The following is a 115,343-nucleotide window of genomic DNA, read 5'->3' on the forward strand; positions in this document are numbered from 1 at the left end:
GGCTTGACGGGCGGTGTGTACAAGGCCCGGGAACGTATTCACCGGATCATGGCTGATATCCGATTACTAGCGATTCCAGCTTCACGGAGTCGGGTTGCAGACTCCGATCCGAACTGTGACCGGCTTTATAGATTCGCTCCCCCTCGCGGGGTGGCTGCTCTCTGTACCGGCCATTGTAGCACGTGTGTAGCCCAGGACGTAAGGGCCGTGATGATTTGACGTCATCCCCACCTTCCTCACGGTTTGCACCGGCAGTCTTGTTAGAGTTCCCGACATTACTCGCTGGCAACTAACAACAGGGGTTGCGCTCGTTATAGGACTTAACCTGACACCTCACGGCACGAGCTGACGACAACCATGCAGCACCTTGTAATGAGTCCGAAGAAGGGCCTGTTTCCAAGCCTGTCCCACTACATTTAAGCCCTGGTAAGGTTCCTCGCGTATCATCGAATTAAACCACATGCTCCACCGCTTGTGCGGGCCCCCGTCAATTCCTTTGAGTTTCAGGCTTGCGCCCGTACTCCCCAGGTGGGATACTTATCACTTTCGCTTAGCCACTCAGTCTTACAACCAAACAGCTAGTATCCATCGTTTACGGCGTGGACTACCAGGGTATCTAATCCTGTTCGCTCCCCACGCTTTCGTCCATCAGCGTCAATATAATGTTAGTAACCTGCCTTCGCAATTGGTATTCCATGTAATATCTAAGCATTTCACCGCTACACTACATATTCTAGTTACTTCACAGTAATTCAAGTTCTACAGTATCAATGGCAGTTCGACAGTTGAGCTGCCGGATTTCACCACTGACTTATAAAACCGCCTACGGACCCTTTAAACCCAATGATTCCGGATAACGCTTGGATCCTCCGTATTACCGCGGCTGCTGGCACGGAGTTAGCCGATCCTTATTCTTACGGTACCGTCAAGCCTCTTCACGAAGAGGTGTTTCTTCCCGTACAAAAGCAGTTTACACACCATAGATGCTTCATCCTGCACGCGGCATGGCTGGTTCAGGCTTGCGCCCATTGACCAATATTCCTCACTGCTGCCTCCCGTAGGAGTCTGGTCCGTGTCTCAGTACCAGTGTGGGGGATCTCCCTCTCAGGACCCCTACCCATCATTGCCTTGGTATGCCGTTACCATACCAACTAGCTAATGGGACGCATGCTCATCTTACACCAATAAATCTTTAATAATAATGTGATGCCACATCAATATACTATAAGGTATTAATCCAAATTTCTCTGGGCTATCCCTTAGTGTAAGGCAGATTGCATACGCGTTACGCACCCGTGCGCCGGTCTCAAAGCCCGAAAGCTTCTACCCCTCGACTTGCATGTGTTAGGCCTGCCGCTAGCGTTCATCCTGAGCCAGGATCAAACTCTTCATCGTATGTTTTTATATTTTTACGATCTTAATTCAGGTCTTTTTCAATAATTCGCTAAGAGCTTCTTACTCTCTCTTATGCTGTCAATCCAATATGTCTATGAACGTATCATTCTTCTTATTTCTCGCTAACCTCGTTCGCCGTAGCGGCTCTCTGTGTTAGCGGGTGCAAAAGTACAACTTCTTTTTAAACCCGCAAGCGTTTTTGAAAACTTTTTTTAATTTATTTTCTAAAGCTTATTTTTCAGTATTTTTTTGAAGTGAACTTGCTTCCTTTTCCTTTCGGTTAGGGAGGGCAAAGATAATTTCTTTTCCCTTTACAATCCAAATCTTTTTTTACTTTTTTTTAAGCTTCCCTTTTTTGACCGCCACCCTACTTAGTATAGTAAAGCGCCCGTCTTTAAAGGGCCGTTTGCGTTTCAGTCTGTCTAAGAACATTGCCTTGAATGCGGGTGCAAAAGTAGGCACTTATTCCGCTTTTCCAAACTTTTCAACGCCTTTTTTTTATCTTTTTTCTTCGCTTTTCCTTAACTCTTTGTTAACGTGGTTTTTGACAACGAAAGTTTTTTTGGATTTTTTTGTACCACAGAGTTTCACAGAGGAAGCACAGAGTAGCACGGAGGTTTTTATTTATAATATCGGAATAGAGGACACAAAGGTTTTTGCGTCTACAGCACAAGTTGAAAGACCTAACCCCCGGCCCCCGATGAATCGGGACGAGCTATCTCCGCAAGAGGGGAGCGAGACGTGCCTACCCAACCGACATACTATATAATAGTATAGTGTTGTGATACACATAAGAAACATCACAAATATACGGATAGATGGCCGATAGCCCTGATAGCAGCGGCATCCCCCGCCTTTTTCGGCGGGGAATAAAGCGGATAGCAGGAAAAGGGATGGCTGATAAAGACCAAGCCTTTCGCTTCAAAAAAAATTAATCGAAACGGAGGGCTTTTACAGGGGAAATTTTGGTAATGATGTACGACGGGATGAGCAGCAGTGTAAGGCATACTATTATGGTACCGGCGTTTATGAGGAGGATCGCGGGGATATCTATGGTGACGGGCGCTACGCTGACATAGTAATTTTCGGGCGGGAGCTTGATAATGCCGAAGTATTTCTGGATAAGCAGCAGCCCGATACTGATGCCATTGCCCCACAGGAGCCCTTTTATTATAAGGTAGGCGGCGTTGTACAAAAATATTTTGCGCACACTCCAGTTGGTTGCACCCAAAGCTTTAAGCATGCCGACCATTTGGGTGCGTTCCAGTATAAGGACCAGCAGCGCTACGATCATATTTATTGTCGCAACGATCACCATGATTATGATGATCACCATTATATTGACATCAAACAGCGTAAGCCATTCGAAAATATTAAAATATTTTTCTTTGATGGTCCTGCTTTCAAGGGTCGACGGAATAGCATCATAAATCTCTTTCCCTTTTTCGTCGATTTTATTGAAGTCGTCGATGAATACTTCGAAAGAACCCACCTGCCCGTCTTTCCATTTGTTGATGCGCTGCACGTGGCGGATGTCGCCTATCAGGTAAGCCGCATCGAATTCCTGGAATCCGGAATTATAAATGCCAACAAGTTTAAACCTCCTGAGATTGGGCATGCCGTTGCCGCCTTCTTTCATAAAATAGGTATTGAATTCATCGCCCACTTTCAGCTCGAGCCTGTTGGCAAGGTATTCCGATAGCATTACCTCGTTGTTGAGCGCACCGTTAAGGTTGGGTTTCCTGCCAGCAACAATGTACTCATCTAGGACATCCCATTTGTACTCTTTTCCGACACCTTTAAATACAATGCCGTCAAAAGCTTTCTCTGTGCGGATGATACCTGCCTTTGAAGCCACTGCCTGTATATGATCAATCCCCGGCACCGATGTAAATTTCGGATAAAAAGGCTGCTTTATGGAAAGCGGCTCTACGCTGACTTCGGACTGATTATCGTCGAAATTGGAAATGATGACGTGCCCGTTGAAGGCGGATACCTTTTCGCGAATCTTGTCCTGCAGCCCCACCCCGGTAGCCACAGCAATGACCATCATGATAATGCCAATAGCAATGGCAATGATCGCAATTTTTATAATTGGCGCAGATATACTACTTTTATGGTTTTTCGCAGTAACAAGCCTGCGGGCTATGAAATATTCTAAATTCAACTGGTATGGTATCTAATTCGTTGTTCAAAAATACATTTTTATTCTCAATAGTATTTATCGTAGGGTGCGGAAAATCATTGCGCCCTGCCACTTCTACCGTAATTGACACTACTACCACGAGCAGGCCGATATCGCTGAAAGCCAAAAATGACAAAAAAGAAATAATAACCGGCGCCGATAATTTTGACGCCTACCTTCCGCTGCTGGAAGGCAAAAGAGTGGGCGTGGTTACCAACCAGACCGGGATCGTGCGTTACATTGAAGGGCGTGATGAAGGAAACGGGATCAAGCTCAACACCGACCAGGAAGGAATGATGAGCGTAGTGGATTTTTTGCTTGACAATAACGTCAATGTACAAAAAATATATGCCCCGGAACATGGCTTTCGCGGTACGGCAGATGCAGGAGAGCTTATTAAGGATGGAAAGGATACCAAAACAGGCCTGCCGATCATCTCGCTTTATGGTGATAACAAAAAGCCTAAGCCGGAGCAGCTGGACGGGATCGATATCCTGGTGTTCGACCTGCAGGATGTGGGCGCGCGCTTTTACACCTATATATCATCACTTCATTATATAATGGAGGCGTGTGCCGAGAAGAACCTCCCACTTATCGTATTCGACAGGCCGAACCCTAATGGCGGCATTATTGACGGGCCTATACTCGAAAAAGAGAACACGAGTTTTATAGGGATGCATTCGATACCCGTGCTTCACGGCATGACCATAGGGGAATACGGAAAAATGATCAATGGTGAGAAATGGCTGAAGGACAGCCTGCAATGTGAGCTGACCGTTATACCCTGCCTTAACTACAAAAGAAATATGTTTTACCACCTGCCGGTGAAGCCCTCGCCTAACCTGCCGAACGACCAGGCCATAAACTTGTATGCCAGCCTGTGTTTTTTTGAAGGCACCAATGTGAGCCTGGGGCGCGGCACCGACAAGCAGTTCCAGATATACGGGTCGCCCGACCTGCCGGATACCGGTTTCAGCTTTACGCCAATGCCGAATGAAGGTGCTAAAGAACCGCCACAAAAAGGGAAATTGTGCTTTGGCGAAGACCTTAGCAAAGCACCACGCGTGAAAAAGCTGGAATTGAAATGGCTGCTAAAAGCGTATGGGGAAACCAAAGACAAATCGGTATTCTTTACCTCGTTCTTTACCAAACTTGCGGGGACTACCGTTTTACGCCAGCAAATAGAAAGCGGGATGAGTGAAGATGAGATACGGGACAGCTGGAAGGATGGGCTTTCTGATTTTAAAAAGGTGCGGAAGAAGTATTTGATTTATGGGAGGTAATTTGTCCTCTCCCCCGACCCCTCTCCCAAGGAGAGGGGAGCGAGACGTGCTTACTCATGTGGCTATTATACTCGAATAACTCTCTTTTTAAGTGCAATTGGTTTGCCACCAATTGAACTTAAAATCTTAATGTTTTGACAAAGTGTTTCGGGTTACGGATCGGGTTTCGTAATTTTCAGTAATAGAAATTCTAAAACATAGCATCATGAATATTACCGAAAAATTAAACAGCTTTATTGAATACATCCTTGGGTTTATAAACAGAGTAAAAGGATATATTGAAGATATCATCGCTTTCTTTGAAGACCTGAAAGACAAGATCGAAGGGCTTCTTGAATATGTAGAAGACAAGATACACAGCATTGAGAGCTTTGTGGGCGAGCTTAAGGAGCACGCCGCAGAAGAAATCGCTGCCTAACGCTTATCCAAGCCTTCCTGACCGGAGGGCTTTTTCTTTGTTATTGCCCGCGCACCTTTTGTTACACTCCTTGCAATGAGGTACAAGATAAATGTAAATATAAAAATGAACACGCCAACAGTGGCTATCTCCCCTATTTCATCTACCCACGAAGAGGTTTTCACTACTTCACTGTTCCTGTAATAGAAAAGTGCCGACAATCCCATTGAAAATATTGCGATAATAAATATATTGCGTAGCAGTTTCATAATCTTATTGGTTTATTTCCTGCCCGAACTGAAGCAGGTAGCCGTTGTTATCATAAATAGCAAACTCGCGCATGCCGTACTCAAAAGTTTCAATCTCGTAGCATACCCTGCATTTATCCTTCCATTGTTGCCAGAGCGCATCTGCATCCTCTGTTGTGATATATAGCGAACCAGTAAACAAAGGTGCATCAAATGGGATATGCTCATTCGGAAGGCAGGCCATAATCTCCACGCCATCTTTTACGAACGATGCCCAACCCCAGCTTTCTTCAAAAGCGGCACATTCAAAACCAAGCACATTGACGTAGAATGCAACCGTTTCTTTCAGCTCCCTGGTATAGATCATCGGCTTGAGTGCAGTAAATTTTGCCATGTTGCTATTTTGCAGTAAAACTAAAAAAAAATCGTTCCGAATTATTTTGGGATGATTAAATTTTTATTTCTATTGAACACCCCTCTGAAGCTGGGAATGCAACGGGTTTGGTGGATTGCACCGATCGCTTATTATACCCCTATCTTCTTTTTCATCTCTTCCACAATATTATACGCTGCCGGGCATATCGCTACATTTTTCATGGTAAGGCTTGCGATCTGCTGGAACTTTTTCCGGTCGGTGTGCGGGAACTCGCGGCAGGCTTTCGGGCGCACGTCGTAGATCATGCAGTAATTTTCATTATCGAGGAACGTGCACGGAACGCTTTGCAGGATATAATCATTATCCTCATCGATGCGCAGGTATTTATCGATGAACTGCTGTGGCTTTTGCCGAAGGTGCTTTGCTATGCGCTCGATATCGGCCAGGGTAAACAGCGGCCCCGTGGTCTTGCAGCAATTGGCACAGCTCAGGCAATAGTCTTTTTTAAATTCCCTGTCGTGCAGGTCCTGCATTGTATAGTCGAGATTTTTGGGCGTTTTCTTTTTAAGCTTATCAAAAAACTTTTTATTCTCGTTATGCTTATCTTTGGCGAGCTTCGGCAGCTGTTTTAAAAAATCCTCCATTCCGCAGTCATTATCTTTCTGTGGCAAAAGTATAAAAAAATGAAAGACCTTTTCGGGAAAGCGATATTAGACTACCAAACCGGCAATGCCCCGGAAGACCTTGTTACCGAAACTTCTATTTCTGAAGAGGATGAAATGAGCGTAGCCTACCTTTTCAGGAGTTATAAGGAAATGCCGAAAATTGAGAAGAAAGCGCTTTCACTGGCAAAAGGCCGTGTGCTCGATGTGGGATGCGGAGCCGGAAGCCACAGCCTGTACCTGCAAAATGAAAAAAAGCTTAGCGTAATGGCTATCGACATTTCCAAGAAAGCGATCGAAGCATGTACATTGCGCGGGATAAGCAACGCCATTTGTATTGATGTCCTTGAACTGGAAAATGAAAAGTTTGACACTGTTATTTTACTGATGAACGGCACCGGAATATTCGGGAAGCTGAAAAATATTTCCGACTATCTCCAAAAGCTGAAATCACTGCTCAATGAAGGTGGGCAAATCCTGATCGATTCTTCCGATATCATCTATATGTTCGATGAAGATGAGGACGGCGGTAAATGGATCCCTTCGGATACCGAATATTACGGCGAAGTGACTTTTACTATAAAATATAAAGGCGAAACCGAAGAACCTTTTGATTGGCTCTACCTTGATTATAACACTTTACAGAATGCAGCGCATGCCAACGGGCTGGGTTGCGAGTTGGTTATGGAAGGAGAGCATTTTGATTATTTGGCACGGCTAACGATAGGTAAATAAAAACCCGAAACAGTGTCCGGGTTGTGTTTTATCACTAAAATATCTTTATGGTATGTTCAAATATTTATGTGTTTGCAGCGAAACCCTCCATTTTGGGTTTGCCATTACATAGTCTACAATGAGCGGGGTCATTTCTTCTTTTTTGCTCCATTCCGGCTGTAGGAACAGTATCGCGTTGCCGTTCACTTTGGCAGCCTGCTCTTCGGCAAAAATAAAGTCGTGCCTGTTGTGTATGATGACTTTTAACTCGTGGGCATGGGCATAAACGGTATAAGTAGGCAGCTTGGTCTTTTTTGGCGAAAGGCATATCCAGTCCCACGTCCCTGAAAGAGAGTAAGCCCCAGATGTTTCAATGTGGGTCTTCATGCCTTCGGCTTTTAGCTTTGATGTTAGTGGCCCCATATCCCAGGTTAGCGGTTCGCCGCCGGTTATTACAATTGTTTTGGCATATTGCTTTGCATTGGCAACAATGGTGTCGGTGCTTGTAGGTGGATGAAGCGCTGCATTCCAGCTTTCCTTTACATCGCACCAATGGCAGCCTACATCGCAGCCACCCACACGTATAAAATAGGCAGCAGTACCTGTATGGTACCCTTCGCCTTGTATGGTATAAAATTCCTCCATTAAGGGCAGCATTTCGCCCTTCTCAACTTCCATCTGTATTTCCTTGTTCAGCATCGTATTCAAAAATAGGGTGCAAAGATACACATTATCAGCTGTATTATGTACAATAAAAAAACCGCCCGATAATTCGGACGGTTAATTCATTTAGGTATTACATTATTTCTTAAGCCTTGTCAATTCTCCTTTAACGTAATCATCGTTCGGGTTTATCGCAAGCGCTTTCGTAAAGTAGTCGATAGCTTTCGCCTTATCTTTAACCGCGTAGTAGGCACCGGCATTAGAATAAGCTTCCACCATATTTTTCTTTACTGCATCTTTAGATGTTTCTGTTTCGCCTTTTTCGGTGACTACCCTAAGGTATTCGTCATACGCCCTGGCCATTTCGGCATACGACTCATCGGTAGCGATCCTTTGGTTTATCCTCGCCTTGAAAAGGTAGGCATCCTGTGAGGTAGCCGAAAGCTCGATAACCTTAGCCATAGCTGCATCGCCCTTTTTAAGCTGCTCAATATTCTGTTTTTTAGCTTCGTCCGATTTGTTCAGGTGATCGTAGTATATGGCATAACCTAAATAGAAATTGTCATAAAACAGGTTCTTGTTGGCTGGGTTAGCTGCGGCAATCTCAAACACTACCGATGCCGGAGCATATAGTTTTTGGGAGAATAGCTTCTTACCTATCTCGTTAAACTCATTGGTAAGGTTGATGTCCATTTCAGCTGCTTTTTTGATATCGGCGATCGCCTCATCAAATACAACCTGGTCTGTAATAACGGCGTTGTTTTCGGCATCTTTGCCTACAGTAGTTGCCAGTTTTGCAAGGCCAAGGTACAGGTAATCCCTACCAATAACCCTTTTAGGATCTACCTTGGCAAGGAAGTCTTTCATTGCTGTAAGGCTTCCTGCATAGTTGCCGTTCTCATAGGCCGCGTAAGCAAGGTAGCGCAAGATCTTTGGGTTAACCTTATCCAGCTGCTGCATTGCCTGTGCTTCGGCTTCAAGGGCTTTCCAGTCGCGGGTAAGTACCAGGAAGTCGGCATGCCTCATCCTTGAATTAAGCGAATAATCGGTAAGCGACATGTATTTTTCATAGTAGCCAAGCGCTTTCTTGATGTACTCCGCATATTTACCGCCTTCGGTATTTGCCCACAGGTAGTAGGTTTCGGCAAGTTCCCTGTAAACCGGGCCGTAGTTCGGATTCGCAGCAATAACCGCGTCAAACTCTTTTATTGCTTCCGGGAACGCCGCCCTTGTGTTTTTAGTAATAACACCAAGCTGCAGTTTTGCCCTTAGAAGGCCACTGTCGAGCGTACCAGCTGTACGGTAAGCAGGGTAGGCATTATTCTGGTCGCGGTCGCCATAGTAAGCATCGCCAAGGCTAAGATAGGCCTGCGCCGATTTAGAATCTTTGGCAACAGCCCTGTTCAGAACCGCAATCGCTTTTTTATAATCCGGCTTTTCAGAAGTAATGTAAGCGCGTCCAATATAAATCAGCTGCTCTACATCTTTCTTCCTAAGGTCTTTTTCTACTGCGTCAAACTTTGCCTGCGCAGCGGCAGCATTGCCGTTGTCCAGGTCTATGTGGCCAAGGCCAATGGTATTATATTCGGGATTGTTTTTTACGGCTTTACCTTTATTGAAATAGATAGCAGCAGAATCCTGCTCGCTTTGCTTCATGTAAACTTCTCCCAAAAGGAAATAGTTTTTTCCGTCATCTGGTGTAGAATTTATAAGCGATTTCAAAATGGTTTTTGCTTTTTGGTATTGCTCTGCATCAATGGCTTTTTTGGCTTCATTGACATCCTGTGCAGTAGCCACACCAAAAAACAACAATGATAAACCGAGGAATTTAAATTTTTTCATCTTGGTCATTTTAATTTCTCCTTTATAAATATTTAGTAATTTCATAATTATTGCACTTCAACTTCCCTTGTAGGAATGGTTACAGGCAGCAGCCCCGACTTTAAAATGATGCGCTGCCCTTCGGGTGCACTTATGTAAGTTGCAAAACCCATGCCTAAGCCTTTTTTGCCCTGATAATTTAACACGTAGAGCTTTCTTGTAAGTGGGTATGAACCCGTAGCTATATTGCTTTGCGAAGGCTTATAATATTCTTTTTCGCCTTTGTCAATTTTAACATTATCCAGTGCGAGTATTCTTATGTCTTCCACATATTTCAACAATGCCGGCGGCGGCTGCACCAACCAGTTTACGCCTACAATCCCTATCGATCCCGGGTTGTCATGTACAAATTTAATCACTTCTTCATTAGATTTCAAAGCATAGACATTTGAAGTTGGCATTGATTTAACACCTGCCAGTCTCATAAGCTCTTTTACCGTACTTGAATTCGGATTGTCAAAAACCAGCTTTGGCACCTTTACAGAAGGCTTACCCTGCAAAACGCTGTATACCTCCCGGAGATTGAGTATGGTATCCGTAGCTTTTGAATTCGTTATGAGGGCAATCGCATCAACTGCGAATTCGGTTATGCGTGGCGTGATATTTTTGCGCCTGAAATGCGCTTCTTCCTCTGCGGTTAATTTTCTTGGCATTACTGCTATTTTGCAGGTATCCCTTTGAAGCTCCTGTAATATTTCATTTTCGGTAAGATTTACCTGGTGTATATGTGCCTGGTCATAAACATTGTGGAAAACGGCAAGCACATCCTCAACTATTGGCTGCACCGTATTATCTACCAGTATAGTAGCCTTACCATAAGTTAGCGACTCACCTTCGAAACCTTCCTTGCCGTTCCCTTTTTTACACGCAAACACCAAAGTGGCAATTATGACACCGGTAAAAATTATCCCTGATGTATATTTCAATTTACGATTTCTATTCATGTCAGAAAAGTTATTAAATTCAAAAGTACAGATACAGGCCTATGTTTTTTTTTTTTGTAGTACTTTGTTTCTTTTTTGCGGCCACTTTTGTTACTTTTGGCTTAGCTTCTGGTTTGACCGGTTCGATCACTTCAACTTCTTCTTTAACTTCCTCTTTTAATTTGTGGGTACCGGTTATGTTGATGGCAATTGGAAGGGTATAGTTTGTACGCACTGCTTTTCCATTCTGCATGCCGGGACTCCATTTTTCACAAAGCTTCAGTACCCTTACGGCTTCATACCCTAAACCGTAGCCCGGATCGCGTAAGGCTTTTATACCAGTAAGGCTCCCGTCTTTTTCTACAACAAACGTTACATAAATTTTTGCTGAAATATCTTCTTCATTATCAAGATCAGGAACACGGAAACTCCTGGATACATATTGGTAAAATGCCTGCATGCCACCCGGGTATTCCGGCCGTACCTGTAAGCCGGCGGAATTATAGACCTCATTATCATCAGGGGCAGTGGTCTCTTGTGCCATCGCGGTGATACCAACGAGCAAAAGCAGGAATAAAATTTTTTTCATACCAGAATTGTACAGGGAATATATTGGAAATGTTTCCTTATTCATCATTGCTTTTATTCTTTTGAATAAGCCTGATGAACCTCAGGAAAGAGTAGCCTATCAGGAGCACCCCAAGGGCTATCCTCCTGTTATGGCTTAATGATAGCGGCAGCTCGTCCCAAAAGATGATCATCATCCCTAAGACAAAATACAAAAGGAAAAACACTATTCCCAAAACGAACAGAAATCGCTGTTGTAGCGATTTCTGTTTTTCATTTTGAGATCTTCTACTTGAAAACATCTCTTATTTCCTATGATTTTATATTAATGGTAATAGGCAGGTTATAAGATGCCCTTACCGGTTTCCCGTTCTGGATACCCGGCTCCCATTTCTTTTTCATCGATTTAAGTACGCGCTCTGCTTCTTTACCAAGGTTGAAGCCAGGGTCCCTAAGTATTTTTATCTGTGTCATAGAGCCATCTTTCTCCACAACAAACGATACATATATCTTAGCTACCATATTCTGATCAATCTCAGGTATCCTGAAGTTGTTGTTTACATACTTGTAGAAAGCATCCATACCGCCAGGGTAAGCCGGCTGTACCTGCAATCCCGCAGAATTGTATATACCATTGTCCTCTGCAGGCTCAACACCTTTGTTAAGGTCTCCTGAAGGCTTATCAATATTAATATCCCCTTCCGGGCTTGCTTCTGCATTTTTGTCGCTTGGATCGGCATCCTTAAAGTCTTTGGTATCCGGAATCTCGTCAGGAACTTCTTCCTTCTTTGCGGCTTCAAGCGGCTTGAACTTAATTTCTTCAACTATAGACTTTGGCGCCTGCAACTGCTGCACTTTAGGAGGCTCCGGCGGAAGGATTTCCTCCGGCGGTGGCGGAAGGTCGGTAACCTCGACCAGCTTCACATCTTCCTTTTGCTCTTCTTTCATCATACCGCCGATAAGGCCCGGAAGATGATAAGAAAGAATAAGCCCCACGAAGAGAACGATACCGATACCCAAAGCTATTGAGGTCGTTACAGGGCTTTCGGACCTTAGTTTGTAAGCGCCGTATTTTTTGTTACGGCCTTCAAACACCATGTCGATCCAGTCTTGCTTAAATATACCTATTTTTGACATAATTTTTTGTTTTTTGTTGACCGTCAGATTATTCGTATGATTGTGACTGTTTTAATAAGTCAAGCTCGCCCGGGGTCATGTCGCCGATAGCAAAAAGCTGCGGCTTGGTTATTGCCATTTCATCCAGTATATCTACAAGGTTTTTGTAGCTTGCCTTATCGCTTGCCTTAATGTTTACCACAAGGCCTTCTTTTGGCCTACCTTCCTGGACTGCATACTGTTTGCCCAATTTTACATTTTTCAACAGGTCTTTCCTGATACCGTCTTTTCCGAATGAAGCCTGTGTAGGAGGTATCGTCGGGGCATCAAATTTACCCATATACCAGGTTATCCTGTTCTTGCTTCCAATAAGGATGGTCATCATCCTTTCTTCAGGGATTTTCTGGTTTCTATTCGGGTCATTCGGTTGATCTGTTTTATCAGGCATCGGTAGCGGCATGGCCTGCGGCTTAGAAAGCGTCGTCGTAAGCATGAAGAACGTTATCAAAAGGAACGCAAGGTCAACCATCGCCGTAAGGTCAACCCCCGGATTGGATTTCTTGCTTCTTACCTTTTTGCCCTTGCCACCGTCGCCGCCAGTATTTAATTCTGCCATTTTATATTATCTTTTTGTAATATTAAAAATCTTCGTTTCGTAAACCTGTCACAAGGTAGAACTTGTTCTTCTTTTGATCCTGCAGTATATCCATTACCGTTTTGATAGTTGGATATTCCTCCTTGGCATCACCTTTTATAGCGATCTGGAGGTCACCTTTTACTTTGAAGTCCTCAGCGTTTATCTCGCCGGCATCAAATTTATCGCTATAGATCTGCCTTTGGACTTCCCTTGCATTTTTTACCCAGTCAAAAAGCTGGTTTTTTGCATTTTTGTTGATGGTATCATAAGGGATACCTCCCTGAACACCCTTCTTAACCCTGTCTGCAGGAGATGTTTTCAAAAGCGATTTTAACTCGGTGATCTTTACACCAAAACCTTCCATCTTCTCAAATTCAGCATATTCATCAGCAGTAAACTGAACATTATACTTAGTTGCCATGCGCTCCAGCGTCCCTTTCCTGATTTCCCTCGGCATAAGGAAGAACACCTGCTTTTGCCCAACAGTAATTGTAGCAACTCCCTCTTCAGGCAGTTTTTCGATCACTGTAGACTGGGGCGTATCTACCGGCTTGGGCTCAGGCTGTTTTGCGGTAGCAGTCATAATAAAGAATGAAAGCAAAAGGAATGCCACGTCGCACATTGCGGTCATGTCTATCCTGGTGCTCTTCTTTGATATCTTAACTTTAGCCATTATAGTTTTTATTAGCTTATGAAGGCCTGAAAGTGCATGCAGGCACACACTTTCAAACCAAATATTTTATCCTACTCTTAATTAGTTGTTTGCACGTGCCCTGAACCTCCTGTAGGTTTGGGTGATTGCAAAACCTGCCTCATCAATAGAGTAAGTAAGCTTGTCAATTTTAGATGTGAACGCGTTGTAAGCGATGATCGCTATTGTAGATGTTGAGATACCTGTTGCAGTGTTGATAAGCGCCTCAGAGATACCGCTCGCAAGCTGTGCTGAGTCAGGAGTTGTACCGGCACCAAGAGCAGAGAACGCCTTGATCATACCTGTTACCGTTCCAAGAAGTCCCATTAGCGTACCAATAGATACAAGGGTAGAGATGATTACAAGGTTTTTCTCAAGCATTGGCATTTCAAGAGACGTTGCCTCTTCTATTTCCTGCTGGATAGCCGCTTCAGCCCTTTCGCTGTCAAAGCCTTCCCTCTTAACTTCTTCATATTTCAACAGGCCTGCCTTTATAACGTTAGCCACAGTTCCCTGCTGCTTGTCGCACTCAGCCATAGCTTCGTTGATGTTGCCTGCAGCGATCTGCCCCTGTACTTTCCTTACAAAAGTCTCAACATTTCCTTTACCTGCTGCTTTGCTTATTACGAATAGCCTCTCGATTGAAAAAACAATTGTCATTAGCAAAAGCCCCATAAGCACCGGTACAACATATCCTCCTTTGTAAACCATTGCAAGGTAGTTTCCTGCTATCGGCTCACCTTCAGGATTGTTATCCTGGAAGTTTGACGGGTGTCCCATGATGAATTTCCAAACAAGTGCTCCAACTATCAAACAAAGCACGATAGTTAATGCTGCGAATACGTTAGATCCCGTTGAAGAACCCGATTTTTCAACCTTTTGAATAGATGCGTTTGCCATTTCTTTTAAAAATTTAGTTTTCTGATTTTTTAATAATAGTTTCTTATTGTTAAAACTTTCTTTGTATAAGACTGGCAAATTTATAGTATTAGAATAGAAAAAAAAACAAAATGATTTTTTTTCTCAATTCTTAACAGTAATTTATTACAATAATAAACTTAGCAAAACGGCCAGTTTAATTACTTTGCTTATACAATATTTATTTTAAACCCTTCAAAACGATTATTCATTAAAAATTACTTAGAATTAATATAGATAACATATAAATAACACAAATCGAAACTATTTATTGTGCAGGCATCCTATTTTAATTTGAAGTATTGCCATTTATGAGTAAATTCACATTTTAAATATCCACACATTCAAATATTGTAATATTAATATTACAATATAATAGTTTTAAAACGTTTTAGCTTAGCAACTGACTTATATTATGAAGGGATTTTTTACTGTAGGACTCCTGATTCTGTCGAATATTTTTATGACACTGGCCTGGTATGGTCACCTGAAATTTAAAGAACTCAAATGGTTTGAGAACCTCGGGCTGATAGCTGTCATATTAATAAGCTGGGGACTGGCCCTTTTTGAGTATTTCTTCCAGGTACCTGCCAATAAAATCGGCTACAAGGAAAATGGCGGGCCGTTTACGTTATTGCAGCTGAAAGTGATACAGGAAGTAATAACGCTCGTGGTATTCACGGTGTTTATGCTCCTGTTTTTTAAAGGAGAGACCTTTCGGTGGAACCACGCAGTGGGTTTCGTATTTTTGATACTTGCCGTTTATTTTATCTTTAAAAAATGAAAAATTACATTTTACAGGACACTCCGTTTGTAGTACCCACAACAGATGGAAAACTGATCGAAGAGCATTTCGGGCAGGCAACGGATGGAAATTCCGGTATATCTATTGCGCATATGGTAGCGCCACCGGGATGGAGCGAGCCTTTCCAGACACCCGAATTTGATGAGTACACCTATATTATAAAGGGAAGGAAACAGTTTATAATCGATGGTGAAACAGTCGTGCTTAATGCGGGTCAATCGATAAAAATAAACCGGAATGTACGCGTGCAGTATTCCAACCCGTTTGGGGATGAATGCGAGTACATTTCTGTTTGCACGCCTGCATTTTCTATTGAAAAAGTAAACCGCGAAGAATAATTATTTTTGGAGTAGTTCCAGCATTTTGGCTTCAACTTCGGGAGAATCCCACCTTTCAAAAATACCTTCTGTTGCCATTACCTCATCCATAATAGCTTTTTGGTGGTCACCCAAAGCCAGCGCCTCCGAATACGGACGGAAGCTGAAAGTAACCCTGCTGTACAGCGGCAGCCATTTGTCAGGATATTTTTCGGAGAAGCGTTTTTCTATCTTTTTTCGCAGAAGAAACGAAGCGTCGGCAGTATCCGAGCTCATTTCCATAAAATTGCGGTAGGATAGCTCAGCTATGGCATCAGCATTCGGCTTGCGGCTTTTCTGGTATTCTTCAAAAATGGTTTTCCAGTCATCGCCATATTGTCCCATAAGCTGGTTTAGGATTGTAATATCTTCAAACCCGGCATTCATCCCGTGGCCGTAAAAAGGCACTATCGCGTGGCAGGCATCCCCTATCAGGGCCACCTTATCCTCGTACGTCCATGGATAGCACTTCATGGTAACAAGCGAACTTGTAGGGTTTTTGAAGAAATCCTCTACCAGGTTTGGTATTACATCCGTAGTCGATGGAAAATATTTAGCAAAGAAAGCTTCCAGCGTTTCCTTGTCTTTTAACGCTTCGAAAGAATGCTCGCCTTCAAAGGGCATAAACAAGGTGCAGGTAAAACTGCCGTCCAGGTTAGGCATCGCGATAAGCATAAAATCACGCCTTGGCCAAATATGGAAGGAGTTTTTATCAAGCTTGTGCGAACCGTCGGGGTTTGCAGGTATATTGAGTTCTTTGTAGCCTGTATTGAGGAATTCCTGTGAGTAGTTGAACATATTTTGCCTCTGCATCCTGTGGCGCACCCTTGAGAAAGCACCATCAGCTCCAAAGACCATATCGTATTTGCGGTCGTCCCATGTACCCTGCTCAGTTTCGCCGGTATGCAGGGTTGCCGTAGCCATAGTTACATCCCAAACACGGGTATTGAAGAAGAACTCGGCACCTTCGGCTTCAGCGAGGCTTACCATCTTGCGGTTGAGCACTCCTCTCGAGATTGAATAAATATTCTCGCCATCCTTGCCATAATACAGGTAGTTGAGCGGCTGCCCTACAGTATGTATGGCTCTTTTATCCATCGGCATTGCTATTTCGCGTATCTGGTCGCCAAGGCCTACCTCATCGAGCGCACGCCAGCCGCGGTGCGACATGGCAAGGTTGATAGAGCGCCCTGAGAACTTTATGGTCCTGATATCCGGGCTGCGGTCATAAACATGAACGGTGTGGCCTGCCCTCTTGAGGTATATGGCCAGCAGTGAACCCACCAGGCCTGAACCGACAATAGCAATTTTTAAAGGAGTCTGCATGCAAAATATTCTAAAACAGGACAAAAGTAGGTAATAAATAAACAGGCAAAATGATTTTCGTTATTTATTTAAAGGAGCTGTCTAATTAAGAAAACTTTGGCTATTAAAGGATTCTTAATTAATTAACATACCTCTCCGTAAAGAAGTAATTTTAACTCACTAACTATTTAAAATATTACAATTATGAGAGATTTAATCTGGTTGATCGTAGTGATCCTAATTATAGGATGGCTTGTAGGATTTTTTGGTTTTTACGAATCTGTAGGAAGCCTTATCCACATTTTATTAGTATTGGCAATTATCGGTATCCTTTACAGGCTTGCTACAGGCAGGAGGCCATAAATACCGTCAATAACTTATGTAACGTACAGAATAAAATCCCTCCTCGTGAGGGATTTTGCTATTTTGGGAGCGTTTGGCGACGTACAGCACTGCCCCTCTAAAGGGAAGAAGATAATTCCGGCTAAGAGCCTGATGAACTTAAAACCTCAAAACTGCGGTAACCCCCACCTGCTCGCCATTATAAAAAGGCGCCGCAAGCGCTGAAAACTTCTTTTCTTCCTTCGTGCCGAAAAGCTGCTCCTGCATCCAAGGGTATATCCAATAGGCGATCTTGGTGCTCAATATCCCAATCCCGGCTCCGGCAGCTACATCGGTAAGCCAGTGCCTGTCGTTGTATATGCGCAGCAGGCCGGTACCGGTAGCAACTACATAGCCGGCAACACCATACCAAACCGAAACATCCTTATACTCCTGCCATAAAAATTCGGCTCCGGCAAAAGCGGTTGCAGTATGTCCGGACGGAAAGGAATTGTTGGTGCTGCCATCAGGGCGCTCTTCTGCCGACAGTGATTTGAGCCCCATTACTGAGCCGCACATGATCAGCTGGGATGTTGCTAATATGATCGTACGGTCGCGAAAATTGTGCTTCCCTTTGATCCCCATCAGGTTGAGTGCATATACCGAAGCTGCGGGCACATACCTTGAATAATCGTCAATATTGGTACGTTGCCCCCTGCTGCCGTTTACCCCCACCCTCACTTTGCTGTTGATGTTCCTGAGCTCGTCACTGCCGAGACCAATAGCGCCATAACCTACCAAAACGGCAGGTACCATCAGTTTCCGGTAAACGGAGGATTCTTTTGTGATTTTTGTCTGGTTGACAAGGGTATCGTGGCCGATTATAATCTTTTCCTGCGCATGGAGGCATGCCACGCTGCACATGGAAAGCCAGAAGGTGATGTTTTTCTTCATTCAGGTCCTTTGCATCGTCAATAGGAGAATGATAACGCAATGATTATGCCCAAAGTATATCGGCCCTGATTTTTAACAGATTGCACATAATGACTAGATAAGCAACCTTTATCAGCAACATATTACAAATGTGGAAATTTTATAAAAAAGTGTGGAAATTCCACACATTCTGCCTTGTGTTTCATTTTTTAATTCACTGTATTACAGCAACATAAAGTTAAGGCATAATGATTGCCTATTATCTGGCATAACTAATAATGTTGCACTATGAAAAACGGAATAATTACAACCAACCCATTATACAACGTAAATAATAGTGGAAGCATAGCCGGTAGTACAATAACCAGCTTTGTTCCCGATATCAATTCCAACATACCCCAAAAGAATATTTCTTTAAGTGCCGGTGAAAACAAAACCGTGAAATCACGCATTATGGGACGCATGGTGCTCATAGGTACTTTTGTACTTATGGCATTCTCGGCTTTCCTTATGTATGAGCTTGCGGCTGATTTTTCGCAATTCAATGCCGACAGGATCAATTCTTCATGGGGATTCCCTTTTCTTATCGTTGCTTCTGCGCTGCTGTTATTCAAGCTTGGATTTTTCCTATATAGCGTAGTGCTGTACTTCCGATACAAATCGATTAAGTCGGTTTCGGATGAGTTGCTGCCCACCTGTACTGTTATTGTACCGGCTTACAACGAAGGCAAACTGGTATACGATACGCTGATGAGCCTGGCGGGAAGCCTTTACCCTGAAGAAAAAATGCAGCTGCTGGCTATAGACGATGGCAGCAAGGATTATACCTGGTACTGGATGCAAAAAGCAAAAAAAGTGCTTGGTGACCGCGTGGACATTTTCCAGCAACCTGAAAATAAAGGCAAACGACATGCGCTGTACCGCGGATTTAACCTGGGTACGGGAGAGATATTCGTAACTGTAGACAGTGACTCTGTGGTAAAGCCCGACACGCTGCGCAACCTGGTGAGCCCGTTTGTAACCAATCCTGACTGCGGGGCTGTGGCAGGTAACGTAAAAGTGCTTAATAACGGCAATGCCATCTTGCCAAAAATGCTGAATGTTAGTTTTGCCCTTAGTTTTGAGTTTGTGCGCTCTGCAGAGAGCATGCTCGGTTCGGTGATGTGTACACCCGGTGCTTTATCGGCTTACAGGAGCGATGCCGTATTTGCATGCCTTCCGGAATGGATCAACCAGACGTTTATGGGGCAGCCGTCGGACATTGGTGAAGACCGCGCCATGACAAACATGATATTAAAACAAGGCTATAAAGTACTGTTCCAGAGAAATGCCCATGTGCTGACCAATGTACCCGAGAAATACAGCGGGCTGTATAAAATGTTCATCCGCTGGGACAGGAGCAATGTGCGTGAGAACATCATGATGGGAAAATTTGTGTTCAAAAATTTCAGGGAAGGATCGAAAATTGGGACCAGGCTATTATTCCTTAACCAATCATTAAGGCTTATCATGACCTACCCGTTCCTGCTGTTCATGTTGTTTTTTATTGCCATACACCCAATATTATTCTTAAGCTCAACAATATTCGGCATATTGGTATTTTCCAGCTTCCCGGTATTGTTTTATGCAAAAAGGCACACTATTGCCGAATCGGTTTGGGCCTATTCGTACAGCATACTATACACTTTCGCGCTGTTCTGGATTACACCGTACGCCATAGCGACCGCCCACAAAAGGGGCTGGCTGACACGCGACCTGGCTTAGAAAATTTCATAAAAAAGGTAGTGCTTTTAGGTGCCGCATCTTGTAAAGGTGCGGCATTTTTTTTATAAAATATGTTCAACTACTTTTTTGCCAGTATACTTTCCGCAACATTTTTCCCGCTGGTCAATGCGGCTTCCACTGTTCCCATCGCAGGGCCGTCGTAGAGGTATTCCCCGGCAAAATAAATAGTAGTTGCAACAGGCTTCAGTAGCACTTTGCGGGCTTCAGGGCTTTTCACTTTGTCGTAAGCGTAGGATCCGCGGGTAAAGGGTTCGGCAGTCCAGTTGGCCACATGCCAAGCAATAAGCTTGTTTTGCAGTTGCTCCTGCCCTGTTTTGAATATATTCGCTAACGATGCTATCGCCATCTGTAAGATTGCCTCGTCGGATGTACCTTTTTCGGCGAAAGCAGGCGGGCCACCCAGCCATCCGGTAAGCAGCGGACTGTGGGCAGGCGATTGTGTCCAATACGTTGGGATGGCCTCATCGGAAAATAAAAAGCCCATGTTGGAAAGGTTGGCACAAATGGTTTCTTTTTCCCAAAATATTTCGTCAAACTCCAGCAATATTTTTATTACCGACCCAAATCCCATATTATGTATGGCCTGCTTTTGCTGTTCAATCGGGGGATTGAATGTTATCGCACCCTCTGCATTATCCGGTGCCTGCAACACACCGAGCGGCAGGGCGACAATAACTTTACCCGCTTCATAAATAGTGCCATTGGCAGCCATAACCTGCACGGCATTAGCTTTCCATCTCACCTCCCGTGCTGTTGTATTAGTATGGATTTCATTACCGGCATTTCGGCATTCATTAGCAAGATAATTTATCATCTTGCCATAGCCGCCATCGACACGGTGTTGGGCATCCTCATCTTCATGGTTCCATTCGTTGCGCAGTGCAAAAGCGCTCGCATCCCGGAAATCGGCAGTATCGTAGCCTGCTACGTAATTTTCTATCTGGCTGCGCATTTTATCATATCGGGCTCCTGAAAAATTATGCTCCAGAAAATCTAGCAGTGGCATATCGCTTTGCAATTTATTCAGCTTTTCCAGAAATCCGTCCCAGCCTTCTACAAATTCTTCGCTCTGCTTAAAGGTGCCATTGTGACTTTGCCACATTTCAAAACCCACATCACAAGCGTCAATACCGGCTTCTTTAAGCAGGTTCAGGGTAACAGGCAAGTCGCCATGAACGAATTCAGCTCCCAGTTCTGTTGGGCCTGAAAAGTTTTCTTTTACGGTATTAATGCGACCGCCGATACGGTTCCTGGCTTCGAGCACCGTTACTGTTTTTCCCGCTTTCGCCAAAGTATACGCAGTCATAAGGCCCGATGCGCCTGCGCCTATAATGATGACATCTGTTTTTTTCATTTTTTGCAATTGACAGAAGCAAGATAGCAATTTTGCAGGATTATAAATGAAACTTAATTAACCACATAGAGACATAGGTTCCATAGCAATTTATTATTATTGCTGAAGGAAACATATTTACACATAGTGAAGCGTAGCTTCACTATGTGTCGCTTAATTGAGTTTTACAGTTTCTTTCTAAAAGCTATGTGCCTATGTGGTTAAATCTTGATTTCTTAAATTTAGGCAGTTACTCAGATAAATTCAGATTTCCTTCAAAATTGAATTACTAAATTGCAGTATGAAAATTTTAGTAATAGAGGACGAGAAGGAAATTGCCTCCAGCATTAAAGAGTATTTTAAGCCTAACGGCGTGCAATGCGAGCTGGTGGGAAATTATAAAGACGCGCTCGACAAAATCAGCATGTATGATTATGACTGCATACTGCTGGACCTGATGCTTCCCGATGGTGACGGCTTTGACCTGCTGCGCGAGCTGAAGCGCCGGAACAAAACCGAAGGCGTGATTATCATTTCGGCAAAAGAAAACCTTGATACGCGCATAGAAGGCTTCAACCTCGGTGCAGATGATTACCTCACAAAGCCCTTCCACTTATCGGAGCTGCTGGTAAGGATACAGGCGCTTATCAGGCGCAAGAATTTTAAGGGCAATAACAATGTTATTTTTAATGAGATAACAATAGACATTTTTTCCAAGACCGTTACCGTAAATAACACTAAATTAGACATCACAAAAAAAGAGATCGACCTGCTGCTGTACCTCATCGGCAATGAGAACAAAGTGCTGTCTAAAAGCGCGATTGCAGAGCATCTTTCGGGCGACATGGCCGATATGCTGGATAACCATGACTTTGTGTACGCCCACATAAAGAACCTAAAGAAAAAGCTAAGTGCGGCGGGTGGCGGAGATTATATAAAAACGGTTTACGGACTCGGATATAAATGGCAGGATGACTAAAAAGTTATTAAATAAAACCACCGGCAGCTTCCTTGCCTTCTCTGTACTTATATTGGTAATAGCGGCACCGGTATTTTATTTTATTAGCGAGGTGCTGTATATTTATGAAACCGATGAGGTGCTGCTTTTCCATAAAGGGGACTTTGTGAAAGACAGCCGCAATTTTTCTGAGGATGACATTGCCGCATGGAATAAATACAACCGCGATGTACTGATCGTACCCGACATGGGTGTTACAAAAGATTCTATTTTCGGGAAGTCATTGTTCGATTCTATCTCCGGGGAAAAAGAGCCTTTCCGCCTGCTTTATGCTCCTGTCGAGATCAATGGTAAGCAGTTCACTTACATTGAGAAAAGCAACCTGGTGGAAATGGAAGGGATGGTTATTAGTATTGCCGTTATGTTCCTGGTTATTATTATAATCCTGCTGATAGGTATCATCCTGCTTTCTAACCGACTGGCTAAAAGAATATGGTCGCCTTTTTATAACACATTGCAACAGATACAGGATTTTGAGATCGACAAAAATAATCCTCCCCATTTTATTGATAACGACATCGATGAATTTTCCCGCCTGAACAATAGCCTGGACCGCCTCATCGAAAAAAACACCGCCATTTACAAAAGCCAGCGGGAATTTGTAGAGAATGCCGCCCACGAATTGCAGACACCGCTTGCCCTTTTCCAGACCAAGCTGGACACGCTTTCGCAGTCGTCAGGGTTATCAGAGGAGCAATCGGGCCTGATAGGGTCCCTCAACAATGATGTGTCGCGAATGAACCGCCTGAACAAAAACTTATTGCTGCTTTCCAAGATCGACAATGACAGTTATTTCGAAAAGCATCCGGTGGTATTTAATGACTATATAGAGAAACACCTTGATTTCTTTATCGAACAGGCCGCCTCAAAATCGGTAGCCGTGGTCGTAAAGCTTTCCAAAAGGGCAGCCGTGAATACCAATCCTGTGCTGGCCGAAGTACTCATCAACAACCTGTTCCTGAATGCCATCAGGCACAATACCGACAACGGGAAGATTGTGATTACAACTACATCCCATTCTATCACTTTCTCCAACACTGGGCAGGATGTGCCTTTAAATGCAGAAAAGCTGTTCAACCGGTTCTCAAAAGCCGATTCTTCCACTAAAGGCAATGGCCTTGGCCTCGCCATTGTAAAAAAGATCATCGAGCTTAACCGATGGGATATCAGCTATAATTTTCACGAAGGCCTGCATAATTTTACTGTAAAATTTTAAAAATTCAGGTTTCCTACTAAATCGGTTCGCAGTTTTGCTTTATAATTAAATGCAAGACAGTGGTTACCAAATACCCTTTCAAAAAAATATTCCTTTGCCTGATATTGTTTTTTGCGGCAGCATCATTTTATGCCCAGACAAAAACTGTAACTATTTCCGGCACTATAGCCGATAGTGCTACTCAAAAAGGACTGCCTTATGCCAATGCGGTGGTAAAAAAAGACGAAGCACTGGTGGCAGGAACGGTAAGCAATGAAGAAGGATTGTTTACGCTTACCAATGTCACGCCGGGGAATTACACCCTTGAAATTACATCAATGGGTTACAAGCCTCATGCACAGGAACTGTATGTTGGCACGCTTTCGCAATTCCTGAATGTGGGCACTGTCGAACTGACCGAAGATGCCCAACTGCTCAACGAAGTAGTTATTGAGAAAGCCAACGATGCCATAAGCGACAGGATGGACAAAAAGTCCTTTGCTGTGAGCGACAATATTGCGCAAAGCGGGGGATCGGTATTGCAGGCGATACAAAACCTGCCGGGCGTAACTATCCAGGATGGCAAAGTACTGCTGCGTGGCAATGACAAAGTAATGCTGCTTGTTGATGGCAAACAGACCGCAATGACAGGCTTCAGTGGCCAGACCGGGCTGGATAACATACCTGCATCGGCGATTGAGCGGATCGAGATCATCAATAACCCGTCGGCTAAATATGATGCGAACGGCAATGCGGGCATCATCAATATTATTTACAAAAAGAATAAAGAGGAAGGGCTTAATGGCAAAGTCGGCCTGGGTTCCGGCTTTGGTGCGCTGTGGGAAAGGAAAGCCAACCTGCCCACCATACGGCCGCAATACCAAATGACCCCAAAAGTCAATCCTTCGTTGTCGCTGAATTACCGAAAAGAAAAATTAAACATCTATTTCCAGGGGGACTACCTGTATACGGAAACGCTTAATAAGAATGAATTTGTAACGCGGACCTATGATGACGGCACCGTAATCAACCAACAGACGAAACGGAACCGCAATACCCACTTCACCACTTTTAAAACAGGAGTGGACTGGAATTTTAATGAACGGAACAGCTTTACCCTGTCGGCCCTTTTCGGGAGCGAAAAGATCCTCGACCATGGCGATGAGCCGTTTTTTAATGCTGATTATTCGCAACGGCTAAGGCTGTGGCAATTCCTTGAGGATGAACTGAAGACTACGGTAATGGCTTCGGCGGGCTACCAGCACAAATTCAAAGACCCAGGGCATTTGCTGAATGCAGGCATCAATTATACCTTTCACAGGGAAAATGAAAAATATTTTTTCGACAACATCCTGCCTGATTATACCGGAAAGGATTCGTTCAAACTCCTTTCGGATGAAAGTGTTATCGATGTGAGTGTAGATTACATAAGGCCGCTAAGGTATGGCCGCCTTGAGACAGGGTTTAAATTCCGGAACCGTCTTATTCCTACCAACATGCATTTTTATCCGGGGCTCAACTCGCCACTGGATGCCAGTGCCGGAGGAAAGGCAATTTATGAAGAGGCGATCCCTGCGCTTTATGGCAACTATGTTTTTGAAAGCAGGAAAATAGAAGCGGAAGCCGGGCTCCGGATGGAATATTTCGACCTGGAATATGAAGTGAACCGCAACCACCCGGTTTATAAAAGCAGCGGCTACAGCTATTTCCAACCCTTCCCTAACCTCCGTTTTGCCTATAAAATCAATGACAACAATAAGTTGTCCCTTTTTTACAACCGCAGGGTAGACCGGCCAAACGAGGTGGATATCAGGATTTTCCCGAAGTATGACGATGCAGAGATCATCAAGGTGGGCAATCCGGGGCTGCGCCCGCAATTTACCAATTCGATAGAGTTGGGCTATAAGGCTACTATAGGCAAAGGCTACCTCTTTGCTTCACTATACCAAAAGTTTGTAGATGGCACCATTACACGGATAGCTACTACGGCACCAGGAAGTACACTGATATATAATGTTTTCCAGAACGCGGGAAAGAGTTCCAACACAGGAGCCGAGGTGGTCATTTCGCGTGAAGTGGCTTCATGGTATTCTTTTAACCTCAACCTCAACGCTTACCGGAATACAATAGATCCGTTTTCTGTAAACATCCTGTACCCTGTTCCGGTAATTGTTTCTAATGGGAGGCAGCAGATGACATCAGGGAACATCAAATTCAACAACACCTTTAATTTTGCGAAAACCTTTACCGGGCAGCTACAGGCGGCTTACCTTGCACCGGATATTGTGCCGCAGGGTAAGACAGGCCACCGGTTTTCGGTAGACATGGGGCTTAAAAAAATGATACAAAAAGGTAAAGGCGAACTGTTCCTGAATGCTACCGACCTGTTTAACATGCTTGTTATCAGAAAAGAAGTGCAGGGCAACGGTTTCCGCTATACGAGCAGGGATTATTATGAGACACAGGTAGTACGTTTTGGATACAGCTATAAGTTTTGATGCAAACCATTAATCGTTTAAATGAGTATTTTAACGAATACTTTAACAAATTCAAAATTAATTCAAAATTGAATTTGAAACTTGCATCTATAAATTAACCAATCTATGTTCAGGAAGATTCATTTACCGGGAAGGTTTGCACTGTTATTCAGCTTTATTGCCTGGTTCCTAATTGTATCGCAGCTGTTGCGCCTGTGCTTTTTTATATGGCAATATGATGAAGTTTCGTGGAACATCATCAACCTGCTGAGGACGTTGCTCACGGGGCTGATGTTTGACATAGGCGCTGTAACCTATATCTGCCTTCCGGCTATATTGTACTATGTGCTGCTGCCCAATCGCTGGATAGGTTTGTGGGCAGACAAGGCGCTGGTGTGGTTTTTTACGAGCCTTACCATCTTTATACTGGTATTTACCTTTTTTGCGGAGCTTACCTTTTGGGATGAATTCAAGACCCGTTTCAATTTCATAGCGGTAGATTACCTCATCTATACGCATGAGGTGGTAGCTAATATCAACCAATCGTACCCTCTGCCGTTGCTGGTAGGTGGTGTCACAATAATAACGGCTGCCATGCTTTTCCTTTTCTATAAAAGAAGGGCTTTCAGCAAAACCTTTACGCACCGCGCTTCGTTGGCGCAAAGGGCGGTACTGCTTGCAGGCGGGGTGATGATAGCCCTGGTATATACCGCATTTGTAACCAATAATAGCGCGGAGTGGTCGTCTAACCGCTATAACTCTGAAATATCCAAGAATGGCGTGTACGCCTTCTTTGCAGCCTTCAGGAATAACCAGATGAAATATAACGAGTTTTATACCTCGATAGATAATAATAAGGCCTTCACCATTGTACGGAGTAAGTTGGTTGGTTCTGAATCCGAATTTACAGGTGGAGGCTTCTCGATACACAGGACTATTACTGACAGCCTCCCATCAGGGGAAAAGAAAAATGTAGTCTTCATACTTGTAGAAAGTCTTAGTGGCAGCTTTATGAAAGAATTTGGCAACCAGGAACACATCACACCGTTCCTGGACAGCCTGGCGCAAAAAAGCGTGTTCTTTGAAAACCTGTATGCTACGGGCACACGCACCGTAAGAGGCATGGAAGCCGTAACACTCTGCATACCGCCAACACCGGGACAAAGCATCGTAAAAAGGCCGGAGAACGCCAACCTATATACAGTTAACAGCGTATTTAAGGCCAGGGGTTACGACAGCAATTTCTTTTATGGCGGTGATGGTTATTTTGACAACATGAACGCATATTTCGGGGGCAATGGCTTTACCATATACGACCGCGGCCGTGGTAGCGTACTGAGCGACAAGATAAAAACTACCCGCAACAACATTGACGACAACGAGGTTACTTTTGAAAACGCATGGGGAATATGCGATGAGGACATCTTCAACAAAATGCTTAAGGTGGCCGACCGGCAGTACAAAGACAAACTGCCGTTCTTTAATTTTGTAATGACAACTTCCAACCACAGGCCGTACAGCTATCCGGAAGGAAAGATAGACATCCCATCGGGCACGAGCCGCCAGGGTGCGGTAAAATATACCGACTATGCACTGAGGGACCTATTCCAAAAAGCAAAAACAAAGCCGTGGTATAAAAACACAGTGTTCGTTATAATTGCCGACCATTGCGCCAGCAGTGCAGGTAAAGACGAGATTGACGTGGCCAATTACCACATCCCGGCCTTTATTGTGAACCTGCCGGAAAGTGACAACAAAAAAATTGCACAACAATGCTCACAAATAGACTTGTTCCCTACCCTGTTCTCACTGATGCACTGGAATTATGAGTCTGATTTCTTTGGGAAAAATGTACTGGGCAGCAATTATGAAGAAAGGTCTTTGATGGGAACTTACAGGAAGCTCGTCCTGATGAAGCAGGAAAAAGTGATGGTATTGTCTGACCAGAAGAAACAGGCTTTTTACACCTGGAATAAAAAGGACAACAGCCTGAAACCGCTGCCTATGGATAGAAGCTTTCTGGACGAAGCGATATCATGGTACCAGACTGCCGACTATCTTTTCACGAATAAGCTTTTAAAGTAATGACTTACATCCACTTTATAGTGAACCCTATTTCGGGGAAAGGGACGCATGGCCTGACGGAAAGCTACATCAAAAGCTTTTTCCCTGAAGACAAATTCCGGATCGAGGTTTACCCTACGCAGCATAAAGGGCACGCTATAGAGCTCGCTAAGGCAGCAGTTATACTGAATGCCGACTATGTAGTGGCCTGTGGCGGCGATGGCACTATCAACGAAGTGGCTTCCTGCCTGATCAATACCAATGCAAAGCTTGGCATTATACCGGTAGGCTCGGGGAATGGGCTGGCATCTAACCTCCAGATACCTCGCGACTATAAAACCGCCATGGAAATCATCCGTGACGGAAAAACTTCGACTATTGATTCAGGTACTATAAACGGGCAATATTTTTTCAGCAATACAGGGCTCGGCATCGATGCCGCGATCATTCGAAATTATGAACACTCCGGTAAACGCACCCTGCTGTCTTATATAAAAGCATCCTTGCGTGCCAGCTTCAGCTACAAGCCTGCCATCACTTCTGTTTCCTATAATAACGGAACCTTTAAAGTAAAGCCTTTCCTGCTGTTCATTTCCAACTCTAATGAAATGGGCTACAATATGAGCCTTACACCCAAAGCAAGCCTTAGCGACGGCTGGCTGGACCTTGTCATTGTTCCCGAACTTTCCTTCTTCGGCAAACTGTTGCTGGGGTACTATGTGCTTCGCAATAAAGTTGAAAAATTCAAAAAAGCAAAACATGCCTTAGTGCGCGATGTAAACATCCAAATGCCTGAAAACATATTTACCGATGTACAGATAGACGGGGAATACCGTCAATTAAAAACCAACACTTTTACTATTGGGGTTTTGGAAAATGCTTTAAAAGTGCTTACCCGATAACCAGGGGCTATACTATTGAATATTGTTTAAATTCCAAAAAGGAAATATTTTAACCACATAGGCACATAGCTTAAAAAGTGAATACAAAACTTCATTAAAGTGACATAAAGCATGAAGCTTCGCTTCACTATGTGTAAATATGTTTTCTCGGCAATGTTAATCACTATGACACCTATGCCTCTATGTGGTTAAATTAAATTTTTAGAGACTTAATGAATTCAGAATAAATTCAGAATTAAACGATACTTTTACTTAAAATAAACTTAAAAACCCATCGGGCCATGCACTAACACTACGCTAATCCTTATTATATAGTTATGAAAAAGTTAGTGTTTTGGTGCTTTTTAAGCATTGCTTCTTTTCCTGCAACAGCACAGACAGTTACAGAGCAGGACAGTATTACGGTTGATACCGTGAGCAGGTATAAATTCCACTATAAACAATTACTTATCCCTGCGGCGCTCATTGGGTATGGGGTAATAGGGATTGAAAGCGACCAGCTTAAAACCTGGAACCTCCAGATACGTGATGAAGTGAAAGAAGACATTGATGAAAAAATTTCGATTGATGACTTTTCGCAGTGGGCTCCCGCAGTTTCGGTCTACGCACTGGATGCTTTCGGCGTAAAGGCAAAGCATAACTTTAAGGACAGGTCGGTGATATTGCTAACTTCCTATGCTATCATGTCGGGCACCGTTTTAGGTTTAAAATCACTTACCAAAATCGAAAGGCCGGATGGGAGTTCCAACAATTCTTTCCCATCAGGGCATACGGCAACAGCTTTTGCAGGGGCAGAGTTCTTATGGCAGGAATATAAGGATCAATCCGTTTGGTACGGTATAGCGGGATATGCGGTTGCTACGGGCACAGGGATATTCAGGATATACAACAACAGGCACTGGCTTACCGATGTGGCGGCCGGCGCAGGCATAGGTATACTGAGCACCAAGATCGCTTACTGGATAAACCCTATTGTAAAGCGTACACTATTCGGGTCGAAAGAAAGCAAATCAACTTCTGTTCTCGTCCCTTCGTATGACGGCAAGCAGGTAGGGTTATGTTTTGTACGGACTTTTTGACAGGCAGGCTGTGATTCCCAAATCAGAATTTAAGTATAACCGATTTTTTTCAAAAATGGAGAAAGGAACCTGATAGTTCCTTTCTCCATTTACTATTAGCAGAACACCGTGTTACTGCTTCGCTACAACATAATCCAGTTCCGTCACCCCGGAAGTGAATTGTTTAGTATTTACCAGGTCCAGCTTTATTTTGTCTTTTATGCCTGTAAACAACGGAATGCCTTCACCAAGGATGACCGGATTCACAAAGAGCCAGTAGCCATCTATCAATCCCAGCTGGATTAGCGAATGTGTCGCGGTCGGGCTTCCGAAAAGTAGGATATCGCTGCCCTCCTGTTCTCTTATGGCATTTATCTTATCGGCAATGTTGTCGCTTATGATGGTCGTGTTGGGCAGATTCGTGCCTTCGAGCGTTTTTGAAAGCACGACTTTGTGTACTTCGCTGTACCACTTCGAATGCACAATATCGTGCTTGCTTGCGGTAGGACTGTCGGCTGCGGTAGGCCAGTAGCTTTCCATCATATCAAAGGTCACCCGACCGTATAAGGCAGTATCACCCCCGCCTATACGCTTTTCGACATGGTCAAATATCTCCTGGTCTACCCTGATCCAGTTCATTTCGCCGTTCGGCCCGGCTACAAAACCGTCAAGCGATATGTGCATGAATGAAATAATCTTTCTCATTGTGTTTTGTTGTTTATTACAATTAATGGATCAAAAGTAGATTGTAAAAGTTTTTATGCAAATGGGTATAGAAGACAATCGGGAGGGGATATCGGGACAAATTGATTTAATCCCAAGATGATTATGCGATCCAATATTATCAACCATTATCGCCTGAAGCTCTTGCATAAAGTTGCGCTTTATTATCGACCTTTAAAGGTATCATGACTTCTGTTTTGCATCCCGCACCCGGATTGCTTTGTATTGTTATACTCCCGTTAAATGCCTCTACCCTGTGCGTGATATTTGATATGCCAAGCCCTTTTCGTTTTTGTTTTACATCAAATCCCTTTCCGTCATCTTCTACAATAATACAGATACTATTTTCTTTTAAGGCTAAACTTATCTTCACGTTTTTCGCTTGGGCATGCTTACGGATATTGTGCAGCTGCTCCTGAACGATACGGTATATGTTTAATTTCAGGTCGTCTGAAAACTCACAGGGAATTTCATAACAAAAATCCATGTGTAAAGGAATGTCCGTACTGGCTGCAGACTTATGAATCAGTTCATTAACAATCTCATACAGATCAATATCTTTTAAAGGCGTTACCAGATTTTCACACAACAAATGAATTTCTTTCATCGCCTTGTTTACCAGGTCTATTGAGTCTTTAACCAATTCTTTAGTTTCTTCGCACTTCCTGCCTGCTATGCCAAGGTGAAATCGTGCCCCGAAGAGTATTTGGTTGATATTGTCATGCAATTCCTGCGCGACATAATTTTTATGCTGTTCCTGTGCCTTTATAATAGCCTTCGAAATCTTTCTTTGTGCCTGTATTTTTTGCTCTTTGATCTTCAATGCAAGAAGCCTGGAACTTTCTTCCGCTTTCTTTCGCTCCGTTATATCCTGTAAAATCCCAAATAGCCTGATGGGGACTTTATTTTCATTGTAAGCAAAGCGCCACTCCATAGATCCGAATCGATTTTCTCCTGCAGCAGTAATAAACCTAAAATCGATTTTTGATTCTACAGAGTGGTTCAAAGTATTATGTATGATGACTTCAGCCCGTTTTTTATCCTCAGGATGAAGCAGTGAAAGGAACTGTGCTGTAGACGGCATTACCTCCGTCATATCAAATCCTAATATTTTATATAATTCGTCAGACCAGATATGTATGTTCGCCTTCAGGTCGATATCCCAATAACCTATGCGTCCCATTGCCTGGGCTTCAGTAAGCTTTGCCTGATTATCAAGGAGCTTCTGCTCCATTATCATCTTTTGGGTAATATCATTGACAGTAACAATTCTTAGATGTTTCCCGTCCTGGCTAAAGGAGTGCGCCGTCGTCTCCACCACCAGAATTTCACCATTTTTCTTTTTGTGCCTCCAACTGCTATACCTTGAGGTGTCCGTATCGCTCTTTACCTGCGCTATATCTTCCAGCAGCGCCGGTATATCTTCCCGGGGCCTGATATCTTTTATGCTCATAGAAAGAAATTCGTCACGGGTATAGCCGTAATGTTTTACAGCGGCTTCATTTACATCAACAAAGCACAAGGTCTCCAGATCGTAAAGCCAGGAAGGCAGCGGGCTTTTATAAAACAGGGTACGGTATTTTTCTTCGCTTTTCGCAAAAGCTATCCCGATTTTTTTACTTTCTGTTATATCCTGGTAAAAAATGGTAAGGCCTGTATCAGAGGGATAAATTTTAACAGAAAACCATTTATCGATCGCGGCGTAATAATTTTCAGCCTCAGCCGGCAGGCCCGATGCCGTGGCTTGGTTACACAGATGCCAAAAGTCGGTCCCTACAGTTTCCGGATGCATATCCCAAATCACCCGGCCCAAGGTTTTTTCACGGCCCAGTACATGGGTGGCAAGGGCAGAATCATTTAAAAATGTATACCTCCCCTTCGTATCCAACGAAATAACCGCTTCGTTAATACGGTTGATCGTTAAATCGAGCTTCCTTTTTTTTCTTTTATACTTCCTGATGTACCAGCCTGCTATCAGAGTGATAAGCGCTGTATAAGTAATGATTAAAGCTGGCATAGGCATGATTAACGTTGGCAGATTTTATAATAGCAATTTACAAACATTAATTGTTGTAACCTATTTTTTCAAGCAAAATGGAGTTGCTATCTCACGGTTTTTACTGCCTTTTTCAGTCAATGAAGCTACGTCGAAATGAACCGTCAGCTATTTCTTATAAATTAAAAAAGATCAGCAGATGCAGTGTTTTTTTGGTGTTTTACTTGCATAAAAAAAGAGACTTCATATGGAGTGCCTGCGGCCATCCCGCAAAGTTCCGCTTTGAAAATGAAACGGGAACGAAAAAACTTAGCAAGCTTACATATTCGCGTTAACCACGAATCGGGATTGACTGCGGCCATCCCGCAAAGCTCCGCTTTGAAAATGAAACAGGAGAGAAAAACGCTAAAGCAAGCTTACCTATTCGCGTTAATCACGAAACGGGAGTGCCTGCGGCCATCCCGTAAAGCTCCGCTTTGAAAATTAAACAGGAGCGAAAAAATGCTAAAGCAAGCTTTGCATTTTTTCGCTCCTGTTTAATTTATTCGTGACCTCATCGGGATTCGAACCCAAATCTTCAGAACCGGAATCTGAAATTCTATCCATTGAACTATGAGGCCTTTTTTGAGATTATTGGATCTTAGATTTTTAGACTGCAAGACTTTACGTTCAGACAGTCCTGTTGTCTAACATCCAACAATCTATAGTCTTAAGCCAGCGCTTTCTTTACCGCTTCCGATATCGCTTTACCGTCGGCCTGGCCTGCAAGCTCTTTGGAGGCAATGCCCATTACTTTGCCCATATCGGCAATTCCTGAAAATCCGTTATCGGCAATAATCTTTCTTACTATGGCTTCTACTTCTTCTGCGCTCATTTGTGCAGGGAGAAATTTCTCAATCACGGCAACCTGTGCCAGTTCCGGGTCGGCAAGGTCCTGGCGGCCCTGCTGGATGTATATACTGGCGCTGTCCTTACGCTGTTTTACCAGCTTTTGCAGCAACTTTATCTCTTCTTCCTGCGATATCTCTTCTTTGGCACCGCTTTCGGTTTGTGCCAGCAGTATGGCCGACTTGATAGCGCGAAGCGATTCAAGGGCTACGGTGTCTTTAGCTTTCATGGCGGTTTTCATCTCGTCCATGATCTGGGTCTGTAAACTCATAGTACAGGGTTTTTAAAATGTGCCTGCGAAGATAAAAAAAATAACCCGAAAATATTAGCTATTTTCGGGTTAAGGTCACATTTGGGTTAGTTTAATCCACATTGTCATGCAGGAACGAATTGTTGGAACGCAACTGAAGGTCGTCGTTACTGTCCGTGCCTAATGACAAACGGGATTTGCTATTGTCTGTACGGGAATCGTTCAGGTCGATACCCATCCTTTTGTATGCAGGTTCTTTTTCAAATTCATCAATCCTCGAAGAGCTGTTGTGGAACTTATAGTTGAATTCCTTCATCTTTTTCCTTCTCTCCTCTGCCCTCAGGCGAAGCGTCTCTTCAATGGTCATTTCCACAGGGGAGATGTCTTCATGCGATGCAGCAAACCTTGAAGGCTCCGGCTGTTCTGTCTTTTTAATAGTCAGGTCCAGCTCCGGGGCTATCGGCTCCGCTACTTTCGCTGCAGGCTTAGACTCTATAAGCTCCGCTTCCTTTTCAAGGTAGTCTTCCAGCGAATAGCGCACGATGCCTGTTTCGTTAAGCTCGGTGATCGGCACTACCTGCACCGGCTCATTCACCTTAATAGCGCGTGTCTCATCGGTAAGGCTGAATAAAAGCTTTTCTTCTTTTTTTACGTTATCTACCGAAAGGTCGAATGAAAAAGTGAATTGCTCCTCTTCTTTCTCCACGATCACAAATTCAGGCTCCCTCACCTCAATTTCCCTTACATCTTTTATCGCGAACTGCTGCACCGGCGCTTTGGCAGGCGATACAATCTCAAAAAACACGTCAAGGTTATTGATGTAATCTGAAGATGGGAACGCAGGCGTTTCGGCAACAGGCGTTTCAACAACTTCAGCTATTGGCTTTTTTTCCTCAATTACTTCCTCCTCAAGCGCAAATACTATTTTTTCTTCAACAACAGGCGCTGCGATTGCCTCCGGCTTTGGCGTTTCGGCAACAGGCGCCGAAAAGTCAAATGAAGGTACAATAGGCCTTTGCGTAAGGTCGCGCACCAGCTTCTGGTCTTCTTCCAGTGCGTGGATTATCTTTTTAGGCTCGGTATTCACGATCTCATTCTGCTGCTCTACATTAAAGCCGGTCGCTATAATGGTAACGGCAACGGCATCGCCAAGCGACTCGTCTTCGCCCACACCCATGATGATGTTGGCGTTGTAGCCGGCTTCTGCCTGTATGTGGTCGTTGATCTCACCTATTTCGTCAATGGTAATCTCGCTCGTACCCGAAACGATAAGCAACAGTACGTTTTTCGCGCCTGTTATTTTGTTGTCGTTCAATAGCGGCGAGTCCAGCGCATCGACGATCGCGTCTTTCGCACGGTTATCACCTGATGCAATAGCCGATCCCATGATAGCCGTACCGCTGTTAGACAGTACCGTCTTGGCATCTTTTAAGTCGATGTTCTGGGTGTAGTGATGCGTTATAACTTCAGCAATACCCCTCGAGGCTGTTGCCAACACTTCGTCCGCTTTAGAGAACCCGGCCTTGAAGCCAAGGTTGCCATATACTTCACGCAGCTTGTTATTGTTTATTACAATAAGCGAGTCTACCTGCTTGCGCAGCCTCTCCACACCCGCAAGAGCCTGGTCCGACCTTACCTTACCTTCAAACTGGAATGGTATGGTAACAATACCTACGGTGAGGATATCCCTTTCCTTGGCAAGCTGTGCAATTACAGGAGCAGCACCCGTACCGGTACCGCCGCCCATACCCGCTGTTATGAAGATCATCTTGGTATTGGTGTCCAGCATCTTTTCGATATCGTCTATGCTTTCCAATGCCGACTGCTGTCCTACCTCAGGATTAGCGCCCGCACCCAGGCCTTCGGTAAGGCCTACGCCCAGCTGTATCTTATTCGGGACAGGGCTGTTTTGCAATGCCTGCGAATCTGTATTGCACACAATAAAATCAACACCTTTAATCCCCTGCTTAAACATGTGGTTTATCGCGTTGCTTCCGCCGCCGCCAACACCAATTACCTTGATCACGTTCGATTGATTCTTTGGTAAATCAAACGAAATGCTTCCAAATTCTGTGTTCATCATATCCATCGGGTTTTTATTCTGCGTTATCTAAAAAATCTTTGATCTTGTCTATATACTTGTCGAAAAACGACCTCTTTACCTTTTTCTCTGTGGTTTCCTGCGCGTTATTCACCGGAGCGCTTACGGTTACTGTTTCAAGCTCTTCCGATTCCTGTACCGGTTCGGGCGCTATTACAGTGTTGATGACCGGCTGCGGCCTTGGCGGCGCCGGCTGCTCCACAGGTTTCTGCAATTCTACCAATGGCGTTGCGCTGTAGGTATTATTGCGAAGGCTGTTCATAACCAACCCTACTGCAGTGGCATATAGCGGGCTTGATATTTCCTCATCGCTGTTGCCTGCCAGATGCTCGTTAGGGTAGCCAATGCGGGTATCCATACCGGTAATGTATTCTACCAGCTGCTTGATGTGCTGCAGCTGTGCGCCGCCGCCCGTAAGCACAATTCCTGCTATCAGCTTCTTGCGCGGGTCTTCATGGCCGTAGGCTTTTATCTCGCCAAATACCTGCTCGATGATTTCTACCACGCGGGCATGGATGATCTTTGAAAGGTTCTTAAGCGAAATCTCTTTCGGCTCACGCCCGCGAAGGCCCGGGATCGAAACGATCTCGTTGTCCTTATTCTCGCCTGGCCATGCCGAACCGAATTTGGTTTTCAGCAGTTCTGCCTGCTTTTCTATGATAGAGCATCCTTCCTTGATGTCTTCTGTAATCACATTGCCGCCGAAAGGTATCACTGCCGTATGGCGGATGATGCCGTCTTTAAATATGGCAAGGTCGGTCGTGCCGCCTCCTATGTCGATAAGTGCCACCCCTGCTTCTTTCTCTTCCTGGCTCAATACCGCATCCGCAGAAGCCAATGGCTCAAGGGTAAGCCCCGAAAGGTCAAGCCCGGAGCTCTTGATGCAGCGGCCTACGTTGCGTATGGACGAAGCCTGCCCTACCACCACATGGAAGCTGCTTTCCAGCCTGCCGCCATACATACCGATAGGTTCTTTTATCTCGCTCTGGCCATCGATCTTAAATTCCTGCGGCAATACATGGATAATCTCCTCTCCCGGAAGCATGGCCAGTTTGTGCACCTGGTTGATCAGCATATCGATGTCGGCATCGCCTATCACTTCTTCCGGATTGTTCCTGGAAATGTAGTCGCTGTGCTGAATGCTGCGAATGTGCTGGCCGGCGATACCCACCACCACATCGTTGATCTTGTATCCGGAGTCGGCCTCAGCTTCCTGAACGGCCTGCTGTATCGACTGGATAGTTTGCGTTATGTTATTAACAACTCCTCTGGCCACACCAAGGCTTTTGGACTTCCCCACACCAAGTATCTCCAGTTTCCCATACTCGTTTTTCCTGCCTATCATTGCCACGATCTTTGTCGTCCCGATGTCTAAGCCTACTGCAATGTTGTCTTTTTCCATAAATCTATTTTTTGGTGCACACAACCTGTTGTGTAAATTTCAGGTTTATTGTTTTGTAATTTTCAATCAATGTATCCCTAACTGCATCCTGAAGGAATGCCTTATAGTTATTAAACTTTTTTTCAATATTTATAGGCCTCCCGAACACGATGTCAAAATCATAGTTCCTGCTTAGCATCCTCAGCCCGCCGGTTGGGTACACCTCAATACCGATGATATTCTTTTTCAAAAAATCATCATCATTGATATACTTCAGCAGCTTGTGCAGCTTGTCCTTCTCCGTACTGTCGATCTCGCCCGTTACAAGCGGAACCCTCGCAGTGTAGTTGTCAGATAGCGGCATAGTGCGCCCTTTGTCATCTATGTAATAAGAATTCCCCCCTTTATATATCCTGGCGATGGGCCTGCGCTGCCTTACTACAGCCTCGAGCCTGCCATCCACGGTGGCAAAAACCTCTGCTTTATCGATCATAGGATCTTTATCGAGGCTTTTTTCCACGTTATTCAAATCTAACCTATCTTTCCTAATGCCCGTAACACTGCCATAATTTTGTATCAACAACTTATTAACTTTGTCCTGCGTTATAAAGGCCTCCGTATCAGCAAATTTAATTTCAACTTTCTTCAGCTTCCTGCTTTCATTCCGCTTTGATGAGAAGGAAAAAAGGAAAATGACCGCGCCGAGCATCAGCACTAATCTTACATCGTTCCACTTAATTTTTTTCATCTAAAACTTTTTTAATTTCAGGTACCATTTCCCCTATATCGCCGGCGCCTATCGTGATGATCACTTCGGCATCCGACATTTTAAGCAGCGGTATCAAATCGGCTTTGCTTACCAGCTTTTTATTAGGGTTATCCATTTTCTCCAACAGCCATTGTGAGGTAATCCCCTCCATGGGCAGCTCCCTTGCCGGATAAATGTCCAGCAATACAATGTTCTCAAACGCCGACAGGCTTTTGGCAAACCCATCGGCAAAATCGCGCGTGCGGCTGAAGAGGTGCGGCTGGAATACCGCCAGCACTTTCCTGCCAGGATACAGCTCGCTCACCGCCTGGTGCACTGCGTTTATTTCCGTCGGGTGGTGGGCATAGTCGTCTATATACACCAGCCCCGGTTTTTTTATCTGGTACGAAAACCTACGCTTCACACCTTTGAAGGTTTCCAGCGCTTTTGCAATAGCTTCCGAAGCTACCCCGTAGGTACTCGCCATAGCCAATGCCAGCAATGCGTTCGTAAGGTTATGGTGCCCCGGCAGTCCAAATTTCAAGTCCTTTATCGTTTCGGTCGGTGTCTTTACGTCAAACACATACCAGCCATCCTCGATCCTTATATTTTCGGCAGAAAAATCACCACCGTTCACGCCTACTGTCACTCCTTCCAGCGGAAGGCCTTTGGTAACAAACAGGTGCTTTTTATCTTCAACTTTATCGGCAAATTCCCTGAAGGTTGCCACGATCGCATCTTCATCGCCGTAAATATCCAGGTGGTCGGCATCCATCGACGTGATACAGGCCATATCCGGATACAGGTGCAGGAACGAACGGTCGAACTCATCAGCCTCAACTACCGTTACCGTTTTGCCACTGCCTATCAGGTTACTGTTGTAGTTCTCTACAATTCCGCCCAAAAAGGCAGTTACATCCACATCGCTTTCATACAGCACATGGCCCAGTATGCTCGATGTGGTGGTCTTGCCGTGGGTACCCGCTACCGCAAAGCAGTAGGTGTCCTTGGTTATAATGCCCAATACCTCGGCACGTTTTCTCACTTCAAAACCATTCTCAAGGAAGTAGTTCCACTGCATGTGCTCTTTCGGCACAGCAGGCGTTACCACTACCAGGGTATTTTCTTTGTTAAGAAACGGAAGCGCAATAAGTTCCAGCCTGTCTTCAAAATGGATATGGATACCCTCGGCCTTCAGTTCATCGGTAAGATGTGTAGGCGTACGGTCATAGCCGGCTACATTTTTGCCTATGAATTTGAAATAGCGGGCCAGGGCGCTCATCCCGATGCCCCCGATTCCTACAAAATAGACGTTATGTATTTTATTTAGCTCCATTCCTTTTAAAGGTTCTTAGGCTCTTTAGTGGCTAAGGTTCTTAGGCGCTCCTCAGTGACTAAAAACCTTAGCACCTCAGTGCCTTAATAATTTTACAATCTCCTCAACTATATCATTAGTGGCATTTACTTTTGCCAATTTCTTTATATTTTGCCCCAGCCTGTGCTGTTTTTCTTCATTGCGCAGCAGGTCTTCAAACACGGGCTGGAATTGTGTGTCCAACTGTACTTCCTTCAGCATCAGCGCGCCTTCTTTGTCAACAATCGACTTTGCATTCTTTGTCTGGTGGTCTTCCGCAACATTGGGCGACGGGATAAAAATCACCGGCTTGCCTACAATGCAAAGCTCTGATACCGATGATGCACCGGAGCGTGACACTACAATATCGGCTGCCGCATAGGCCATATCCATCCTGTCGATGAACGAAAGCACCTGTACATTATCGGTATCGCCGTAGTGCCTGTATTGCTCAAAATAGAACTTACCACACTGCCATATCACCTGCACGCCCTGCGCCACGATCCATGTTAGTTCTTTTGCTATCAACTGGTTGATGCGCATCGAACCAAGGCTCCCGCCCAATACCAACAATGTCTTTTTCTGCGGGTCAAGGCCGTATTTCTTTATTGCCTCTGCCCTGTTATCTTCTGTATGTATAAGGTCCTGGCGCACCGGGTTACCTGTAAATACTATTTTAGATGCCGGGAAGAAACGCTCCATGCCATCATAGGCCACGCATATTTTATCTGCCTTTTTCGAAAGCCACTTATTTGTGATGCCCGCGTACGAATTCTGTTCCTGTATTACGGTTGGTATCCCTGCTGCCGATGCGGCTTTCAGCAACGGCCCGCTGGCAAACCCGCCTGTACCTATAACCACATCCGGCTTAAAGCTTTTCACAATGCCGCGCGACTTCCAAAGGCTGCTCATCATTTTCAAAGGGAGCATGGCGTTATCAAGTGTCAGCTTTCGCTGTATGCCCGCAATCCATAAGCCTTTTATAGTATAGCCTGCCTGAGGCACTTTCTGCATCTCCATTTTGTCACTCGCACCCACAAAAAGTATCTCACTCTCAGGGAAACGTGCCTTTAATTCATCCGCAATAGCGATCGCAGGATAGATGTGCCCTCCTGTTCCGCCGCCGCTTAGTATGAATTTTGGATTTGCCATTTTTTATTTATTATTGCTTTTGTCCTCCCCCGGCCCCCTCCGAAGGAGGGGGAGACGGGATTGCTAATCAGTACGTTTATTTTATTCTATTCTTTGTTTTAATCTAAAATCTATTCATCCTCACTGGCAATCTGAAATCTGAAATCTACAATCTGAAATTACTTCCCTAAAACCGCATTCATTGGGTTTGAGGATGCATCTTCTATCGAGTAGGCTGCGGGTTCTGCAAGGCCTGCCGCCTCGGCTTCTTCGCGTTGCTTTTCCCTCAGTATGTGTTCGTCTATCATGCGTTGGAGTGTTTGCTCACGCTCTTCTTTCTCCGCCTGCTCCTGCGCTATTTCTTCTTCTTTCCTGGTAACGCTGATAATAATGCCTATGGAAATACACGTCATCCATATCGAGCTACCTCCGCTGCTTATCAGGGGCAATGTCTGGCCCGTTACCGGAAGCAGCTCTACCGCAACACCCATATTGATGAGCGCCTGGAAGATGATCGGGAACCCGAGCCCAACGATCAGAAGCTTGCCAAACATCGTCTGTGCTTTGTGTGCCGTAACCAGGAACCTGAAAAACAATATCAGGTACAGAAACAATACTGCGAGCCCGCCTAATAATCCGTACTCCTCCACAATGATGGCGAAGATAAAGTCGGAAGACGATTGCGGCAGGAAGTTCTTCTGTATGCTCTTACCCGGGCCCTGCCCGTAAATACCACCTGTAGCTATGGCTATTTTTGCTTTCTCGATCTGGTAATCGTCTTCACCGGGTGCATCAGTCGTAAAGCGTTCGATACGGCTTTTCCATGTATCAACCCTGCTGTTAGGTATTACTTTTGGAAATGTCATTACTACCGTTACAAACAAGGCTACCATAGTTATTCCCATCACGATGATCAACCCAAGATATTTTAACGGGTACCTGCCAACAAACACCAGCATGCACACCATCGAAAAGATGAGCGCTGCCGTAGAGAAGTTGGCTGGCAATATCAACGCCAGTATAACAAATACCGGAACCCATAATTCAAAGAACGATCCTTTGAAGGTAATTGGCTTATCGTGCATTTTGGCAAGGTAGCGCGCCACATAGATCATTAGCACTATGAAGGCCAGCGCCGATGTCTGGAATGTAACGCCTATGAATGGCACTTTTATCCAGCGGCTGGCATTGGCGCCGTCTATCACCGTACCCTGGAAAAAGGTGTACACCAACAGTAACGCGACGACAGGGAGTGCAATCTGCGAGAGCCCACGGTAATAATGGTACGGCACTTTGTGCACAAAATAAATGAGCCCGAAGCCGATGAATATATGCACCAGGTGCTTAACCAGATAACCAATAGTCGAGCCCTTTCCTACAACATATACCAAATTGGTACTGGCGCTGAAAACCGGCATGAATGAGATAAGGGCCAGCAACATCACGAATGACCAGATGCCCTTGTCTCCTTTCAGGTTATTGATTAATTCTTTCATTTTTATCTATTTATTCTTTTGTGAGACGCATTCAATGTGTCTCGACATTTAACCACCCCGCCCTTCGGGCACCCCTCCAAAGGAGGGGAAGCGGGTGCAACATTATTTTTCGGTATTACCGTTATAAATTCTGCACGGCGTTTTTAAATTGTTTGCCGCGGTCTTCATAATTCTCGAAAAGGTCGAAGCTTGCACAGGCTGGTGACAACAATACCGTATCGCCTTTTTCCGCCAGTTTTTGTGCGATCTTTACCGCTTCGGTCATGCTTGTAGTTTCCACAAGTACATCCACTACACTTTCGAATGCCTTTTTTATCTTTTCGTTATCCACGCCAAGCGCCACGATAGCTTTTACCTTTTCCCTTACCAATGGCATCAGTTCGTCATAATCATTGCCTTTGTCTACACCGCCTACTATCCAAACGGTTGGGGCTGCCATGCTGTCCAATGCAAAGAACGTAGCGTTGGTATTCGTTGCCTTACTGTCATTGATGTACTGCACATTCTGTATTTTCAGCACCTTCTCGAGGCGGTGCTCCACACCCTGGAAGTTAGAAAGGCTCTCCCTGATGGTATCTTTCCTGATGCGCATCAGCTGGGCAACCGCAGTCGCCGCCATCGCATTCTTTACATTGTGCTTCCCTTCTAATGATAGTTCGTTTATTGGCATGGTAAATTCTTCGTTTGTTATATTGCTTATTATTGTGTTGTTTTTTAGATATATACCCTCATTCAGCTCCTTAGTAAGCGAGAAGGGTATTTTCTTCGCCTTTATTTTGTGCTCACCGAGCCATTTTGAGATAATTTCATCGTCCGCATCGTATACCAGGTAATCGTTTTCTGTCTGGTTCATCGTTATCCTGAACTTGGCCGCGATGTAATTTTCATACTTGTACTCGTATCGGTCCAGGTGGTCGGGGCTTATGTTGGTGATCACCGCTATGTGCGGGCGGTAATCTACTATCCCGTCGAGCTGGAAGCTGCTCAGCTCCAAAACATAGCCTTCGTGCTTATTTTCGGCTATCTGCCATGCAAAGCTTTTGCCTATATTACCTGCCAGCCCAAAGTTCAGCCCGCCCTGCTTTACCAGGTGGTGGGTGAGCATCGTAGTAGTGGTCTTGCCGTTGCTCCCTGTTATCCCTATGGTATCTACTTCAATGAACTGTTGTGCAAACTCTATTTCCGATATGACCGGCACCCCTTTCTCCATTAGCTTCTTCACTATTGGCGATTTGTCCGGTATGCCAGGGCTTTTCATTACCACATCGGCATTCAGTATCAGGCTTTCCGTGTGCTGCTCTTCCTCCCAGGGGAGCTTATTCAGCGCAAGGACTTCCTTGTAATTGTCCTTTATCTTTCCAAAATCGGATACGAAAACATCGTAGCCTTTTTTCTTCCCGAGTATCGCGGTACCAACACCGCTTTCGCCCCCGCCAAGTATCACTAACCTTTTTGCCATATTACCTTAGTTTTAATGATACCAGTGAGAAAATGGCCAATAGGATGGCAATGATCCAGAAGCGCGTCACGATCTTGCTTTCGTGGTAGCCTTTTTTCTGGTAATGGTGGTGCAGCGGCGCCATCAGGAATATCCTGCGGCCTTCGCCAAATTTCTTTCGCGTATATTTAAAATAGCTCACCTGCAGTACCACCGAAAGGTTCTCCGCCAGGAAAATGCCGCACAGTACCGGCACCAGCAATTCTTTTCTAACTGCAATGGCCAGCACCGCTATGATTCCCCCTATGGTAAGGCTGCCCGTATCGCCCATGAAAACCGAGGCCGGATAGGTGTTGTACCAAAGGAAACCTATGAGCGCCCCCACAAATGCGGCAATATAGACCGTCATTTCACCCGAATTGGGTATGTACATTATATTCAGGTAATTCGAGAATATGATGTTACCCGACACGAATGCGAAAATCCCCAGCGTGAGCACTGCAATGGCCGAGGTTCCGGCCGCGAGCCCGTCGATACCATCGGTAAGGTTGGCGCCGTTGGACACTGCCGTGATGATGAATATCACGATCAGGATGAATACAATCCACGCATAGCTTTTGTAACCGTCGCCCATAAAAGACAATACCTCAGCATAGTCAAACTCATTATTTTTAAAGAACGGAATGGTTGTAACTGTCGATTTTTCTTCCTGTGGCTTCGGCGATATAGTATTCTGCTCAGTAGTGCTGATGCTGTAGGCCGATCCTGCGGTATCAGTACGTACCGTTACTGCGGGGTGGAAGTACAGCACATAACCTACTATAAGCCCAAGCCCAACCTGGCCCACTACCTTGAATTTCCCTTTAAGGCCTTCTTTATCTTTTTTGAATATCTTGATATAATCATCGATGAAGCCAATGGTTCCCATCCAGAGTGTGGTCACTATAAGCAACATTACATAAATGTTGTCCAGCTTTGCAAGCAGTATTACCGGTATCAGCGTCGAAATGATGATGATAAGCCCTCCCATTGTTGGAGTACCCGCTTTCTGGGTCTGGCCTTCCAGGCCAAGTTCCCTTACGGTTTCGCCTATCTGCTGCCTGCGCAGGAAGTTGATGATCTTTTTACCGAACACGGTAGAGATGAACAGCGACAATATCACTGCCAGCCCCGAGCGGAAGGTAATGTACTGGAACACGCCTGTTCCCGGCACATCCAACTGCTTGTCTAGATATTCGAATAAGTAATATAGCATATACGCCTATTTGTTTAATTGCCCTAAAATTTCCCTCACTACCTGCATATCATCAAAATCATACCTCACTCCTTTTATTTCCTGATACGTCTCATGCCCTTTCCCGGCTATGAGTATAATGTCATTTGGCTTTGCCAGCTGGCAGGCAAGCTTTATGGCCTGCTTCCTGTCTACCATCGCCACCGTTTTTTTATAATTCTGCGGCTCCACACCTTTTTCCATGTCTTCAATGATATCCACCGGGTCTTCGCTTCTTGGATTATCCGAAGTGAATATAGCCCTGTCACTCATGGTCGATGCTATGTTCGCCATCACCGGGCGCTTGGTCGTATCACGGTCGCCGCCACAGCCCACTACCGTGATCAGCTGCTCGTTGCGGGTACGGATATCTTCTATTGTTTTCAATACATTTCCCAAAGCATCCGGCGTATGGGCGTAATCTACAATTGCTGTAATCCCTGAATCGGATATGATGAACTGGAACCTTCCGGATACGCTTTCCAGCTCGCTCATCAGCCTTAGCACCTCAACACTTTCAAGCCCGAGGTTTACTGCTGCTGCGTAAATAGCCAGCAGGTTATAGGCATTGAACTTTCCTATCAGCTTCACCCATACTTCCTGCTCGTTTATTTTTAGCAAAAGTCCCGACAGCTGGTTTTCCAGTATCTGGGCTTTGTAATCGGCATAGGTTTTCAGCGCATACGTCAGCTTTTTAGCCATTGTATTCTGCAGCATCACCAGGCCGTTCTTATCGTCTACATTTACCAGTGCAAAAGCACCTTTCGGTAATTCGTCAAAGAACCTCTTCTTCACATCGCGATACTCCGCAAAGCTGCTGTGGTAATCCAGGTGGTCATGGCTCAGGTTGGTAAATATTCCCCCTGCAAACTCCAGCCCTGTTGTCCTGTGCTGGTGGATGCCGTGCGAGCTTACTTCCATGAAGCAGTAATCTACGCCTTCGTCAACCATCTGCCTCAGGTACCTGTTTATGGTAAGCGAGTCCGGAGTGGTATGCGTAGCTTTGTACTCTGTTTCGGCAACCATGATCTTTACCGTAGAAAGCAGCCCCGTTTTATATCCTGCGTTTTTAAACAACTGGTACAATAGCGTTGCTATCGTAGTCTTTCCGTTCGTACCGGTTATCCCTACCAGTTTCAGGCTGCGCGAAGGATTGCCATAAAAGTTGGCCGCCATAGTTGCCAATGCGGCAGAAGCGCTTTTTACCTGTATGTAGGTCACGTTTTCCGAAAGGCTTTCCGGCAGTGTTTCGCACACTACTGCAACAGCGCCAAGGCTTATCGCTTTTTCTATATAATCGTGCCCATCGCTCTGCGTTCCCCTTATTGCGATAAAAGCATCGCCTGTGGTTATTGCGCGCGAATCGAACTCCATCTTATTGATGGTTATATCGGTAGGGCCATTTACAGCCTCTATTGATGTCTTGTATAATATGTCCCTTAAAACCATCACGATAATTCCAGTATTATGGTTTGATTTTTTGTTATGGCCTGTCCCGGTGCGAGCGACTGTTTTTTCACTTTGCCCATGCCTATCACCTGCACTTTCAGCCCCATGTTGCCCAGCATTGCCACAGCATCCATACCACTCATACCTATAGTATTCGGTACGGCATTGGTAGCCTTATTGATCTTTGTATCATACGAGGCATATAGCGCCTCCTGCTTTTTTATCTTTTTGTCGAGCTTCTTTACCTCGTTGGTGCTTGGCACATCGGTATAGATCTTCTGTGCGATCCTTTTAAATACAGGCCCTGACACATCGGCCCCGTAATAACCCTTGCCAACCTGCGGCTTATGGATGATGACTATGCATGAATACTGGGGGTTCTCTGCCGGAAAATACCCCGCGAAGGATGACGAATAGTACATTTCCTCCTTGCCGGCACCGTAGTTCACCTGAGCAGTACCTGTTTTCCCTGCCATAGAGAAGTCTGGGGAATACAGCTTTGAGCCTGTACCTTTTTTCACCACATTCAGCATGATTGCTTTTACCTGGTCTATTGTTCCCTGTGAGCACACTTTAGGGTTGATTACCTCTTTATTAAATTTCTTTATTGTCTTGTCCCACTCCTTAATTTCTTTCACGAACAGTGGCCTTACCATTTCGCCGTTATTAGCAATGGCGTTGTAGAAGGTCAGCGTTTGCAGCGGCGTAAGGCTCAACCCATAGCCGAATCCCATCCACGGTAATGACACCCTTGACCATGAAGGATCGGAAGGCTGTGGTATTTTCGGGCTGGCTTCACCTTTAAGGGAAACCCCCAGTTTTTTATTCAGGCCAAAGTCGTTCAGGTGCTGTACGAATTGTTTCGGGTTGTCCTTATAGCTTTCGTACACTGCCTGTACCAACACCGTATTCGACGATAATTCAAAGCCTCTTGCCAATGACACTTTGCCGTAGCCGCCTTTTTTCGAATCGCGCACGTGCCTTCCGAAGTAGGTGATATCGCCACCGTGGCAATCGAACACCTTACTGGTATCTATCTTCTTATCTTCAAGCATGGCTACCATAACGGGCAGCTTAAATGTCGACCCCGGCTCCTGGGCTTCCCATACGGCATAGTTTACTGTCTCGCTGTAGGATCCATCGGTATTCCTGCCGAGGTTGGAAATGGCTTTTACATATCCGGTCTTCGTTTCCATCACCACAACACAACCGTGGTCGGCCTCATAATATTCCAACTGCTTTAACAGTGCGTGGTGAGCTATATCCTGTATGTATACATCTATGGTCGACACGATATCGTAGCCGTCAACCGGCTCTACCTGGTTTACATCGCTGATGGGCTTCCAATGGTTTTTCGCAATCTTCTGCATCATCTGGCGGCCATCTTTCCCGTTAAGGTATTTGGCAAAAGCCCCTTCTATACCCACCTCAAGATTTTCCCCGGAGTGGCCTATCCTTTCGTAACCAATGGTCCTTTCGGCGATCCTGCCTATCGGGTGCTCGCGCACTATTTTTTGCTCTGTAATAATGCCGCCTTTGAAAGCCCCCAGATTAAATAGCGGGAAGCTTTTTACGCGCAGGTATTCGGTATAGCTCAGGCCTTTCGCCACGAGGAAATACCTGTTGTTGTGCTTGCGGGCTTTTACCAATTCGTCGTGATAAAAGTTAGAGGTCTTGCCAAACATTACATGCAATGAGTCGGCCAGGTCCTGGGCATACTTGCTAAAATTCTCTTTTGTAGGAGCAAGGGCATCAAATCTTACCGTATAATTGGGTATGGATGTTGCCAGCAGGCTCCCGTCTGCCGAGTACACATTACCGCGGTTGGCCGGGATGGTAAAATCCTTTACTGTACGCTCCTTGGCCAGTTGGCGGTAATAGTCGCCTTCTACCCACTGTATATTAGTCAGCTTAATGGTAACGAGAAGTGCCATCACGAAAATCGCAACGGCTACCAGGTAAATCCTGTAAGATGTCTTTTTATCTTCTACTCCCATATCTTTAGCTTTTCCCAAAAGCTTTTTTCTTCCTGCTTAAATACCTTTATCTTTTTTGGAGGCACCGATGAGGGGAATATCTGGCGTTCCTCCATCTTGCGCGACACGGTGGACTCCATTTTCAATTCCATCAGCTCGGAGCGCCTGTCTACAAATTCCGACCTTAATATCTTTACCTCATCTTCCAGCTCGCTTATCCTGTAGAGCTTCTGCTCATAATCGTGCGTGTTGGCAATCATCAGTATCGCGATAAGGATCAGGAACACTATAAAGCGCCAGTTTCTCATAGACCCCTGATCTACAAGATATTTTGCTTTTAATAGATTTATTACTCCGCCTTTCATATTATACTTTTTTCACTCACCTAATTGTCCTCCCCCCGCCCCCCTCCCAAGGAGGGGGAAACGGGACGGATATTAGTACGTGTTATTTCTTTTCTGCTACACGCAGTTTTGCGCTGCGTGCCCTGTTGTTGATGCGTATCTCTTCATCCGAAGGGACTATCAATTTTTCTATGATCTTAAACGGCACCTCGAAATTCCCAAAAAAATCACGCTCGGGCTCACCTTCGAACATCCCGTTGCGCATGTACCTTTTTACCAGCCTGTCTTCAAGCGAGTGGTAAGATATCACACTCAGCCTTCCGCCCGGCTTAAGCACTTCGAGTGACTGCTCCAAAAATTCCTTCAGCACATCCATTTCCTGGTTCACCTCTATGCGTATCGCCTGGTATATCTGTGCCAGTATCTTGTTGCTCTTGTGCGCCGGGAGAAAACGCCCCAGCACCTTCTTAAGCTGCTCACTGTTTTTTATGGGCTGCTCTTTTCTGGCATTCACAATAACCACCGCCATCGCGCCGCCATTCTTCAATTCGCCATATTCCACAAACACCCTTTTCAGGTCAGATTCATCATAGTCATTTACCACAACAAAAGCATTCAGGCTGTTCTTTTTGCTCATCCGCATATCGAGCTCTGCCTCGAAACGGGTAGAAAAACCGCGTTCGGCGACATCGAACTGGTGCGACGACACACCCAGGTCCGCCAATATGCCATCCACTTCCTTCACACCATAAAACCTCAGAAACCTTTTTATAAACCTGAAATTCTCCGGTACCAGCGTAAACCTAGCATCGTTTATCACATTAGCCTGCGCATCCTCATCCTGGTCGAAACCGAAAAGCCTGCCGTTCGGGCCGAGCCTCTCCATTATTTCGCGCGAATGGCCTCCCCCGCCAAAAGTCACATCCACATACACACCGTCCGGCTTAATATTAAGCCCGTCAACGGTTTCTTTCAGCAACACAGGATTATGATATTCCATCTTCGCCATCATTTAAATTTCCCATCACTTCTTCTGCCAGGTCAGCAAAATCAACATCAGAGCCGTCAATAGACTGTTCGTACTTATCTTTGTCCCAAATCTCCACAATGTTCACCGCCGACGAAAGCACCACATTACTGTCAATACCCGAAAACGCCATAAGGTCTTTCGCAATCAGCAGCCTTCCTGCCGCATCGATCTCTACCTCTTTCACACCCGCCGTAAACCTTCGGATAAAGTCGTTGTTCTTTTTCACAAAGCGGTTCAGCTTGTTGATCTTCTCCATCATTTTATTCCACTCTGCCATTGGGTACAATTCCAGACAAGGCTGGAAAACCGAACGCTTCAGGACAAAGCCATCCTCGAGGCCGCCTGCCAATTGCTTCTTCAAAGGCGCCGGAATCATTATCCTGCCCTTTGAATCGGCCTTGCATTCGTATGTTCCTACTATGGCTTTCAATGAGTTACACTTTGTGTTGATTTAGAGCAAATATATAGAAATATTTACCACCATTTCCCACTTTCTCCTACTTTGTTAATAAGTTTTGGCGGTTTTTACCACTTTGACAGAAAATACACCTACACACTTCATTTCGAAACGGCTACAGAATATTTATCAATAAAAAGGGTATGATGAAAAGTCTGTAAATTTTTAAGGGTTCTTAACAGATTTGATATAAAATCGCGAAAAAAGATACAGAGTGGTAATGAGTGGGAGTTTAATACTACTTTAACGCAGTTTTGGATGGAAAAAGTCCGTTGCAGTATACCATGCACGCATAATGCTTTCTTAAATATTAAGTACTAAATTTCTTTATAATCTATAAAGTCATATATTTGTGTTCACTAGGAAATTGTACACAACTGAACATGCAAGAAAAGAAAAAAGACGGCAAATACACCTATTTTGAAGCTGGCGAAGGCACCCCGATAATCATCCTCCACGGGCTTATGGGAGGGCTGAGCAATTTTGGCGGCGTGGCAGAATACTTCCCGAAACACGGCTACAAAGTTGTGATCCCCGAATTACCTATCTACACCCAAAGCATATTGAAAACTAACGTAAAGGCTTTTGCCAAATGGGTAAAGGACTTTATTACTTATAAAGGATTTGACAGGGTTATCCTGCTGGGCAACTCGCTTGGCGGGCACATAGCGCTTTACCACACCAAAATGTACCCGGAAAAAATGCTCGGGCTTATTATAACCGGGAGCTCCGGCCTTTATGAAAGCGCGATGGGCGACAGCTACCCACGCCGCGGCGACCGCGATTATATTAAAAAGAAAGCACAGGATGTATTTTACGACCCTGCCGTTGCTACCGATGAGATCGTTGAGGAGGTTTACGCCATGGCGAACGACCGTATAAAGCTTATCAAAACGCTTACCATTGCCAAAAGCGCGATACGCCACAATATGGCAAAAGACCTGCCGAAAATGCACGTGCCAACCTGCATCATCTGGGGCAGGAATGACCATGTAACGCCACCCGATGTGGCTGAGGAATTTCACCGCCTGCTGCCTAACTCTACCCTTTCGTGGATAGATAAATGCGGGCATGCCGCTATGATGGAGCACCCTGCCGAATTCAACCGCCTGATGCACGAATGGCTAAAAAAACTTGATGTGGCTCATAATTTGCTTACGGAACAATTGTAATAATACATAAAAGGGCTTTATCATGACAGCATGGTAAAGCCCTTTTACTTTGATATACTTTCAATACAACCAATGAATGAACTAAACCTAACAGGCGGTGCAAGGATAGGCCGTAGAGGAGCTTCCTGGCCCTTAGTGACACTGAAACTTAACCATGGCGTATTGGAACTTAACGCCGGACTGATCGGCAAATATGTTTTCCTTCCGGGAGACGTCGTTTCGATTGGCACCTACAGCATGACAGGGTTTGGAAAAGAAGGCATAAGGATATACCATAACGTCCATGGCTACAACGAGCGTATCATTTTCCAGTCGTTTAAAATGCAGGCCAGCCAGATAATACACATACTTAAGGCTGCAGGCTTCCCAAATAAAGAAGCGGTGCGAAGCCTAAACATGACTCAAAGGGAAAAAGAAGTACGGCAATTGCAGGCATCGGGCGGATTTCCGGTAAAAAAACCTATTGGGATCGCTTTTATAGTTATCTGGAATATACTTATTATTGGCAGCTTCTTTACAACGTTCCGCAACAGCACTCCCGAAAAATTCATTCCGTTTACGGCATTTCCGGCACTGGGATTTCTTATACTGTCGGCGGTACTGCTGTTAGCATCTCCCGGTTTTGCCAGGATTGTACTCAAAGAAGGGCGAAACCGAAAAGATGTGCAGCGAAACTTATTTTTTATACTGTCCATCGCTGCTTTTATGCTGCTGGTAATGTCGTCGATATTCCTTTTAGGTTCAAAGTAAGGGGCTGCGGATGACGCGATTTGGCATTCGCCCAATATTACCCTACCTTTGCACAAAACAGAATACCATGAAGATCAATACTGCCGAATTCATAATCAGCAATTCCGATGTAAGCAAATGCCCTAATGAGCCGCTGCCGGAGTATGCGTTTATCGGCAGGAGTAATGTGGGCAAATCGTCGCTCATCAATATGCTTACTGACCGTAAAAGCCTTGCGAAGACATCTGGCAAGCCCGGTAAGACACAGCTCATCAACCACTTTAAGATCAATGGCAACTGGTACCTTGTCGATTTGCCGGGATATGGTTATGCACGCGTATCGAAATCGACCAAAGAAACCTTCCAGAAATTCATAACCGATTATTTTGAGCGCCGCGAGCAGCTGGTTTGTGCATTCGTACTGATCGACATCCGCCTTGAAGCGCAGATGATCGATCTCGAATTCATCACTTACCTTGGCGAGACCGGAGTGCCTTTCTGCATTGTATTCACTAAAGCCGACAAGATCAGCCGTGGGAAAGTAGACCAGCACATTGCCGCTTACCGCAAGCAATTACTGGCCAACAACTGGGAGGAAATGCCGCCGCATTTCGTAACCTCATCTACCGAAGGCACCGGCCGTGACCAGCTTTTACAATATATTGACGAAGTGAATGAAGGGATTTTTAAAAACCACGGATTTTTGTAGATCAATTTCTATAAGTAGAAATACCTTGAATGTTTACATTAAGAACTCCATCATGTAATTGGTAAGCACCTGCCCATTGCGTTCTACCTGTTGCTCTTTTATAATTCTATAGCCGCGTTTTTCGAAAAAAGGTTTAGCAGTGATCGATGCAGCAACAGTAATTCTTTCAAAACTTTTCTTTCGGGCAAAAGTCTCAATTGCATTAGCGATAGATGTCGCCACATGCTGGCCCTGGAAATCCCTGTGCACAAACAGGTGGTCAAAGTAGCCTGTACTGTCTATATCTCCAAAGCCAATTATAGTACCATCTTCTGACTCAACAACGATGGTGAAATTAGCAGACAATACCGAATTCCAACGGGCATTATCGATTTGTGCAGGTGCCCAGGCATCAAGCAGGCCCTTAGTATAATCTTTGGCATTGACAGAATGCACTGTTTCTCGAAAGAGCTGCACAATGGCATCGCAATCTTCAGAACGGTAGGGACGGATGGTTTTTTTCATCTGTTCTAAAAAGCAAACGCAACCTCTCCTGTCACGTTTAAAATTCAATTGTATTCTGACTACGATTTCTTCAGCTCCAGCTTTTCGGCAAAATAATCGCAGAAATCCCTCATGGTATCTGCCATTTTCGTATCGTTGGTAGCGCGCTCAAAAGTCTCGGCCATCGATACCAGCGTTTGGTGGAAAAACGTTTTCATTTCGTCTACCGGCATATCCTTCGTCCACAGGTCAATACGCATGCTCTCCTGCGGCCTGCTGTCCCATACCGAAAGCATCATAGCTTTGGTTGGCTGCGCAACTACGCCACCGTCCCGGGCTGTCCAGGTCAGTTTTTCGGGAACGCGATTCTCATCCAGCTCGACAAGGATATTAATTTCGGATTTTATTATTTTAGGCATTACTTTTTGGGTTTGTATTTAGAATTGTCAAAAATGGTTTTGGCATCCATCGCCAAAATTTGCTGCAAAGGTACATCTTTATTGTTCTCCGCATACGACCTTACGATCTGCCAGCCTATCCACTGGCCTATCCTGCCGGGCGACTCATTATCAAGCTCGAGGTAGAATTTTGAAAAAGGCGCCGGGCTGATAAAGCGACCGGGAAGCTTCAGGTCGGTATCATATAGCAGCTTGCGGTCGACAAAATAGCGCCATATCTCACTTTCGTTGGCCTGTGCCCATTCCATCTGCTCTTTGGTGTAGCCTATCTTGTTCTCGTCCGAAACTTCGGGTATGAGCAGGTCTTTCAGGTACAGTTCTTTACCGTAGTAGATCATTTGGCTTAACAATGTCTTATCGGTTGGCGGCGCGATTTTGCCCATAGAAAATGCCGATACCACGTCAGGCATGATCTGCGACTGCTCGAATAGCTGGCTTTGGTATTTAGGGAAATCGGCATAGTACCTGTGGTCTTTGCCAAGATAAAGGTCCAGCGATATCAGCAGCAGCGAATCGGTAAAAATAATCCTGTTGTTATAATCCATCTCGGATATAAGCGTGACTACCTTTGGTTCGCGAAAGCCCTTAAAATAAAATTTAGTATGCTGGAACAGCGAATGAAGGTCCTGCTCAAGCGTTGTGGTGTTAGGAAAAGTTTTTTCCACTTCGCCGTGAAGCTCCTGCAGCAAAGGGTCTTTCATCTTGTTCAGCCAAACCGCGTCATCGTTCCCTGCCGGGAAAAAGTACGGGTACTGCGCTTTTACGGCAGCCAGTCCATCAGGGCCTGCTTCGTAAAACTGCTTGTCAAAACGTTCTATCTTTACTTTTCCTACAGGTATTTCTGCCACTTTTTCTTCCACTTCATTTTCCTTTTTACAGGAAGCAAGTACCAGCAACGAGGCTATAATAATGAAATATTTCTTCATTTTGTGTTTTTATTAGGAAATCACCTATTTAGATTTTTTAAATTTATCGCAAATATACGCACTCACCCATAAATATTGAAGCATTATGCCTATCAACCCCAATTTTCAGGCGGAAGCCGTTAATCATCATATCGTAAGCTGGCTGCGCAATTATGCAGCTAACGCAAAAGTAAAAGGTTTTGTTGTAGGGATATCCGGAGGGATCGATTCTGCACTTACCTCAACGCTTTGTGCCCAGACCGGCATGCCCGTGCTTTGTGTTGAAATGCCCATACACCAGGCGCCAAGCCATGTAAGCCGTGCCAGGGAACATATAAAAAAGTTAAAAGAGCGGTTTGATAATGTGTCAGGAGCGGAAGCCGACCTTACGCCTGTATTCGAGACCTTCCGCAAACAGGTGCCTGAAACTGAAAACGACCACCTGCAGCAGCTTACACTGGCCAATACCCGTGCGAGGCTGCGCATGACTACATTGTATTATTTTGCGGGCATACACAGTGCGCTCGTTGCCGGTACAGGAAATAAGGTAGAAGATTTCGGTGTGGGCTTTTTTACCAAGTATGGCGACGGCGGTATAGACATCAGCCCAATTGCCGACCTGACTAAAAGCGAAGTACGGCAGCTGGCCAAATACCTGGAAGTTACCGAAAGTATTATCATAGCCAAGCCTACCGATGGCCTTTTTGGCGACGACCGCAGCGATGAAGACCAGCTTGGCGCGAGCTATGAGGAACTGGAATGGGCAATGGAAGCGCTGGAGAACGGAAAGACGCACACTGATTTTGAAGGCCGCCAAAAAGAGGTTTTTGAAATTTACCGGAGGCTTAACACCATCAACCAGCACAAAATGCTCCCGATCCCGGTTTGCGAAATACCGGATAATTTGAAGTAAATTCTTTCATTAACAGCACTTTAAGAATTTAGGACCGAAAGCCAAATTATCCTTAAATTTGAAATAAAATTCTTTCATTCACAATACTTTAAGATATTAATTTCTAACTTTACTTTAATGTAAACCCAAAAACACGCAATTATGATCAAACTATGCCTCGCGGATAACCACCCGGTGGTGCACTATGGGATGAAGTCGTATTTTAGCGACAATCCGCAAATTAGTTTTGTAGGCGTGGTGAACAACCTTGACAGCCTTCTGGATATATTGGGAAAAAAAACAGTAGATGCCGCTGTAATAGACCTTGAGCTTGAAGGCCTTACCAGCATTAGTTCGGTAAAGTCGCTGGTGAAGGAATTCCCCGAAACCAAAATTATCATTTTCACCAACCTCGCCGAACAGATATATGCACCGAATGCACTCAAAGCAGGCGTTTCTGCTTATGTGCACAAAAGCGCTAAAATGGAGGAGCTTGAAAATGCCATTAAAAAAGTAAACGAGGGCGAAGTGGTATTTAGCGATACCGTTAAGAAAAACCTTGCGCTGCTAAACAAAGGCAAAAAATCTGAGAGGCTGTACAGGAAGCTTTCATCACGGGAAATCGAGGTGCTCCGATACCTCAGCGAAGGCAAAAAGAACAAGGAAATCGCCAAGCTGCTGGACCTTAACGAAAAAACGATCAGTACCTACAAGCTGAGGCTGCTCACAAAACTGCATGTCACTAACCTTGTTGACCTGGTGAATAAAGCCAAGACACTGGACATCGTTTAAGCCCTTAACTAAACACCTAAAAAACGGAAAAAACTATTACTCTACACGGTCTTTTGCACCAAGCACCTATCAAAAGAAACAAGCGCTCCTTTAAGGGGCGTTTTTTGTATATAAGAGGAATGGAACGCGCATGACACGGATTTAGGCAAATTTTTCGTTTAAAAAAACTGGCTGCGCAGCCTGCTTATTTTGCGTGAAAGGTAATTCACGAGCGTGTTGTAGTCATTAACAGCCATTAGTATCTCCATATTATCGGCATCGGGGCTTACCTGCATTTTGAGGTCCTGGATCAGTTTGCCCAGCAGCAGCCATCGCAGGTCGATAATATGCTCATTGGCATACGCGGAAACAGACATGGTTTTATCCTTAACCGGGATCTGCTTTTTCTCTTCCCACTCATGGAGGCTGTATTTCTCATCCTGCATAAATATATCGGTCGCCACCGACTGTAGTTCGGGCGGCAGCGTATTCAGGAATGTATCTACCGTAAGCGACTGATGCGCCAGGTAATGGTCGGTAATCGCCTTGTAGAGCTCCCGGAACACCGGATTGGTGAATTGTATTTCGTCTTCCTGGAGGTTCAGGTAAATGCGTTCATACACCTTATAAGCCTTGCGTTCGGTATATTCATACTCCTTGCCAAACTTGTCATATTTGATATATACATCCTCAAAATCCTGCTCGGTGCCTCCGTACAACAATAATATCTCAATAATCCTGCGTTCCAGCCTGTCCAGTATATCTACCCTTTCCTGCTGTACCGAACCGTCATCGGCAACCGGCTTCATAACATTTTCCTTTTGCTCTTCCCTGAATTTCTTACCTGCATCGGTAATGTCTTTCTGGACGATTTGCGAAAGCGTACTTACCAAAACCTGTTCGGATATATCCATGATGCGGGCTACTTCCTGTACATATATTTCCCTTTGTATGCGGTCAGGTATTTTTGAGATGCTGGTTACCATATCCCTGATAAGGCCTGCTTTCTTTACAGGATCGTTCTTGGCTTCGTCCATCAGCAAGCCTGCCTTGAACTGGATGAAGTCTTTAGCGTTATCATTCAGGTAGGCCACCAACTCATCATGTGGCGTTTTTTTGGCAAAACTGTCGGGATCGTCACCATCGGGGAAAGTGCAAACCTTTACGTTCATGCCTTCTTCGAGTATCAGGTCGATACCACGTACCGAAGCCCGCAACCCTGCCGCATCGCCATCGAAAAGCACGGTAATATTTTTGGTAAGGCGGTTGATGAGGCGTATTTGGTCGGGAGTCAATGCCGTACCTGAGGAAGCCACCACGTTCTCAATCCCAGCCTGGTGGAGTTGGATCACATCGGTATAGCCTTCAACCAAAAAGCAGTTGTCCTGTTTGGCTATGGCCTGCTTAGCATGGAAGATACCGTATAGCACTTTACTTTTGTGGTAGATATCGCTTTCGGGTGAATTGAGGTATTTGGCAACCTTTTTGTCGTTGCCCAGTATACGCCCGCCAAACCCCAGCACACGGCCCGACATACTCTGTATTGGAAACATTACACGCCCACGGAAACGGTCGACCGTGCGGCCATCTTCACGGACAATGGTCAGGCCGGTCTTATCCAGATAATCCAGCTTGTAGCCTTTACCCAAAGCCTCTTTACTGAAAGCATCCCATTCTTCGGGCGAATAGCCCAAGCCGAATTTCTTTATCGTATCGCCTGTAAAGCCGCGCTCCTTGAAATACGAATAGCCTATCGCCTGCCCCTCATCGGTATTCATGAGGGTGTTATGAAAATACTTCTGCGCAAATTCCGAAACGAGATACATGCTTTCTTTTTCATTAGCCTGTTCCTTATCTTCTTCGGTCTGCTCGGTTTCTTCTATCTCAATATTGTATTTTTTCGCAAGGTAGCGAATGGCTTCCGGGTAAGTAAAATGCTCATGTTCCATGAGGAAGGCAACGGCGTTGCCTCCTTTACCCGAACTAAAATCTTTCCATATCTGCTTTACCGGCGACACCATAAATGATGGCGACTTCTCGTTGCTGAACGGGCTGAGCCCCTTAAGGTTGCTGCCCGCACGCTTCAGGTTAACGAAATCGCCGATCACCTCCTCTACGCGGGCGGTTTCAAAAACGGTATCTATGGTGTTTTTGGATATCAATCTTCGTTCAGTTGCAATGTTACAAAGCCGCTAAGTTACAAAGTTTTTGCGCCAATGCCAGCCTTACCATTTTCTATTTAGCAATCAAATGTATCCGTGATTGTTACCAAAGATATATAACAATCAAGGCTTATCTAAATGTACAATAATACAAAATCAGGTAGGAATTGTATTTTACTTTGCGATAAGAAAATCTTTAAGATAATACGGCTCGAAGTAAGCCACATCTACAAAGTCCTGGTTTTGATATTTACCAAAAGATACCGCCGCCATTTCTGCCGAAGAAGGATAGATAATATCGTCGTGGTATATAAAGCGAGGATTGCTTAGCATCTCGCGGCATTTGGCCGCACCATCTCCCAGCAGGTGTATTTGGCCGGAAGTTTCTTCGAAAGAGGTTTCTGTAATGATTTCCGCTCTGGTTTCACGCAGCTTTTGGTAATTGCTGTCAAAAATAGCGGTGTAGGCTTCCATGCGGCGCGCATCGATCAGGGGGATGATAACGCCTTCCTGCACCTGTATCTTCCTTGCAAGCACTTCGAGGGTGTCAATAGCGATCAGGGGGATAGACAGGGCATAGCAAAGGCCTTTCGCTGCCGAAACACCAATGCGCAGGCCGGTATAAGAGCCCGGACCCATACTTACAGCCACAGCATCCAACGCTTTGAAGGTAATGCCTGCTTCTTTCAAAGCTTCTTCTATAAATACATGGAGCTTTTCAGCATGTGCATACCCTTCGCCAGCGTATTCTAAAAGCGATACAACAGCACCGTCTTTGGCAATACAAACCGAGCAGTTTTTGGTAGCTGTTTCAATATTTAATATAAAACCCATTTCCTTATTTCGCGTCTTTCTCTTTAGGTTTCGTTTTTACCTTATCGTTCGGGTTGAGGTCTTTAGTTACGGTAGCATACGGACCTGTAATTACTTCGTCCCCTTTTTTAAGGCCGCTTAGTATCTCGATATTGGTGTCGTCCTGTATACCTGTGGTTATTGGCCTTAGTACCGCCTTATCGCCCACCTTTACATACACGCACTCGTATTTTTTCTCAACAACGCCTGTTTTCTGTTCTTTTTCTTTTTCTTCAAGCTCTTTCACCACATCTTTCTTAACTGCGGTTGTGTCAGATTTTACCACAACAGAGCTGATTGGCACTGCCAGGATATTCTCTTTCCTTTCGGTAATGATATCTACAGTTGCCGTCATGCCCGGCCTGAATGGTGAATAATTGGACGGCTTGCCTTTCGTCATATCTTCATACGACTCTTTCAGTATCCTTACTTTCACCTTAAAGTTGGTTACCTGGTCGGCAGTAAGCTCGCTGCTTGCCGAGTTGGATATGCTGGTCACCACGCCCTTGAATTTCTTTTTCAAATAAGCATCCACTTCGATGTTGGCTTCATCGCCAATCTCTATCTTTACGATGTCGTTCTCATTCACATCCACTTCCACCTCCATATTATTGAGGTTGGCTACCCGCATGATCTCGGTACCGGTCATCTGCTGTGTTCCAACAACGCGCTCACCCAGTTCCGCATCCAGTTTGGAGATCGTACCGTCAACCGGCGCATATATGGTAGTCCTGTTCAGGTTGTCCCTTGCTTCGGTAACGGTAGCGCCGGCGCTCTGTACATTATAGTAAGCCGACTGTTTTGATGCCTGTGCCACTTCGTAGGCCGACACCACTTTGTCCCATTCCGATTTGGATATTACCCCTTTATCAAAAAGGCGCTTATTACGGTCGTAATTAGCCTTTGCTTCTTTTAGCTGCGCTTCGGTCTGGCTCAGCCCTGCCTTTGCGGTAGAGAGTGATGCCGAACTCCTGCTTACACCCGATTCATAAAGGTCGGGGTTGATGCGCACCAGCAGGTCGCCTTTTTTGATAGCCTGTCCTTCTTTAATAGGAAGCTCAATGATTTCCCCGGAAACTTCGGAGGATATTTTCACTTCAACTTCCGGCTGTACTTTGCCCGTAGCCGAAACGGTCTCGGTCAATGTTATCTGTTTCACAACTGCAGTCTCTACTTCCTTGCCTTCATCTTTAGCGCCAATCGTGCCGGTCGACTTCAGCACAAGGAGCAAAACAACTAAAAGCACAACACCGCCTAATAAATAATAAATCGTTCTTTTTGACATAGTTCTTTATTTTTGTGAAATTTGAGAGATCGGTATCCCAAAGTAGAATTCCAGTATCTTGATCCTGAATATATAATCGTATTTTGTACGCAATACTTCCGACTGCGCATTTACAGAAAGCGTCTGTGCCTGGTTAAGGTCGAATACATTGATAAGCCCTACCTCATAGCGTTCCTGTGCGTACGTGAGTGCCTCTGTCCTTGCTTCGGCAGCAGACACAGCAGCATCATAGGCTTTCAGTGCGCCCTGGGCATCGGTGTAGGCCGTGTAAACGTTCCTTTCAAGGTCGAGCTCGCGCTGCTCCAGTGTTATCTGCGAACGCTCCAGTTCCACCTTAGTGCGCTCTACATTGTTTCTTACGGCAAACCCATTAAAGATAGGGACATTTACACCAACCCCAAACGAGTGCCCTTTGTTATTGTCAAACTGATCGAGGATAGGCAAGTACCTGCCCAAGATCGGCTGGTAATTATTCTGAAGCACCAGTTGGTTCGTGCCATCTACAAATCCGACTACCGATGTGGGCTGGGTGGTACTTTGCGCAAAGCCCACAATCCTGTCGGAATAAGCAGCCCTTGTGGTCAGGCTGTAAAACCCGCTTATTACCGGCTGGTATGCGCCTTTTGCAATTTTCACATCCTTTTCGGCCACCTCTACATTGGTCCTGGCGATCTTCAGTTCTGTCCGCTGCTCTTTGGCCTTGTTGTAAATTGTCGCCGGCTGCTCGAGCAGTATCGGCTCATCCTTTACATCATAATTACCATCTTCGGTGTCAAAATTCTGGAAGTCTTCCAACTGCATCAATTGCGCCAGGCTTAGCTTAGAGATCAGGAGCGCATTTTCGGCAGCTATCTTTTTCTGATTGTCCGCAGCTACGGTAGCCTTAACGTCGAGCAGGTCGCCACGCGGTACTGCACCGCCTTCTACCAATTCCCCTACCCTTTGCATCTGCCTGGTGTCAAAAGCCAGCTGCTGTTCCTGCACCTTTAGGTTCTCTTTGTTAAAAAGCACCTGCAGGTAGGCATTGGCTACATTCAGCGCCACATCTTCCTGCATTTTTACGGTTTGGTATTGTGCCGAGATAGCCGCAAGATTTGCCCTTCGCAACCGGTTCTGGTTCTGTAGGCCGTTGTAGATGTCCACGCCCATGTTCAGCCCGACAGAGGTAAACTGTGTGGTCTGGTTTTCTAAAAGGCCGGTGGTGATGTTCTGGTTAAGACCAATATTCCAGGAATGAGAGCCCTGTATCTGTGCCGTGGGCAGGAAAGCGCTTTTTGCATCTTTCCTTGAAACGTTTGCCAGCCGCGCATCAAGTTCGGTCAGCTTTATGGAAATGTTATTTTTCAGTGCATATTCAACACACTCCTGCAATGTCCATTTTTTTGCCTGGCCATAAGCATCGTCAGCAAACAGGGCAAAAACAAATAAAAATGCGGCGTAAAACTTGCTTTTCATAGGCTGTGTTGAGAATAGTTTACAAATTTATCAAAATATATAACGCAGGCACCCGCCAGATATTTTTATTAGACGCTTTGATGTTAAAATTGTTACGGAAAATAATACTAATTTTGCGGCAAATTTACAATATCATCACCATGAGAGCATTACTATTTGCTACATTATTTTCTTTCACCCTGCTATTATCCGGGTGCGCCACTACCAAAAAGATCGAAGCACTGAAGCCGGAGCCGGGAAATACGACCGATGTTGTGTACCAGTCGGCCACATCCTTCATCAACCTTCCTGTGAGCATCAGCATAGCCGATGTGGAAACGCAGGCTAACAAACTAATGACCGGGCTCGTGTATGAAGACAATAATATTGAAGACGATAAGATTGCCATGAAAGTGTGGAAAACCGCACCCATAAAATTCTCTGAACAAAAAGGCAAACTGCAGTCGGTTATCCCGATCAAGGTGACCGCCAATGTAAAATACGGCACCTCTGCCCTTGGGATGGACCTGTATGATACCCGCGAAGTAAACATGGATGCTATTATAACTTTCAGCAGCAAAATAGGACTTTCTAACTGGAAAATGACCACCACCACTACTATCGAATCACTCGAGTGGAAAGAAAGCCCTACTGTTACCATTGCGGGGAAAAAGGTAGCCATCACTTACCTTATCAATCCTGCCTTAAAATTGTTCAAATCGAAGATTGAATCAGAGCTGGACAAATCAATTTCGAAAGTAACCGATTTCAAACCGCAGGTACTGGCTGCACTTGAAAAACTGAACACTCCTTACCTTACAAGCGAGCAGTATGAAACATGGTTCACTCTTAACCCCGTTGAGCTGTATGTGACCGATGCGGTGCTGTCTAAAAAACAGATCACAATGAACATGGGGCTGAAATGCACTATGGAAACCCGAGTGGGCCAGCAGCCTAAAAAGACGTTCAAGAAGGAGAATGTTGTACTGAAGGCGGTTTCATCTATGCCTGATAAAATTGACGTGGTTGTGGCTGCGGTTTCTACTTATGAAAGCGCTTCTAAAGTAATTACCAAAAACTTCCAGGGGCAGGAATTTGGCGAAGGCAAAAGAAAAGTGACCGTACAGAAGGTAGACCTTTGGAGCAAGGACGGCAAAATGATCATCGCGCTGGATATGACCGGAAGCATCAACGGTACTATTTACCTGACAGGATACCCTAACTACAATGCGGTGACTAAAGAGATCTATTTCGACCAGATGGACTATGTACTGAATACAAAAAGCATCCTGATGAAAACCGCCAACTGGCTTGCCGAAGGTTTTATCCTGAAAAAGATACAGGAAAACTGCCGCTACTCGATCAAGCAAAACCTTGAGGACGGCAAGAAGAACCTCCTGCCTTACGTTACCAACTACTCACCGATACCGGGAGTATTCGTAAACGGTACGCTTAATGATTTTGAATTTGACAAAGTGGAGCTTACCAATAATGCGATCATTGCATTTATAAAAGGCTCGGGTAAAATGGATTTGAAGATCGATGGGATGAAGTAATTTTAGTTTTCAGTTAGAGGAACGCGGATGACACGGATTTGGGCGGATTGACGCGAATTTTCCCCCGCTGGCCGTAATTGCAGGCACGAAACCATCTTCAAGGTTTGCCATCAACAAATACCGGAAGAAAGATCATACACCATAACATAAACAGCCGTACTGAGAAGCACGGCTGTTTTGTTTATTTAATTGAATGTTTTGACTGAAACTGAGACTGCGACTGAAAACTAAGCCTCTGCTTTTTTCTTTTTCCTAAGCCTGTATACAGCATAGCCTACAAGGGCAACAAGCAGGTAAGGGAGCACCATGAGGTAGACGATACCATCATTAACCGATTCGGCTTTAATGCCGCCATCGCTGCTTTCCAGGGCGGCACGGCACATGGCGCATTGGGCATTTGCCATCGCAGAAAAAAGAACCAGTACAGCTACCGATAAATATTTGGATTTAGCACTCATATCAGTGGGTGTAATAAGGCGATATCATCAGGTAAACGATCACGCCGGTCACCGCTACATACAACCATAACGGATAAGTAATGCGGGCAAGCTTCTTGTGCCTTTCGAAGTTACCAGCGATGGCTCTTACATAGGTTATAAGAACAAAAGGTATGATGATTACCGATAAGGCGATATGCGTAAGCAGTATAAAGAAATATACGTAACGCATAAAGCCCTCGCCCCCGTAGGGTGTAGAATCAGCGGTCATGTGGTAGGCTACATACATTACAAGAAACGCAACTGACAGGCCAATTGCAAATTTCATCAGGTTCTCGTGGAGTTTTTGTTTACCATTTTTCACTGCCCAAACCGCTGTAACCAAAACAATGGCAGTAGCGCCGTTTATTGCTGCATATATTGGCGGCAGGAACGAGAGCGGCTGTACATCATAACCAAGGTCTTTAAGCTTCACCTTAAAAAGCACCGCCACTGCTATGGGTATAACAACCGACAACAGGATGATCCAGACATTATATTTTTTTTCAGCGTTCTTGTTAACTGTATTTTCCATTATTCTTCGAGTAGTTTCTTGATGTCTTCTTTTATGGCTTTCACGCCGGGCTCCTCAAGCCCGTCATAGTACAATATCGGGTTGCCATACGTGTCTTTGCGGCTTCTTATATTGCCTTCTTTATCAATTAGCGCAAACATGCCCGAATGCTCAAAGCCTCCTGCAGCTTCCGGGTTCACTCCCGCATACAGCTTGAATTCTTTGGCAAGGTTAAAAATATATTCCCTTTTACCGGTAAGGAAATGCCAGTTGTAGTGCTTTACACCCAGCTTCTCGGCATGCTCTTTTAGGACCTGCGGTGTATCATTTTCAGGGTTGATCGTGATTGAGGCCACGCCGAATTTCGGGTTACCGTAATATGCTTCCTGGAGCGTCAGCATATTCTCGTTCATTTTAGGGCAGATGGTTGGGCAGGTTGTAAAGAAAAACTCAACAACGTAAACTTTCCCTAAGTAATCTTTATTGGATATCTTTTTGCCGTTCTGGTCGGTCAGCTCAAATTTTGGCGCAGGCCCAATTTCTACAAGGTCGGATTTCTGGAATTTTGCTACAATCTTCGGCACTGCCCAGATCCCGAAAATAAGGATGATGAACGATACGCCTATGTATGAATATCTCTTTTTCATTATATTTCTCTTTTAACACCTTTCAGGGTATCATTTTTACGGAGTGCAAGGCGGTATTCCCTCAACAGGATCTTTACATCATCGGTCATCTCGTTGTGGAGTTCAGCCGCCGAGAAGGAATTATATGCGTCTTTAAATTCATCTTCGCCGGTCTCTTTATCTTTTCCTTTCCTGCCCCTCAGGCTGCTGTCTTTATCCAATATAAAAATATTGTAGGTGGAGAAGTCGGCGCCAAGCGGCTCACGCACTTTTAAGGATTTGTAGAAGTCTGTGATATCCTGCGGCTGGGCAAAAATGAATTTCCAGTTGGAGATGTCCCCCATTGCCTTTAGTTCTGATATTACCTGTTTCACTTCATCCTGTGCGCCGTCAGGGACAATCATCAGGAGTTGGAAATCGGTAAAGTCCTTGTATTTATTGTTTATCTTCTGGTTGACATTGAAGATGGTCTCTTTCTTTTTTATGATGTCTTTGCCTAAAAAACCTACAATGGTAATCTTACCTTTCAGGTGAACCGGCTTATCATCTAAAGTCTTACCCGGAGGAGCTTCGGCTACGTTCTTTGTAATTACGGGAAGGAAGAGAGAATTATGCTTTGCCATTGAAAAATAAACATACATGGTAAGAGGCAGTATGAGCAGGACAACAAGAACAATCTTTCTTTTCATGATAAAGGAAATTTCCTTTGCAAAAATAAAAAAAGGCGGGTTAAAAACCGCCTTTTTTAGAGAGAATATATTTTTAGAATATCCACTTGTAGTGTGAGTGCTTGAACACTTCGTGGATGTAATCACCTTCGATAAGAATGATGAACAATAAGTACAGTACCAGGAATACAACCGGTAGTACTACCGACCATTTAAGGCTGGTTTTTTCACCTTCGATGTGCATGAACGCCCAAACGATGTAGTAGGCCTTAACAATCGTAAGGATAATGAAAATCCAGTTAAGGATGTTCATATGCAAAAGGTTGGTCATGTGAAGGGCCGGCGGTTTCATGATACCAAGTATAACCTCAACGATAGTTATAACAGACAGAAGTCCGAAAACAAACCAGATCCTTTTTGTATTAGATTCGTGCGAATGTGCCATTGTGCTTATATTTTAATAATTAAACCAGGTAGAAGAAGGTGAATACGAATACCCAAACTAAATCTACAAAGTGCCAGTATAATCCGATTTTTTCAACCATCTCGTAGCTTCTCCTTTTCTCATAGGTACCTAAAAGTACGTTGAAGAAAATAAGGATGTTAAGCATAACCCCGGTAAATACGTGGAATCCATGGAAACCTGTAATGAAGAAAAAGAAGTTGGCAAACAGTTTATGTCCGTATTCATTCCTTACAAGGTTAGCACCTTCAACAACAAGGTGTGCATCAGCAAGCCTTTTGACAGACTCTTCCCTTGACAGTAATGTCTTCTTTTTGTCTTTGGTAAGCACTTCCGTCCTTACAAGCAGGTTTGGATGTGTTTTGAAGCCTTCTACTACTTCTTCTACAGTGTAGGTTGGCAAAGCTGATTCCTGTTGGAACCATATACCCTGGCTTTTTATTTTCTGTACCCTGTCGGTAGGGATATCTGCAGCGAAATCAGCAAGGGCTACCCTTTTGCCATTAGCATCAACAAACTGAAGGATAGAACCTCCCCTTGTCTCAATGGCGCCATATTCACCTTTAATGAAGTTTTTCCATTCCCACGCCTGCGAGCCAAGGAATATAAAACCTCCTATAATGGTAAGCACCATGTAAACGGCAACTTTTGTTTTTTGCAAGTGATGGCCTGCATCTACAGCAAGCACCATGGTTACTGATGAAAAGATAAGGATAAATGTCATGAACGCCACATAGTACATCGGGGCATCCACACCGTGCATGAACGGAAAGTGGTTGAACACCTCATCGGCTATAGGCCATGTTTCAATGAATTTGAACCTCGAAAAACCATAAGCTGCAAGAAAGCCTGAGAACGTAAGGGCATCTGATACGATGAAAAACCACATCATCAGTTTGCCATAGCTCGCTCCCATCGGCTCATTCCCGCCGTCCCATGTTTTACCTGTAGTAGCTGTTGTAGTAACTGTCGCTGCCATATAAAATTGTTAGGTTAAAAAGTTTCCAAATTTACATTTTTTTTCCATTAATAGAAATAGAAAAATAAAAACAAATAAACCCATAAAATATCGAGAAAGTGCCAAAACATTGCACCTAACTCTAATCCAAGGGTTTGAGACTTATTGTATTTTTGTTTAAAATGATTATAAATTACCACCAAAAGCACGATGAGGCCTGCAAAAAGGTGGGCAAGGTGCACTGTAATAACGATATACAGGAACGAGGTGGTTACCGTGCTCTCCGGCCCGGTAAAGAAATAACCGCTTTTTATTACCTGGTCAAACCCGTAAAACTGGGCAGCCACGAAGCCTAGGCCTAGCGCCAGCGTTAGCAAAAGCCAGAATGAGGTAGCGCTCCTGTCGCCTTTTTTGATCGACATTTTAGCAAGGTGAAAGGTAACACTGCTCGCGATAATTACTGCCGTGCTTATCATAAATGCATTCGGCAACACAAAATCGTTAAGCCAGTCAGGCCTTGAGGTACTCACCACATAGGCGCTTGTAAGTCCGGCAAACATCATAAACATGCTTACCATACCAAACCAAAGGAGCATCTTTTTAGACTTCTCCGTCCTTTGGGCATATTCTTCAATCGTCATCATAATTACCTGATAAATTTATCTGCTACTAATATTACCTGCATCAGCGAAATATACGACACGCTAACCAGCATGAGCTTTTTCGCCGCAGGGCCATCCATTTTGTTGTATAGTTTTACCGCATATACCAGCATCCACAAGCCAAGCAGGAACACAATTACAGCCGACACGATGCTTAGCTTCAGCTCACCTGTAAACCCTGTAACCGGCAGCAGCGATGCCACGATGAGCCATATAGTGTAAAGGATAGTTTGCAATGCGGTTTTTTTGTCCCTTTTCCCCGTAGGCAGCATGAAGAAGCCTGCTTTTTCATAATCCTCGAACAAGAACCAGCCAATAGCCCAGAAATGAGGAAACTGCCAGAAGAACTGTATAAGGAACAGCGTGCCTGCCTCGATACCGAAGTCGTTGGTAGCAGCTACCCAGCCAAGCATGAACGGTATTGCACCAGGAAAGGCGCCCACGAACACAGCAAGCGGGGTTATGGTTTTCAGCGGGGTATAAATGCTTGTATAGAGAAAAATCGAGATTGCCCCGAACATTGCCGTTTTAGGATTTATGCTGTACAGTATGCCAATACCGAGTATAGTTAGCACCGAGCCCAGCAAAAATGCATTTTTAACCGACATTTTTCCCGAAGGGATTGGGCGGTTTTTAGTGCGATCCATGAGGGCATCAAGGTCTTTTTCTATGATCTGGTTAAAAACATTGGAAGCGCCCACCATGCAATAACCGCCGATGGTAAGCAGGATAAGCGTTGCCCAGCTGAAAGCATGTTCATCTGAGACGCCGAGCAGGTAACCCGCAACAGAGGAAAACACCACGCTTATAGCGAGCCTTGCCTTTGTAATAGCGGTAAAATCAGAAAAAATCGATTTTATTGAAATCGGGTTTTGTGAAGCGTTCAAAATGATTTTCATTGGGTTTTCAAAAACTGGTGCAAAGATACTCGAAAAAAAAGTTTTCTTCAAAAGAAAGTAACAAACATAATGAAATCGTGATTTTTATGTGTGAATTGATTATCCACCGCATAATTTGCGGTGAATAATGTGGTTTTTCGCCGCAGAATCTTTTATCCTAAAAACATTTCATAAAAAATCATTTACCCGCACGCAACCTTTCTTTCTTCCCTGCATCTTATAAGTGTAATGACTTCATAAGGGTTATTTATTACGTTGTTACGAAAAAGAAAAATTCGTTTGAAAAATTGCTATGAAAACGAGAGCCTTCCCCGAAACGGGAAGGTTTTTTTTGGCCCCTAACAAGCCCATAACGCTGCCTTTGCCTAAAAGCTGAATATCAATATCCTCCCGATGCTTCCTCGCTATCGGCAATGGCTTTGGCGGACGATGTCCCGATACGCTTTACGCCGAGGGAGATCATCTCTATGGCTTCGTTATAATTGCGTACGCCGCCTGCGGCTTTAACGGGAAGCGGAAATGCATTCTCCAACATCAGCTTTATGGCCGGCACGGTGGCGCCATTAGGTTTGCCTTCTTCTGTTTTATAAAAGCCGGTAGATGATTTTACAAAAACACGGCTGTAATCGCTTTCTTCAAAGTGGGTAAGCACCACATTTTTCACAAGGGCGCTGAGTTGTACGATCTCATGTTCATTGAGCGCCGCCACCTCTATGATCCATTTTACTACTTTTCCGTGGGCGAGACCAAGGCGTGTACATTCGAGCACCTGTTTTTTTACTTCAACACTGCCTCCCGATTGAAACTTTGCATAATCCAATACAAAGTCAAGCTCATCGGCACCATCATTAATTGCAGCCTCAGCTTCAGCCAGCTTATCTTCAAGCGGGCTGTTACCCTGAGGGAAGTCGATTACCGTGCCAACCGTTACAGCAGATCCTGCGGCAACAACCATTTCTTTAGCCATAGCTACCATATCAGGCCGTACCATAACCAGCTTAAAATTTTCATTGATAGCTTCCTCTACTACCTTCTTCACCACCCCGCGGTTTTCGGCTTCGGTAAGCCCGGCCTGTACTGCTGTTTTCAGGTAGGTCGAATCAAAATATTGTCTTATATCCATAATATTTAAAAATGATATCGTATTGTTTCGCAAGTGAAAACATCTATGCTTCTCGACTGCGCTCGAAGTGACAGACGGAACGTAATGCTTATATCGGACTCCCGTAAAACAGGAATCCCCAACTAATAAGCCGGGGATTTTTTTTTGAAATGTCTTCTTTGATAGCGCCATAAAACCAAAACGGCTATTGCGCTGCCGGTGGTATTGGCTATGGCATCCACCAGATCAGGTGTCCTTTCTTCTGTAAAAAGGCCCTGGCATACTTCCATGATGATGCCATAACTAACGGCGATGACAAACGCCCACATCCGCCTTTTATTTACATTTGATATTTTCAGCGTCCGGAGGCCGTAGCTCCAGAGTATTGTAAATATAAAATAAAAAGTAGCGTGAAGCACTTTATCCTTATTGGGCATCTTTATCTTCTCCAGCTCACTAAAGTTGTCGTTGCTCACTAAGCAGGCAACGGTAATAAACAGTGTCCAGAAAATCGCAGCCCAAAAGTACTTATTACGCACCTATCAGTTCCCTGTATTGTTCGCTGCTCAAAAGCGTATCTACTTCAGAAGCATCGGATATTTTCACTTTCACCATCCAGCCATCGCCATAAGGGTCTCCGTTCACTTTCTCAGGATTGGTTTCAAGGGAATCGTTGAATTCAATAATCTCTCCGGATAATGGCAGGAACAGGTCGGATACTGTTTTAACAGCCTCTACAGTTCCAAAAACCTCATCTTTATCCAATGTCTGGTCCAGTGTTTCAACCTCAACATATACAATATCTCCCAATTCTTTCTGGGCAAAATCGGTAATGCCTACTGTAGCTGTATCGCCATTTATTTTAACCCATTCGTGGTCTTTCGTGTACTTTAAATCTGCAGGAATATTCATGTGTAGTTAGTTTGTTTGTTTTTAGCAAATGTATGTTTTATAAGATAAACTATAAAATGTTTTTTCGTCTTAATTTCCGAAATTATACCTCAGTGTAAACCCGGAACGGATGTTGGTCAGCGGGTATGCCGTCGAGATCACCGGTTTCGAGAACGAATGGTCGTAGAAGAAGATGGCCGTAAGGTTTTTGCTGAAGGCATAGTCTGCCGTAAGCTTGATCGACCATATATTCTGCCCGCCGCCCAACTGGTTGTTATCATAATCCAGGTAGCGAACGATAGTTGAATTCCTCCTCAACGAGAAATCGGCTTTAATATTAATATCGCTCTTTATCACGTTGCTCGGATTATCGGCAAGGCTGGAATTGATCGTCACGTCCTTGATGCGGTAACCCAACCCAACAATATATTCATTACCCTTTACCTCTGTAAGGAGGTTGTTATCAAAACTCATGTTCAGCGTGCGGTCTTTCCTGATCTCGGCAAGTATCTTGATCGAGTTCTTCATCTCCATATCCACACGTATCAGCGGGCTGAAATTCTCGCTCAGGTTGACATTCGATATGATATTTTTAGTGTAGAAATTACCAATACCGTTGTTGTCCTGGCCGTTCGGGTTTTGGACATACTCAAAGTTCGACCTGTAAGAGTTGATGTTATAATGCGACGAATAGCTGTGCTGCAGCGAGAAGCGCTTAAACCTGTCCTTAAAGAACTTGTAGCGCATCAGCCCGGTATATTTTACTACCCAGTTAGGCAGCGGGATATTCCTGAACGCTCCTGTTGAAACCTTCCCTGCATCCTGACCGGAGTAGGCCGCAATGAACGATGGCAGCAATACCGCCTGGCTGTTCCTTCCGTAACCTACCGGATAGCCTGCATTCGCATCGGCAAAACCGCCTGTGCCATCTGCTACATACCTTGGGAAGTTTGTTGTGCCGTAATGTTCCGTAGCAAGCCTGTTGGCGATGACTAACCTGTTGCTCCTCATAGCATCAAATGCATCAGACCCGTTCACATCACTGGTACTGAACGCTGTTTTGATGAGGATGGTCGATATCATAAAGTTACCGTAGGTATAAGGCGAAAGTGCCTGGTACCTGTTTTCTCCCGGTACAAGTACATTTCCACTACTATCAAATATAGGCTCTTTATAAGCATCAAACTGTTCCGAGTGGTATTCGGCATAGGTCCTGTCGGCAGTAAGGTCTATCTTAAAGTCAGGAAACAGGTCCATATTCGCCGTAAGGTTCAGCTGTTTTGTAGTATTTTGCAGGAAGTTCTGGTTGAAATCACCGTAATTCGTCAGGTAACCGTTCTTCGCCGCTTCATAACGGATATCCGAATCCTGGCTGCCCAGCACAAACCCAAGGCTTGGCTTGGTAGTACCCAGGAAGCCTATACCCGGTAAAAAGCCCGGCATTGCTGTACCGCTGGTCTCCGTATAGTTTATCTGGATGTTTTTCACGCTGGTAAGCACCCCTACAAGGCCATTCACAAACACATTACCTTCGGTTGCCGGTTTTGGTGCCGCCGTCACTTTCTCACCCGGTTTCGGGGCAGGTTTTGGCGCTGCATTCTTGGCAGCAGGCTTCTTAGGGCCTAAGCCGACATACTTGTACAGCAGGTCCATGTTCAGCGTGGTGTTCAGCTTGTGCTGACTGGTATTTTGCAATGTATTACCCAACTGGAATACTGTATCGTCTATACCATCGCCATTCGTATCTTTTGATACCGAAGATAGCGCATCGGTAGAACGCTGCCAGTTGAAGGTGCCATTATAAGTATAGGTTGATTTTACGAACGCCAATGCCGGGATCTTGCTGATCGGGAGGTCGTAATTCACAACAAACTGCTGTGTGTGTGAGTTGGCCTCTCCTGTGTTCCAGAAATCCTGCCAGATGGTGTATTCCTGGATAGGCATATTGTTCTCGTCGAGATAGTTCCTTACGATATTGCTTGTAGAGACGGCATAATTGAACTTCAGCGACTTTGTAATGTTGTAATTGAAGCCGTATTGGTAATTAAAGAAATAATTCCTCCTATACAGCGGGTTGATAGGAATACCCTCTACATCCACATTACGGTACTGCTGCCTGTTGAACTGCCTGATGATGTTCGAGCTAAATGAAAGGTTCGAAGGCAGGTAGTTGAAATTGAAATCGCTCAACAGCTTCCAGTAGTTGCTTTTTTTCATGAAGCCTGTATTCTTAAAAGGCTCAACCGGCTTGCTCTGGAAGGCATAGTTATAATCTGCCGCCACCCTCACCTGCTGGTCGGTCAGGTCCTCAATCTGGTAATCGTGGTGTTCCGTCTGGTTATAGGAGTAAGAAAGCGTTACGTTCTCAGGGTCGTATATGTGCTGTTTCTGCTCCGGCGCCCTTTCTTTCTTCACACCTATAAAGTTGATGCTCGTTCGCTTCGTGTAATCAATTGCCCTTTCGCGAAGGTTGTCCCTTGTGGCCTGGTCGGCGGTCTCATTCATTAATTGATCAAGGCGCACGTCCTGCTGGAACGGATCATACTCCGGAGTGATCACCTGTTCGCCCACACCGTAGTTGAACGGCAGGTTGATGTGCCAGCTTTTCGGAAGCAATTTGCCAAGTGCAAAGTTGGTTACAACGTCATACTGCTTCATGTCTTCCCTGCTTCTTTCGTTAGGGCTCTGCTCTATCGTACCAAAGCCTACCGTGCTCATCCTTCCTGTGGCCGATATGGTCGCGAAATCGGCAAAGTTGGTATCCATACTTGCTATAGCCGCCATACCGCCTTTGGTATCCATATCTGACAAACGAAGCTCGTTAAACCACACTTCACCGCGCAGGTTCCTTGCCATAGGGTCGGTCAGCTTGTAGCCGTTCTTCACCCCGAGCATCAATGTCCGCACGTAGCCAAAGTTAGGGTTACCTTTTATGGCTACGGTCATCCTGTCGTCAATGTCGCGGTAATAGATACCATTGGCATCCGGAGTTCCGGCAACGCCGTTCAGCACATCTATTTTCAATCGTGTCAGTGCATCAAGCGATATTTCAATATTGTTTGCTTCCGGCCATATCTGGTCTTCCGAAACAGCATTCAGTGGAGTTACATCAAGCTTCATCTCTACCTGGTAGAAGTTGTCGGTAAAGTCGTTACCAAAACGAAGGAACGCCTTCATCTCGCCGCTTTGAAGCCCGTTCGGTTCCGGCGTATCAGAATCGGTATCTGAAGAAAGCGCCTCCGCATGGAGGAACATCCTCAGCTTTTTATACTGGCGCATATCCACATTCACGCTTTTGAATACCGCACGTGCATCTTCCGGCTCAAGGCCTTTGCTGTTAGAGGTAGACCCATCGGTTGAATATACCCTTAACGACAACGCCTGCTCATTCTGGTTGATCACCGCATTGTTGTTATAAAGCTGTTCCCTGCGCACACCCGGAGGCGATTTATAAGGTATTGGCTGCCTGTCGCCATTCTCCTGAACGTTCAGGGCTACTACATCGAAGCCTGTATTGTCGGTGGTAGCGTCTTCGTTATTGTCCGGCTCGGCATCAAGCGAGTTCACATATCTTCTCCATTCGCCCCTTACAAGGTCGAGCGCACCAAAACGAAGGGTTACATCGCTGGTAAAGCCCCTTACGATCATCCTCATGAAACGTATGGAACGTACGCTGCTGATACCTCCTACTGATACTGCACCCGCACCCTGTACCGGTACTTTATACAAAAGCCACCTTCCGGTAACGTTGCCCGTACCATCTTCTTTTGGAACACTGAACGGCCTTTCGTCCACTACATAACCCTGGCCCGGTATCACACCCGGAACCATCGGTATCTCATATTTATAGTAAGCATCAATGGTGTTCATGGTGTTGTCCCTATTGATGTCCTCAGTGTCAGGGAGCGTAGTATTGCCCCTGTTGTTGTTGCCCACATCTACAGGCGAGTTCCCCTGTGTACCGTTGTAATTTTTATATCTATCTAATACGTTTCCGGTTGCACTTAAGAAGAACTGGTAGTTATCTGCCGACGGGTCAGGATATGCAGCAAACGTGGGGAATTGTGCAGCCTCCTGGGCATCATCCAATCCGTCAAAACCTACATCCTGTACATTACGGTTGGCAGAATCTGTATCGAAAGCATAGATCAGCGACTGCGACACCGGCACTTTACCCCATACCGAAGTAAAAGTAGGCTGGTTGCCTGCCGCTTCCGGGAGCCCGTTCTCATATTGCTTCCTGTTGTCTTTTAGTATATCTTCGGATATTTCACCTAAGTTAATTTCAAGCGTACCGGTATTCGTAGCCGGTGTGGCATCGGTACCGTCATACGGGTCCATTACCCAGAATTGGATGTATTCCACATTGGTCTGCTCAAAATTGGTCGAGTTGATAGCACGCATGATACCGCCCCAGTTTTGCGCAGCCTGTCCGGAAGTAAAGCCATTGGTAGGTGCAGCAAGCGGGTTATAGTTATAAGGCCCCCTTTCCTGCGGATAGTAGCTAAGGTCGAGCGTGTTTACCACCCTGCTCTGGCCGGGCACCACATCGGTAACCGGGTACAGCTCGTCATAATACACACGCCTTGTCCTGTTGGACGAAATATCAGTGGCACTGATGCCATCGGGGCGTGCGCTTTGTGCATAGAAACTCGGGTCGATGCTGTACCATGCCAGTTTCGACCTCCTGAAGCCGGAATCGAGCACGTTAACGTCAAATTCGCCGCCTAAGCCTACAGGGGCACTGGCCAATGACCAGCCTTGTGCGCCACGCATGTCTATATTGGTTTGCGAACCTTCAAAGTCATCTACATAGGTAGTAGCCTCTCCATTGAACTGGTCGGCTTTGGAAGCATTAGGCTTCAGCATGGCTACCTCACCCCTGAAAGAGAAGTTGGAAGGCACATCAGTATCCATATTCGGCAGCTTGTTTACCAGCCTGGTAAAGAAAGGCACCTCTGTAGAGAATACCGTATTAAGCCCGAAGATCGTGTTCCTTACGGATTCCTGCCCGTAGTTGGTCTTGGTAGTAAACGGCCTTTCGGACATCGTCAGCACCGTACCGCCTATCAAAAACTTTTCATTGAACTTATGCTCTATGTTGAAACCGGCAAAACGCCTTGTCTGCTGCCCAAAAACTGCATTGTTTTCTACAGACACCTGGATAGGCGTATTGGATGCCTGGAGTGACGGGTCGAGTATCTGTACCATACCGGCCTGGTAGTTCACGGTGTAGTCCTGTCCTTCTACCAGCACCCTTCCGCCTGCGGTAACTACCACCGAACCCTGCGGCACGTTGAAAGCACCGAGCGGAATACCATTCGCGCTGGTTGATTTGAAGCGGCCTTTCAGCTGGAATTTATTTTTCTGGCTGCTCTGCAAGGCATCGGCCTGTGTACTCCGGTACATGCTCCGGTACACATATTTCTTCTGGTTGGGGTTAAAGCTGCTCTCATCCGCATCCTCCTGGTAGGTTTCCACATTGGTAGCATCGGCCAGCTTATCATACAGGTATTCACCGAAAGGCTCTACAGTAGTAAAAAAGATGCGCCCATTTTGTGTGTCTATCGTAAGGCCCGGCACAAAGTCGAAGAAACCGTCACCGCCTTCCTGCGGGTCATTGGCATAACTGAGCCTGTCGAGATTGAAAACACGCATCAAAGGCGTATCGGCTACCGGCCCTTCCTGGTTTGGCGGATCAGGAAAAGCATAAGTACCGGAATCCGGACTATTTGCAACGTTTAACGCCGGGGTAATGTAATTGAGCGGCGATGGGTCGGTATACAATATATTGAAACGGAAATCTTCCTGCGTAAGCTGGAAGGCTCCCGGTATCTGGTACACGTTCTTCATCATCAGGTTCCAGGTAGGCTGGTCTACACTAATGAGGTTACTCTTAAGCATTTTCAAAACAAGGCTCTGGGTAGCCGGCACAGGAGTTTGCGGTGTCGTGGTATTATCAACAACTGTCGCCGCAACGCCATCGGTACCAAACTCTCCCACCTGATATACCTTGTCGCCAATGGTGTATTGGTAAGCAACCGCAAGCACTTCGTCGTTATTGAGCCTTTGGCTTAGGGAAATATAACCCAACTGTGGGTGGTAGGTAAATTCGCTTGCCGTAAGTTTCCTTGCATTTTCAAGCTTGGAATAGTCACGGCCTTCACTTGCTACCAGGCCATTGGTAAAGCTGTTGTTGTTCAGGGTTACGATTTCCCTTACACTCGAATTCATGAAACCTGCCGGGATTATCGTAGGGTCAAGCTTGTTGTTACCGTTGTCCGGCGGGCTGTTGGCAGGCACGTTGAAGAATGGAGCAGTAGTTGTGTTATCTGCAAAACCAACCGCTACATTGGTAATATCGTCCGGGCCCTGCACCCCTACTTCTACAACAGGGGCTTCACCTAAATCCTGTACCGCTACAATATTCCGGGAGTTGTTTTCGGCGGCGTTGATCCTGTTCTGCTTATTGGTCACCCAAACCTCTATACGGGTTATCTGCACGCGGCTATCGATAAGGGGATAGTTACGCAAGGAGTAGTTGTATTGGTTCCTGAAATATTGCGAAAGGAAAAAGTGCCTGTCGTTATCATATTCCAGCCCGAAGAGGGTAAATTCCTGTATGGTACCGCCGCCCTGTGCCGTTACGGTCTTGGTTTGCGATTTCTGCTCGGAGAAGATACCTGTCAGCGTGGTCTTGCCAAACTGCAATGCCATCTTAACACCAAAAAGGCTCTGCGCGCCCCTTACCAGTGAGTTGGAAAGCGGGAAGCTAACATTACCAATTTCTATCTTCTGGAGAATGTCATCTTCTGTAGGGGTATATTCCAGTTTGATAAGGTTCTGGAATGCAAAGGTCGACTGGGTGTCATAATTGGCATTTACGGCCAGCCTCGTACCCACTTTTCCCTGCAGGCTCATACTGATACGCTGCTGGAAATCAAAGGTAAACGTACTCCTGTTCCTTGGCGGGATAGACGGGTTGTCCTGCTTGGTATAACGACCGGCAAGGTCTATCTCTACCGATCCCTGTGGCTTTACATCAATGGTGTTGCCCCCGAAAAGGGTCTCAAAGAAACTGGAATTCACATAATAGCGCGGCAGGAGGTTTTTCTGCTGTTCCGTAGTGCCCTTGCCATCAATAGCTTTCGATTTTTGCTGGTAATATTCCCGCATCGACTCCCGCAATGCCAACTCCTGGTATTCTTCGGGAGTAAGTATTATGGGGTAATTTATATTAAAGCCGTCGAACTTATTGGTGTAAATGTATCGGTTCGTGGCAGCATCATACGTATAGGCCTCAATGATGCTTTTGGGGTTAGCCATTTCTACCTTGCCCTTGTTATAGCCCTTCACGGTGTCCTGAGCTTTTTCGCTTTCCTCTTCTTCAGTAACCTGCGCCTGTGCCACAATACCGATGAGGAAAAACAAAACCGAAAGCGTATATTTTATTTGAGTATAAAAATCTTTTGAGTATACTGTTTTCAAGGACTATAAGTTTTTTAATGCTAATTTTATAATTGTCTCCACCCCTGCATTCGGATCATCCTTAACAATCTTCTCAATCACTTTTTCCGCCAATTTTTTGTTAAAGCCTAATACCTCCAAGGCAGATAACGCTTCTTCACGATTTGTATTGTAGCCCGTAACGGAAACTTCTCCTAAATCGTATAGTTTTAACACTTTATCTTTTAAATCGAGTATTACCCGCTGTGCCGTTTTGCTGCCAATACCCTTTATCGACTGTATTGTCCCCACATCACCCGATGCAATGGAATGTATGATCTGCTTTGGCTCCAACGAGGAAAGCATCGTCCGGGCGGTACCGGCACCAACACCCGAAACCGAAAGCAGCAGCTTAAAAAGCTCCCTTTCGGCCTTTTCGGCAAACCCAAAAAGGGTATGCGCATCTTCCTTTACCTGGAGAAACGTATAAAGTTTTATATGTTCAGAATCGGGCAGCAGCGAATAAGTATGCAGTGAAATATTCACGTCATAACCTACCCCATTGCAGTCTATTACCACACCTGTGGGTGTTTTTTCTACCATTCTCCCCTGAAGATGTGCTATCATATCAATTTTTTAACAGTCCCAAAAATAGTAAAATTCTTTAATCCCTGACTATAATAACATTTAAGTCTGGTAAGACCCCAAAGGTTTTGAAAACCTTTGGGGTCTTTTATGATGTTTAAACCCCGTAACATTGCTCGTTTCCCGCAATTCACTTCTACATCATAAACATGGCTCGCTCTATTTATTCTTCGCCATTTTCAGGCGCTTTTCTTTCTCCTGTGCATCTACAACCGCCACGGCAGCCATGTTCACCATTTCCTCTACGCTCGCGCCCAGCTGGAAAATATGCACCGGCTTGTCCATGCCGAGCATTATCGGGCCTATGGAAACCACGTGATCAAGCTCTTTAAGTATCTTATACGTAATATTCGCCGACTCGAGGTTCGGGAAAATAAGCGTGTTCACTTTTTTGCCTGCCAGTTTCGAGAACGGGAATTTACTTTTGTGCAAATCGGGGTTCAGTGCAAAGTCGGCCTGTATCTCACCGTCTACGATAAGGTCCGGATATTCCTTATGCAGGTAAGCCACCGCCTCGCGCACTTTTACAGCACTAGCATCGGTTGACGAGCCAAAGTTGGAGAACGACACCATGGCTATTACCGGCTCCATACCAAACATCCTTACGGTGCGGGCCGTCATCAGGGCAATCCTGGCAAGGTCTTCTGCATTCGGGTTTGGATTGATGGCGGTATCCGAAAGGAACAGCGGCCCTCTTTTGGTAAGCATCATGTTAGTGGTTGCTATGCGCGTTACTCCCGGCGCTTTGCCCATCAGCAGCATAATCGGCTTTACTGTAGAAGGATAGCTTCGCGAATAGCCTGTAACCAGTGCATCGGCTTCGCCTTCGTTTACCATCATGGCGGCAAAATAATTGCGTTCGCGCATCCACTTTTGCGCATCCAGCAGGTTGATGCCCCTGCGCTGCCTGCTTTTCCAGAAGGACTCGGCATAACGGTAGCGCCTCTCGTCCTCGGCATCGGTTTTCGGGTCGATGATAGCTACTTCTGCATCAAAGCCTATCTCGGCCTTAAGGATGTTTATTTTTTCACGGTTACCCAAAAGTATCGGGAAACCTATTTTTTCTTCGAGTACGATCTGGGCGGCTTTCAGCACATCCAGATGGTCGGCTTCAGCAAAAACAATACGTTTCGGGTCGGTTTTCGCCCTGTTGGTAAGGAGCCTTACCATTTTGTTATCGTTACCCAGGCGCTCCAACAGCTCCTCGGTATATTTATCCCAGTCGAGTATCGGGTGCTTTGCTACGCCGCTTTCCATGGCGGCCCTTGCCACGGCAGGTGCCACTACAGCTATAAGCCTTGGGTCGAACGGTTTCGGAATAATATATTCACGCCCAAAGTTCAGTTTGGTTTCGCCATAGGCAATATTCACCTGCTCCGGTACAGGGGCTTTAGCGAGTTCGGCCAGGGCAGTTACGGCAGCCATTTTCATGGCCTCGTTAATCCTGGTGGCCCTGACATCGAGCGCACCCCTGAAGATGTAGGGGAAGCCAAGCACATTGTTCACCTGGTTAGGATGATCTGACCGTCCTGTAGCCATGATCACATCAGGGCGGGTAGCTATTGCAGTGCCATAATCTATTTCGGGTATCGGGTTGGCCATAGCAAACACGATCGGGTTGGCCGCCATGCTAAGGAGCATTTCAGGCGTGAGGATATTCCCCACCGAAAGTCCAAGAAACACATCGGCTCCGGCAACAGCCTCACTCAATGTCATGAGTTGTTCTTTGGCATATTTCCGTTGCAGGTCGGAGAGGTCGGTACGGCTGTTTGTGAGCATGCCGTCCTTATCGAACATAATGATGTTCTCTACCTTCACACCCAGCAGGAGGTACAGGTTGGCACAGGCCAGCGCGGCAGAACCGGCGCCCGAAACTACAACCTTAATTTCCTCTATATATTTCTCGGCAAGCTCGATGGCATTAAGCAGCGCTGCCGAGGAAATGATGGCGGTACCGTGCTGGTCGTCGTGCATTACCGGTATGTTAAGCTCTTCAACGAGCCTCCTTTCGATCTCGAACGATTCCGGGGCCTTAATGTCTTCGAGGTTAATTCCCCCGAAGGTAGGCGCGATATTTTTTACCGTCTGTATAAAAGCCTCGACATCCTTGGTGTCTACCTCGATATCAAAAACATCAATATCGGCAAATATCTTGAACAGCAAGCCTTTGCCTTCCATTACCGGCTTAGAGGCTTCCGGGCCGATGTCGCCCAGTCCGAGCACTGCGGTACCGTTAGAGATCACGGCAACCAAGTTGCCTTTGGCAGTATATTTATATACGTTGTCTGTGTCTTTTGCAATTTCAAGGCAGGGTTCTGCAACACCCGGGGAGTACGCAAGCGAGAGGTCCCTCTGTGTAGCATAAGGCTTTGTGGGCACAACCTGTATCTTGCCGGGATGCGGCTTAGCATGGTATAAAAGGGCTTCCCGTCTTTTACTGTATTGATTCATTTTTTAACATTTGATACCGAACCTACAAAGTTAAACCTAAGAACGGAACTAAGAAATTTTTAACGTTTTCTTTTTGGGAATAAAAGCTGTTCGCAAAGGCGCACAAAGAAGGCGCAAGTTCCTCAAAGGAAAACTAAAAGACAAACCACACTTTTGCTATATCCGCATTACTTCAAAAAATCAATATTCCTTTTAAGGCCTTCGTATTTGGTGCGCTTTACGGCGGAATTTTTAAATACGGCCCTAAAGGTATCTTCGGTAATTTCTTCCCAGTCCTTTTTGGTCATGGAAAGCAGGTCGGGATGCGGATTGAAGAGCGGTTCGGAATGCGGTTTGGAGAAGCGGTTCCACGGGCAAACGTCCTGGCAGATGTCGCACCCAAAAGCCCATTCATCAAATTTGCCTTTCATTTCGGCGGGCAGGTTGTCTTTTAATTCGATGGTAAAATAAGAAATGCATTTGCTGCCATCTACTACATAAGGCTGTATAATGGCTTGTGTCGGGCAGGCATCGAGGCAGGCGGTGCAGGAACCGCAATGGTCGGTTACCGCATGGTCGTATTCCAGTTCGATATCCACGATAAGCTCGGCAATAAAAAAGAATGAGCCTACCTGCTTGCTCAGGAGGTTGCTGTTCTTGCCTATCCATCCCAGGCCGCTTTTGGCTGCCCATGCCTTATCCAGCACCGGCGCCGAATCTACAAAGGCCCTCCCTCCTACTTCACCGATAGTTGACTGTATCGAATGCAGGAGCTCCTTTAGCTTTTCTTTTATGACAAAATGGTAATCCTGCCCGTAAGCGTATTTGGATATTTTGTAAGTGCCTTCGGTTTGGGTTTCTGACGGATAGTAATTCAGCAGCAGGGAGATCACGCTTTTGGCACCATCTACAAGCAGCGTCGGGTCGAGGCGCTTGTCGAAGTAATTTTCCATGTACTGCATCTGGCCATGGCGGCCTTCGTTGAGCCATTTTTCAAGGCGCGGGGCTTCTTCTTCGAGAAAAACCGCTTTTGAAATGCCACATGAAAGGAAGCCTAATCTCTTGGCTTCTTGCTTTATAAAATCACTATATGGTTTTTTATTGTTCATAGACCTCACCCCGGCCCTCTCCAAAGGAGAGGGGAGCGGGGAACGTGCTTACTCTTGATGACTTTATACCCGATAAACTTACTATATATCTAATCGAAAAGGCCTCCCTGCGGATTCAATCGTACCTTACCCAAATGCCTGTATGCCTTTTCAGTGACTTCCCTTCCTCTTGGTGTTCGCATAATGAAGCCTTCCTGGATCAGGAACGGTTCGTATACTTCCTCGATGGTCTCCCCGCTTTCGGATACGGCTGTTGCCAAGGTGGAGAGCCCTACAGGGCCGCCCTTGAATTTGTCGATAATGGTGTTGAGTATTTTGTTGTCCATTTCATCAAGGCCGTGGGCATCGACGTTCAGGGCTTTCAGGGAATATTTGGCGATCTCGACATCTATTTTGCCATTGCCTTTTATCTGGGCAAAATCGCGCACACGTCGCAGCAGTGCATTGGCGATACGCGGCGTCCCGCGGCTGCGGCCTGCGATCTCGATGGCAGCCTCCATGGTAATGGGCATTTTTAAGATCATCGAGCTGCGCTGCACTATTGTGGTAAGCAGTTCGGTGGTGTAGTATTGCAGCCTGCTGGAGATCCCAAAACGGGCACGCATTGGCGCTGTGAGCAAGCCCGAGCGAGTGGTGGCCCCTACCAGCGTAAACGGGTTAAGCCCTATTTGAACCGATCGTGCATTGGGACCCGACTCTATCATGATATCTATCCTGAAATCCTCCATAGCTGAATACAGGTATTCTTCCACGATAGGGCTCAGGCGGTGTATTTCGTCGATAAAAAGAATGTCGCGCTCTTCCAGGTTGGTGAGCAGCCCGGCAAGGTCGCCCGGCTTATCAAGCACCGGCCCGGAAGTTATTTTAATGCCTACGCCCAACTCATTCGCAAGGATGTTTGCCAGTGTGGTCTTCCCAAGCCCCGGAGGCCCGTGGAATAACGTATGGTCGAGCGCCTCATTGCGCATATTTGCAGCCTTCACAAATACCAGGAGGTTTTCCAGTACCTGGTCCTGCCCGGTAAAATCGTCGAACGATAAGGGCCTGAGCTTCTTTTCAAGGTCCAGCTCTTCGGCATTGTACCTGGCGTTGGTAGGGTCTAAATTCTCATTCATGCAACAAAGATAATCGAAATTTCGATTGTCCTCACTGCTACATCCTGTACCCTTCGGAAAGTATGTTGCCCCATTCGGGATTTTCGTCGATATAATGCATTACATACGAGCATAAGGGCATGATGGTAAACCCGTTGTCTTTGGCGCACTGGAAGGTGCCCTTTACCAAACGGGCCGCAATGCCTCGTCCCTGCAACGCTTCGGGGACTTCGGTATGCGTGAGGAATATCTTTTCGCCTTCGCGGTAGTATTCGAGGAATGCAACCTGGCCATCGATGTGCAGTTCGAACTGCTTGCCTTCTTCATTGACCTTAAAGCCGTCATTGTTGTGGTTTTTCATAGTAAGGTGGTTTTTCGTAAAGGTAGGGCTTATTGTTTTGGAGAATATTTAAAGTACGTTAAAAGTCCGAAGTCGGGTGTCCGAAGCCCGATGATTCGGGTTTTGGTATTTGAAACATAGAAAGATGGAATGCGGATGACGCGGATTTTGGCAGATTAGCGCGGATTTACATACTAACGCAATAATGATTTTCACACAAATTTCTCAACTTCGCTGTTTCCGGATCTCCCGAGGGGTGACCTGTTAAAAACGTTGTTATGATGCGTAGCGTCCGCGTGAGGGACAGGGAGCGGCATCCCCCGCCTTTTTCGGCGGGGATACAGCGGATGGCCCGACGGCGTAGTCCCGATAGGTATCGGGGGGAGCCGGCACGCCCAAATAACAAGTTTACTCTTTGAAATAATCTTCAAATTCTACTACTTCAATAAGCGGATGGGCCTGAAACATATCTTTTAAAGCTTTTATATGGCCTGCACCATAGAGCACAAGCACACTTTGGGGCCTGTCAGTAAGGATGTCGCGCATAATGTTCGAATAAATATTCACATTGCGCATCATATTATACTGTGTAAAAAATGCGCCGGTACCTTCTGCATTCTTATCGAGATAGGTTGTGATATTGGCATAAAAAAGCTTGTTAAGGTAGTCTTTTGAATTGAGCTTGCGGAATACGGCAGTCAGGTCCTGGCTGGGAATATTGTCATTAAAGGCGCTAAGCTGTTTTAGCACAATGTTATCGTAAACCGTAAAATCATTATCGCCTATGCCAAGCGAATCGCAAAGACGGTTCATTTTTATTGCATATTGGGTAAATTGCCTGTCACCGGCTTTGGCGCTTTCATCATACGCCCAGTCAATACACTTTACGCCATTACGTATATTGAGCCGCTGTGCCAGCTTTATACCTATCTGGAAAATCTCATTGCGGAGTGCGACAGGTTTTTTTGTATAGTATGCTGTATAGATGCTGTCCCAAAACTTTTGTTTGTCGGGCGTGTTCTCTACATAGATCTTTTCCACATCCTTTTTTTGGAGGATGTCGAGAAGGGCATTAATCTGTTTCTGGCGTTCCGGACCAAGGATATTGTCTTTAGTCCCATCGACTTTCAGGGCATCGGTAGTGCCGCCCATATGGTAGGTCGCAATGAGGTGCACCTTTACTTTTTGCTGGGCAAAGCCGGCAAGGCAAAACAACAGCAGGCAGATCTGCGGGATAGTCTTAATTCGTTGCATACCAGTAAAAATAGCAATTATAGGCTGCCTGCGCCAATGAAAAGCTTTTTTAAATATCTTTAGGCAACCAAAACCAAACCAAATTATGGAAAACGAACACGAAGGCAAGCACTTAAAGCGCGAACTGGGCCTGCTCGACGGCACTATGCTCGTTGTAGGCTCGATGATAGGATCGGGTATTTTTATCGTTAGCGCCGATATGATGCGCAATGTGGGCAGCGCCGGATGGCTGATTTTGATATGGGTACTTTCTGGCATAATGACAATGATCGCAGCCGTGAGCTATGGCGAGCTGAGTGCCATGTTCCCCAAGGCCGGCGGGCAGTATGTGTACCTTAAAGAATCTTACAGCAAACTCATAGCTTTCCTTTACGGCTGGAGCTTTTTTGCCGTAATACAAACGGGAACCATCGCCGCTGTTGGTGTGGCTTTCGGGAAGTTTGCCGCCTACCTGTACCCGCCTTTGGGGCCCGACAACATTCTTTATGAAGTTGGCGCTTTTAAACTCAATGCTGCACAGCTGGTATCTATCGCCACGATCGTATTGCTTACGTTCATCAACAGCCGCGGCGTGAAGAACGGCAAATACATACAGACTATTTTTACCATTACCAAGATCGCCTCGCTTTTCGGGCTTATTATATTTGGGTTCGTACTGGCAGCCAAAGGCGATATCTGGGATGCCAACTGGGCGGACGCCTGGACCGCAAGGCAATGGAATGGCGACACCAAAACATGGACAGCCATAGGCGGCGGTGTACTGATGTCGGCCATTGCGGCCTCGATGGTGGGGTCGCTGTTCTCAAGCGATGCGTGGAATGGGGTAACGTTCATTTCGGGCGAGATAAAAGACCCGCACCGCAATGTAGGGCTCAGCCTTTTTTACGGAACGCTGATCGTAACGGTAATTTATATTTTAGCCAATATCATGTACCTCGCTGTTTTGCCTAATGACGGCATTGCTTTCGCCGACCTGGACAGGTTGGGCATTGCGGCGGCACAGCCTATGTTCGGCAGTACCGGCACTTACATTATTGCCATTATGATCATGATTTCGACCTTTGGGTGCAATAACGGGCTGATCATGGCCGGAGCAAGGGTGTACTATACTATGGCGAAGGACGGCCTGTTCTTTAAAAAGGCAGCAGGCCTTAACAGGGCAAGTGTACCGGGATGGGGGCTGTGGTTCCAGTGCATTTGGGCGTCGGCGCTTTGCCTGAGTGGGCAGTATGGCGACCTGCTGGATTATGTAATGATCATCGTGATGATCTTTTATATCCTGACCATTGCAGGCATCTTTATCCTGAGAAGGAAAATGCCCCATGCTGAGCGCCCTTACAAAGCGTTTGGCTATCCGGTGCTGCCAGCAATTTATATCCTGCTGGCTACCGTTTTCTGTGTGATGCTGCTGAAAGACAAGCCCGAGACCTGCGGATGGGGGGTAGTGATCATGCTGGGAGGGATACCGGTTTATTATTTGACGAAGAGTAAAAACCAATAATAGTATATGAAGGCAATATGGCAAAAAAAAGCGCTTATCACCTATTTTTCACTAGCATATTTTATCAGTTGGATAATATGGTTCCCTTTATACAGTCCTGTATTTGGCATTAAAAATTTACCAGTCCTCCCTTTTCATCACGGCATAGGCGGCTTAGGGCCAATGCTCGCTGCTTTTATAACGACCGGGATTTTTGAAAAGAAGGAAGGTGTAAGGCTTCTTGCAAAACAAATATTGAAAATCCGCCCGTTAGTATGCATTGCTATCGCGTTCCTAAGCCCATTTATTCTGGCTGCAGCAGCAGTAGCGATTTCATCGGCATCTAATCACGTATCTTTTAACCTGGACGGGATTTTTGCTGCAAAAGAATTCCCCGAACTAACCTTCGCCGGCTTCTTCCTTTATAACCTCTGCTTTTTTGGCATTGGGGAGGAAACAGGATGGCGGGGGTTTGCATTACCGCGACTGCAAGCGAAGTACAATGCATTGTGGGCGGGTATCATTCTTACGGTATTTTGGGCAATATGGCACTGGCCCCTTTTCTTATATCGTCCGGGCTACACCAGTATGGGAATTGCTGGTATATCCGGCTGGATCTTTAGCCTGCTGACAGGCAGTATACTGCTATCATGGATCTACAATTCTTCAAGGGCGAGTATATTAGCCTGTGCAATATTTCATGCTACAATAGATATCGCTTTTCTTGCCGATTTTTCTGACGGTACTATTGCTAATTACATGGGTATGCTGATCACTATATGGGGAATTGTAACAATAATTATTTATAAGCCGAAGAACTTATCCCACTCGGAAAGGATATCTAAATAACCAGTTAAAGACTGTTTCGATAGATGTGATGATTATTAGCAGTTTACCCTATGTCAATAAAGCTCTGACTCAATATAGCCTGGCATATCAAAGGCTGCCAAAACAAAAGCCCAGGACAAAGCTGTTCCGTACTTTCTGTAAAACATGCTTGTACGATGTGTGATTGGGTATGAATTCATGCACCGGGAAATAAAAAAGTGGCAGGTAAATTACCTGCCACTTTTTGTATAATTGAGTAAGAATGATCTTAGTGGTGCAGCTGCTCTTCGCCCGGTTTCATCGGTACGTTCTGCGGAACGAAATCCTCATCATGGCCCGGTTTGCTGTAGTCGTAAGGCCACCTGTACACTTCAGGTATTGCACCCGGCCAGTTGCCATGGATGTGCTCTACAGGAGCAGTCCATTCAAGCGTATTCGACCTCCATGGGTTTTGCGGAGCCCTTGGGCCTTTGAATATGCTTGAGAAGAAGTTCCAAAGGAATATCAGCTGGAATGCAGCACCAATGATAGCGAACATCGTGATAAGTACGTTAACATCGGATAGGTCATCGAACAACGGGAAGGCCGTGTTGGTATAATAACGCCTTGGAAGGCCCGCCATACCGATAAAGTGCATCGGGAAGAATACGCCGTAAGCACATACTGCCGTTACCCAGAAGTGGATATAACCAAGATTTTTGTTCATCATCCTTCCGAACATCTTAGGGAACCAGTGGTACACACCGGCAAAGAAACCGTACAGTGCAGAGATACCCATTACAAGGTGGAAGTGGGCTACAACGAAATACGTATCGTGAACGTTGATATCAAGCGTACTGTCTCCAAGGATGATACCTGTAAGACCACCTGTGATGAACGTTGATACAAGGCCGATAGAGAATAGCATTGCAGGGTTAAGTTGCAGGTTACCTCTCCAAAGGGTCGTGATGTAGTTGAATGCTTTTACAGCCGATGGGATCGCGATCAATAGTGTCGTGAAGGTAAACACCGAGCCCAGGAACGGGTTCATACCCGAGATGAACATGTGGTGGCCCCAAACGATAGTCGAAAGGAATGCAATGGCCAATATAGAGGCGATCATCGCACGGTAACCGAAGATCGGCTTGCGTGAGTTGGTCGCAATGATTTCAGATGTGATACCAAGTGCAGGAAGCAGTACGATGTAAACCTCAGGGTGGCCAAGGAACCAGAACAGGTGCTCAAACAATACCGGAGAACCTCCCTGGTAGTGCAGTACCTCGCCAGCAATGAAAATATCGGAAAGGAAGAACGATGTACCGAAACTCCTGTCGAATATAAGCAGCAATGCTGCTGAGAATAGTACCGGGAACGAAATGATACCAATAACTGCCGTGATGAAGAAAGCCCACACAGTAAGCGGAAGCCTTGTCATTGACATACCTTTTGTACGAAGATTGATAACCGTTACCACATAGTTAAGCGATCCCATTAGCGATGAAGCGATGAAAATAGCCATAGAAACAAGCCAAAGCGTCATACCTGCACCTGAGCCCGGTATAGCCTGTGGCAATGCGCTCAATGGCGGATATATCGTCCAACCTGCTGATGCAGGGCCTGCTTCAACGAACAACGACATTACCATTACTATCGTAGAAAGGAAGAACAACCAATACGAGATCATGTTCATGAAACCGGATGCCATATCGCGTGCCCCAATCTGCAACGGAATGAGGAGGTTACTAAAAGTACCACTCAAACCTGCCGTCAGTACGAAGAATACCATGATGGTACCGTGTATCGTTACGAGGGCCAGGTAAATATCGTTTCGCATTACTCCGTTCGGTGCGAATTTATCGCCCAGGAGCACTTTAAATATCCCGAAAGATTCTTCCGGCCATGCAATCTGCATACGGAATAACAATGACATACCCACACCAAGAACGCCCATCAGTATACCTGTTATAAGGTACTGCTTGGCAATCATCTTATGGTCGATGCTAAAGATATATTTCGTTATGAAAGTATCCTTATGGTGGTGATGCTCGTCGTGGTGACCGTGTTCGTCGTGACCGTGTATTTCGTGTCCTTCTGCTGACATATTTCTTTAATTTGAATATATTAAAAAGAATTATTTTTTTATTACCTGGGCTACCATTGTAGAATCAGTCTTTACTGCTGCTGAGTCTGCCGGTTTTGCCGGGGCTGCCTCACCTGCAGGAGCTTCTGCCGGTGTTTCTTTAGATTTCTTTACTGCTGCAGCAAGTGTTTCTTTGCCACCAAGCCACTTTTTGAAATCGGCTTCATCCTCAACAACGATCTTCATCTGCATGTTGTAGTGCGACTGTCCGCATATTTTGTTACAAAGCAGCAGGTAGTCGAATGTATAAGGCTCAAGGGCTGTTTCGCCTTTGGCTACAAGCTCGGAACTTTTCTTAGACCTGATCTCGTTGATATGTGCTACTTTTTTCATAATAGCAGGATCCTGGCGCATCTCGTCAGTAGTGAGGGTTGGCGTAAAGCCAAACTCGGTCACCATACCCGGCACAACGTTCATCTGCGCCCTGAAGTGCGGCATGTATGCAGAGTGCAGTACATCCTGAGAACGGAACTTGAATATAACCTTCTTGCCTTTCGGTAAGTGAAGCTCTGTAGAAGTAACATCATCCTGTGCGTTAGGGTCGGACATGTCAACACCCATAGTGTTTACGCCTTCAATATACCTTACGTTAGCTTTACCAAGGGCTCCGTCCGGGCCTGCATAGCGAACTTCCCAGCTAAATTGTTTTGCATATACTTCCACATAAACCGCATTTTCATCCTTGTCGTCTATGAACATGATGTTCGTCCAGGCATACAGTCCGTAAAGGATAAGCCCGGCAAGAACGATAACCGGTATAATGGTCCAGATGAACTCTAATTTATCGTTATCGGCATAATAATAAGCTACGTTACCTTGTTTGCCCCTGTATTTGAATGCAAAATAGTGAAGCAGGAACTGTGTGATCGTCTGTACAAAGAAGATAAGCGCCATAGAGATAGCCATAAGGCGATCAATCTCAGGGCCATGCTCGGAAGCAGGAGTACCCAATACCAGGTGTCCCCATTTCCATAAAGAGAAAATTGTAAAGACATAGATGAATCCCACGAAGGCAAACATGAGGTAGCCGTTAACGTTATTATCCCTGTCGTTGGCTACTTGTGCCATCGCCTTGTCATGCGCATAGGCAGACCCAATCTGGGTAAGGTGGAATATTTTAGTTAACTGCCATATTGCAATGCCTAATAAAACTAAAACTATAATTACCAATAAACTAGTCATCTGTTTATTTCTTTAAATATTAATAATGAAAATGCTTGCTTTCCTCGATCAGCGGGTTGCGTTTTGCCAATAGTGGAGCTTTTGTAAGCGTGGTAAACACCACGAATATGAACAAGCCCAAAAAGAACATCAGCGCGCCTATCTCTCCTGCACCGATAAACCATTGTTTACCTACGGTAGCCGGCATGATCATGTTGAAGAAGTCAATGTAGTGTCCGCAAAGAATAATGGTACCTGCCAAAACAACTACCCACGTAAGGCGTTTGAAATCGGTGTTGATCAGGATAAGTATCGGAAGAACGAAGTTAAGGACCACCATGCCAAAGAACGGCAGGTTAAAGTCTTCGATACGTGTCTTGAAGTACGTTACCTCTTCCGGTATATCGGCATACCATATAAGCATGAACTGTGAGAACCAAAGGTATGTCCAGAATACGCTGAAACCGAACATGAACTTGGCTAAGTCATGGATGTGGCTTGTATTTACATACTCGAGGTATCCAACTGATTTCAGGTAAAGCGTTACCATTGCAATAACGGTTACTGCGCTTACCACAAAGCTTGCGAATACATACCATCCGAACAGGGTGCTGTACCAGTGCGGGTCAACCGACATGATCCAGTCCCACGACATCATAGATTCACTTACGATAAAGAATACAAGGAACCCAGCAGCTGCTTTAAAGTTTTTCTTGAAGTAGCTGTTATCTGTAGCCTCATCCTGGGCAAGTGAATTTTTCCTTGAGTACTGACGGTAGAATATCCATCCGCCCATAAATATCGCTGCCCTTATAAGGAAGAACGTTTTATTAAGGAAGCCTGATTTTGCCTGTATAAGGTGGTCTTCGGCTACAACATCCTTGTCCATCCATATCCATATCTTATGCATATCCAGCGCTCCCGCAATAAATACCAGGAATACGATGATAGCACCAGGTATAAGGTAGCCTGATATACCTTCCATTACCCTGAACAATACAGGAGACCATCCTGCCGATGCGGCATTCTGGATAGCGTAGAAAGCAAGCGCACCAAGCGATATAAGCATAAAGAATAAGGCAGAAACATATAATGCCGACCATGGCTTGTTCTGAAGCTGTACCAACGTATGTTTCAGGTGCTCTTCGTGTTCTTTGTGTGCGGCATGTGCATCATCATGGCCTTCGTGTGCAGCATGGGCATCGGCATGTGGTGCGTGAGCCTCTTGAGTGTGCGGATCGCCATCGTTATTATTATGACCTTCATGTCCTGCGGCAGCTACAGCAGCTTCGGCCTGAATGGTGTCATGTGCTTCGTGAGGAGCTTCGGCAGCAACGGCATGCGTAGTGTCGTGTGCAGCTTCGCCACCTTCGTGTGAAGGAGCAGTAGCTTCGGTTGCAGAACCATGAGCAGCATGCGGCGCTGCATCATGATGGGCCGCATCTCCGTGGTGCCCGTGTGCTGCATTTTCCGCTTCTATTCGCTCTACGTCTTCAATAGTTTTAGGTGCAGTGAAAAAACTATAGCCTATACCAAGAAGGCCAAGTACCATCAGGGCAAATGCAACAGTTTTTAATCTACTTGAAAATGTGTACATATTTTATGCTTTCAGTGTTCTACAATTATAATTTGCTCCTAAGGTCCATCACGTGGCGTGCCACCTGCCAACGCTCTTCCTGCGTAAGCTGGTTAGCGTGCGATCCCATTGCGTTAAGACCGTAAGTCACTACGTGGAATACGCTCCCTTCTGTAATAGCCCTGTCTTTATAATTAGGTACTCCAAGGAATTTTTCCCTTTTTACAAGGTTTCCTTTTCCATCTCCCTTATCGCCATGGCAAATAGCACAATATATCGTGAAAAGCTGCTCTCCTCTTGCAGGATCAATGCTTAAAGAATCCAGCGGGCTTTTAAGGTTTGCTTTTGCCATTTCGTACCCTTCAGTGGTATTAGGATACTCATAAGGTGTAAAGCCCCTTGGTATAGAACCTTTTGCAGGAAGCTGTCCTTCTTTCCCATTTGGGAATACCGGATGTTCCGAATAGGTTTCATAAGGCACTGCCTCGTACATGTTGGGCATGTACTGGTAGTTGGGCTCCGATTTGTTATGGCAGGCAGTAATTGATGCTGTCGCCACTGCAAGTAATGCTATTTTATATAACGCTTTCATACTTTCTGTTAATGCTTTTCAATTACTTTCACTTCCACAGCGTGTGTCCCTTCAAAGAAAGAAACCATCTGGTCAACATCGCCATGAACAGCAACTTCCATAAGGAAATGGTCATCGGTTGTCCTTACATCCGGGTTCTCTGCCTGTTTGAACGGCCATAATTTACTCCTCATATAAAAGGTGATAACCATTAAGTGGGCAGCGAAGAATACTGTCATCTCAAACATTACCGGTACGAATGCCGGCATGTTCTGGATGTAGCTGAAGCTTGGCTTGCCACCGATATCCTGCGGCCAGTCCTGGATCATGATGAACCACATCATTGTAGTAGCCACTGACAATCCCACCAAACCATATAAGAATGAAGTAATAGCTATCCTCGTTGGGGCAAGGCCCATGGCTTTATCGAGCCCGTGAACCGGGAATGGCGTATAAATTTCTTCAATGTGATGATGCGCAGCGCGTGTTTTCCTTACTGCATCCATTAGGATATCATCATCATTGTACAGTACATGTATAACTTTATTACTCATGATCTTAGTGATGATTATGTTCTGAATGTGAATGATTGTCGTGTCCGCCTTCTTCCCTTTTCCTCTTATAGAACTCTCCGGAAGATTTCATAATTGTTTTTACCTCTGCCTGTGCTATTACAGGGAAGCTCCTTGAATACAGAAGGAACAACACAAAGAAGAAGCCGATAGTACCGATGAAGAAGCCCGCATCTACGAAAGTAGGCTGGAACATCGTCCATGATGACGGCAGGTAATCCCTGTGGAGTGAGGTAACGATGATTACGAAACGCTCAAACCACATACCTATGTTTACAACAATTGATATAATGAATGAAGCATAGATGCTTGTCCTGATCTTTTTAGACCACATAACCTGTGGAGAAACCACGTTACAGGCCATCATCAAAAGGTAAGACCACCAGTAAGGCCCCGTTGCCCTATTAAGGAAGGCATACTGCTCATACTCTACACCTGAGTACCAGGCAATGAACAGCTCAGTGATATAGGCACATCCTACAATCGAACCTGTGATCATGATGATGATGTTCATCAATTCGATGTGCTGTATTGTGATATAAGCTTCAAGGTTGGATACCTTCCTCATGATGATAAGAAGGGTGTTTACCATCGCGAATCCGGAGAAGATCGCACCCGCAACGAAGTATGGCGGAAGGATGGTAGTGTGCCATCCCGGTATTACCGAGGTAGCAAAGTCAAAGGATACGATAGTGTGTACAGAAAGTACAAGTGGTGTGGCAAGGCCGGCAAGTACCAATGATACTTCCTCAAAACGCTGCCAGTCTTTAGCACGTCCGCTCCATCCGAAGCTCACTATAGAATATACTCTTTTTGTAAAAGGTGTTATGGCCCTGTCGCGAAGCATTGCAAAATCCGGAAGCAAACCTGTCCACCAGAATACAAGCGATACCGAAAGGTAAGTCGAGATCGCGAATACGTCCCAAAGAAGCGGTGAGTTGAAGTTTACCCAAAGCGAACCGAACTGGTTGGGGATTGGCATAACCCAGTAAGCTAACCATGGACGGCCCATGTGGAATACCGGGAACATCGCTGCCTGGATAACAGAGAAGATGGTCATCGCCTCTGCCGAACGGTTAATAGCCATCCTCCATTTTTGGCGGAACAATAATAGTACTGCCGAGATAAGCGTTCCGGCGTGACCGATACCTACCCACCAAACGAAGTTGGTGATATCCCAGGCCCAGCCAATTGTTTTATTTGAACCCCATGTACCGATACCTGTTCCAACTGTATAGGCAACACAACCTACACCCCAGAGGAAAGCGGCAAGTGCAATGGAAAACGCGATCCACCATTGCCTGTTAGCCCTGCCTTCCACCGGCCTTGCAACATCTACTGTTACATCGTGATAATTTTTGTCACCTATAATTAAAGGTTTTCTAATGGGTGCTTCGTAATGAGACGACATAATCCTTTATCTTGTTTCTTATTAATATTACTTCTAACTATGTATTCCTCACTTTCACGTGGTAGAACACATTCGGTTTCGTTCCTATCTGGCTAAGCAGGTGGTACGCCCTGTCGCTGTCTTTAAGCTCTACGATCGGGTCTTCTGCATTGTTCACATCGCCGAATACCATTGCACCGCTTCCGCAGGCCTCAGAACATGCCGAGTAGAACTCATCCTTGTTAACCGGACGGCCTTCCCTCTTAGCTTTAAGGATGGTAGCCTGTGTCATCTGGATACAGAAAGAACATTTTTCCATTACACCCCTCGAACGAACGTTAACATCCGGGTTGAGTACCATACGGCCAAGGTCGTTGTTCATGTGGTAATCGAACTCGCTGTTCTTGTTATATAGGAACCAATTGAAACGGCGTACTTTATAAGGACAGTTGTTTGCACAGTAACGGGTACCCACACAACGGTTGTATGCCATGTGGTTTTGTCCCTGGCGGCCGTGCGATGTAGCAGCAACCGGGCAAACAGTCTCACACGGAGCATGGTTACAGTGCTGGCACATTACCGGCTGGAATGCTACCTGCGGCTGTTCTGCAGGGTGTTCCATTTCATTGAAGGTAGATACCGAGTTGAAAAGGCCTGATGTAGAATCTTTAAGGTGGTCATCCCCGGCAAAAGTATCTTCGTGAGAGTAATATCTGTCGATACGCAGCCAGTGCATATCGCGGCTTCTCCTTATTTCTGATTTTCCTACTACAGGAACGTTGTTCTCGGCGTGACATGCAATAACACACGCGCCACATCCTGTACAGGCATTAAGGTCGATAGAAAGGTTAAAGTGGTGCCCTGTAGTCCTGTCGAATGATTCCCAAAGGTCTACCGTAGCAGCAGGAACTTCTTTGTGATCTAACGATACCTGCGGCATCGGGTTCCATTCTGAAGCATCTTTTGCATTGAAATCCTTAAGGGTAGTCTCCTTAATGATATCTCCCCTTCCCATAAGCGTTTTCTGAAGCTGTACGCAGGCAAACTCATGCTCACCTGGTTCTTTTGTCAGCTTCACGTCCTGGAAGGAATTGAAGTTGTTATATAATGCGTAAGCGTTCACACCTACGATCATGTCTTTTTTCATGGCTGCCTGGCGCCCGTAGCCCAGTGCAACACCTACCGTACCCCTCGCCTGTCCCGGCTGGATGATAACCGGCACTTTTTCAAGCTTCTTGCCGTTCGCTTCGATAGTCACATAGCTTCCGTTAAGTCCGCCATTCGCTACATTCCAGTTTTCAAGGCCAAGTTTCTCGGCATCAAACTTCGATACGGTAACATAGTTATCCCACGATACCCTTGTAATAGGGTCCGGGAACTCCTGAAGCCATGGGTTGTTCGCCTGTTGGCCATCACCCATACCCACTTTAGTGTAAAGCACCAGCTCAAGGCCGTTTGCTTTCTTAGCACCTGCAAGCTTAGAAGCTGCACCGTTGAAATCTGCAGCACCCGCAGCGGCAGCAACCGGCATTTCGGTTACGGCAACACCATCGTGCACCAATTGGTTCCAGCCTTTTCCGGCAGACCATGCCGAAGAAGATGCCCTAAGGTAATCGTAATAGCTTTGTGGGCTGCCCGACCATGCAAGCAGTGAATCCTGCAGCTGCCTCGTTTTAAACAACGGGCGGATAGTTGGCTGTGTGATACCGTAGTATCCTTTTGCTATGCTTACATCGCCCCATGACTCAAGGTAGTGAGGCGCTGCCGCAGCTATAACAGATTTTGAAGCAGTCTCATCTGCCTTAAGCGAGAATGCAACTGATAGTTTTACTTTTTTAAGGCCTTCTGCAAAGTCAGCGCTGTTAGGAAGCGTGTATACAGGGTTCACACCGCTCATGATAAGCGTGTGTACGCTGCCTGCTTTCATATCGTTTACCAGCTGTGCAACAGCTTTAGCATCACCTTTCCTTACAAGGCGGGCTGCACCCGGCTGGAACGCCTGTGAAGCCAGCGCATTGTTGATGGCCAATACAAGAAGTTGTGCATTAACATCATCAAGGCCGGTAACAACTACACCTCTTGATTTTGCTTTCGCTACTTCCTGTGCAGCAGCAGCAACTGCTTTTTCGTAAGCTGCATTACCAATAGCAGGAACACTTATTCCGGCACCGGTAACCGCATTATATATTTTTACAAGGGCATATTTTTGCTCTGTAACAGTCAATGGGATACGCTTGTCAGCGTTAGCTCCCGCAAGTGACATGTTCGACTCAATCTGTATATGCCTTGACATTTTTCCATTTTTCGGGATACGGCCCATGGTATAACCTGAATCATATCCGCCACCCTGCCAGTCGCCAAGGATATCGGCACCTACAGAAACGATTACATCAGCCTTACCGAAGTCATAATCGGCAAGCGCCCTTTCGCCGTAAACGGCCTGGAACGCATCTAACGCCTCAGAACAAGAAACCGCATCATATACCACATGCTTAAAGCCCGGATATTTGGCACCGAACTCCGCGATAAGCTTATCTGTAGAAGGGCTTGCAGTTGTACCTGTAAGCACTATCACCTGGCCGCCGCCTGCTGCTGCCTGTGAAAGGCTTGCTTTCACCTGCGCATCAACAGCTTCCCATGTTGCCGGCTTCTCTTTGATCATCGGCTCTTTCAGGCGCATGCTGTCATATAGGGAAAGTACAGAGGCATAAACCCTCGCGTTGGCAGTTACTTTCGCACCTGTAAGACGGTTGTTTTCTACTTTAATAGGACGTGCCTCACGGGTCTTGATAAGTATGTTGGCGAAATCGAAACCATCTGCCATCGTAGTTGCATAATAATCAGCAACACCAGGGATGATCTCTTCCGGCTGAACTACATAAGGAATAGACTTGATAACCGGGCCCTCACACGCTGCAAGCGATGCAGCAGCAGTAGTGAACCCTACATATTTCAAAAAGTCACGACGGCTTGTTGATGACGACTCCAAAGCCTCCTTGTCACCAAGGAACTCCTCAGTAGGAATCTCCTCAACAAACTCATTGTTTCTTAGCGTCTCAACAATAGAGCTGTTTTCATTAAGCTCTTCAACACTTTGCCAGTATTTTTTGTTTGATGCCATGTTGTATATAAATATTTAGCTTCTTAAAAATTTGATTAATAGTGACATTTTCCACACTCAGTTCCGCCCATGTCAGCAGCGGTAAGCTTGTCCTTGCCATACTTTTTAGCAAGTTCATCGTGGATCTTGGCGTAGTATTCGTTGCCTTCTACCTTAACATCGGTTGTACGGTGGCAGTTGATACACCAGCCCATTGTAAGAGGGGAATGCTGTCTCATAACTTCCATTTTCTCAACCGGGCCGTGGCAGGTCTGGCATTCAACACCGGCAACAGTAACGTGCTGTGAGTGATTGAAGTAAACAAAGTCAGGAAGGTTGTGAATCCTAACCCATTTAACAGGCTTTTGAACTCCAGTGTATTTTTGCGCAGTAGCATCCCATCCTACCGCATTGTATAGCTTTTTGATTTCGCCAGTGTAGAATTCTTTTGAATGGTCAACATAAAGCGAATCTTTGTCTCCCTGGAATTCAGCGATATTTTTGTGGCAGTTCATACAAACATTCAGCGAAGGAATACCCGATGCTTTACTTACCCTTGCCGAAGAGTGGCAATATTTACAATCGATACCATTATCACCGGCGTGGATCTTGTGCGAGAAGTGGATCGGCTGAACCGGTTCGTACCCCTGGTCAACTCCTATCTGCATAAGATAACCGTAAAGGAAATATGATGAAGCCAGCATAAGCAGGATAACAGTAACCAATACCAGGAACTGGTTCTTAGCATAAGCTTTCCATAATGAAAGGCGGGGCTCGTCTACGATCACAACACCATTGGAAGCAGCAACCCTTCTTAATGTCCTGTTCACCAAAACAAGCATTACGATAAGGACACCAAGCACAAGGATAAGCGCACCCAGTATCAACGCGTTTGAAGAACCGCCATTTGCGTTAGGATCAACAACTGGCGCCTTAACACCTCCGCCTCCACCGCCATTTTCAATTGGCATTGATGTATAAGCCATGATATTATCAATATCACCCTCGCTCAGCTGCGGGAACGGCGTCATTACAGAGTTGTTGTTCTCAGCGAAAAGCTTTACAGCCGCCGGGTCGCCGGATTTTATCATTTCGCTGCTGTTATGCACCCATTTGTAGATCCATGCACGGTCATGCCTGTCAGCCACACCCCTAAGAGCAGGGCCTGTTGACTTAGCATCAAGCTTGTGACATGCAGCACAAAGACTGTTAAATAGTTCCTTTCCCTTCACAGGATCTCCTGCACCTGCTGCCGGAGCCGCTGCACCGCCTGCAGGAGCCTCAGCCGCCGCGGGAGCCGCAGTTTCCTGCGCAAAAGATGTAAGAGAGAATGACAGCGATAACGCCAGACAGAACAATAAAATTCTTGAAAACGAAGTATGGTTACCCACTTTTTTCATATTAAAAATGATTATCGACTTAAATTGGTATAGTTTTTTCTGGACATATTATGGAAACACTATGCTTTTTAAAAAACTCCCACAAAAATACGACTTAAGGATTATTTTCAAACCTTAAATAAATCTTAATACACAATTTATAATAATTCTAAATAAATCGCGTTTAGCCAGATAAAATAATATGTCGTACTTTTGTATAAACACTGTTCATTATGAGAATTTTAAAAACGGCACACCTTATTTTCCCTCTATTTTGCATTAGCTTATTCGGCACTAAATGCCTTGCACAGGAACGCGTTACTGTTGAACAGGACGCCCGGTTTGAGCAGCTTTTGGCAGAAAAACGCAGGATAAACCCTTCAATTACTGTAAATGACAGGTTCAAAATACAGATTTTTTACGGCGAAAATGACAAAGCGAGAAAAACACTCTCCGACTTTAAAAAGGAGTTTAAAACCATAGACGGCACAATCGTTTTCGAAAGTCCAACGTATAAGGTATGGGTTGGCAGTTTCAGGTCACGTTTTGAAGCAGAAAAAAGCCTTGCTGACATCCGAAAAAAATACCCAAACGCACTGCTGATAAAAGCCAACAAATAGGTCGTCATGTCATTATGGCGGTATTTATTCTGCCACGAATTTTCACTAATTTCCAATCCGGGGATACGAAGAAATGTTTTAACAGAGAGAAGTTGGCCTTAAGGAAAGATTACCGCGCTCCGTGCCTCTGCCTGCAATGACGGAAACAGAGAATATTTAGGGAAATAAGAATCAATCTTAATAGAGAAAGAGATCATCCTATAAGCATATAAAGCAAAAATCCCGCAATTGCGGGATTTTTGCTATAATGAAAAGCCGTTTTACTTAAGCTTTTTCTTCACTTCTACTTCCTGGTAAGCTTCTATAATATCAAGTTGCTGTATGTCGTTGTAATTCTTGATCTGCATACCGCAATCGTAACCTTTAGAAACTTCTTTCACGTCGTCTTTAAAACGCTTCAGGGCAGCAAGCTCGCCAGTGTAGATAACCACACCGTCCCTGATAAGCCTAATTTTCGATCCCCTGAATATCTTGCCATCGGTTACCATACATCCTGCGATAGTTCCCACCTTAGAAATCTTGAAGGTTTCGCGTATCTCGGCAGTACCCGTAACTTCTTCCTTAAGTTCCGGCGAAAGCATGCCTTCCATTGCGTCTTTCAGGTCATCGATAGCATCGTAGATGATCGAATAGTTCCTGATATCGATTTCTTCCTTGTCGGCCAATGTCCTGGCGCTCGCAGAAGGGCGTACGTTAAACCCGATAATGATCGCATCGGAAGCCGAAGCCAGCAATACGTCAGATTCGGTGATCGCGCCTACTCCTTTATGGATGATATTGATCTGGATCTCTTCAGTAGAAAGTTTTGAGAACGAGTCGGATAGTGCCTCAACAGAACCGTCCACGTCACCTTTAAGGATGATGTTAAGCTCCTTGAACTGTCCAAGCGCGATCCTTCTTCCAATCTCGGCAAGCGTGATGTGCCTTTGTGTACGAACCGATTGCTCACGCATTAACTGTGTACGTTTGGCAGCGATCTGTTTTGCTTCCCTTTCATCTTCAAATACGCTGAATTTATCACCCGCTGTTGGCGCGCCGTCCAGACCTAATATGGATATAGGTGTGGAAGGGCCAGCCTCTTTAACGTTGTGTCCGCGTTCATCGTGCATCGCCTTGATTTTACCATGGTGCTTGCCCGCAAGTACATAGTCGCCCACGCGCAGCGTACCGCCCTGTACAAGTACTGTAGATATGTATCCCCTTCCCTTATCAAGGAAAGCCTCAACAACAGTTCCCACAGCCGCCTTATCAGGATTTGCCTTAAGGTCGAGTATTTCTGCCTCAAGCAATACTTTTTCAAGCAGCTCTTTTACGCCGAGGCCTGTTTTGGCAGAGATGTCGTGCGATTGTATCTTACCGCCCCAGTCTTCTACCAGGAGGTTCATACCCGCAAGCCTTTCTTTTATCTTTTCAGGATTCGCCGCCGGCTTATCCACTTTATTGATCGCAAATATAATTGGCACTCCCGCCGCCTGTGCGTGGTTGATCGCCTCTTTTGTCTGTGGCATGATGTCGTCGTCTGCCGCTATAACAATAATAGCGATATCGGTCACCTGCGCACCCCTGGCCCTCATCGCGGTAAACGCCTCGTGGCCCGGTGTATCAAGGAATGCTATTTTCTGGCCATTATCCAGCGTTACCCCGTAGGCACCGATGTGCTGGGTTATACCACCTGATTCACCTGCGATAACATTCTCTTTACGAATGTAGTCAAGGAGCGATGTCTTACCGTGGTCAACGTGGCCCATTACGGTAACGATCGGAGCCCTGAATACAAGGTCCTCTTCCCTGTCTTCCACTACTTCCATTGATTCCTCGATATCTGTAGTGACAAATTCCACCTCATAACCAAATTCGTCTGCCACAATAGTCAGCGTTTCGGCATCAAGCCTTTGGTTCATGGTAACCATGATACCCAATGACATACATACTGAGATCACTTTGGTGATAGGCACATCCATCATGGTCGCAATTTCACCAACGGTAACAAATTCTGTCACCTTAAGCACTTTGCTTCCTTCGTCAAGCATTCTTTGCTCATCGTCCGATTTCTGACGGTGGCTGTCACGCTTGTCCCTACGGTATTTTGCCGCTTTGGATTTACCCCCTTTGCCCTGAAGCTTTTCAAGGGTTTCACGGATCTGGTTCTTAACTTCTTCTTCGGTAGGCTCTACTTTAGAAACTATAGCGGGGCGCTTGCCTGTATTCGGCCCGAATTTGTTCGCAGCAGGTTGTCCCGGCCTGTTTTGCCCAGGGCCTCCCTGTCCGCCCGGCCTGTTCTGGCCCGGACCGCCCTGTCCCTGTGGTTTCGGTGTGATCCTTTTCCTTTTGTTTTTATCGTTGTTCTGGTTTCCGCCACCCGGGGTTATGGCTGCGCCACCCGGTTTCTGGCCATCTTTCCTGAACTCTTCTTTTTTCTTTTTAGGCTTATTGAACTGCGAAAGGTCAATAGTCTGCCCTGTAAAAGTAGCCCCTGTAAGCTTTTGGTACTGGGTCGCTATCTTTTCTTCCTCTGCCGGCGCTTCAGGAGCGGCAGCAGGCTGTTCTTTCTGGCCTTCTGCAGGCTTTTGCGCCACCCTCGGCTGTATAGCAGGTGCGGCTTTAGGCTGCTCGGGCGCTGCTTCCTTCGAAGCTGCGGCAGGTGTTGCTGCAGGCTCTGCCGGTTTTGGCGCCTCCTGTGGTTTTTCGGCAGCTGCCGCCTGTGGCTCAGCCTTTGCCGGAGCGTCTGAAGCAGGCTCTGCTTTTTTGGCATTAAGGTCAATTTTGCCAACAGAAACCGGCCCGGAAAGTGAGGCTTTGGCCCTTATCACTTCCTGTCGTTGCTTTTCTTCATCCTGCCTCCTCTTTTCTTCCAGCTCACGTTCGCGCTCTATACGAAGCGCTTCCTTCTCCTTCCTTTTCTCCTCGCTGACTTCGAGGGAAGCGGCCTTGTTTCCTTTGTCGGCAGAAAATTGATTGTAAAGAGTATTATATTCCTCGCCCGAGATCTTGGCATTTGGGCTGGCTTCGATAGCGAAACCCTTGTCCTTAAGGAACTCAACGGCCCTGTCAAGCGAAATATTTAATTCCCTTAATACTTTGTTTATTCTTATTGCTCTTTCTTCAGACATACAATCTTATTAATTTATCTTCTTTGTTGTGTTGTGCTGTGTGTTAAACCGGACTAATCCTCAAATTCTTCTTTCAATATCCGCATCACATCAAGTATGGTCTCCTCTTCAAGGTCGGTCCTTCTAACAAGATCAGCAACATCCTGCTTTAGTACGCTCCTTGCGGTATCGAGGCCGATCTTTGCAAACTCGGCAATGATCCATGCTTCGATCTCATCAGAGAACTCTGTTAATTCAACGTCCTCATCCTCAGCAGCGGTCCCTTCGCGGATAACGTCAAGCTCGTAGCCTGTAAGCAAACCTGCCAGCTTGATGTTGTGGCCGCCCCTTCCTATCGCTTTGGAAACCTCTTCCAGCTTAAGGAACACCTCTGCCCTGTGATTCGTTTCATCTATCTTTATAGATGATACTTTTGCCGGGCTCAATGCCCTTGATATGTATAATTGCGTGTTTGTCGTATAATTGATCACGTCGATGTTCTCATTGCCGAGTTCGCGGACGATACCATGGATACGGGAACCTTTCATCCCCACACAGGCCCCAACCGGGTCTATCCTGTCATCATAAGAATCTACCGCTACTTTTGCTTTTTCACCCGGAATCCTTACCACTTTTTTCACGGTGATCAGGCCGTCGAAAACTTCCGGTATCTCCTGCTCGAACAATTTCTCAAGGAACAGCTCTGATGTACGCGACATAATGATCATCGGCTTGTTGCCTTTCAGCTCTACGCTTTCGATGATGCCGCGCACGTTGTCACCCTTCCTGAAAAAGTCAGACGGTATCTGCTTTTCTTTCGGCAAAACGATCTCGTTGCCTTCATCATCCACCAAAATTACGGCTTTTGGCCTTACATGGTGTACTTCTGCTGTATAAATATCGCCTGTAAGGTCTTTAAATTGCTTATACAGGTTGGTATTATCGTGCTCGTGTATCTTCGAAATAAGATTTTGGCGCAGCGCCAGTATCGCCCTGCGGCCCAACTGGATAAGCTTCACTTCTTCCGAAACATCCTCACCCACTTCAAAGTCGGGCTCTATCCTTCTCGCTTCGCTAAGTGAAATCTCCTGGTTAGGGTCTTCTACTTCGCCGTCGGCAACCACCACACGGTTCCTCCATATCTCCATATCCCCTTTGTCAGGGTTGATGATAATATCAAAGTTATCATCTGATCCATATTTCTTCTTCAGTGCATTCCTGAATACATCTTCCAGTATCGCCATCAGCGTAACGCGATCTATAAGCTTATCATCTTTAAACTCTGAAAACGAATCGATTAATGCGAGATTTTCCATGCCAACTTTCTATTTTTTTAAAATTTTATTACAACAACTGCCTGTTTGATGTCCTGATAAGGTATTTCTTCCCTTTTTTGTACGGTTTCTTTCCCTTTCCCTATTTGTTTGGGTTCGCGGGCGGTCCACTCGAGGACAATAAATTCTTCATTCGCATCGGTAAGGTCTGCTTCAATTTCTTTATCAGCAGTTTTTACGTTAAGTATCCTTCCAATATTCTTTTTGTACTGCCTTGGGTTGGTAAGCGGGCTTGTTGCCCCGGCCGAAGCCACCTCCAGCGAAAAATCTTCTTCTTCCCTGTCGAGATTGTGCTCTATGGCCCTGCTCACATCGATGCAGTCCTGGAGGTTTACCCCATTATCGCCATCAAGCGTTACCATGATCTTGTTTGCCCCGGTAATGGAAAAGTCTATTAAAAACAGCGAAGGCCGCTCTTCAAGGGCCTTTTCCAGCAATGCGGCCACTTTTTCCTTAAATGTCATATCTGTATAAAAAGAGGGGACTCCTGTCCCCTCATTATTTAGTATTTATTAAATAACCGTGCAAATATACTACTTTTTTTTATATCTTTAAAATCATTGCATAAATCTTGAAAATCATTGGGTAATGTAAAATTTATGCTTACCTTTATTGTCTTAATTTTCCAACCAAATTCCTGTTAAATTTTACATTACAACAATTACATTTTACAAACCATGAAAAAAATCCTAGTACCTACCGATTTCTCAGACCACGCCGAATATGCCCTGAAAGTAGCTGCTCAAATTGCACGTAAAAATAACGGCGAAATATACATTTTACACATGCTGGAGCTGCCTCACCTCGCAAGCGACGGGATTGGCGAAAGCAACGCAGTAGGCACCAGTTCGGCCCTGCCGGAAGTTATGTTCTTTATGCAAAAGACGCGTGAGCGCTTTGAAGAGATACTTAGCCAGCCCTACCTTGAAGGCATCACGGTGGTTGAGGCGATACAGTTCGAAAAAGCATTTGATGGCATTATAACACACAGTAAAAAACATGATATCGACCTTATAGTGATGGGCTCCCATGGTGCTAGCGGCTTCCACGAAATGTTCATCGGCTCCAACACCGAGAAAGTGGTAAGGACGTCTGACGTACCGGTTTTGGTCATCAAAAAAGAAGAAGGCGAGTTCAACCCGCAGAAATTCGTGTTCGCTTCGGACTTCTCAGACGAAATTAAAAAACCATTTGAAAAAGCAGTTTATTTCGCCAACAGCTTCGGAGTACACATGCACCTGGTACTGATTAATACACCAAGCGATTTCAAATCGACACACGCTGCCGAAAAGAGGATGCACGACTTTGCTTCGAAATTCAGCATAGACAACGGATACACCTCACATGTTTATAATGATGTGAATGTAGAAAAAGGGATACTGCATTTTGCCAACAGCGTAAATGCCGACCTTATAGGAATGTCTACACACGGAAGGCACGGGCTTTCCCACTTCTTTAACGGAAGCATCAGCGAAGACCTTGTAAACCATTCGGTACGCCCGGTAATCACGTTCAGGATATGATCTTATAAAAGAACTATAAAGTAGCTCTGCAAACCCCAAAGACTTAACATCCTTTGGGGTTTTTGTTTGTAATAAGACTCTTAAAATCCTACCCCCGACCCCTCTCCCAAGGAAAAGGGAGCGAGACGTGCCGACAGGGCGTGACAAGTTATAAACGTACAGGTTTGCCAACTTTATACTAAAAGGCAATCCCCACAACTTTTGGTATTGCTACGTTTTAGTATTGATCCTCCAAATCCTTCGCGGCTCCTTCGCAATAGTAAACAAAAAAGCCTCCCATTTCTGAGAGGCTTTTTTGTTGACCCACTAGGACTCGAACCTAGAACGACTGAACCAAAATCAGCTGTGTTACCATTACACCATGGGTCAATTTAGCTACTTTGCCCTGTTTATCCTGTTTTCACAGGCACTGACAGAACTTGTTTGCGGGTGCAAATGTAACATATAATTTTTTTATTGCAAATTTTTACTAAAAAATATTGAAAATAAATTACGCCAAAAATGATAACATCCTTATTTAGAATACAATGAATTTAACATCCGGCGTAAAAAGATAACACAGCAGAACAATTGGGTTAATATTACTCAATAATTATCCTGGCAACCTGTTTTCCTGAAGGAGTAATTGCCTCAACTATGTAAATATTCGGCACCAGGCCGGAAACATCGATCTTTGCAGTATTTTCAGTTTGTATCTTAGTAAGCACTGATCTTCCCTGCATGTCATAGATACTGATATTGCTTATAGTCTCATCTGAATTTATATTTAGGATGGAGGATACAGGATTAGGATATACCGACACTGTTTTATGCATTTCGGCAACCCCCAGCTCTTCCTGCCCCAGCTTGACCACATAATAATCACTGCCTAATTCCTGAAAAAAAGACCCCTGCCCCGCTATCATAAAGCCGTCTGCCACCTCATATGCATTCACGGCGCTTTCCCAGCCGGAGGTACCAACCGATTTATCCCATAGCATCGTGCCTTCTTCATCCACCCGCACAATCCAACAGTCTGAGCCTCCAAGAGCAGCAGAAATATCGCCATCAGCAGATGTGCTGCTTCCTGAAAGCAGATACCCGCCATCAATTGCTGACAGCCCATTGCAATAGTCATCAGCCGAACCCCCGTACGTTTTTTGCCAAAGCAAATTGCCTGATGGATCAAGCTTGATCAGCCAGTAATCATAACCGCCATGATTAGATGTGATTTGCCCGTTGTTCGAATTGGTACTTCCCGATACCATGTAGCCACCATCGACTTCGATCACCCTCCCGGGAATGTCATATTGTGAACCACCTAATGCCTTCTGCCATTCAAGATTCCCTGAAGCGCTGATCTTGACCACCCATATATCCTCTTCACCATGATTCGAGGTAACGTCACCGTTTGAGGAAAAAGCGGCTCCTGTAAAAATATATCCTCCATCGGTTGTCTGGATAATGTTTAGTATACCTTCGCTAAATGATCCGCCAAATGCCTTCTGCCATTCTATTTGTCCTGCAGCGGTCAGTTTCAATACCCACGCATCGGGAAAATTACCGTTGCCGTGAAGACCTGTAACATCGCCATCGACCGACAGTGTCTGGCCTCCTACGATATAGCCGCCATCGTTTGTGAAGGCAACCGTGTAGGAGTCGTCCTCCGCGCCGCCGCCCAAAACCTTTTGCCACTCCATTGTCCCTGAAGCATCTAATTTGATCACCCAGTAATCAGCATAGCCACTGCCACCAACGACATCGCCATCAGCAGAATAGGTTATGCCGCAAACTATATAGCCGCCATCCGGTGCCTGCATTGCGTTCTGTGCTAAATCTAAACCGGAACCGCCGTAAATCTGTGTCCATTGCAAAGCACCTGAACCATTAACCTTAATGATATAAAAAGTTCATATCTGCGTTCGCCAAGGGTGCTCCGGAAATATCTGTATAGGCATTGCCTACCATTATAAAGCCGCCATCTGCAGTGCTGGCAGCATTATAACACACATTGCTGTAAGGCCAGTCGTAGGAGTGTTCCCACACGACAGATGGAGCCTGCGCAAAGAGGCAAAGATTTCCTCCAAATAAAATAAGGATAAGTAATTTTTTCATATTTGGTTTTCTTACAAACATACTAAAAAAGGTATTGCTCAGTAAATTATATGAAAAACAAATTTTTACCATCGTATTTACATTATTCTTTTCGCCGCATCGTTTTTTATCGCAAAAAATTATTCCTTTGTAAGACAATCAACCTATTGAATCTACATGACAAACTTTAACTTCAGGAAATGGAATACCGCTATAGGCTGGTCGCTATTTACAGTCGCCCTTAGCATTTACAGCGCTACCGTAGAGCGCACACTTAGCTTTTGGGATTGCGGCGAGTATATAGCCACAGCCGCCAAGCTCGAGGTGGGCCACCCGCCCGGCGCACCGCTCTTCCAGATGGCAGGCGCCTTTTTCTCGATGTTTGCTTTTGGCGATACCAGCAAGATTGCACTTATGGTTAATATGGTATCTGTGTTCTCGAGTGCTTTTACCATATTGTTTATGTTTTGGTCGCTTACCATCTTACTGAAAAATATGGTGTCAAGCTTTACCGGGTTTAATCGGAACAATGCCATCATGGTACTGGGCAGCGCCGCCATCGGGAGCCTTGCGTTCCTGTTTTCAGACAGCTTTTGGTTTAATGGCACCGAAGCCGAGGTATATGCCATGGCTTCCCTGTTTATCGCCATCCTCTTTTGGGCCGGGCTAAAATGGGGCGAAGAGATGAATACCCCACGCGGCAACAAATGGGGGCTCATTGTATCGCTGCTGATCGGGCTTTCCTTCGGTGTGCATTTCCTGGCATTGCTTACCATCCCATCTATCGGGCTTATTTATTATTTTAAGAATTACAAAACGATAACCCTAAAGAACTTTATCATTGCCAATATCATTATGGTGGCAGTGCTTTTCTTCGTATTCAAATTCCTGCTGCCTTATACACTGGCGCTTTTCGGGAAGACGGAGATATTTATGGTCAATAGTATGGGGCTGCCTTTCAATTCGGGGACTATCTTCCTGTTCGTTGTTATAGCGGCCTTCTTTTACTTTGGCCTTAGCTATACAAAAAAGAAAGGATTGCCGCTTGCTAATACCCTTATCCTTTGCCTTCTTTTCATCCTCATAGGCTTTTCTACCTGGATCATGCTGCCTATAAGAGCCAATGCTAACGTGGTGCTGAACGAGAACAAACCATCGGATGCTGCCGAGGTACTGGCCTATTACAACCGCGAGCAATATGGTGAGCAGAAAACATTCTACGGGCCGCTTTATACCGAAACCTATAGCGGTCTGGATGAGAAAAACCCGTATATAGACGGTACGCCTAACTATGAACGCGATTATAAGACCAATAAATATGTTATTGTAAATAACTATAAGAACGCGAAGCAAAACCCTGACCAAAGCCATAGCGCTGTCCTTCCGAGGATGACCAGTACCGACCATGCGGCAAATTATATGGAATTTTCGGGTCCGCCGAAATTCAGGATCAATCCGGCATACGATTATAGCGACGACCTACGGCAATACGGCATTGACGTCGAACAAATGGACGACGCTCAGGCAATGGCTGCCATCAACCAGATAAAAGGCGAGTTCGAGGGTATCGTTGCCGATTTCAGGAAGGCGTATGCACAAGGCGACATCGGCAATGAAGAATACCACAAGTTCCTGAAAGCCTACAAACAGTACCTTATTGTTGAGAAACCTTCTTTTGGCGACAATATGGCATTTATGTTCGAATACCAGTTCGGTTATATGTACTGGCGCTACCTGATGTGGAACTTTACGGGCCGCCAGAACGATGTGCAGGGCGAAATGGATAACCAGAACGGCAATTGGATAAGCGGCATCACGTTCCTGGATGAAATGAGGCTTGGCCCACAGGATGCCCTGACGACCGACATGAAGAACAACAAGGGGCGGAATACTTATTTCTTCCTTCCTTTTATCCTTGGTGTGATCGGTGCGGTGTACCATGCCCGCAAAGACCTGAAGAGCTTTTATGTCCTGCTGGTACTCTTCCTTTTTATGGGTATAGCCCTGAAGATATTTCTCAACGAAAGGCCGTTTGAGGTCCGCGAAAGGGATTATGTGCTCGTTGGCTCCTACTACGTTTTTGCTATGTGGATTGCTTTTGGAGTATATGCCATTTATGACGGCATTAAAAAATATGTGCAACCGAAAATCGCGATACCTGCCGTTCTTGGCGTGACCCTGCTTGCCGCACCCATGCTTATGGCGGTACAGAACTGGGACGACCATGACCGCTCAGGGCGCTATACGGCATTGTCCATGGCGAAAGATTACCTGGACTCCTGCGAGCCCAACGCGATACTGTTTACCGTAGGTGATAACGATACCTTTCCGCTATGGTATGCACAGGAGGTGGAAGGCTTTCGTACCGATGTGCGAATTGTGTGCTCTACCCTGCTGCCTACCGACTGGTACATTGACCAGATGAAGCGCCAGGCGTACGATTCGGAACCCGTGCCGATATCGCTGACGCATGAGCAGTATGTCGACGGTACAAGGGACTTCCTGTTTTTTAATCCGCTTGGCAAAACGAAGGATTCGACGATGAACATCAACGATTTTATGAGATTCGTGACCCTTGATGATGAAAGGGCAAAAGTGCCGTTGAGCAATGGACACATGGTGAACTTCTACCCTATCAATAAACTGCGCATCCCTGTTGACAAAGAACTTATCGTTAAGAACAAGGTAGTTTCGCCACAGCGCTATGACTCTATTGTGCAAAACATGGAGATTACGCTGCCGCAAGAGGCGATATACAAGCACAACCTGATCATGCTCGATATCATCCGCACTAATAACTGGAAACGCCCGATCTATTTTGCCGGGGGAAGGTTTGACGACGAAGACTATGCCTGGCTGAAAGATTACCTTCAGCTGGAAGGCATGGTATACAAGCTCGTGCCTGTGAAAACTCCGATACCTAAGGACGGCAGCCCGCTGGACATGGGCTACATTGATGCAGACGATATGTATAATATCGTAATGAAATGGGACTGGGGCAATGGCGGCGACACCGGTATATACCACGATCCGCAGACACAAAAGAACAGCATTAGTTTCCGTAAGAACCTGGCCCGCCTCAGTGATGCCCTCATAAAAGAAGGAAAGCTTGACAAAGCCTATAAGGTGGTCGACCTTGCCATGAAGAACATGCCGATCGACTATTTTGGCTACTATTTCATTTCGGAGCCATTTGCGGGATCGTATTATAAAACAGGCCACAAGAAAGAAGCACGGGAACTGCTGACAAAACTTATAGGCAAATACACAGAAACACTCTTGTACTATAAGTCGCTCCCGGTAGCCGACCAGAACATCCTTGCAAGGGATATCATCGGTTCGATAGAAGCCTACAGGACGTTGCTAATCATCATGGAAGAGAATAATGACATGGAGTTCTTTAATGCCTCGAAAGCCGCATTTAATAAAGCGAACGGGATGTTCGCGAGGTTTAAGAGGGAGAATGAATAGGCCCCTAAAATAAATATAAAACATTCAGAAAGTTCATATATAGCAGTAGACACACCCCTAGCCCCTCTCAAGAGGGGAACACTCAGACGTGCTTACTCAAACTCTAAAAAGGTTCGTTTAATCGGTATGAGTGAAGCTGTTCCCCTCTTGAGAGGGGTTAGGGGTGTGTTATTATCATGTTTGTCATCATCATAACCAATAAACCAACCAACCATGAAAAAACATTACATCTTATCGCTCCTTTTAGCGTTTGCCATTTCGGCGTATGCCCAAAAAGACAAGCGCCTCAAAGGCATTGAAAAGGACCTGAACGCATTATTAGCAACATCAAAAGCGCCGGGGTTTGCTGTGGCGATAGTAGAAAACGATAAAGTAATCTACAGTGCCGGGTTTGGCTACAGGGATTATGAAAAGAAAATCCCGGTTGACCCTAATACGCTTTTTGCAATAGGGTCCAGCACCAAGGCCTTTACTTCTGGCCTGCTTGGATCCTTAAGAAAAGAAGGTAAACTGACTTTTACCGACAGCCCACTTAAATATGTACCAGAACTCCAGTTTTACAATAACGACCTCAACGGCAACGTAAACATCGAGGACCTGATGAGCCACCGCACCGGTATCCCCCGTCACGACTTTTCGTGGTACCTTTTCCCTACCCACAACAGGGACAGCATCATCCAGAGGATAAAGTATCAGGAACCCTTTACCGGGCTAAGGCAGCAGTGGTATTATAACAACTTTATGTTTACCGTGCAGGGCGTTATTGCCGAAAAAATAACCGGCAAAAGCTGGGAGGACAACATAAGGGAACGTTTTCTCGTTCCATTGGGAATGACACGTTCTAACGTTTCTATAGCTGAAATGAAAGCAGCTTCGAACGCGGCCTTTGGCTACGAGCTGAAAAAAGGCGATGTGATAAGCAAAATGGATTACTACGACATTGCAGCCATGGCGCCGGCGGGGAGCATCAACAGTAGTGCGAATGACATGGCCAACTGGCTCATCACCTGGATAGGCAAAGGGAAATTCAAGGACACAGCGATTTTGCCCGAAGATTATATAACGGATGCCATTAGCTCGCATGCTGTGATAGCCGGTGGCCTGCCTTCTAAAGAACTGCCCGGCAATTATTTTTCGAATTATGGTTACGGTTGGATGCTCATATCCTACAAAGGGCACTACAGGGTGGAGCATGGCGGAAACATTGACGGCTTTACGGCAAGTGTGGCATTTTTCCCTTCGGATAATATAGGGATCGTGGTACTGGCCAACCAGAATGGCTCGCGCATCCCTTCGTTGGTGAGGAATACCATTGCCGACAGGATGCTGGGCACGGATAAGACCGACTGGAACGCCATGTTGGTAAAGGAATTGAAAGAAGGGAAGGAAGCAGAAGAAAAGGCAAAGAAAGACAAAAAGAAGAAACGGGAAGCCACACGCCTTCGCACCCACTGGATGATTATACAGGGCTGTTCTCCAACCCGGGGTACGGTACTTTTGAAATAGTAAGGAAAAACGATTCGCTGTTTGCAGAATTTCAGCAGACACGTTTCTTCCTGAAGCATAAGCATTATGATGTATTTGCGCCTTCTGATGCAAAACATGGTATCGATACATCGGAAGATACGGAGGGCATGTTCATGAACTTTATAACTAATGATGCCGGTGATATATCAGGCGTGAAGCTCAAAGCCGAACCATCGCTTGACCACCCAATCGAATTTAAGCGCACCCCGAAAGAAGTAGCGGTAGCCGATGAAATAGTAAACCAGTATACCGGTGATTATGAAATATCAGGGATGACGATAAAGGTGTATGTAAAGAGCGGTAAGCTGTACCTGTTCGTACCGGGACAGCCGGATTATGAACTGAAAGCGACTTCAACAACCATGTACGTGATCGCGACGCTTGACGGGTTTAAGGTGGAGTTTATCCCCGGGGATAACGGAAAGATAAAAGAACTGACACTGCACCAGCCGAATGGGAAATTCACGGCGACGAAAAAGTAATCAATGCTATATACATAAAAAGGGCTGCCAGAATAGAATTGGCGGCCCTTCTTGTTATAGTATCCAGACTATGAGATTTCTCCATGCGGTTGAAATGGAAAAAATTGATTCTATTTCTCCTTTGTAAACTCCGTTACCTTCCCGCCCTGCTTGAGTGTAAAGCCTTTTTCGCTGAATATCATACGCAGGTCGGCAGGATCAAAGTTAAACTCATTTTCGCTTAGGGGATTCAGTTCGAAAGACCCCTGTCCAGGTTCCAGCGCAATAGCTACCAGTTTCCCTTCGCGGGCAATTATCTTTACTTTATAAGGCAGCGAAGGCGCAGTATAAATGCCCTCATAGCGTTTCAGTACGCTATCGTCCACAGCTACCGATGTAAAATCCGGGAAGCGGTACGGCAGCTTATAATAGCAGCTCAGGATGCCCATCACCAACGCATTGACATCGGTGTTTACTCCATTCAGTGTGAGCGATATGGCGAGGTCTTCCTTTGGGTTATAGCCAAGCACTGTGGAAAATCCCTCTAAATTACCGTTGTGGCCTACGAATTTACGTTCCGCAAACGAAAAATGGAATACCCCGCGCCCAATGCCCATATCCATTTTCGTCATTTCATTCAATGATGCTTTTGTTATGATCTTGCCATCAAAAAGCGCCTTTGCAAACAGTGTCAGGTCGCTTGCCGTAGACTGCAGCCCGCCGGACCCACCTATAGCAGATTCGTGCCATTCGTCTTGTTTATCCCATTGCCCGTCTGCGTAAGCGTAGGAATACGCCTCGTTTTTCCTGGAGTTGATCTTAGTAAAGTAGTACGTGTTTTTTAACCCTGCCTTTTTAATGACGCGCGCAGTTACATTTTCTTTATAGGTCTTTTTAGTGATGTCCTGTATGATGTACCCCAGCAACAGGTAATTGGAATTGCTTACCTCTGCTTTTGTGCCCGGTTCGAACGCGGGTTCTTTTGCCATTATCCTGTCGAGCATCTGCTTCCGGTTTTGCAGTTTTGTTTGCGCCTCTTTAAAAGCAGGGTCGTCGGTATAATTATAGATTCCGCTTTTATGGCCCAGCATATCGGCAATGGTGATAATTTCGGCATTCTTAATCTTGGGGAAAAACTCTGATAGCTTCGTGTCGAGCGTGAGTTTCTTTTCCTCGATCAACTGGAAGATAATGGCTGCGGTAAATATTTCGGTCACCGCCCCTATTTTGTATTTCGTATCCGGTGTAGCTTTTGCTTTGGCGTTGATATCGGCAAAGTCATAGGCTTTTTCAAAAACGACTTTGCCCTTCTCACGGATAGTCAGCGCGCCCATGATCTTATCATTCCTGTTGAAATACACCATCAGGCTATCGATCTTGCGGTATTTAGCCTCACTTTGTGCCAATGCAGGAAGCGTGATCGCTAAAACAAATAAGGATAAAAAAAAGTTCTTCATGATTATTTGGTTAGGATATTATAACGCAGGTGCTTTGAAAATGTTATGTGATGCTTGTCATTCTGACGAAGGAAGAATCTCTGTAGTAATTGAGATTCTTCCTTCGTCAGAATGACAAACGGATTTAATGTGCCTCCAGCCAGTTGCGACCTTCGCCCATATCTACTTCCAAAGGTACATCCAGTTTAAAGGCGTTTTCCATCTCTTCTTTTATCATCGGCCTGATGCGTTTCAGCTCGCTGTTATGCACATCGAACACAAGTTCATCGTGCACCTGCAGCAGCATTTTGCTTTTCCAGTTCTCGTTCACCAGGCGCTTATGGATGTTGATCATCGCAATCTTTATAATATCGGCGGCGCTGCCCTGTATCGGGGCGTTCACGG

The 115,343-nt window shown here is 45.4% G+C and carries 98 protein-coding genes, 2 tRNA genes and 1 rRNA gene (2 of these 101 running past the window's edge); 26 read left to right on the plus strand and 75 right to left on the minus strand.

The annotated features are described in order from the left end of the window. A 16S ribosomal RNA gene (locus HYN59_RS01710) occupies window positions 1-1,395 on the minus strand (it extends 121 nt beyond the left edge of the window). Window positions 1,396-2,326: 931 nt separating this feature from the next. After that, window positions 2,327-3,562: an ABC transporter permease gene (locus HYN59_RS01720; RefSeq protein WP_108776618.1), complete on the minus strand. Its 1,236-nt coding sequence runs from the start codon at window positions 3,560-3,562 to the stop codon at window positions 2,327-2,329. A 5-nt stretch (window positions 3,563-3,567) separates the two neighbouring features. Here HYN59_RS01720 and HYN59_RS01725 point away from each other — a divergent pair, with 5 nt between their 5' ends. Both HYN59_RS01725 and HYN59_RS01730 read left to right on the plus strand, forming a co-directional pair. Continuing rightward, window positions 3,568-4,863 carry an exo-beta-N-acetylmuramidase NamZ family protein gene (locus HYN59_RS01725; protein WP_108776619.1) on the plus strand — a complete coding sequence of 432 codons (1,296 nt, stop codon included), beginning with the start codon at window positions 3,568-3,570 and terminating at the stop codon, window positions 4,861-4,863. Between the two features lie 205 nt (window positions 4,864-5,068). Then, a complete protein-coding gene (locus HYN59_RS01730; RefSeq protein ID WP_108776620.1) occupies window positions 5,069-5,281 on the plus strand; it encodes a hypothetical protein in 213 nt (70 codons plus the stop codon). Here HYN59_RS01730 and HYN59_RS01735 read toward each other — a convergent pair. From HYN59_RS01735 to HYN59_RS01745, 3 genes are all read right to left on the minus strand, one after another. Next, window positions 5,278-5,529: a hypothetical protein gene (locus tag HYN59_RS01735; RefSeq protein ID WP_146185843.1), complete on the minus strand. Its 252-nt coding sequence runs from the start codon at window positions 5,527-5,529 to the stop codon at window positions 5,278-5,280. The genes HYN59_RS01730 and HYN59_RS01735 overlap by 4 nt on opposite strands. A 4-nt stretch (window positions 5,530-5,533) precedes the next feature. After that, window positions 5,534-5,902, minus strand: a complete 369-nt coding sequence (locus HYN59_RS01740; RefSeq protein WP_245895636.1) for a VOC family protein — start codon at window positions 5,900-5,902, stop codon at window positions 5,534-5,536. Window positions 5,903-6,033: 131 nt separating this feature from the next. Continuing rightward, window positions 6,034-6,528 (minus strand): YkgJ family cysteine cluster protein, encoded by a 495-nt coding sequence (locus HYN59_RS01745; RefSeq protein WP_108776622.1) that lies wholly within the window; start codon window positions 6,526-6,528, stop codon window positions 6,034-6,036. A gap of 39 nt (window positions 6,529-6,567) precedes the next feature. Here HYN59_RS01745 and HYN59_RS01750 point away from each other — a divergent pair, with 39 nt between their 5' ends. Next, window positions 6,568-7,281 carry a class I SAM-dependent methyltransferase gene (locus tag HYN59_RS01750; protein ID WP_108776623.1) on the plus strand — a complete coding sequence of 238 codons (714 nt, stop codon included), beginning with the start codon at window positions 6,568-6,570 and terminating at the stop codon, window positions 7,279-7,281. A gap of 45 nt (window positions 7,282-7,326) precedes the next feature. On the opposite strand, the gene HYN59_RS01755 is transcribed toward HYN59_RS01750, so the two are convergent. The 9 genes from HYN59_RS01755 to HYN59_RS01795 form a co-directional block, all read right to left on the minus strand. Then, complete coding sequence (locus HYN59_RS01755) at window positions 7,327-7,959, minus strand: 7-carboxy-7-deazaguanine synthase QueE (protein ID WP_108776624.1); 633 nt, start codon at window positions 7,957-7,959, stop codon at window positions 7,327-7,329. A gap of 102 nt (window positions 7,960-8,061) precedes the next feature. Further along, window positions 8,062-9,765 carry a tetratricopeptide repeat protein gene (locus HYN59_RS01760; RefSeq protein WP_108779612.1) on the minus strand — a complete coding sequence of 568 codons (1,704 nt, stop codon included), beginning with the start codon at window positions 9,763-9,765 and terminating at the stop codon, window positions 8,062-8,064. A gap of 47 nt (window positions 9,766-9,812) precedes the next feature. Continuing rightward, on the minus strand, window positions 9,813-10,748 hold the full coding sequence (locus HYN59_RS01765) for a PstS family phosphate ABC transporter substrate-binding protein (RefSeq protein ID WP_108776625.1): 936 nt from the start codon (window positions 10,746-10,748) through the stop codon (window positions 9,813-9,815). Between the two features lie 19 nt (window positions 10,749-10,767). Beyond that, complete coding sequence (locus tag HYN59_RS18410) at window positions 10,768-11,316, minus strand: energy transducer TonB (protein ID WP_342748338.1); 549 nt, start codon at window positions 11,314-11,316, stop codon at window positions 10,768-10,770. Window positions 11,317-11,353: 37 nt separating this feature from the next. Next, window positions 11,354-11,491, minus strand: coding sequence for a hypothetical protein (locus HYN59_RS18225; protein WP_245895638.1), 138 nt, complete (start codon window positions 11,489-11,491; stop codon window positions 11,354-11,356). A gap of 115 nt (window positions 11,492-11,606) precedes the next feature. Then, window positions 11,607-12,431, minus strand: a complete 825-nt coding sequence (locus HYN59_RS01780; RefSeq protein ID WP_219928790.1) for an energy transducer TonB — start codon at window positions 12,429-12,431, stop codon at window positions 11,607-11,609. Window positions 12,432-12,459: 28 nt separating this feature from the next. Next, window positions 12,460-13,026, minus strand: coding sequence for an ExbD/TolR family protein (locus tag HYN59_RS01785; RefSeq protein ID WP_108776628.1), 567 nt, complete (start codon window positions 13,024-13,026; stop codon window positions 12,460-12,462). A 22-nt stretch (window positions 13,027-13,048) separates the two neighbouring features. Beyond that, the gene (locus tag HYN59_RS01790; RefSeq protein ID WP_108779614.1) at window positions 13,049-13,720 is read right to left on the minus strand and encodes an ExbD/TolR family protein; all 672 of its coding nucleotides are present in this window, start codon (window positions 13,718-13,720) and stop codon (window positions 13,049-13,051) included. An 81-nt stretch (window positions 13,721-13,801) separates the two neighbouring features. Further along, window positions 13,802-14,638: a MotA/TolQ/ExbB proton channel family protein gene (locus HYN59_RS01795; RefSeq protein WP_108776629.1), complete on the minus strand. Its 837-nt coding sequence runs from the start codon at window positions 14,636-14,638 to the stop codon at window positions 13,802-13,804. Window positions 14,639-15,071: 433 nt separating this feature from the next. On the opposite strand from HYN59_RS01795, the gene HYN59_RS01800 reads away from it, so the two are divergent. Together HYN59_RS01800 and HYN59_RS01805 are read left to right on the plus strand one after the other, a co-directional pair. Next, window positions 15,072-15,440: a DMT family protein gene (locus tag HYN59_RS01800; RefSeq protein WP_108776630.1), complete on the plus strand. Its 369-nt coding sequence runs from the start codon at window positions 15,072-15,074 to the stop codon at window positions 15,438-15,440. Beyond that, window positions 15,437-15,799: a cupin domain-containing protein gene (locus HYN59_RS01805; protein ID WP_108776631.1), complete on the plus strand. Its 363-nt coding sequence runs from the start codon at window positions 15,437-15,439 to the stop codon at window positions 15,797-15,799. The genes HYN59_RS01800 and HYN59_RS01805 overlap by 4 nt, the downstream gene beginning before the upstream one ends. Here HYN59_RS01805 and HYN59_RS01810 read toward each other — a convergent pair whose 3' ends face one another. Further along, entirely contained in the window at window positions 15,800-17,143 is a 1,344-nt protein-coding gene (locus HYN59_RS01810) for an FAD-dependent oxidoreductase (RefSeq protein WP_108776632.1), read from the minus strand. It lies immediately after the preceding gene. Between the two features lie 183 nt (window positions 17,144-17,326). Here HYN59_RS01810 and HYN59_RS01815 point away from each other — a divergent pair, with 183 nt between their 5' ends. After that, window positions 17,327-17,485: a lmo0937 family membrane protein gene (locus HYN59_RS01815; RefSeq protein WP_108776633.1), complete on the plus strand. Its 159-nt coding sequence runs from the start codon at window positions 17,327-17,329 to the stop codon at window positions 17,483-17,485. 138 nt (window positions 17,486-17,623) lie between these two features. Here the strand turns inward: HYN59_RS01815 and HYN59_RS01820 are convergent, their stop codons facing one another. After that, window positions 17,624-18,397, minus strand: coding sequence for a phosphatase PAP2 family protein (locus HYN59_RS01820; RefSeq protein ID WP_245895640.1), 774 nt, complete (start codon window positions 18,395-18,397; stop codon window positions 17,624-17,626). Between the two features lie 267 nt (window positions 18,398-18,664). Here HYN59_RS01820 and HYN59_RS01825 point away from each other — a divergent pair, with 267 nt between their 5' ends. Continuing rightward, a complete protein-coding gene (locus HYN59_RS01825; protein WP_108776634.1) occupies window positions 18,665-20,140 on the plus strand; it encodes a glycosyltransferase family 2 protein in 1,476 nt (491 codons plus the stop codon). Window positions 20,141-20,219: 79 nt separating this feature from the next. Here the strand turns inward: HYN59_RS01825 and HYN59_RS01830 are convergent, their stop codons facing one another. Beyond that, window positions 20,220-21,515, minus strand: coding sequence for a flavin monoamine oxidase family protein (locus HYN59_RS01830; protein ID WP_108776635.1), 1,296 nt, complete (start codon window positions 21,513-21,515; stop codon window positions 20,220-20,222). Between the two features lie 280 nt (window positions 21,516-21,795). On the opposite strand from HYN59_RS01830, the gene HYN59_RS01835 reads away from it, so the two are divergent. The 6 genes from HYN59_RS01835 to HYN59_RS01860 all read left to right on the plus strand — a co-directional run bounded on the left by HYN59_RS01835 (window position 21,796) and on the right by HYN59_RS01860 (window position 30,229). Next, window positions 21,796-22,473, plus strand: coding sequence for a response regulator transcription factor (locus HYN59_RS01835; RefSeq protein WP_108776636.1), 678 nt, complete (start codon window positions 21,796-21,798; stop codon window positions 22,471-22,473). Continuing rightward, a complete protein-coding gene (locus HYN59_RS01840; protein ID WP_108776637.1) occupies window positions 22,466-23,728 on the plus strand; it encodes a sensor histidine kinase in 1,263 nt (420 codons plus the stop codon). Before HYN59_RS01835 ends, HYN59_RS01840 begins: the two co-directional genes overlap by 8 nt. 59 nt (window positions 23,729-23,787) lie before the next feature. After that, the gene (locus HYN59_RS01845; RefSeq protein WP_108776638.1) at window positions 23,788-26,205 is read left to right on the plus strand and encodes a TonB-dependent receptor; all 2,418 of its coding nucleotides are present in this window, start codon (window positions 23,788-23,790) and stop codon (window positions 26,203-26,205) included. Window positions 26,206-26,310: 105 nt separating this feature from the next. Beyond that, window positions 26,311-28,269, plus strand: coding sequence for an LTA synthase family protein (locus tag HYN59_RS01850; RefSeq protein WP_108776639.1), 1,959 nt, complete (start codon window positions 26,311-26,313; stop codon window positions 28,267-28,269). Then, entirely contained in the window at window positions 28,269-29,150 is an 882-nt protein-coding gene (locus tag HYN59_RS01855) for a diacylglycerol/lipid kinase family protein (protein ID WP_108776640.1), read from the plus strand. Before HYN59_RS01850 ends, HYN59_RS01855 begins: the two co-directional genes overlap by 1 nt. Window positions 29,151-29,467: 317 nt before the next feature. Continuing rightward, window positions 29,468-30,229, plus strand: coding sequence for a phosphatase PAP2 family protein (locus HYN59_RS01860; protein ID WP_108776641.1), 762 nt, complete (start codon window positions 29,468-29,470; stop codon window positions 30,227-30,229). A 111-nt stretch (window positions 30,230-30,340) separates the two neighbouring features. Here HYN59_RS01860 and HYN59_RS01865 read toward each other — a convergent pair whose 3' ends face one another. The 17 genes from HYN59_RS01865 to mraZ all read right to left on the minus strand — a co-directional run bounded on the left by HYN59_RS01865 (window position 30,341) and on the right by mraZ (window position 50,216). After that, window positions 30,341-30,913, minus strand: coding sequence for a dihydrofolate reductase family protein (locus tag HYN59_RS01865; protein ID WP_108776642.1), 573 nt, complete (start codon window positions 30,911-30,913; stop codon window positions 30,341-30,343). A 139-nt stretch (window positions 30,914-31,052) separates the two neighbouring features. Beyond that, window positions 31,053-32,948, minus strand: coding sequence for a sensor histidine kinase (locus HYN59_RS01870; RefSeq protein WP_181369489.1), 1,896 nt, complete (start codon window positions 32,946-32,948; stop codon window positions 31,053-31,055). A gap of 527 nt (window positions 32,949-33,475) precedes the next feature. After that, window positions 33,476-33,547 (minus strand) — tRNA-Arg (locus HYN59_RS01880). Window positions 33,548-33,636: 89 nt separating this feature from the next. After that, window positions 33,637-34,086: a GatB/YqeY domain-containing protein gene (locus HYN59_RS01885; protein ID WP_108776645.1), complete on the minus strand. Its 450-nt coding sequence runs from the start codon at window positions 34,084-34,086 to the stop codon at window positions 33,637-33,639. A 91-nt stretch (window positions 34,087-34,177) separates the two neighbouring features. After that, window positions 34,178-36,148, minus strand: coding sequence for a cell division protein FtsZ (gene ftsZ, locus HYN59_RS01890; protein WP_181369490.1), 1,971 nt, complete (start codon window positions 36,146-36,148; stop codon window positions 34,178-34,180). 13 nt (window positions 36,149-36,161) lie between these two features. Further along, window positions 36,162-37,568: a cell division protein FtsA gene (gene ftsA, locus HYN59_RS01895; RefSeq protein WP_108776647.1), complete on the minus strand. Its 1,407-nt coding sequence runs from the start codon at window positions 37,566-37,568 to the stop codon at window positions 36,162-36,164. Window positions 37,569-37,572: 4 nt separating this feature from the next. After that, on the minus strand, window positions 37,573-38,295 hold the full coding sequence (locus tag HYN59_RS01900) for a cell division protein FtsQ/DivIB (RefSeq protein ID WP_108776648.1): 723 nt from the start codon (window positions 38,293-38,295) through the stop codon (window positions 37,573-37,575). Next, complete coding sequence (murC, locus tag HYN59_RS01905; protein ID WP_108776649.1) at window positions 38,282-39,631, minus strand: UDP-N-acetylmuramate--L-alanine ligase; 1,350 nt, start codon at window positions 39,629-39,631, stop codon at window positions 38,282-38,284. Before murC ends, HYN59_RS01900 begins: the two co-directional genes overlap by 14 nt. A gap of 75 nt (window positions 39,632-39,706) precedes the next feature. Next, window positions 39,707-40,801 carry an undecaprenyldiphospho-muramoylpentapeptide beta-N-acetylglucosaminyltransferase gene (gene murG / locus HYN59_RS01910; RefSeq protein ID WP_108776650.1) on the minus strand — a complete coding sequence of 365 codons (1,095 nt, stop codon included), beginning with the start codon at window positions 40,799-40,801 and terminating at the stop codon, window positions 39,707-39,709. Between the two features lie 158 nt (window positions 40,802-40,959). Further along, window positions 40,960-42,276, minus strand: a complete 1,317-nt coding sequence (locus HYN59_RS01915) for an FtsW/RodA/SpoVE family cell cycle protein (protein ID WP_108776651.1) — start codon at window positions 42,274-42,276, stop codon at window positions 40,960-40,962. 121 nt (window positions 42,277-42,397) lie between these two features. After that, window positions 42,398-43,735: a UDP-N-acetylmuramoyl-L-alanine--D-glutamate ligase gene (murD, locus tag HYN59_RS01920; protein WP_108776652.1), complete on the minus strand. Its 1,338-nt coding sequence runs from the start codon at window positions 43,733-43,735 to the stop codon at window positions 42,398-42,400. A 1-nt stretch (window position 43,736) separates the two neighbouring features. Next, window positions 43,737-44,969 (minus strand): phospho-N-acetylmuramoyl-pentapeptide-transferase, encoded by a 1,233-nt coding sequence (mraY, locus tag HYN59_RS01925; RefSeq protein ID WP_108776653.1) that lies wholly within the window; start codon window positions 44,967-44,969, stop codon window positions 43,737-43,739. 6 nt (window positions 44,970-44,975) lie between these two features. Continuing rightward, window positions 44,976-46,439: a UDP-N-acetylmuramoyl-L-alanyl-D-glutamate--2,6-diaminopimelate ligase gene (locus HYN59_RS01930; protein WP_181369491.1), complete on the minus strand. Its 1,464-nt coding sequence runs from the start codon at window positions 46,437-46,439 to the stop codon at window positions 44,976-44,978. Then, window positions 46,436-48,433, minus strand: a complete 1,998-nt coding sequence (locus tag HYN59_RS01935; RefSeq protein ID WP_108776655.1) for a penicillin-binding protein — start codon at window positions 48,431-48,433, stop codon at window positions 46,436-46,438. Before HYN59_RS01935 ends, HYN59_RS01930 begins: the two co-directional genes overlap by 4 nt. Further along, a complete protein-coding gene (locus HYN59_RS01940; RefSeq protein ID WP_108776656.1) occupies window positions 48,424-48,777 on the minus strand; it encodes an FtsL-like putative cell division protein in 354 nt (117 codons plus the stop codon). Before HYN59_RS01940 ends, HYN59_RS01935 begins: the two co-directional genes overlap by 10 nt. 82 nt (window positions 48,778-48,859) lie before the next feature. Beyond that, complete coding sequence (rsmH, locus tag HYN59_RS01945; protein ID WP_181369492.1) at window positions 48,860-49,768, minus strand: 16S rRNA (cytosine(1402)-N(4))-methyltransferase RsmH; 909 nt, start codon at window positions 49,766-49,768, stop codon at window positions 48,860-48,862. Beyond that, complete coding sequence (gene mraZ, locus HYN59_RS01950) at window positions 49,743-50,216, minus strand: division/cell wall cluster transcriptional repressor MraZ (RefSeq protein WP_108776657.1); 474 nt, start codon at window positions 50,214-50,216, stop codon at window positions 49,743-49,745. The genes rsmH and mraZ overlap by 26 nt, the downstream gene beginning before the upstream one ends. A 410-nt stretch (window positions 50,217-50,626) precedes the next feature. On the opposite strand from mraZ, the gene HYN59_RS01955 reads away from it, so the two are divergent. The 3 genes from HYN59_RS01955 to yihA all read left to right on the plus strand — a co-directional run bounded on the left by HYN59_RS01955 (window position 50,627) and on the right by yihA (window position 52,853). Beyond that, window positions 50,627-51,415, plus strand: a complete 789-nt coding sequence (locus HYN59_RS01955; protein ID WP_108776658.1) for an alpha/beta fold hydrolase — start codon at window positions 50,627-50,629, stop codon at window positions 51,413-51,415. Between the two features lie 72 nt (window positions 51,416-51,487). Then, the gene (locus tag HYN59_RS01960; protein ID WP_108776659.1) at window positions 51,488-52,165 is read left to right on the plus strand and encodes a hypothetical protein; all 678 of its coding nucleotides are present in this window, start codon (window positions 51,488-51,490) and stop codon (window positions 52,163-52,165) included. A gap of 67 nt (window positions 52,166-52,232) precedes the next feature. Further along, window positions 52,233-52,853, plus strand: a complete 621-nt coding sequence (gene yihA, locus HYN59_RS01965) for a ribosome biogenesis GTP-binding protein YihA/YsxC (protein WP_108776660.1) — start codon at window positions 52,233-52,235, stop codon at window positions 52,851-52,853. 33 nt (window positions 52,854-52,886) lie between these two features. Here the strand turns inward: yihA and HYN59_RS01970 are convergent, their stop codons facing one another. From HYN59_RS01970 to gldB, 3 genes are read right to left on the minus strand one after another with little or no spacing between them, the layout of a single operon-like run. Continuing rightward, window positions 52,887-53,357 (minus strand): GNAT family N-acetyltransferase, encoded by a 471-nt coding sequence (locus tag HYN59_RS01970; RefSeq protein WP_108776661.1) that lies wholly within the window; start codon window positions 53,355-53,357, stop codon window positions 52,887-52,889. Window positions 53,358-53,416: 59 nt separating this feature from the next. Next, on the minus strand, window positions 53,417-53,755 hold the full coding sequence (gldC, locus tag HYN59_RS01975; RefSeq protein WP_108776662.1) for a gliding motility protein GldC: 339 nt from the start codon (window positions 53,753-53,755) through the stop codon (window positions 53,417-53,419). After that, the gene (gene gldB, locus HYN59_RS01980) at window positions 53,755-54,720 is read right to left on the minus strand and encodes a gliding motility lipoprotein GldB (protein ID WP_108776663.1); all 966 of its coding nucleotides are present in this window, start codon (window positions 54,718-54,720) and stop codon (window positions 53,755-53,757) included. Before gldB ends, gldC begins: the two co-directional genes overlap by 1 nt. 85 nt (window positions 54,721-54,805) lie before the next feature. Between gldB and nadE the strand changes: the two genes are divergently transcribed. Together nadE and HYN59_RS01990 are read left to right on the plus strand one after the other, a co-directional pair. After that, window positions 54,806-55,612 carry an NAD(+) synthase gene (gene nadE, locus HYN59_RS01985; RefSeq protein ID WP_108776664.1) on the plus strand — a complete coding sequence of 269 codons (807 nt, stop codon included), beginning with the start codon at window positions 54,806-54,808 and terminating at the stop codon, window positions 55,610-55,612. A gap of 141 nt (window positions 55,613-55,753) precedes the next feature. Continuing rightward, window positions 55,754-56,383 carry a response regulator transcription factor gene (locus HYN59_RS01990; RefSeq protein WP_108776665.1) on the plus strand — a complete coding sequence of 210 codons (630 nt, stop codon included), beginning with the start codon at window positions 55,754-55,756 and terminating at the stop codon, window positions 56,381-56,383. 158 nt (window positions 56,384-56,541) lie between these two features. On the opposite strand, the gene dnaG is transcribed toward HYN59_RS01990, so the two are convergent. The 4 genes from dnaG to HYN59_RS02010 form a co-directional block, all read right to left on the minus strand. Then, window positions 56,542-58,524, minus strand: a complete 1,983-nt coding sequence (dnaG, locus tag HYN59_RS01995) for a DNA primase (RefSeq protein WP_108776666.1) — start codon at window positions 58,522-58,524, stop codon at window positions 56,542-56,544. Between the two features lie 174 nt (window positions 58,525-58,698). Continuing rightward, window positions 58,699-59,358 (minus strand): tRNA (adenosine(37)-N6)-threonylcarbamoyltransferase complex dimerization subunit type 1 TsaB, encoded by a 660-nt coding sequence (gene tsaB / locus HYN59_RS02000; protein WP_108776667.1) that lies wholly within the window; start codon window positions 59,356-59,358, stop codon window positions 58,699-58,701. A gap of 4 nt (window positions 59,359-59,362) precedes the next feature. Next, entirely contained in the window at window positions 59,363-60,661 is a 1,299-nt protein-coding gene (locus HYN59_RS02005; protein ID WP_108776668.1) for an efflux RND transporter periplasmic adaptor subunit, read from the minus strand. A gap of 6 nt (window positions 60,662-60,667) precedes the next feature. Beyond that, window positions 60,668-62,116: a TolC family protein gene (locus HYN59_RS02010; protein WP_108776669.1), complete on the minus strand. Its 1,449-nt coding sequence runs from the start codon at window positions 62,114-62,116 to the stop codon at window positions 60,668-60,670. A gap of 140 nt (window positions 62,117-62,256) precedes the next feature. On the opposite strand from HYN59_RS02010, the gene HYN59_RS02015 reads away from it, so the two are divergent. Beyond that, window positions 62,257-63,651: a DUF4403 family protein gene (locus HYN59_RS02015; protein ID WP_108776670.1), complete on the plus strand. Its 1,395-nt coding sequence runs from the start codon at window positions 62,257-62,259 to the stop codon at window positions 63,649-63,651. A 227-nt stretch (window positions 63,652-63,878) separates the two neighbouring features. Here HYN59_RS02015 and HYN59_RS02020 read toward each other — a convergent pair whose 3' ends face one another. The 18 genes from HYN59_RS02020 to HYN59_RS02105 all read right to left on the minus strand — a co-directional run bounded on the left by HYN59_RS02020 (window position 63,879) and on the right by HYN59_RS02105 (window position 85,228). Further along, window positions 63,879-64,109 carry a hypothetical protein gene (locus HYN59_RS02020; protein ID WP_108776671.1) on the minus strand — a complete coding sequence of 77 codons (231 nt, stop codon included), beginning with the start codon at window positions 64,107-64,109 and terminating at the stop codon, window positions 63,879-63,881. Window position 64,110: 1 nt separating this feature from the next. Further along, the gene (locus tag HYN59_RS02025) at window positions 64,111-64,662 is read right to left on the minus strand and encodes a DUF420 domain-containing protein (RefSeq protein WP_108776672.1); all 552 of its coding nucleotides are present in this window, start codon (window positions 64,660-64,662) and stop codon (window positions 64,111-64,113) included. Continuing rightward, entirely contained in the window at window positions 64,662-65,288 is a 627-nt protein-coding gene (locus tag HYN59_RS02030; protein WP_108776673.1) for an SCO family protein, read from the minus strand. The genes HYN59_RS02025 and HYN59_RS02030 overlap by 1 nt, the downstream gene beginning before the upstream one ends. Continuing rightward, window positions 65,288-65,956 (minus strand): hypothetical protein, encoded by a 669-nt coding sequence (locus HYN59_RS02035; RefSeq protein WP_108776674.1) that lies wholly within the window; start codon window positions 65,954-65,956, stop codon window positions 65,288-65,290. Before HYN59_RS02035 ends, HYN59_RS02030 begins: the two co-directional genes overlap by 1 nt. A 73-nt stretch (window positions 65,957-66,029) precedes the next feature. Continuing rightward, on the minus strand, window positions 66,030-66,380 hold the full coding sequence (locus HYN59_RS02040) for a cytochrome C oxidase subunit IV family protein (protein WP_108776675.1): 351 nt from the start codon (window positions 66,378-66,380) through the stop codon (window positions 66,030-66,032). A 19-nt stretch (window positions 66,381-66,399) separates the two neighbouring features. Next, complete coding sequence (locus HYN59_RS02045; RefSeq protein ID WP_108776676.1) at window positions 66,400-67,377, minus strand: cytochrome c oxidase subunit 3; 978 nt, start codon at window positions 67,375-67,377, stop codon at window positions 66,400-66,402. Between the two features lie 47 nt (window positions 67,378-67,424). Next, window positions 67,425-68,000, minus strand: coding sequence for a cytochrome c oxidase subunit 3 (locus tag HYN59_RS02050; RefSeq protein WP_108776677.1), 576 nt, complete (start codon window positions 67,998-68,000; stop codon window positions 67,425-67,427). 2 nt (window positions 68,001-68,002) lie between these two features. Next, entirely contained in the window at window positions 68,003-68,905 is a 903-nt protein-coding gene (cyoE, locus tag HYN59_RS02055; protein WP_181369542.1) for a heme o synthase, read from the minus strand. Between the two features lie 391 nt (window positions 68,906-69,296). Next, a complete protein-coding gene (deoC, locus tag HYN59_RS02060; protein WP_181369493.1) occupies window positions 69,297-70,040 on the minus strand; it encodes a deoxyribose-phosphate aldolase in 744 nt (247 codons plus the stop codon). A gap of 122 nt (window positions 70,041-70,162) precedes the next feature. Further along, window positions 70,163-70,558 carry a VanZ family protein gene (locus tag HYN59_RS02065; RefSeq protein WP_108776679.1) on the minus strand — a complete coding sequence of 132 codons (396 nt, stop codon included), beginning with the start codon at window positions 70,556-70,558 and terminating at the stop codon, window positions 70,163-70,165. After that, window positions 70,551-70,931, minus strand: coding sequence for a glycine cleavage system protein GcvH (gene gcvH / locus HYN59_RS02070; RefSeq protein ID WP_108776680.1), 381 nt, complete (start codon window positions 70,929-70,931; stop codon window positions 70,551-70,553). Before gcvH ends, HYN59_RS02065 begins: the two co-directional genes overlap by 8 nt. Before the next feature lie 69 nt (window positions 70,932-71,000). Next, complete coding sequence (gene sov / locus HYN59_RS02075; protein ID WP_245895642.1) at window positions 71,001-78,398, minus strand: T9SS outer membrane translocon Sov/SprA; 7,398 nt, start codon at window positions 78,396-78,398, stop codon at window positions 71,001-71,003. A 3-nt stretch (window positions 78,399-78,401) separates the two neighbouring features. After that, window positions 78,402-78,983 carry a Holliday junction branch migration protein RuvA gene (gene ruvA / locus HYN59_RS02080; protein ID WP_108776681.1) on the minus strand — a complete coding sequence of 194 codons (582 nt, stop codon included), beginning with the start codon at window positions 78,981-78,983 and terminating at the stop codon, window positions 78,402-78,404. 177 nt (window positions 78,984-79,160) lie between these two features. Further along, a complete protein-coding gene (locus tag HYN59_RS02085) occupies window positions 79,161-81,452 on the minus strand; it encodes an NADP-dependent malic enzyme (protein ID WP_108776682.1) in 2,292 nt (763 codons plus the stop codon). A 167-nt stretch (window positions 81,453-81,619) separates the two neighbouring features. Then, window positions 81,620-82,540 carry a tRNA epoxyqueuosine(34) reductase QueG gene (gene queG / locus HYN59_RS02090; protein ID WP_108776683.1) on the minus strand — a complete coding sequence of 307 codons (921 nt, stop codon included), beginning with the start codon at window positions 82,538-82,540 and terminating at the stop codon, window positions 81,620-81,622. A gap of 89 nt (window positions 82,541-82,629) precedes the next feature. Beyond that, window positions 82,630-83,655: a Holliday junction branch migration DNA helicase RuvB gene (gene ruvB / locus HYN59_RS02095; RefSeq protein WP_108776684.1), complete on the minus strand. Its 1,026-nt coding sequence runs from the start codon at window positions 83,653-83,655 to the stop codon at window positions 82,630-82,632. 37 nt (window positions 83,656-83,692) lie between these two features. Then, window positions 83,693-83,995 (minus strand): GNAT family N-acetyltransferase, encoded by a 303-nt coding sequence (locus HYN59_RS02100; RefSeq protein WP_108776685.1) that lies wholly within the window; start codon window positions 83,993-83,995, stop codon window positions 83,693-83,695. A 387-nt stretch (window positions 83,996-84,382) separates the two neighbouring features. Continuing rightward, window positions 84,383-85,228 (minus strand): DUF5694 domain-containing protein, encoded by an 846-nt coding sequence (locus HYN59_RS02105; protein ID WP_108776686.1) that lies wholly within the window; start codon window positions 85,226-85,228, stop codon window positions 84,383-84,385. Window positions 85,229-85,313: 85 nt separating this feature from the next. Here HYN59_RS02105 and HYN59_RS02110 point away from each other — a divergent pair, with 85 nt between their 5' ends. Both HYN59_RS02110 and HYN59_RS02115 read left to right on the plus strand, forming a co-directional pair. Next, the gene (locus HYN59_RS02110; RefSeq protein WP_108776687.1) at window positions 85,314-86,729 is read left to right on the plus strand and encodes an APC family permease; all 1,416 of its coding nucleotides are present in this window, start codon (window positions 85,314-85,316) and stop codon (window positions 86,727-86,729) included. A 6-nt stretch (window positions 86,730-86,735) separates the two neighbouring features. Next, window positions 86,736-87,557, plus strand: coding sequence for a CPBP family intramembrane glutamic endopeptidase (locus HYN59_RS02115; RefSeq protein WP_108776688.1), 822 nt, complete (start codon window positions 86,736-86,738; stop codon window positions 87,555-87,557). 247 nt (window positions 87,558-87,804) lie between these two features. Here the strand turns inward: HYN59_RS02115 and HYN59_RS02120 are convergent, their stop codons facing one another. Genes HYN59_RS02120 through HYN59_RS02155 form a run of 8 tightly spaced genes read right to left on the minus strand, consistent with a single transcriptional unit; the run spans window position 87,805 to window position 99,425 of the window. Next, on the minus strand, window positions 87,805-89,616 hold the full coding sequence (locus HYN59_RS02120; RefSeq protein ID WP_108776689.1) for a cytochrome c oxidase subunit I: 1,812 nt from the start codon (window positions 89,614-89,616) through the stop codon (window positions 87,805-87,807). 30 nt (window positions 89,617-89,646) lie between these two features. Beyond that, window positions 89,647-90,837, minus strand: coding sequence for a cytochrome c oxidase subunit II (locus HYN59_RS02125; protein ID WP_108776690.1), 1,191 nt, complete (start codon window positions 90,835-90,837; stop codon window positions 89,647-89,649). A 19-nt stretch (window positions 90,838-90,856) separates the two neighbouring features. After that, on the minus strand, window positions 90,857-92,413 hold the full coding sequence (locus HYN59_RS02130) for a quinol:cytochrome C oxidoreductase (RefSeq protein ID WP_245895643.1): 1,557 nt from the start codon (window positions 92,411-92,413) through the stop codon (window positions 90,857-90,859). A 25-nt stretch (window positions 92,414-92,438) separates the two neighbouring features. Beyond that, on the minus strand, window positions 92,439-92,984 hold the full coding sequence (locus tag HYN59_RS02135) for a c-type cytochrome (protein WP_108776692.1): 546 nt from the start codon (window positions 92,982-92,984) through the stop codon (window positions 92,439-92,441). Window positions 92,985-92,992: 8 nt separating this feature from the next. Next, entirely contained in the window at window positions 92,993-93,517 is a 525-nt protein-coding gene (locus tag HYN59_RS02140; protein ID WP_108776693.1) for a DUF3341 domain-containing protein, read from the minus strand. Window positions 93,518-93,521: 4 nt separating this feature from the next. Continuing rightward, window positions 93,522-94,946, minus strand: coding sequence for an NrfD/PsrC family molybdoenzyme membrane anchor subunit (gene nrfD, locus HYN59_RS02145; protein ID WP_108776694.1), 1,425 nt, complete (start codon window positions 94,944-94,946; stop codon window positions 93,522-93,524). Between the two features lie 37 nt (window positions 94,947-94,983). Then, window positions 94,984-98,046, minus strand: coding sequence for a TAT-variant-translocated molybdopterin oxidoreductase (locus HYN59_RS02150; protein ID WP_108776695.1), 3,063 nt, complete (start codon window positions 98,044-98,046; stop codon window positions 94,984-94,986). Window positions 98,047-98,081: 35 nt separating this feature from the next. Beyond that, complete coding sequence (locus HYN59_RS02155; RefSeq protein ID WP_108776696.1) at window positions 98,082-99,425, minus strand: cytochrome c3 family protein; 1,344 nt, start codon at window positions 99,423-99,425, stop codon at window positions 98,082-98,084. A 212-nt stretch (window positions 99,426-99,637) separates the two neighbouring features. Between HYN59_RS02155 and HYN59_RS02160 the strand changes: the two genes are divergently transcribed. After that, window positions 99,638-100,024: a sporulation protein gene (locus tag HYN59_RS02160; RefSeq protein ID WP_108776697.1), complete on the plus strand. Its 387-nt coding sequence runs from the start codon at window positions 99,638-99,640 to the stop codon at window positions 100,022-100,024. A gap of 260 nt (window positions 100,025-100,284) precedes the next feature. Here HYN59_RS02160 and infB read toward each other — a convergent pair whose 3' ends face one another. The 3 genes from infB to rimP are packed head-to-tail and all read right to left on the minus strand — an operon-like array spanning window position 100,285 to window position 104,911. Further along, complete coding sequence (infB, locus tag HYN59_RS02165) at window positions 100,285-103,134, minus strand: translation initiation factor IF-2 (RefSeq protein WP_108776698.1); 2,850 nt, start codon at window positions 103,132-103,134, stop codon at window positions 100,285-100,287. Window positions 103,135-103,187: 53 nt separating this feature from the next. After that, window positions 103,188-104,429, minus strand: coding sequence for a transcription termination factor NusA (nusA, locus tag HYN59_RS02170; RefSeq protein WP_108776699.1), 1,242 nt, complete (start codon window positions 104,427-104,429; stop codon window positions 103,188-103,190). A 17-nt stretch (window positions 104,430-104,446) separates the two neighbouring features. Next, window positions 104,447-104,911, minus strand: a complete 465-nt coding sequence (gene rimP, locus HYN59_RS02175) for a ribosome assembly cofactor RimP (RefSeq protein ID WP_108776700.1) — start codon at window positions 104,909-104,911, stop codon at window positions 104,447-104,449. 213 nt (window positions 104,912-105,124) lie between these two features. On the opposite strand from rimP, the gene HYN59_RS02180 reads away from it, so the two are divergent. After that, window positions 105,125-105,970, plus strand: a complete 846-nt coding sequence (locus HYN59_RS02180; RefSeq protein WP_108776701.1) for a universal stress protein — start codon at window positions 105,125-105,127, stop codon at window positions 105,968-105,970. 298 nt (window positions 105,971-106,268) lie between these two features. Here the strand turns inward: HYN59_RS02180 and HYN59_RS02185 are convergent. From HYN59_RS02185 to HYN59_RS02195, 3 genes are all read right to left on the minus strand, one after another. Further along, window positions 106,269-106,339: transfer RNA gene (locus tag HYN59_RS02185), tRNA-Gln, on the minus strand. Window positions 106,340-106,551: 212 nt separating this feature from the next. Continuing rightward, complete coding sequence (locus tag HYN59_RS02190; protein ID WP_108776702.1) at window positions 106,552-107,769, minus strand: T9SS type A sorting domain-containing protein; 1,218 nt, start codon at window positions 107,767-107,769, stop codon at window positions 106,552-106,554. 73 nt (window positions 107,770-107,842) lie between these two features. Beyond that, window positions 107,843-108,064, minus strand: a complete 222-nt coding sequence (locus HYN59_RS02195) for a hypothetical protein (RefSeq protein WP_146185844.1) — start codon at window positions 108,062-108,064, stop codon at window positions 107,843-107,845. Between the two features lie 156 nt (window positions 108,065-108,220). Between HYN59_RS02195 and HYN59_RS02200 the strand changes: the two genes are divergently transcribed. The 3 genes from HYN59_RS02200 to HYN59_RS18230 all read left to right on the plus strand — a co-directional run bounded on the left by HYN59_RS02200 (window position 108,221) and on the right by HYN59_RS18230 (window position 113,523). Beyond that, window positions 108,221-111,514, plus strand: coding sequence for a glycosyltransferase family 117 protein (locus HYN59_RS02200; protein ID WP_108776704.1), 3,294 nt, complete (start codon window positions 108,221-108,223; stop codon window positions 111,512-111,514). A gap of 213 nt (window positions 111,515-111,727) precedes the next feature. Next, on the plus strand, window positions 111,728-113,020 hold the full coding sequence (locus HYN59_RS02205) for a serine hydrolase domain-containing protein (protein WP_245895645.1): 1,293 nt from the start codon (window positions 111,728-111,730) through the stop codon (window positions 113,018-113,020). Then, on the plus strand, window positions 112,984-113,523 hold the full coding sequence (locus HYN59_RS18230) for a DUF3471 domain-containing protein (RefSeq protein WP_245895699.1): 540 nt from the start codon (window positions 112,984-112,986) through the stop codon (window positions 113,521-113,523). Before HYN59_RS02205 ends, HYN59_RS18230 begins: the two co-directional genes overlap by 37 nt. Window positions 113,524-113,633: 110 nt before the next feature. Here HYN59_RS18230 and HYN59_RS02210 read toward each other — a convergent pair whose 3' ends face one another. Together HYN59_RS02210 and polA are read right to left on the minus strand one after the other, a co-directional pair. After that, complete coding sequence (locus HYN59_RS02210; RefSeq protein WP_108776705.1) at window positions 113,634-114,959, minus strand: serine hydrolase domain-containing protein; 1,326 nt, start codon at window positions 114,957-114,959, stop codon at window positions 113,634-113,636. Window positions 114,960-115,083: 124 nt separating this feature from the next. After that, on the minus strand, window positions 115,084-115,343 hold the end of the coding sequence (gene polA, locus HYN59_RS02215) for a DNA polymerase I (RefSeq protein ID WP_108776706.1). It continues 2,572 nt past the right edge of the window; the window shows 260 of its 2,832 coding nt (coding positions 2,573-2,832); its start codon lies beyond the right edge, outside the window; it ends in the stop codon at window positions 115,084-115,086.

The sequence above is a fragment of the Flavobacterium album genome (assembly GCF_003096035.1).
In the GTDB taxonomy this organism is placed as follows: Bacteria; Bacteroidota; Bacteroidia; order Flavobacteriales; family Flavobacteriaceae; genus Flavobacterium; species Flavobacterium album.

Coding starts and splice junctions, on each gene's coding strand:
- HYN59_RS01725 (WP_108776619.1), top strand. CDS start 3,568: ATGGTATCTAATTCGTTGTTCAAAAATACATTTTTATTCTCAATAGTA.
- HYN59_RS01730 (WP_108776620.1), top strand. CDS start 5,069: ATGAATATTACCGAAAAATTAAACAGCTTTATTGAATACATCCTTGGG.
- HYN59_RS01735 (WP_146185843.1), bottom strand. CDS start 5,529: ATGAAACTGCTACGCAATATATTTATTATCGCAATATTTTCAATGGGA.
- HYN59_RS01740 (WP_245895636.1), bottom strand. CDS start 5,902: ATGGCAAAATTTACTGCACTCAAGCCGATGATCTATACCAGGGAGCTG.
- HYN59_RS01745 (WP_108776622.1), bottom strand. CDS start 6,528: ATGGAGGATTTTTTAAAACAGCTGCCGAAGCTCGCCAAAGATAAGCAT.
- HYN59_RS01750 (WP_108776623.1), top strand. CDS start 6,568: ATGAAAGACCTTTTCGGGAAAGCGATATTAGACTACCAAACCGGCAAT.
- HYN59_RS01755 (WP_108776624.1), bottom strand. CDS start 7,959: ATGCTGAACAAGGAAATACAGATGGAAGTTGAGAAGGGCGAAATGCTG.
- HYN59_RS01760 (WP_108779612.1), bottom strand. CDS start 9,765: ATGAAAAAATTTAAATTCCTCGGTTTATCATTGTTGTTTTTTGGTGTG.
- HYN59_RS01765 (WP_108776625.1), bottom strand. CDS start 10,748: ATGAATAGAAATCGTAAATTGAAATATACATCAGGGATAATTTTTACC.
- HYN59_RS18410 (WP_342748338.1), bottom strand. CDS start 11,316: ATGAAAAAAATTTTATTCCTGCTTTTGCTCGTTGGTATCACCGCGATG.
- HYN59_RS18225 (WP_245895638.1), bottom strand. CDS start 11,491: ATGATGATCATCTTTTGGGACGAGCTGCCGCTATCATTAAGCCATAAC.
- HYN59_RS01780 (WP_219928790.1), bottom strand. CDS start 12,431: ATGTCAAAAATAGGTATATTTAAGCAAGACTGGATCGACATGGTGTTT.
- HYN59_RS01785 (WP_108776628.1), bottom strand. CDS start 13,026: ATGGCAGAATTAAATACTGGCGGCGACGGTGGCAAGGGCAAAAAGGTA.
- HYN59_RS01790 (WP_108779614.1), bottom strand. CDS start 13,720: ATGGCTAAAGTTAAGATATCAAAGAAGAGCACCAGGATAGACATGACC.
- HYN59_RS01795 (WP_108776629.1), bottom strand. CDS start 14,638: ATGGCAAACGCATCTATTCAAAAGGTTGAAAAATCGGGTTCTTCAACG.
- HYN59_RS01800 (WP_108776630.1), top strand. CDS start 15,072: ATGAAGGGATTTTTTACTGTAGGACTCCTGATTCTGTCGAATATTTTT.
- HYN59_RS01805 (WP_108776631.1), top strand. CDS start 15,437: ATGAAAAATTACATTTTACAGGACACTCCGTTTGTAGTACCCACAACA.
- HYN59_RS01810 (WP_108776632.1), bottom strand. CDS start 17,143: ATGCAGACTCCTTTAAAAATTGCTATTGTCGGTTCAGGCCTGGTGGGT.
- HYN59_RS01815 (WP_108776633.1), top strand. CDS start 17,327: ATGAGAGATTTAATCTGGTTGATCGTAGTGATCCTAATTATAGGATGG.
- HYN59_RS01820 (WP_245895640.1), bottom strand. CDS start 18,397: ATGAAGAAAAACATCACCTTCTGGCTTTCCATGTGCAGCGTGGCATGC.
- HYN59_RS01825 (WP_108776634.1), top strand. CDS start 18,665: ATGAAAAACGGAATAATTACAACCAACCCATTATACAACGTAAATAAT.
- HYN59_RS01830 (WP_108776635.1), bottom strand. CDS start 21,515: ATGAAAAAAACAGATGTCATCATTATAGGCGCAGGCGCATCGGGCCTT.
- HYN59_RS01835 (WP_108776636.1), top strand. CDS start 21,796: ATGAAAATTTTAGTAATAGAGGACGAGAAGGAAATTGCCTCCAGCATT.
- HYN59_RS01840 (WP_108776637.1), top strand. CDS start 22,466: ATGACTAAAAAGTTATTAAATAAAACCACCGGCAGCTTCCTTGCCTTC.
- HYN59_RS01850 (WP_108776639.1), top strand. CDS start 26,311: ATGTTCAGGAAGATTCATTTACCGGGAAGGTTTGCACTGTTATTCAGC.
- HYN59_RS01855 (WP_108776640.1), top strand. CDS start 28,269: ATGACTTACATCCACTTTATAGTGAACCCTATTTCGGGGAAAGGGACG.
- HYN59_RS01860 (WP_108776641.1), top strand. CDS start 29,468: ATGAAAAAGTTAGTGTTTTGGTGCTTTTTAAGCATTGCTTCTTTTCCT.
- HYN59_RS01865 (WP_108776642.1), bottom strand. CDS start 30,913: ATGAGAAAGATTATTTCATTCATGCACATATCGCTTGACGGTTTTGTA.
- HYN59_RS01870 (WP_181369489.1), bottom strand. CDS start 32,948: ATGCCAGCTTTAATCATTACTTATACAGCGCTTATCACTCTGATAGCA.
- HYN59_RS01885 (WP_108776645.1), bottom strand. CDS start 34,086: ATGAGTTTACAGACCCAGATCATGGACGAGATGAAAACCGCCATGAAA.
- ftsZ (WP_181369490.1), bottom strand. CDS start 36,148: ATGATGAACACAGAATTTGGAAGCATTTCGTTTGATTTACCAAAGAAT.
- ftsA (WP_108776647.1), bottom strand. CDS start 37,568: ATGGAAAAAGACAACATTGCAGTAGGCTTAGACATCGGGACGACAAAG.
- HYN59_RS01900 (WP_108776648.1), bottom strand. CDS start 38,295: ATGAAAAAAATTAAGTGGAACGATGTAAGATTAGTGCTGATGCTCGGC.
- murC (WP_108776649.1), bottom strand. CDS start 39,631: ATGGAGCTAAATAAAATACATAACGTCTATTTTGTAGGAATCGGGGGC.
- murG (WP_108776650.1), bottom strand. CDS start 40,801: ATGGCAAATCCAAAATTCATACTAAGCGGCGGCGGAACAGGAGGGCAC.
- HYN59_RS01915 (WP_108776651.1), bottom strand. CDS start 42,276: ATGAAAGAATTAATCAATAACCTGAAAGGAGACAAGGGCATCTGGTCA.
- murD (WP_108776652.1), bottom strand. CDS start 43,735: ATGGCAAAAAGGTTAGTGATACTTGGCGGGGGCGAAAGCGGTGTTGGT.
- mraY (WP_108776653.1), bottom strand. CDS start 44,969: ATGCTATATTACTTATTCGAATATCTAGACAAGCAGTTGGATGTGCCG.
- HYN59_RS01935 (WP_108776655.1), bottom strand. CDS start 48,433: ATGGGAGTAGAAGATAAAAAGACATCTTACAGGATTTACCTGGTAGCC.
- HYN59_RS01940 (WP_108776656.1), bottom strand. CDS start 48,777: ATGAAAGGCGGAGTAATAAATCTATTAAAAGCAAAATATCTTGTAGAT.
- rsmH (WP_181369492.1), bottom strand. CDS start 49,768: ATGATGGCGAAGATGGAATATCATAATCCTGTGTTGCTGAAAGAAACC.
- HYN59_RS01955 (WP_108776658.1), top strand. CDS start 50,627: ATGCAAGAAAAGAAAAAAGACGGCAAATACACCTATTTTGAAGCTGGC.
- HYN59_RS01960 (WP_108776659.1), top strand. CDS start 51,488: ATGAATGAACTAAACCTAACAGGCGGTGCAAGGATAGGCCGTAGAGGA.
- yihA (WP_108776660.1), top strand. CDS start 52,233: ATGAAGATCAATACTGCCGAATTCATAATCAGCAATTCCGATGTAAGC.
- HYN59_RS01970 (WP_108776661.1), bottom strand. CDS start 53,357: ATGAAAAAAACCATCCGTCCCTACCGTTCTGAAGATTGCGATGCCATT.
- gldC (WP_108776662.1), bottom strand. CDS start 53,755: ATGCCTAAAATAATAAAATCCGAAATTAATATCCTTGTCGAGCTGGAT.
- gldB (WP_108776663.1), bottom strand. CDS start 54,720: ATGAAGAAATATTTCATTATTATAGCCTCGTTGCTGGTACTTGCTTCC.
- nadE (WP_108776664.1), top strand. CDS start 54,806: ATGCCTATCAACCCCAATTTTCAGGCGGAAGCCGTTAATCATCATATC.
- HYN59_RS01990 (WP_108776665.1), top strand. CDS start 55,754: ATGATCAAACTATGCCTCGCGGATAACCACCCGGTGGTGCACTATGGG.
- tsaB (WP_108776667.1), bottom strand. CDS start 59,358: ATGGGTTTTATATTAAATATTGAAACAGCTACCAAAAACTGCTCGGTT.
- HYN59_RS02005 (WP_108776668.1), bottom strand. CDS start 60,661: ATGTCAAAAAGAACGATTTATTATTTATTAGGCGGTGTTGTGCTTTTA.
- HYN59_RS02010 (WP_108776669.1), bottom strand. CDS start 62,116: ATGAAAAGCAAGTTTTACGCCGCATTTTTATTTGTTTTTGCCCTGTTT.
- HYN59_RS02015 (WP_108776670.1), top strand. CDS start 62,257: ATGAGAGCATTACTATTTGCTACATTATTTTCTTTCACCCTGCTATTA.
- HYN59_RS02020 (WP_108776671.1), bottom strand. CDS start 64,109: ATGAGTGCTAAATCCAAATATTTATCGGTAGCTGTACTGGTTCTTTTT.
- HYN59_RS02025 (WP_108776672.1), bottom strand. CDS start 64,662: ATGGAAAATACAGTTAACAAGAACGCTGAAAAAAAATATAATGTCTGG.
- HYN59_RS02030 (WP_108776673.1), bottom strand. CDS start 65,288: ATGAAAAAGAGATATTCATACATAGGCGTATCGTTCATCATCCTTATT.
- HYN59_RS02035 (WP_108776674.1), bottom strand. CDS start 65,956: ATGAAAAGAAAGATTGTTCTTGTTGTCCTGCTCATACTGCCTCTTACC.
- HYN59_RS02040 (WP_108776675.1), bottom strand. CDS start 66,380: ATGGCACATTCGCACGAATCTAATACAAAAAGGATCTGGTTTGTTTTC.
- HYN59_RS02045 (WP_108776676.1), bottom strand. CDS start 67,377: ATGGCAGCGACAGTTACTACAACAGCTACTACAGGTAAAACATGGGAC.
- HYN59_RS02050 (WP_108776677.1), bottom strand. CDS start 68,000: ATGATGACGATTGAAGAATATGCCCAAAGGACGGAGAAGTCTAAAAAG.
- deoC (WP_181369493.1), bottom strand. CDS start 70,040: ATGGATATAAGACAATATTTTGATTCGACCTACCTGAAAACAGCAGTA.
- gcvH (WP_108776680.1), bottom strand. CDS start 70,931: ATGAATATTCCTGCAGATTTAAAGTACACGAAAGACCACGAATGGGTT.
- ruvA (WP_108776681.1), bottom strand. CDS start 78,983: ATGATAGCACATCTTCAGGGGAGAATGGTAGAAAAAACACCCACAGGT.
- HYN59_RS02085 (WP_108776682.1), bottom strand. CDS start 81,452: ATGAATCAATACAGTAAAAGACGGGAAGCCCTTTTATACCATGCTAAG.
- queG (WP_108776683.1), bottom strand. CDS start 82,540: ATGAACAATAAAAAACCATATAGTGATTTTATAAAGCAAGAAGCCAAG.
- ruvB (WP_108776684.1), bottom strand. CDS start 83,655: ATGAATGAGAATTTAGACCCTACCAACGCCAGGTACAATGCCGAAGAG.
- HYN59_RS02100 (WP_108776685.1), bottom strand. CDS start 83,995: ATGAAAAACCACAACAATGACGGCTTTAAGGTCAATGAAGAAGGCAAG.
- HYN59_RS02105 (WP_108776686.1), bottom strand. CDS start 85,228: ATGCAACGAATTAAGACTATCCCGCAGATCTGCCTGCTGTTGTTTTGC.
- HYN59_RS02110 (WP_108776687.1), top strand. CDS start 85,314: ATGGAAAACGAACACGAAGGCAAGCACTTAAAGCGCGAACTGGGCCTG.
- HYN59_RS02115 (WP_108776688.1), top strand. CDS start 86,736: ATGAAGGCAATATGGCAAAAAAAAGCGCTTATCACCTATTTTTCACTA.
- HYN59_RS02120 (WP_108776689.1), bottom strand. CDS start 89,616: ATGTCAGCAGAAGGACACGAAATACACGGTCACGACGAACACGGTCAC.
- HYN59_RS02125 (WP_108776690.1), bottom strand. CDS start 90,837: ATGACTAGTTTATTGGTAATTATAGTTTTAGTTTTATTAGGCATTGCA.
- HYN59_RS02130 (WP_245895643.1), bottom strand. CDS start 92,413: ATGTACACATTTTCAAGTAGATTAAAAACTGTTGCATTTGCCCTGATG.
- HYN59_RS02135 (WP_108776692.1), bottom strand. CDS start 92,984: ATGAAAGCGTTATATAAAATAGCATTACTTGCAGTGGCGACAGCATCA.
- HYN59_RS02140 (WP_108776693.1), bottom strand. CDS start 93,517: ATGAGTAATAAAGTTATACATGTACTGTACAATGATGATGATATCCTA.
- nrfD (WP_108776694.1), bottom strand. CDS start 94,946: ATGTCGTCTCATTACGAAGCACCCATTAGAAAACCTTTAATTATAGGT.
- HYN59_RS02150 (WP_108776695.1), bottom strand. CDS start 98,046: ATGGCATCAAACAAAAAATACTGGCAAAGTGTTGAAGAGCTTAATGAA.
- HYN59_RS02155 (WP_108776696.1), bottom strand. CDS start 99,425: ATGAAAAAAGTGGGTAACCATACTTCGTTTTCAAGAATTTTATTGTTC.
- HYN59_RS02160 (WP_108776697.1), top strand. CDS start 99,638: ATGAGAATTTTAAAAACGGCACACCTTATTTTCCCTCTATTTTGCATT.
- infB (WP_108776698.1), bottom strand. CDS start 103,134: ATGTCTGAAGAAAGAGCAATAAGAATAAACAAAGTATTAAGGGAATTA.
- nusA (WP_108776699.1), bottom strand. CDS start 104,429: ATGGAAAATCTCGCATTAATCGATTCGTTTTCAGAGTTTAAAGATGAT.
- rimP (WP_108776700.1), bottom strand. CDS start 104,911: ATGACATTTAAGGAAAAAGTGGCCGCATTGCTGGAAAAGGCCCTTGAA.
- HYN59_RS02180 (WP_108776701.1), top strand. CDS start 105,125: ATGAAAAAAATCCTAGTACCTACCGATTTCTCAGACCACGCCGAATAT.
- HYN59_RS02190 (WP_108776702.1), bottom strand. CDS start 107,769: ATGCAGGCACCGGATGGCGGCTATATAGTTTGCGGCATAACCTATTCT.
- HYN59_RS02195 (WP_146185844.1), bottom strand. CDS start 108,064: ATGAAAAAATTACTTATCCTTATTTTATTTGGAGGAAATCTTTGCCTC.
- HYN59_RS02200 (WP_108776704.1), top strand. CDS start 108,221: ATGACAAACTTTAACTTCAGGAAATGGAATACCGCTATAGGCTGGTCG.
- HYN59_RS02205 (WP_245895645.1), top strand. CDS start 111,728: ATGAAAAAACATTACATCTTATCGCTCCTTTTAGCGTTTGCCATTTCG.
- HYN59_RS02210 (WP_108776705.1), bottom strand. CDS start 114,959: ATGAAGAACTTTTTTTTATCCTTATTTGTTTTAGCGATCACGCTTCCT.